The organism is Cupriavidus pauculus (genome assembly GCF_008801835.1).
Classification (GTDB): domain Bacteria; phylum Pseudomonadota; class Gammaproteobacteria; order Burkholderiales; family Burkholderiaceae; genus Cupriavidus; species Cupriavidus pauculus.
The window spans coordinates 229538-310736 of the sequence record NZ_VZOW01000005.1 but is presented as its reverse complement, the minus strand read 5'-3'; the positions used below and the strand labels follow the sequence as shown (position 1 = coordinate 310736).

Annotated in this window: 69 protein-coding genes and 3 pseudogenes (1 of these 72 only partly in view); 35 read left to right on the top strand and 37 right to left on the bottom strand. The window is 65.3% G+C overall.

The window, feature by feature from the left end; translation table 11 throughout:
• The 3 genes and pseudogenes from F7R19_RS09000 to F7R19_RS08990 form a co-directional block, all read right to left on the bottom strand.
• On the bottom strand, nucleotides 1-1213 hold a 1213-nt coding region (locus tag F7R19_RS09000; protein WP_249043146.1), incomplete at its 3' end, for an SEL1-like repeat protein.
• A 3-nt stretch (nucleotides 1214-1216) separates the two neighbouring features.
• Nucleotides 1217-3139: a phospholipase D-like domain-containing protein gene (locus F7R19_RS08995; protein WP_150980015.1), complete on the bottom strand. Its 1923-nt coding sequence runs from the start codon at nucleotides 3137-3139 to the stop codon at nucleotides 1217-1219.
• A gap of 2 nt (nucleotides 3140-3141) precedes the next feature.
• Nucleotides 3142-5821: pseudogene (locus F7R19_RS08990) on the bottom strand (type VI secretion system Vgr family protein).
• A gap of 292 nt (nucleotides 5822-6113) precedes the next feature.
• Here F7R19_RS08990 and F7R19_RS08985 point away from each other — a divergent pair.
• From F7R19_RS08985 to F7R19_RS08965, 5 genes are all read left to right on the top strand, one after another.
• Complete coding sequence (locus F7R19_RS08985; protein ID WP_150980014.1) at nucleotides 6114-6389, top strand: PAAR domain-containing protein; 276 nt, start codon at nucleotides 6114-6116, stop codon at nucleotides 6387-6389.
• Nucleotides 6390-6848: 459 nt separating this feature from the next.
• Nucleotides 6849-7529 carry a DUF3348 domain-containing protein gene (locus F7R19_RS08980; RefSeq protein ID WP_150980013.1) on the top strand — a complete coding sequence of 227 codons (681 nt, stop codon included), beginning with the start codon at nucleotides 6849-6851 and terminating at the stop codon, nucleotides 7527-7529.
• A gap of 9 nt (nucleotides 7530-7538) precedes the next feature.
• The gene (locus F7R19_RS08975) at nucleotides 7539-10145 is read left to right on the top strand and encodes a DUF802 domain-containing protein (RefSeq protein ID WP_150980012.1); all 2607 of its coding nucleotides are present in this window, start codon (nucleotides 7539-7541) and stop codon (nucleotides 10143-10145) included.
• Complete coding sequence (locus F7R19_RS08970; RefSeq protein ID WP_150980011.1) at nucleotides 10142-10801, top strand: OmpA family protein; 660 nt, start codon at nucleotides 10142-10144, stop codon at nucleotides 10799-10801. The genes F7R19_RS08975 and F7R19_RS08970 overlap by 4 nt, the downstream gene beginning before the upstream one ends.
• Nucleotides 10794-11468 carry a DUF2894 domain-containing protein gene (locus tag F7R19_RS08965; protein WP_061957995.1) on the top strand — a complete coding sequence of 225 codons (675 nt, stop codon included), beginning with the start codon at nucleotides 10794-10796 and terminating at the stop codon, nucleotides 11466-11468. The genes F7R19_RS08970 and F7R19_RS08965 overlap by 8 nt, the downstream gene beginning before the upstream one ends.
• A gap of 23 nt (nucleotides 11469-11491) precedes the next feature.
• Here the strand turns inward: F7R19_RS08965 and F7R19_RS08960 are convergent, their stop codons facing one another.
• Both F7R19_RS08960 and F7R19_RS08955 read right to left on the bottom strand, forming a co-directional pair.
• Nucleotides 11492-12094: an HD domain-containing protein gene (locus F7R19_RS08960; protein WP_150980010.1), complete on the bottom strand. Its 603-nt coding sequence runs from the start codon at nucleotides 12092-12094 to the stop codon at nucleotides 11492-11494.
• A 53-nt stretch (nucleotides 12095-12147) separates the two neighbouring features.
• Nucleotides 12148-12513, bottom strand: a complete 366-nt coding sequence (locus F7R19_RS08955; RefSeq protein WP_150980009.1) for a hypothetical protein — start codon at nucleotides 12511-12513, stop codon at nucleotides 12148-12150.
• Nucleotides 12514-12741: 228 nt separating this feature from the next.
• Here F7R19_RS08955 and F7R19_RS08950 point away from each other — a divergent pair, with 228 nt between their 5' ends.
• Together F7R19_RS08950 and F7R19_RS08945 are read left to right on the top strand one after the other, a co-directional pair.
• Nucleotides 12742-13206 (top strand): YaiI/YqxD family protein, encoded by a 465-nt coding sequence (locus F7R19_RS08950; RefSeq protein ID WP_061957997.1) that lies wholly within the window; start codon nucleotides 12742-12744, stop codon nucleotides 13204-13206.
• Nucleotides 13207-13612: 406 nt separating this feature from the next.
• Nucleotides 13613-13963 (top strand): hypothetical protein, encoded by a 351-nt coding sequence (locus tag F7R19_RS08945; protein ID WP_061957998.1) that lies wholly within the window; start codon nucleotides 13613-13615, stop codon nucleotides 13961-13963.
• 170 nt (nucleotides 13964-14133) lie between these two features.
• Here F7R19_RS08945 and F7R19_RS08940 read toward each other — a convergent pair whose 3' ends face one another.
• A complete protein-coding gene (locus tag F7R19_RS08940) occupies nucleotides 14134-14979 on the bottom strand; it encodes a class II glutamine amidotransferase (RefSeq protein WP_061957999.1) in 846 nt (281 codons plus the stop codon).
• A gap of 211 nt (nucleotides 14980-15190) precedes the next feature.
• Between F7R19_RS08940 and F7R19_RS08935 the strand changes: the two genes are divergently transcribed.
• A complete protein-coding gene (locus F7R19_RS08935; RefSeq protein WP_061958000.1) occupies nucleotides 15191-16102 on the top strand; it encodes a LysR family transcriptional regulator in 912 nt (303 codons plus the stop codon).
• A gap of 19 nt (nucleotides 16103-16121) precedes the next feature.
• Here the strand turns inward: F7R19_RS08935 and F7R19_RS08930 are convergent, their stop codons facing one another.
• A complete protein-coding gene (locus F7R19_RS08930) occupies nucleotides 16122-16586 on the bottom strand; it encodes a RidA family protein (RefSeq protein WP_150980008.1) in 465 nt (154 codons plus the stop codon).
• Between the two features lie 193 nt (nucleotides 16587-16779).
• On the opposite strand from F7R19_RS08930, the gene F7R19_RS08925 reads away from it, so the two are divergent.
• The 5 genes from F7R19_RS08925 to lpdA all read left to right on the top strand — a co-directional run bounded on the left by F7R19_RS08925 (nucleotide 16780) and on the right by lpdA (nucleotide 22936).
• Nucleotides 16780-17667: a LysR substrate-binding domain-containing protein gene (locus F7R19_RS08925; RefSeq protein WP_150980007.1), complete on the top strand. Its 888-nt coding sequence runs from the start codon at nucleotides 16780-16782 to the stop codon at nucleotides 17665-17667.
• Nucleotides 17660-18820, top strand: a complete 1161-nt coding sequence (locus tag F7R19_RS08920) for a YbfB/YjiJ family MFS transporter (RefSeq protein ID WP_223506080.1) — start codon at nucleotides 17660-17662, stop codon at nucleotides 18818-18820. Before F7R19_RS08925 ends, F7R19_RS08920 begins: the two co-directional genes overlap by 8 nt.
• 21 nt (nucleotides 18821-18841) lie before the next feature.
• Nucleotides 18842-19972, top strand: a complete 1131-nt coding sequence (locus F7R19_RS08915; protein ID WP_170292575.1) for an NAD(P)H-dependent flavin oxidoreductase — start codon at nucleotides 18842-18844, stop codon at nucleotides 19970-19972.
• Between the two features lie 230 nt (nucleotides 19973-20202).
• Nucleotides 20203-20949: an SDR family NAD(P)-dependent oxidoreductase gene (locus F7R19_RS08910; protein ID WP_150980006.1), complete on the top strand. Its 747-nt coding sequence runs from the start codon at nucleotides 20203-20205 to the stop codon at nucleotides 20947-20949.
• A 154-nt stretch (nucleotides 20950-21103) separates the two neighbouring features.
• Nucleotides 21104-22936: a dihydrolipoyl dehydrogenase gene (gene lpdA / locus F7R19_RS08905; protein WP_150980005.1), complete on the top strand. Its 1833-nt coding sequence runs from the start codon at nucleotides 21104-21106 to the stop codon at nucleotides 22934-22936.
• 50 nt (nucleotides 22937-22986) lie between these two features.
• Here lpdA and F7R19_RS08900 read toward each other — a convergent pair.
• A pseudogene (locus F7R19_RS08900) lies at nucleotides 22987-23977 on the bottom strand (GlxA family transcriptional regulator).
• Nucleotides 23978-24088: 111 nt separating this feature from the next.
• Between F7R19_RS08900 and F7R19_RS08895 the strand changes: the two are divergent.
• Nucleotides 24089-24726: pseudogene (locus F7R19_RS08895) on the top strand (HD domain-containing protein).
• 41 nt (nucleotides 24727-24767) lie between these two features.
• On the opposite strand, the gene F7R19_RS08890 reads toward F7R19_RS08895, so the two are convergent.
• The 12 genes from F7R19_RS08890 to F7R19_RS08835 form a co-directional block, all read right to left on the bottom strand.
• A complete protein-coding gene (locus tag F7R19_RS08890) occupies nucleotides 24768-25220 on the bottom strand; it encodes a response regulator (protein WP_223506078.1) in 453 nt (150 codons plus the stop codon).
• A gap of 112 nt (nucleotides 25221-25332) precedes the next feature.
• Complete coding sequence (locus F7R19_RS08885) at nucleotides 25333-26328, bottom strand: D-2-hydroxyacid dehydrogenase (protein ID WP_150980004.1); 996 nt, start codon at nucleotides 26326-26328, stop codon at nucleotides 25333-25335.
• Nucleotides 26329-26337: 9 nt separating this feature from the next.
• Nucleotides 26338-27324, bottom strand: coding sequence for a Bug family tripartite tricarboxylate transporter substrate binding protein (locus F7R19_RS08880; RefSeq protein WP_407648897.1), 987 nt, complete (start codon nucleotides 27322-27324; stop codon nucleotides 26338-26340).
• 69 nt (nucleotides 27325-27393) lie between these two features.
• Nucleotides 27394-28287: an amidohydrolase family protein gene (locus F7R19_RS08875; protein WP_150980003.1), complete on the bottom strand. Its 894-nt coding sequence runs from the start codon at nucleotides 28285-28287 to the stop codon at nucleotides 27394-27396.
• A 61-nt stretch (nucleotides 28288-28348) separates the two neighbouring features.
• Nucleotides 28349-29323 (bottom strand): Bug family tripartite tricarboxylate transporter substrate binding protein, encoded by a 975-nt coding sequence (locus F7R19_RS08870; RefSeq protein WP_223506076.1) that lies wholly within the window; start codon nucleotides 29321-29323, stop codon nucleotides 28349-28351.
• 130 nt (nucleotides 29324-29453) lie between these two features.
• The gene (locus F7R19_RS08865) at nucleotides 29454-30242 is read right to left on the bottom strand and encodes a class II aldolase/adducin family protein (protein WP_150980002.1); all 789 of its coding nucleotides are present in this window, start codon (nucleotides 30240-30242) and stop codon (nucleotides 29454-29456) included.
• A 28-nt stretch (nucleotides 30243-30270) separates the two neighbouring features.
• Nucleotides 30271-31443 carry a tricarballylate utilization 4Fe-4S protein TcuB gene (gene tcuB / locus F7R19_RS08860; RefSeq protein WP_150980001.1) on the bottom strand — a complete coding sequence of 391 codons (1173 nt, stop codon included), beginning with the start codon at nucleotides 31441-31443 and terminating at the stop codon, nucleotides 30271-30273.
• Nucleotides 31430-32863: an FAD-dependent tricarballylate dehydrogenase TcuA gene (gene tcuA, locus F7R19_RS08855; protein WP_150980000.1), complete on the bottom strand. Its 1434-nt coding sequence runs from the start codon at nucleotides 32861-32863 to the stop codon at nucleotides 31430-31432. Before tcuA ends, tcuB begins: the two co-directional genes overlap by 14 nt.
• Nucleotides 32864-33351: 488 nt before the next feature.
• Entirely contained in the window at nucleotides 33352-34293 is a 942-nt protein-coding gene (locus tag F7R19_RS08850) for a LysR family transcriptional regulator (protein ID WP_061958014.1), read from the bottom strand.
• A gap of 153 nt (nucleotides 34294-34446) precedes the next feature.
• The gene (locus F7R19_RS08845) at nucleotides 34447-35160 is read right to left on the bottom strand and encodes a 4-carboxy-4-hydroxy-2-oxoadipate aldolase/oxaloacetate decarboxylase (protein WP_150979999.1); all 714 of its coding nucleotides are present in this window, start codon (nucleotides 35158-35160) and stop codon (nucleotides 34447-34449) included.
• A complete protein-coding gene (locus tag F7R19_RS08840) occupies nucleotides 35157-35894 on the bottom strand; it encodes a PIG-L deacetylase family protein (RefSeq protein WP_150979998.1) in 738 nt (245 codons plus the stop codon). Before F7R19_RS08840 ends, F7R19_RS08845 begins: the two co-directional genes overlap by 4 nt.
• Before the next feature lie 60 nt (nucleotides 35895-35954).
• Entirely contained in the window at nucleotides 35955-36962 is a 1008-nt protein-coding gene (locus F7R19_RS08835) for a Bug family tripartite tricarboxylate transporter substrate binding protein (RefSeq protein WP_150979997.1), read from the bottom strand.
• A gap of 100 nt (nucleotides 36963-37062) precedes the next feature.
• On the opposite strand from F7R19_RS08835, the gene F7R19_RS08830 reads away from it, so the two are divergent.
• Entirely contained in the window at nucleotides 37063-37950 is an 888-nt protein-coding gene (locus F7R19_RS08830; RefSeq protein WP_150979996.1) for a LysR family transcriptional regulator, read from the top strand.
• A 98-nt stretch (nucleotides 37951-38048) separates the two neighbouring features.
• Here the strand turns inward: F7R19_RS08830 and alaC are convergent, their stop codons facing one another.
• The 4 genes from alaC to F7R19_RS08810 all read right to left on the bottom strand — a co-directional run bounded on the left by alaC (nucleotide 38049) and on the right by F7R19_RS08810 (nucleotide 42063).
• A complete protein-coding gene (alaC, locus tag F7R19_RS08825) occupies nucleotides 38049-39266 on the bottom strand; it encodes an alanine transaminase (protein WP_061958018.1) in 1218 nt (405 codons plus the stop codon).
• A gap of 287 nt (nucleotides 39267-39553) precedes the next feature.
• Nucleotides 39554-39931 carry a hypothetical protein gene (locus tag F7R19_RS08820; RefSeq protein WP_061958019.1) on the bottom strand — a complete coding sequence of 126 codons (378 nt, stop codon included), beginning with the start codon at nucleotides 39929-39931 and terminating at the stop codon, nucleotides 39554-39556.
• A gap of 159 nt (nucleotides 39932-40090) precedes the next feature.
• Nucleotides 40091-40915 (bottom strand): siderophore-interacting protein, encoded by an 825-nt coding sequence (locus F7R19_RS08815; RefSeq protein WP_150979995.1) that lies wholly within the window; start codon nucleotides 40913-40915, stop codon nucleotides 40091-40093.
• 278 nt (nucleotides 40916-41193) lie between these two features.
• Entirely contained in the window at nucleotides 41194-42063 is an 870-nt protein-coding gene (locus F7R19_RS08810; RefSeq protein WP_285846704.1) for a PadR family transcriptional regulator, read from the bottom strand.
• Between the two features lie 158 nt (nucleotides 42064-42221).
• Here F7R19_RS08810 and F7R19_RS08805 point away from each other — a divergent pair, with 158 nt between their 5' ends.
• Entirely contained in the window at nucleotides 42222-42950 is a 729-nt protein-coding gene (locus F7R19_RS08805) for an SDR family oxidoreductase (protein ID WP_150979994.1), read from the top strand.
• Between the two features lie 49 nt (nucleotides 42951-42999).
• Nucleotides 43000-43605, top strand: coding sequence for a 2-hydroxychromene-2-carboxylate isomerase (locus F7R19_RS08800; protein WP_150979993.1), 606 nt, complete (start codon nucleotides 43000-43002; stop codon nucleotides 43603-43605).
• Here F7R19_RS08800 and F7R19_RS08795 read toward each other — a convergent pair.
• Nucleotides 43602-45146, bottom strand: coding sequence for a methyl-accepting chemotaxis protein (locus F7R19_RS08795; RefSeq protein ID WP_150979992.1), 1545 nt, complete (start codon nucleotides 45144-45146; stop codon nucleotides 43602-43604). The genes F7R19_RS08800 and F7R19_RS08795 overlap by 4 nt on opposite strands.
• Before the next feature lie 253 nt (nucleotides 45147-45399).
• On the opposite strand from F7R19_RS08795, the gene F7R19_RS08790 reads away from it, so the two are divergent.
• Nucleotides 45400-46548, top strand: coding sequence for a DSD1 family PLP-dependent enzyme (locus tag F7R19_RS08790; RefSeq protein ID WP_150979991.1), 1149 nt, complete (start codon nucleotides 45400-45402; stop codon nucleotides 46546-46548).
• A 193-nt stretch (nucleotides 46549-46741) separates the two neighbouring features.
• Here the strand turns inward: F7R19_RS08790 and F7R19_RS08785 are convergent, their stop codons facing one another.
• Nucleotides 46742-47224, bottom strand: a complete 483-nt coding sequence (locus F7R19_RS08785; RefSeq protein WP_150979990.1) for a hypothetical protein — start codon at nucleotides 47222-47224, stop codon at nucleotides 46742-46744.
• A gap of 486 nt (nucleotides 47225-47710) precedes the next feature.
• On the opposite strand from F7R19_RS08785, the gene F7R19_RS08780 reads away from it, so the two are divergent.
• The 5 genes from F7R19_RS08780 to F7R19_RS08760 all read left to right on the top strand — a co-directional run bounded on the left by F7R19_RS08780 (nucleotide 47711) and on the right by F7R19_RS08760 (nucleotide 53020).
• The gene (locus tag F7R19_RS08780) at nucleotides 47711-47893 is read left to right on the top strand and encodes a hypothetical protein (RefSeq protein ID WP_150979989.1); all 183 of its coding nucleotides are present in this window, start codon (nucleotides 47711-47713) and stop codon (nucleotides 47891-47893) included.
• Nucleotides 47894-47963: 70 nt separating this feature from the next.
• The gene (locus F7R19_RS08775; RefSeq protein ID WP_061958028.1) at nucleotides 47964-50105 is read left to right on the top strand and encodes a phosphocholine-specific phospholipase C; all 2142 of its coding nucleotides are present in this window, start codon (nucleotides 47964-47966) and stop codon (nucleotides 50103-50105) included.
• Nucleotides 50106-50286: 181 nt separating this feature from the next.
• On the top strand, nucleotides 50287-51201 hold the full coding sequence (locus F7R19_RS08770; RefSeq protein ID WP_061958029.1) for a LysR substrate-binding domain-containing protein: 915 nt from the start codon (nucleotides 50287-50289) through the stop codon (nucleotides 51199-51201).
• A gap of 20 nt (nucleotides 51202-51221) precedes the next feature.
• Nucleotides 51222-52253, top strand: a complete 1032-nt coding sequence (locus F7R19_RS08765; protein WP_150979988.1) for a M14 family zinc carboxypeptidase — start codon at nucleotides 51222-51224, stop codon at nucleotides 52251-52253.
• Nucleotides 52250-53020 carry an alpha/beta fold hydrolase gene (locus F7R19_RS08760; protein ID WP_061958031.1) on the top strand — a complete coding sequence of 257 codons (771 nt, stop codon included), beginning with the start codon at nucleotides 52250-52252 and terminating at the stop codon, nucleotides 53018-53020. Before F7R19_RS08765 ends, F7R19_RS08760 begins: the two co-directional genes overlap by 4 nt.
• Nucleotides 53021-53081: 61 nt before the next feature.
• Here the strand turns inward: F7R19_RS08760 and F7R19_RS08755 are convergent, their stop codons facing one another.
• Both F7R19_RS08755 and F7R19_RS08750 read right to left on the bottom strand, forming a co-directional pair.
• Nucleotides 53082-53693, bottom strand: coding sequence for a TetR/AcrR family transcriptional regulator (locus F7R19_RS08755; RefSeq protein WP_061958032.1), 612 nt, complete (start codon nucleotides 53691-53693; stop codon nucleotides 53082-53084).
• Between the two features lie 277 nt (nucleotides 53694-53970).
• Nucleotides 53971-54474 (bottom strand): copper resistance protein CopQ, encoded by a 504-nt coding sequence (locus tag F7R19_RS08750; protein WP_150979987.1) that lies wholly within the window; start codon nucleotides 54472-54474, stop codon nucleotides 53971-53973.
• 658 nt (nucleotides 54475-55132) lie between these two features.
• Between F7R19_RS08750 and F7R19_RS08745 the strand changes: the two genes are divergently transcribed.
• Complete coding sequence (locus F7R19_RS08745; protein WP_061958034.1) at nucleotides 55133-55957, top strand: alpha/beta hydrolase; 825 nt, start codon at nucleotides 55133-55135, stop codon at nucleotides 55955-55957.
• Between the two features lie 85 nt (nucleotides 55958-56042).
• On the opposite strand, the gene F7R19_RS08740 is transcribed toward F7R19_RS08745, so the two are convergent.
• The 5 genes from F7R19_RS08740 to F7R19_RS08720 all read right to left on the bottom strand — a co-directional run bounded on the left by F7R19_RS08740 (nucleotide 56043) and on the right by F7R19_RS08720 (nucleotide 66885).
• On the bottom strand, nucleotides 56043-57116 hold the full coding sequence (locus F7R19_RS08740) for a methyl-accepting chemotaxis protein (RefSeq protein WP_061958035.1): 1074 nt from the start codon (nucleotides 57114-57116) through the stop codon (nucleotides 56043-56045).
• A 105-nt stretch (nucleotides 57117-57221) separates the two neighbouring features.
• Nucleotides 57222-57818, bottom strand: coding sequence for a vWA domain-containing protein (locus F7R19_RS08735; RefSeq protein WP_223506074.1), 597 nt, complete (start codon nucleotides 57816-57818; stop codon nucleotides 57222-57224).
• Nucleotides 57819-57895: 77 nt separating this feature from the next.
• On the bottom strand, nucleotides 57896-58978 hold the full coding sequence (locus F7R19_RS08730; RefSeq protein ID WP_150979985.1) for an ATP-binding protein: 1083 nt from the start codon (nucleotides 58976-58978) through the stop codon (nucleotides 57896-57898).
• Nucleotides 58975-62757: a cobaltochelatase subunit CobN gene (gene cobN / locus F7R19_RS08725; protein WP_150979984.1), complete on the bottom strand. Its 3783-nt coding sequence runs from the start codon at nucleotides 62755-62757 to the stop codon at nucleotides 58975-58977. Before cobN ends, F7R19_RS08730 begins: the two co-directional genes overlap by 4 nt.
• A gap of 111 nt (nucleotides 62758-62868) precedes the next feature.
• A complete protein-coding gene (locus F7R19_RS08720; protein WP_170292574.1) occupies nucleotides 62869-66885 on the bottom strand; it encodes a cobaltochelatase subunit CobN in 4017 nt (1338 codons plus the stop codon).
• Nucleotides 66886-67414: 529 nt separating this feature from the next.
• Between F7R19_RS08720 and F7R19_RS08715 the strand changes: the two genes are divergently transcribed.
• The 3 genes from F7R19_RS08715 (at nucleotide 67415) to F7R19_RS08705 (ending at nucleotide 68947) form a co-directional block, all read left to right on the top strand.
• Nucleotides 67415-67720 (top strand): hypothetical protein, encoded by a 306-nt coding sequence (locus F7R19_RS08715; protein ID WP_061959919.1) that lies wholly within the window; start codon nucleotides 67415-67417, stop codon nucleotides 67718-67720.
• Nucleotides 67721-67801: 81 nt separating this feature from the next.
• On the top strand, nucleotides 67802-68488 hold the full coding sequence (locus F7R19_RS08710; protein WP_150979982.1) for an alpha/beta hydrolase: 687 nt from the start codon (nucleotides 67802-67804) through the stop codon (nucleotides 68486-68488).
• A gap of 87 nt (nucleotides 68489-68575) precedes the next feature.
• Nucleotides 68576-68947, top strand: coding sequence for a hypothetical protein (locus tag F7R19_RS08705; RefSeq protein WP_061959921.1), 372 nt, complete (start codon nucleotides 68576-68578; stop codon nucleotides 68945-68947).
• A gap of 30 nt (nucleotides 68948-68977) precedes the next feature.
• On the opposite strand, the gene mdtD is transcribed toward F7R19_RS08705, so the two are convergent.
• Nucleotides 68978-70390: a multidrug transporter subunit MdtD gene (mdtD, locus tag F7R19_RS08700; RefSeq protein WP_150979981.1), complete on the bottom strand. Its 1413-nt coding sequence runs from the start codon at nucleotides 70388-70390 to the stop codon at nucleotides 68978-68980.
• 130 nt (nucleotides 70391-70520) lie between these two features.
• Here mdtD and F7R19_RS08695 point away from each other — a divergent pair, with 130 nt between their 5' ends.
• A complete protein-coding gene (locus F7R19_RS08695; RefSeq protein ID WP_061959923.1) occupies nucleotides 70521-71378 on the top strand; it encodes a LysR family transcriptional regulator in 858 nt (285 codons plus the stop codon).
• Between the two features lie 23 nt (nucleotides 71379-71401).
• On the opposite strand, the gene F7R19_RS08690 is transcribed toward F7R19_RS08695, so the two are convergent.
• Nucleotides 71402-72526 carry an AGE family epimerase/isomerase gene (locus F7R19_RS08690; RefSeq protein WP_170292573.1) on the bottom strand — a complete coding sequence of 375 codons (1125 nt, stop codon included), beginning with the start codon at nucleotides 72524-72526 and terminating at the stop codon, nucleotides 71402-71404.
• A 186-nt stretch (nucleotides 72527-72712) separates the two neighbouring features.
• On the opposite strand from F7R19_RS08690, the gene F7R19_RS08685 reads away from it, so the two are divergent.
• The 4 genes from F7R19_RS08685 to F7R19_RS08670 all read left to right on the top strand — a co-directional run bounded on the left by F7R19_RS08685 (nucleotide 72713) and on the right by F7R19_RS08670 (nucleotide 75725).
• A complete protein-coding gene (locus tag F7R19_RS08685; protein WP_061959925.1) occupies nucleotides 72713-72973 on the top strand; it encodes a hypothetical protein in 261 nt (86 codons plus the stop codon).
• A 148-nt stretch (nucleotides 72974-73121) separates the two neighbouring features.
• Nucleotides 73122-73397: a hypothetical protein gene (locus tag F7R19_RS08680; protein WP_061959926.1), complete on the top strand. Its 276-nt coding sequence runs from the start codon at nucleotides 73122-73124 to the stop codon at nucleotides 73395-73397.
• A gap of 177 nt (nucleotides 73398-73574) precedes the next feature.
• Entirely contained in the window at nucleotides 73575-74573 is a 999-nt protein-coding gene (locus F7R19_RS08675; protein WP_150979980.1) for a ferritin-like domain-containing protein, read from the top strand.
• Between the two features lie 6 nt (nucleotides 74574-74579).
• Nucleotides 74580-75725, top strand: coding sequence for a glycosyltransferase (locus tag F7R19_RS08670; protein ID WP_170292572.1), 1146 nt, complete (start codon nucleotides 74580-74582; stop codon nucleotides 75723-75725).
• 30 nt (nucleotides 75726-75755) lie between these two features.
• On the opposite strand, the gene hpnA is transcribed toward F7R19_RS08670, so the two are convergent.
• Nucleotides 75756-76736 carry a hopanoid-associated sugar epimerase gene (hpnA, locus tag F7R19_RS08665; RefSeq protein WP_409364580.1) on the bottom strand — a complete coding sequence of 327 codons (981 nt, stop codon included), beginning with the start codon at nucleotides 76734-76736 and terminating at the stop codon, nucleotides 75756-75758.
• 237 nt (nucleotides 76737-76973) lie between these two features.
• Here hpnA and ispH point away from each other — a divergent pair, with 237 nt between their 5' ends.
• Together ispH and hpnH are read left to right on the top strand one after the other, a co-directional pair.
• On the top strand, nucleotides 76974-77972 hold the full coding sequence (gene ispH / locus F7R19_RS08660; protein WP_061959930.1) for a 4-hydroxy-3-methylbut-2-enyl diphosphate reductase: 999 nt from the start codon (nucleotides 76974-76976) through the stop codon (nucleotides 77970-77972).
• A gap of 33 nt (nucleotides 77973-78005) precedes the next feature.
• Complete coding sequence (gene hpnH, locus F7R19_RS08655) at nucleotides 78006-79172, top strand: adenosyl-hopene transferase HpnH (protein ID WP_061959931.1); 1167 nt, start codon at nucleotides 78006-78008, stop codon at nucleotides 79170-79172.
• A gap of 124 nt (nucleotides 79173-79296) precedes the next feature.
• Here hpnH and F7R19_RS08650 read toward each other — a convergent pair whose 3' ends face one another.
• Entirely contained in the window at nucleotides 79297-79926 is a 630-nt protein-coding gene (locus F7R19_RS08650) for an MlaC/ttg2D family ABC transporter substrate-binding protein (protein WP_150980034.1), read from the bottom strand.
• A 180-nt stretch (nucleotides 79927-80106) separates the two neighbouring features.
• On the opposite strand from F7R19_RS08650, the gene hpnN reads away from it, so the two are divergent.
• Nucleotides 80107-81199: the start of a hopanoid transporter HpnN gene (hpnN, locus tag F7R19_RS08645; protein WP_150979978.1), read on the top strand. The gene runs 1634 nt beyond the window's last position; the window shows 1093 of its 2727 coding nt (coding positions 1-1093); the start codon lies at nucleotides 80107-80109; its stop codon lies off the right edge, out of view.

Genomic DNA, 81199 nt, shown 5'->3' with positions numbered 1-81199 from the left:
TGCCAAGTAACCGGTCAAGACCGGGGATCGGTCGCGGGTCTTCATAAACCAGCGGCGGCATCACGTCGCCTTCCTTGAAGTACCGCGTCGCATCCGGCTTGATGCGGGCCACATGCGGTACGCACCAGCATCCGTCCTGCGGGCATCGCTCTCCCGTCCGGACCTTCGTGCCAAGCGGCAGGCGTTCGGCCTTGCTCGAAGTGGTGAGCGGCAGGCCGGTCGCTGGATCGAGATTTTTTTCTTTGGCAAGTTGCTGCACCAGTTCCTCGGCGGGCTTCTGCGGCGGCACGGCCGCATCCTGCTCCTTCTGCCACTGGAAAGTACCGTCCCACTCGGGCAGCTTGGCCGGCGGCAGCGGCACGATCTTGTCGATGTCCGGTACCTTCGGATTGCGGCCGTCGTTGGCAATGAGGAATTTCCAGATTGCCTTGTAGCGCCCGACCCGCTCTGGATCAAATGGTAGAGCCAAATAATCAAGCCCATCATCCTGCGATGGACCATTAAATCCATCCTCCAAAAAGGACGCGGACATGCTGCTGCCCGCTTCCACGCCTTTCTGAAACGCCTGAACTGCTTCAAGATATTGCTTATCTGTCTTCAGGTCGATACCGAGCACGCTGGCTGCCTCGCCGTTGCCTTGCCCCGCCGCACACCTGCGCATCTGTCTTGCTATTTCCGGAGCCTTGTCCAGAGGTTCGAGAAATTTCGCCACGTATGCTTGCCCCTCTGCACTACCAATGTCAGCGGCCTTGCGAAAGTAGCGCAGGGCCAGTTCCTCATCCTGCTTCACGCCATAACCCAATTCCAGGTAGTGGCCCATGTCGAAATATCCCCCAGGGACACCTTGGTGGATCAATTGTTCTGCGAGATCGATGGTTTCCCTGGACGGAGCAGGCGAATCCGCAAAACCCTGCGAGACGAGCAACTGCAGGTTGTGGTTGGCCTTGTAGTGCCCGTGGGCCGCCGCGATCCGGTAGTAGCGCGCCATCTCATTGAAGTTCTTCGGTCCAGGCTGCTTCTGCTGATGGCGCGCATACAGAAACAGGCTGTCTGCACGCTGCTCCAGTGCAGGTAGATAGTCAGTTTCACGGACACATGTAAAAGCTAGGTTGGCGCGCATCGCGCCCAAATCTGGTAGGGATGGCATTGAATTTTCCTTGTTCGAACAAGCGCAAATCAAGACCAGCGGAATCAGCAGATAGGTTCGGCTCATCAATCAATCCGAGTAACTGCGGACCCTGGATGTCCGTAGGAAGCCAACAAGCGATGCATCAGGGGAACGGCCTTTGCTCCGGTTTTGCTCGTTCTGAAAAATGATCTTCCCCCATTTCTCAAAAGCCTGCGCCGGATCGTCCTGTACGCCTTTCCCATTCGTATGAATGCCCCACAGCCGCCTGCGCAGTGGCTGGGTCACGCCCATGTGTTCATGACAGATGTTCAGTTCACTGTCCGCCATCATGCTGCGCGTGTTGATATTGGCCGAGCCGATGGTCGTGAACACGTCATCCACAATCATGAGCTTGGCGTGCACGTACACGTAGTCCCATTTCCCCGGCGGGGAATCCGGCGCCACTAGCGAACAAACGTGGACCTTCAGCCCGGGAATCTCGGCGGACGGTATCCACTTGCTTTCGTCCGCGTTGGCCTGCAGCCGCTGCTCCAGTTCCGCCACCTTCGCCTGCGCAGCCGCTTGCGCCTGCGGCGAGGTTGCTCCAGCAGCTTGCTTGCGTGCCGCCTCCAGTTCCACCTTCAGTTTGTCGGCCCGCTCATCGCGCGCCACACCCGGAATCGTGTCGGCACGGCCCAGGGCATCCAGCATTCGATAGGTGTTGACGGTCCCCGCGCCGATGCCCTCATCGTTGTCATTCGTCACCACAAACAGGTGGATCGGCCCATGCTTGCCCGGGTCCCGACCCCGCTTAACCTGTTTGGCCGCCGCCGCCTTGATCTTCTCGGCCAACGGTGGAAACCGAAAATACTGGTTCTCGATGTAGATGAACTGCGTGGCGTTGTTCACGGCATTCATGTACATCGATTCGATGTCCCGCTTTCCTTTCTGCGCCTGGGTGCGCAGGATCTGCGCCATCACCGGGGTATCGTAGTCGCGTCGCAGTTGCAGTTTCTGCGCAATGCCTTCGCGCGCCTTGCCAAGGCTCTGGCCGGTTGCATCGTCCCATGCCTGACAGAAGTTTCTGTTCAGGTATTGCAGCACCGGCCCCGTGACCCGCGCAGAAATGTCTTGGCGAGGGTGCTCGCCGTTGCGCCCCATCCTGGGATGCATCCGCACGTAGCTATGATCATTGCGGTCCCAATAGGTATCCAGCATGTTGTGACCCATGACGAAGCCAAGCGCCTGCTCTGGCAGCTCGTAGTCCACCAGGACCATCTTCTGATGGTGGGTGGGCTCTGCTCCCATCGCGGCGCTGTTCGTCGCCTTGGTTTTTGCGTCGCGCTGCGAATCCTCGCCAAACAACCAGGTCTGAAAGGCGATCAGCGAGCGATCCCACGGGTCAAAGCCCCGCGTCGCAAATTCAATGCCGTCGAAGGGCTTGATACCAAACAGCGAGCTCGCCAGCCGCTTCCCCAGCTTCTCCGCCAGTGCACGCTCCAGCCGCTTGTTGTCTTTGGTGACGTTGTTCAGATTCACCCGCCGAAACCATTCCAGGTCAAATTCCCGCTGAAAGGATTTTTGATAGTCGCGCGTCACCATCGACATGCCTGGCAATGCGAGAAACCAGTCGGGTAGATGGGGTTTCGCCATCGTGGCAAAATTGTTGCCCGGCATATTGTTCTCGCTCCACTCAGCCATATGGATATCGTCCTGCCAGCAGAGCAGGCGTACGCGTACTCCCTCGGCCCCCTTGCGGGCCAGCAATTGCCCGATCGACACGGCATCGCGATCGCCCCGCTTGAAGTACATGGACGGCTGAAACCCCCAGCAGATAATGTCGACAGAGCGGCGCGCTGCCGCGATGGCGTCATAGACCACGCCGAACGCCTCCTCGCCGTTCACCAGTGGCCTGAAGGTAGATTGCGCCGGACAATACTCGGTGCGCTGTACAAACCACGGCAGAGTAATCGTCGCGCTGTTCGTGCGCGACAGCGCAATGGGTGTAACGATTGGCTTTTGCTGGGACATCGTCAGGCTTCCGGGTTGGGGTTGAGCAGATCGCTATAGGCCTGGCGATGCACGGCTCGGTCTGCCAAATTCACGTGCTCTTCGGGGACGCCCTCGTGAAAGTGAAAGCCCAGATTCGCAAGCTCGCCGTTGCCTGCATCCCCGCGGTATTCTTCCGGCACCGGCAGGTCATGCGTCACGCCATTTGCCATTTGCAAGGTGTATTTTTTTGTTGTGGGTGCGTGGTCCACCAGAAGTTCACCGGTGTCGTCCATCACGCCTTGTCGCACTACGACACCATCAGCCAGCAACGTGTACGGCATGCTTTTTGTTAGAGCCCCAGTCGCAGCGGGCGAGGCTGCCGCACGAAGCACGAGGGGACGTGTAGGCATTGCCATAACGCTTGGGTGATTGAGGTTGAGCGGAATGTGGTATGACTCCGCACCTTTTTTCTGCATCGTGATGAACTTGTAGATCAGGTCGCCTGGGCCGCCCAGGGTGATATTGCCGCCGGACAATTTCACAAACGCCCCACCACAGCTGAGGATCAGTTCCTTGGCTGCCGCAATATTTACCGTTCCGTTCACGCTGGCGACCGTTACGTCTTTGTCGGCGAGCAAGGACATCAGGTCGCTCTGTGCCTGGATTTCGACAGGCCCCTTGCCTGCGAACAGCTTGATTCCCAGCGTCTGCGCGAACATCGAGACCGATTCGCCGGCGGCCACCGTCAAGCGCTTGACTGCGGTCATATCGACATTCTTGCCAGCCACCGTCGACACATTGTCAGCCGCAGCAATCTGAACGCCACGTCCCGAAACAATGCCGACGGAAGCGGGGGCCGTTGCCGGAATCGCCGGCTTCTTCAGTCCGCCAAACTCCTCATTGACCTGCTTCTGAGCGTCCGTATCCGCTGGCGCTGCGTTGGCGGTCGCGGCCGATTCAGCCAACGATTTCGCGATCGCCAGCGCGCTTTCCAGTTGGGCGATCGTCTGCTGCATGTCCAGTTGCTGGCCGCCTGCGTCGGGCTGGTCGTGGGCGGTGAGGAGCATCCCCCTGCCGGCCCGCAAAGCCCCCCACCCCGACGTCCGCAACTCAAAACCTTCCCCACGCTTCTGGCGCTTGTGATCGACCAGATAGCCCATGTTGAGCTGCGTCTTGCCACCGTAGTCGGTGGACAGCTTGACGCCCTCCTGCCCCTCCCAGTCCTCGAATCGCAGCTTGTTGTTTGCCTGCGTTCGGATCACGTTGCGCGACAGCCAGCGGTCCCGATTGGTGATCAGGTCCTCGTGCCGGCTGTGATGGTGGGCGTGCGCGATGTAGGGCTTGTTGGGATTGCCGTCGCGGAAGGCGATGGCGACCTCGGTGCCATCGATCAGCGGAAAGTGGAAACCGGTCTGCCGCGCACCGGCAAACGGTTTCGCCAGACGCATCGGCACACTCTCGCCGCCGTTGGGCCAATCCTCGAAATCCAGATCCAGGCGCACGACATACAGGCCATGCTGGGTCAGATAGGCGTACTTGTATTTGCCAGGAGACGTCACGCGCCCGCTCAGGGTGCCCGCGATGCGCGGCCATCGGCTTTCATCGATCGGCAGGCGAAAGCGCCGATCCGAAGGAATGGCCTGGTAGGTATTGCGGTAAGCCTGGTCTCGGGCCCCGATATGGACGACTTCCGTGATTACCTGACCGTGCAGCGCATCGGGTAGGTTGACGTCCATGCGCAGGATGCGCGCAGGCCGCAGGCCCAGGACATTGCTCTGGCCTTCATAGATGATTTGTCCAGCCAGCGCCGCCTCGTGGCGCAGTTGCGCCTCCCATTTCGCACCCGCCATATCGAGGTGGTGCGAACCGTAGACATAGGACTGGCCGTAGTTGCCTGTTTCCTTGCGGGCGACATTGGCCTCGCCTGCCTTGCGTTCGTAGGAATCCGCCGGGTTGTAGTCGGCCGTGCGAAACGATTCAGGCACCGTATGCACGTGCGTCTGAATATCGAATACCGTCTCAATACCCGATTCCAGACCAGCCGTTTCCCGATAGGGAACCCGCAACTCCGGCTGGTAAATATAGTGATCGATGTCGTCGCAGACCTGAAACACATCGCCAAAGACAGCGCCATGCGGACTCGGGAGGAAATAGCTGTACAGCCCCTCCTGTTCCATGAGCAGCCGGATGTAGTCCCAGTCGGACATCTGGTACTGAAGCCGGAATGGGTGCTCCGGATACTGGCGCCGAATCTTGAAAGCGAACTGGTGGCCTTCCAGGCCGTGGCGGCGAAGAATGGCTTCGATAATCTGCGGCGCGGTCTTTCTCTGATAGACACGGCTTGCCTTGGTCAGCGTCAGCAAAGGCGACCTTCGGGCGCAACTCCATTTCATAGGCGCAGAAGTCGCGGGTCTGACGGGTTTTTGAAAAGCGGAAGATGCAGCCAGAGAATTGCCGAGGCTCCGAGCCGTCGCCGGGATTGATCGAGAAAGTGGCGTCACGGCGCACGTACTCCATCCGGTCCAGATCCATCGGATGGGTCAATCGGATCTTGACGCTGTAGGGCTCGCCCAGGCGCTCTACAGCCTCGAATGACACCACGGAAAGGCCGGCCGCACTATTCGCTCCGAGCACCTTGAGGTGATAGGGCTGCAGTCCAGTCACAGCCTTGAGCAGGCCGCCTCCCATTTCCTCCAGTTGATCCGCCCCCGCACCAGCCATGTTCCTCGCTCCGTTATCAGCGTGATCGAACTCGCCGAGCAGGCCGCCGGTTGCGACGCGCGGCCCACATTCCTGAGCGCTGCACGTTACGACGTTTTCATTAGGATGGGAATTGGCGATTCATCTCGAAAATAACGAAAGTTAAACAAAGCTTAAAATCAGGAAAATTCTATATACGATGTGTTTTTTATGCTGATACAAATCGCCAAAATTTCTTTTCTTTCCTATCTAAACTTTCCAGCCACGTCTAGATGTTAGAGATGCTTAACTCTGATATTAAGAGGATAAAACAATGGGAATGATCGCGCTTAAGGGAAACCTCACCACCACGGACGGCGTAATCCTCGATGGGGACGAAACCATGCTCGACAATGGCGCACCGATCGCCAAACACCTCGGGCTCGCGTCCTGCCGCCGATGTGGACACAACGGGCAAATCTTTGGCACCGCCACAACCTTTCCGTCAAGCAACACACACGGCGTGCAGGACGGCGACATCGTCATGTGTCGCTGTCCGCGCGGCACGAATCGTGTGATTGCGCGATCCACAATTTTCTACCAGGAGTAAGACGTTTCCCGCTACGTGCGGGCCTGCTGCCGCCAGCAGTCATGCTTGGCCATCTTTCTTTCAATATTGACAGGATATCGCTACGTAATCGTCGTTAAATTCGCATAAAAAATAAATCGATATATTTCGGACGATTCCGAGAATAAAGTCGCCGAGGCTCGGGGAAATCTCAGGCACGGACCTGCATGCGGGCGGAGCGCACAAGAAATCTAACTGCCGCTCAAGCTACTGGTGATACGGCTACGGCAATGCCCCAGAAATCACGGGCGCCCGCATGATCGCGAAAAGGGTGTGGGTCAAGTCGACAACCTGTGACGCCAGCATCTCTCCCACGTCGAAAAACGGTTCGATGCGTCGCCTAGGTGGCTTCGGGGACGTCTTTTCGCCGCTGGAAACCCTGACACTGGTTCCCCGAGCGCCGCGACCGTGTAGACTTTCCGATTTTTTCAACTTGGCGACATGACGCGAGTGCCCCAGCGCACGGGCTTCAGCGGCCCGAAACTGCTACGCCTGCTGGCCAGTCTGAGCGACGCCGGGACCTCCAGGGCCGCGCCGTCGCTGTCGGCCGTCATGAGCCAGTGGCTCGACTGGACCGATGCCATTGCGCTGTCGACAGCGCTCAACGGCAATCCGCCGGCGACCCAGTCCGGCGCGCCGGCACGCCCCGCGATTGGCGATGCCGCTGGCACACACGTCCGCGCGATGCTGAGCGCCGCGATCCTGGGGCAAGGCACATCGCCGGACAGCCGGCGCCGCATGGTCGCGCGGCCGGCTGCATCCGATCCGGGTGAAACCGAGTTTGCCGTGCACCGTCAGCGCTACATCGCGTTGCAGCAGCAAATGGAGCGGGAAATCGCCGGTCTGCGTGCGCGGCTGCGCGCGGCACTGGCGACGCGCTCGCCGCGGGCGGCCCGTCTGGCGATGCTCGACGGCGTGATGGAACAGGTATTGGGTGCGCGCGAGTTGGCCGTGCTGGCTGCAGTGCCCGGCATGCTGGAACCCCATTTCACAAAGCTGCGCGACGCCGAGGGCGCGTGGCTAAACGTATTTCGCAAGGACATGCAGAGCGTGCTGCTGGCCGAGCTGGACATCCGGTTCCAGCCGGTGGAAGCCCTGCTCGCCGCCCTGCGTGAAAACTGACCGATCGACATGAACAGACACTTGACCCCGCTCGTCGTATTCCTCGCTGGCCTCGCCGTGGTCGGCTGGGTTGGCGCCGGCTACGCGGGCACGAATGCGCTGGCGCTGGCTGTCACGCTGCTTATTGGCGGCTTCTACGTGGGCGGCGCGTTCGAACTGCATCGTTACCGTCAGGCCACCCCAACCCTGACCGCCGCGCTGGCCGACCTTGCCGCACCGCCTGCAAGCCTTGGCACATGGCTGGACCGCCTGCACCCCAGCCTGCGCAACGCCGTGCGTCTGCGCGTCGAAGGCGAGCGCGTGGCGCTGCCCGGTCCGTCCATGACGCCCTATCTAGTTGGATTGCTGGTGTTGCTGGGGATGCTGGGCACATTCCTCGGCATGGTCGGCACACTGCGCACAACTGGCATGGCGCTGGAAAGCGCCGCCGATCTGCAGGCTATTCGCGCCTCGCTCGCCGCGCCGGTCAAGGGCCTTGGCTTCGCGTTCGGGACCTCCGTGGCTGGCGTTGCCACTTCGGCCATGCTCGGCCTGCTCGCGACGCTTGCCCGGCGGGAGCGCGTGCAGGCCGCGCAGTTGCTCGACGAACGGATCGCCACCACCCTGCGCGTGCATTCGCGCCATCACCAGCACGATGCGGTATTTGCGCTGCTGCAAAAGCAAGCCGAACTGATGCCAGTGCTGGTGGATCGACTCGAAACGATGACCGCGACAATGGCCAGCCGCAACGACGCACTGGGCGAGCGCCTTTTTTTGGCCAGCCAGGACGCGTTCCACACACGCACCGACGCCGCCTACGCACGGCTGGCCGAAACCGTCGGACAGTCGCTCAAGGACGCCATCGCCGATAGCGCCCGCGTCGCCAGCGCGGCGATCCAGCCAGCCGTGGATACGACCATGGCCGGCATCGCCAACCAGGCCGCCACGCTGCGCGACACCGTCACGCAAACCGTTGAGCAGCACCTGACTGGCCTGTCCACCCGCTTCGACGCCGCAACCACCGTCGTGACCGACACCTGGCGCGAGGCGCTTGCCGAGCATCGCCAGGCAAACGCCGCACTGACCTCGGATCTGCGCGCATCGCTCGATGGCTTTGGCGAAAGCTTTGCGCAGCGCTCCGCGCGCTTGGTCGACGACATCGGCACGCGCGTCGACACGGCGGCAACCGCTGCGGCGCAGACGTGGGACGCAGCGCTGTCGCGCCTGGAACAGACCGGCGATGCTCTCGCCAGCACCCATCGCCAGGCCGCCGCCGACGCGTCCGCCGCCTTCGCGCAGCACGCTGCCAACATCGCCAACACGGTAAGCCAGGCGCACGTCGATTTGCAGGCGAAACTGGAGACGCAGGAAGCGGCCCGTCACGCCGCGCTCGATGCCCGCGACGAACAGCGCCTCGCGGCATGGCGCGAAACGCTGGCAGCGATGGCCTCCACCATGCGCGACGAATGGCAGCAGGCCAGCGCGCAGGCCGCAGGGCATCAGCATGAAATCCGCGACGCGCTGTCGCAGACCGCACGCGATATCGCCACGCACACCCAGGCGCAGGCAGCCGGCACGCTTGCCGAGATCGACCGGCTGGTGCAAACCGCTGCCACGCTGCAACAGGAACTTGCCGCCCGCGACGAACAGCGCCTTATGGCATGGCGCGAAACGCTGGCAGCGATGGCATCCACCATGCGCGATGAATGGCAGCAGGCCAGCGCGCAGGCCGCAGGGCATCAGCATGAAATCCGCGACGCCTTGTCGGAAACCGCACGCGACATCGCCACCCACACACAGGCCCAGGCCACTGGCACGCTTGCCGAGATCGACCGGCTGTTGCAGGCCGCGGCCACGCTGCAACAGGAACTCGCCGCCCGCGACGAACAGCGCCTCGCGGCCTGGCGCGAAACGCTCGCCTCGATGGCATCTACCATGCGCGACGAATGGCAGCAGGCCAGCGCGCAGGCCGCCGGGCATCAGCGCGAAATCCGCGACGCGCTCTCGCAAACTGCGCGCGACATCGCCACGCACACGCAGGCGCAGGCCACCGGCACGATTGCCGAGGTCGCTCGCCTTGCACAAATCGCCACCGAGGCGCCGAAAGCCGCAGCCGAAGTCATCGCCGAGCTGCGCCAGAAGCTGACCGACAGCATGGCGCGCGACAACGCCATGCTGGACGAACGCGGCCGCCTGCTGGAGACCTTGAGCACCCTCCTGGACGCCGTCAATCACGCCTCGACCGAGCAACGCGCAGCGGTGGATGGACTCGTCACCACCACCGCTGACCTGCTCGAGCGCGTCGGCTCGCGTTTCACCGAACAGGTAGCCCAGGAAACCGGCAAGCTCGACGGCATCGCCGCACAGGTCGCCGATAGCGCCGTCGAAGTGGCAAGCCTGGGCGAGGCATTCGGCATGGCCGTTCAGATGTTCAGTGCGTCGAGCGACAAGCTGGCCGAACAGTTCGCGCGCATCGAAGGCGCACTCGACAAATCGATGGCGCGCAGCGATGAACAACTGGCCTACTACGTTGCACAGGCCCGCGAGGTGATCGACCTGAGCATGCTGTCGCAAAAGCAGATCCTGGAAAACCTTCAGCAGTTTTCCGCACAGCAGGCTGGCGCCGGGGTGGCATGACAGACCACGACTTCGACGCTGGCGTAGAGACCACCGTCCCCGCGTGGGCGGTGTTTGGCGACCTGATGTCGGTCATGCTCGGCGCGTTCGTGCTGGTGCTGCTTGGCGTGATCGGCGTGCAGATGGAATTGTCGTCCCGGCTGGAAAACGAAGTGAAGCAGCGGCAGGCGGAGCTGAAGCGGCGGCAGACGCTGGAACAGGCGCTTGCCGGGCCGCTTGCCGCCGGCCGCGTCACGCTGAAGGACGGGCGCATCGGTATCAGCGGCAACGTGCTGTTCGCACTGAATTCAGACCAGTTGCAGCCCGAGGGGCGCGCGCTGCTCAAGAGCCTCGCCGCGCCGCTTTCGGCCTACCTTGGCGCGCGTGACGAAATCCTGATGGTGAGTGGCTTCACCGACGATCAGCAGGTGCGCGAAGGTAACCGGCGTTTTGCCGACAATCTGGAGCTATCGGCCCAACGCGCGCTGACCGTGACCCGTGCGTTGATCGAAGCAGGCGTGCCGCCCGCTTCGGTGTTTTCGGCGGCGTTCGGATCGCAGCAGCCGGTGGCGCCGAACATCACCGAGGAAAGCCGCGCGAAGAATCGCCGCGTGGAGATCGCGCCGGTGCCAAGGGTCCCAAACGCCGCGGCCGGCGCCGCAAAAGCCGATGCATAGCGACGACCCGCACGCCACAATCGCGGCATGGCGCGACAGCGGCGCCGATCGCGCAGATCCGGTGCGCTTCTGCTTTATCGCAGCGATCGCACGGCGCGCGGCGCGCTACGATGGCGAAGCGGGTCGCCTGCTGGAAGCCCGCCTGACGCGACTGGTTGCCGACTACCGCGAAGTGCTGACGCGCGCGCCTTGCGATGCGCCAGCGCGCACAGCATCGGCGCAACCGGCCGGAGCCATCGCCGCGCTTGCTGCGCTCAGCCACAGCCTTGCGCGCCCTGCGCATGCGGGCGAAACGCCAGCACGCCATACCGCTGGCGCTGCGCCGCTTGCCACGGCGCAGCGCGGCTATCCCGCCGAACCTGAACTGGTCGACTACTTCCGCGAAACATGGGCCCGCGTCAGCGTCGAACGCCAGTTGCGCCAGTCGCAGCAAGGCGTGCCCGAAAACGCCGGACCCCTGAACACCAACCATCTCGTGCATCGGGCGCTGTCCCTGATGCGCGAGGTATCGCCCGGTTATCTGGAACAGTTTCTGTCGTATGTCGATGCGCTGTCGTGGCTTGATGGCATGCACATCGCCGCCCCGGCGTCCGAGCGCGAGACGCCGCACGCTGCGCCGCGCAAACCGCGCGCCAGATCGAGCAAACCATCGGCAAGCACGCCGTAGAACGTCACCGCTTGCGCCAACCGTCAGGGCGCGGGCTTTTGGTGTGACGGCTCGGCAAAGTGTTCCTGCACAAGGCGCGCCGCCGCGTCCCATAGCGCGGGTGCGCCGCGCTGTATGACGGGGCCGTAGCGCGAGAACACCTGCTCCTGATTCAGTTGATGCGCTACCCACGTGCCGCCATCGGTGGCCACGTTATGAAGCAATGGCTGAAAGCGGTCCAGCGCCTTGGCGAATATCGCATCGGCGCTCTGCGCGGCTTCAAACTCGCACCACAGGTCGCGGAATTCGGCCGCCTGCGCATCGGGCAGCAGCGCAAAGATCCGCTGCGCCGCCTGTTGCTCACGCTCGGCCTGCGCTGCATGCATCGACGCATGATGGAACGGCGTGTCGCCCGCATCGATCTCGACGATGTCATGCAGCAGCAGCATCTTGACGACGCGCTCCACGTTGACAGGCGCCGCCGCATATTGCGACAGCACAAGCGCGTACATCGCCAGATGCCAGGAATGCTCGGCACTGTTTTCGCGTCGCGACTGATCGATTAGCGGCGACATCCGCAAGACGCCTTTCAGGCGATCGATTTCTCGAAGGAAGGCGAGCTGGCGCTCGAGATCGGATAGATTCACGGTAGCGGCCAATGGATCGCAATCATCGAGAAAAGACGCCGCCCTTTGCGCGTTCAGTCATTTGCGTCGTCATCGTCCTTCTCCTCTGCGAGCAAATGCCCGTACGCGTCGATCTCCTTCTGGGTGCGCGCCTCGCTCGCGGCAATCTTCTCTGGCGTGACTTCGCCGTCGACGAATTCCACCGACACGCGCCGCACGCGCTGGTCCTTGTCGACAATGTCCTGCAGGACGCGATTGAACAGCATTTCCCCGGCCTTGAGGCCCAGCGCCCGCGGCACAAGCACCTTGACGAGCAGAATGTCGTCGCTGCCCGCTTCCGCCGCCTCGGCGACTGCGTTGCGTAGATAGCGTTTCAGTTTCAAGACACTGAGGTCGCCTGGCACCGCCACATACGACACCCGAATCGATTTCTTGCTCATGCTTCCCGCTTCCTGCTTCGGTGTAATGTTCAGCGGGCAAATATACCGTGCGCGCGGCATTTGCGGTGCAACACGGGCCGCAACCGAGCTGCACTTGCCGTGCTTGCATCGCCGCTATCGGGGCCCGTGGCGTGCTGTCCGCCCCGTACGGGCGGCTTCGACAGTTTTCTACTCGGACACGCACCAAGGCAGTAAGATGGCGCCCTTTCTCCCGTCGGAAACACCGTGATGCAAATACTGGTTGACGCAGACGCCTGCCCGGTCGTCGTCAAGGACATGTTGTTTCGCGCTGCGCAGCGGGTACAGGTCAGCGTCACGCTGGTGGCCAACCATTTCATGCGCACGCCGCCGTCGCGCTTCATCAAGTTGCTGCAAGTGCCCGCCGGTTTCGACGTCGCCGATCAGCGCATCGTCGAACTGGCCAATGCGGGCGATCTGGTAATCACGGCCGATATCCCGCTGGCAGCGGCCGCGCTCGACAAGGGCGCGCAAGTGCTGGACCCGCGCGGCGTCTGGTTCAACCGCGAGAACATCCAGGAGCGCCTGACCATGCGCGACGTCATGGATCAGTTGCGCGCCGCTGGCATCGAGACCGGCGGCCCGGCGCCCTATGCACCGCAGGATGGCAAGGCGTTTGCCAGTCAACTGGACCGCTTTCTGGCCCGCCAGACGCCGCCGCGCAACGACGCCTGAATTTACCGCGCGCTTGATGCGCACATGACTGCCCATGGCCGCTCATGGCCGCCTTCGCTGCCACGATTGTGATCCGCCGCGCGCATTGAATCCGTAGCGCCTTTCGAGGCCACTTGAGGAGCCTCGGGGCGCTTCATTGCGCACCTCGGACAACACCTGCGGCGCGCACCGTGAACTCCTTCGCGCACACGGCGGGGATCCATCCGGACAATCGATATCAGACAAACACCTACGCAACAGATAGTGGCTCGGACGTAGTCACATCCTGTGCCGGATGCCTAGACTTCTACCTTGTACGACGTGGAGTACCTCCCACGGTCCGGTACACGTTAAACGCACCGGCTGACGGCGGCCCGACACCGTTTCGCCGCCGGTGCTCCCTGCGATCCGAAATGGAGCTAACAACATGAAATATCCGTTCATCGTCGCTCTCGCCGTGACCACCCTTGCTGGCTGCGCCGTCTCGCCATACACCCCTCCCCCTACTCCGGCGACGCGCGCCGTCGGCCCCAGCAAGCTGGAGCCCAAGGCGGCCGCGCAATGCATCGGACAGAAATGGGCCGACGCCTCGCGCCAACAGGTAACGATGCAATACATGCTGGCCAACGACCAGGCGTTCGATGTCTACGTGCCCGGACAGCAACCGCCGAACGGCGACGCCGCCGTGGTGCGCAAGGCGCCCAACGGCCCGGGCTCCTGGCTCGGTTTCCGCGGCGCCGACAGCAATGCTGCTGCCGCCATCAGCCAGTGCCAGTAACCCAGTAACCGTATGACACCAGCGCGGCCGGCCGCCGAGGCATAAGCGCCTTCGGCTGCGTCGGCCGTGCTCACTGCCAGCGCCCGCGCCGCACACGGTTGCCAATCGAATCGCGCTTGCGCCCGTTCATCGCCGGCTCCAATCCTTTACGCCTCGACCGGTGCAGCGGCTTAAGCCGCGGCTTCGGGCATTCGCGGCACAAAGCGCTGCCGGTCGATCTGTCCGGCACGGGCCACCAGCACGGTGGCCTCGGGGATTTCTTCCCATACGCCCTGCACATCGATCAGCGGCTCAGACAGCACCAGGAACGCATCGTCCCCGGCGGCAATAATGCGGGGATCGTCCGGATACAGCGCCCGCAACTGCCGGAACGACGTGCTGTGGAACAGCGAGCGCGACGCGCTTTCGCTCGAATACCGCACTGCCACCACCTGCTTGCCGTCGGTCACGCAGACCGTCATGTTCAACGGACATTCCACGCCGTTGCGTCGGCCCACCTCTTCGATCAGGCCCGCCATGCGCTCCAGCGCGCCGCGCGGATCGCGCTCCAGTCCAAAGGTGAGCGCCAGGAAGAACATGATTTCCGAATCGGTGGACCCTTCGATCCAGCGGAACAGATGCGGCGCCACGGCCATCATCAATTCGCGCCGCACCACCGGATAGTCGCGAATCAGCCCGTTGTGGACAAACAGCCAGCGGCCGAAGCGAAACGGATGACAGTTGGTTTCCTGCGTGGGCGTGCCAGTGGCGGCGCGCACATGGGCCACGAACAGCGGCGCCCGCACTGCCCGCGCGGTCTCGCGCAGATTGGTGTCGCTCCACGCCGGATGCAGGCAACGATAGCGGAACGGCAATTCCGAATGCCTGCCGTACCATCCCACCCCGAAGCCGTCGCCATTGGTTGTCGTATGGCCAAGCCGAGAATTCAGGCTCTGGTCTATCAATGAATGCTCGGGCTGGAACAACACCGCCTCCAATGGAACAGATCGGCCCGAATAGGCCAGCCAACGACACATGACGCGCTCCCCCCTAGAGTGCTGGTTGATCACTTCAGCATAGCAAGCGAGGCGCGATACGATGCGGAATCTTCCGAACGTGGCCTCGGCCGGACATCGCTCCGCGCAGTCGGCCGTTTGAATTTCGCTTGTCGTTTGCCACAGGGCCGACGATCATTTCGCAGCCGCGGCTATCGCAAGGCCTGCGGCGCAACCTTTCAACGCCACCGATATGAAGCGCCAATTCGACGATCTTCAGCTTGGCAGCATCGAACTGTTCTGTATGGCGGCCGAACTGAGCAGTTTCACCGCCGCGGCCGCAGCCGCCGGTGTGACGCCAGCCGCGGTGAGCCGCAGCGTGCAGCGTCTGGAGGAACGGCTGGGAGTCAGGCTCTTTGTCCGCACCACCCGCCAGATCCGACTGACCGACGAGGGCCGCGCGTATTTCGAGGAAAGCCGCCAGGCGCTGGCGCAACTGGTCGATGCGGAACGCCAGATCAGCGGCCAGCACGCCACGCCGGCCGGGCGACTGCGCGTGAGCCTACCCACGCCCTATGCGCATTACCGCGTGCTGCCCGTATTGCCAGAGTTTCGCGAACGCTATCCGGAAGTCGATATCGACGTGCATATCAGCAATCGCAATGTAGATTTTGCCGACGACACTTACGACCTCTCGGTGCGCGGCCGCGCGCCGGACGATTCCACGCTGATCGCCCGCAAGCTGGAAGACGCCGAAATGGTGGTGGTGGCGACGCCCGCCTACCTGAGGCGCCACGGCACGCCCGCCACGCTGGACGATCTAGCCACGCATCAATGCATCCAGTTCGAGCGGCCCAGCAGCGGACGTCGCATCGCGTGGACATTCCGGCAGGATGGGCAGGACATCGACATCCTGACCAGCGGCGCATACGGCACGTCCGAGGATGCGCTCGGGGGCGCCACGCTGGCGCGCGCCGGGGCGGGTCTGTTCCAGACCTACCGCTTCGTCGTGGAGCACGATCTGCGCGACGGTACGCTGGTGGAAGTACTGCAGCAATACGGCGGCAGCACCCGCCCGTTCGTTCTGCTTTACCCGCATGCGCGCCATGTGTCGCGGCGCGTGCGCGCGCTGGTCGACTTTCTCGTCGAGAAGTTTTCGGCGTAGAACGTCGGCGCGCAGCGGTTCAGTCGCCTTTGATCTGCGCGATCACCACCAGGATCACCGCTGCATTGCCGGGCTGCTGCGTTGCCGAATACGCGGCGCGCGCGTGGCCAGCCTTGTCTCCCAGCACCTGCGCAAACAGGTCTGACGCACCGTCCAGCACCGCGGGCTGATCAAGCATACCCGGCGCGCTTGTCACATGCCCCTCCAGCCGGACGATATGGTCCAGCCGTTCGAATCCGCCCAGGTAAGCGTGGATCTGCGCCAGCACATTGAGCGCCGCAAGTTCCGCCGCCTGTTTGCCCTCGGCGACGCTGAGGTCCTTGCCAACCTGTCCACTCCACACCACCTTGCCATCGCGCAACGGCAACTGGCCGGAAACGAACAGCAGGTCGCTGGCGCGGCTGACTGCCGTATAACTGCCCAGCGGTTGCGGCGGCGATGGCAGCGTCAGGCCGCGTGCAGCGAGCTTCGATTCAATGGTCATCAACGTCTCCCCTGGATAGCCTGCTTCCGACTGTAGCCGCACACCACCCGCACACCAATCGGCGCCAGGAACATGACTTGATACATCGTGGAACAAGCATGGCCGTTCCATTTCGACTATCATTCCTAAAATAATATCGTTTATCCAATCTCATTCTCTTTTTAGAATGACTTGATTCACCAGCCGGACGCTCATGGAACTTGCCGAACTTGAAATTTTCCGCGCCGTGGCGGCCGAGCAAAGCGTCACGCGCGCGGCGCGCACGCTGGAGCGCGCTCAGTCCAACGTCACCACACGCATCAAGCAACTGGAAAGCGATCTTGGCGTGGAGCTGTTTCATCGCGACAGCAAGCGCATGACGCTCACGCCCGAGGGCCAGCGGCTGCTCGGTTACGCCGACCGCCTGCTTGCGCTGGCCGAAGAAGCGCGCCAGTCGATGCGCGGCGATGGTCCCAGCGGCAAGCTGCGCATCGGCGCCATGGAAAGCACGGCGGCCGCGCGCCTGCCCAAGCCGCTGGGACGCTATCACGCGGCGTGGCCCGAGGTTGGGGTCGAGATCCAGACCGGCACCACCGCTGCGCTGGTCGATGCAGTGCTCAATCACCGTATCGATTGCGCACTGGTGGCGCATCCCGGCACCGCCCCCGCGCGCGAGGCCGACATGGCGGACCTGGGACCGGGATTGGAAGGCACGTGGCTGTTCAGTGAGGCGCTGGTGCTGGTACTGCCCGCCAATCATCCGAAGGTGCGATCGCCCGACGATCTGCGCGTGCGGCAACTGGCCGTCTTCGCGCGCGGCTGCACCTATCGCGGCGTGGCCGAGCAATGGCTGGCCCAGGGCGCGGACGATGCGCGCCGGCATCTTGCAGTGCAAGAAATGCCCTCCTATCACGCGATCCTGGCCAGCGTTTCGGCCGGCACCGCGGTGGGCATCGTGCCGCGTTCGCTTCTGGCGTTGCAGCGCGAGGTGTCCGACCTCCAGACCGTGCCGGTGCGCACCGTTCACACTTATCTGATCCGCCGCGCGGGCTTCTCCACGCTGGCCTTCGATGCCTTCCTCAAGGAGATGCGCCGTGGCTGACGTCGATTCGATGCGCGTGTCCGCTTCACCGGCCTCGTCGTCCTGGCGCGAAGCGATGGCCGCTGCACTCGCGCTGGCCGTCGCGATGGGCTTTGGCCGCTTCGCATTCACCGGCATGTATCCCCTGATGGTGCGCGACGGCACGATGTCCGTCGCCACAGGGTCGCTCGCCGCGTCGGCCAACTATGCGGGCTATCTGCTGGGCGCGCTGCTTGCCGCGCGGATCCCCCACGTCAGCGCCAGCCGCTGGTCGCGGATCGCTCTGGCAGGCACGGTGGCATGCCTTGCCGCGCTGGCGCTGCCAGCGCCCGCCGCGGTGTTGATCGGCGTGCGGTTTCTGGCCGGGGTGCTCAGTGCGCTGGCGCTGGTATGTTCCGCCATCTGGCTGCTGCAGATTCGGGCACAGCATCACGGCGCGCCGCTGATGTTTTCCGGCGTCGGCCTCGGCATTGTGGTGTCCGCGGAGTTGATCGCGATGGGCAACCTTGCGCACTGGCACAGCTTGACGATCTGGCTGGCGCTGGCCGCTGGCGGCGCCACGCTGTCCGCGTTGGGTTGGCAAACCCTACGCCTGCCCGCACGTACCGACGACGTCGCGGCAGCCGCAGCGCATGCGACGGCCGGCCCGGGCATCGGCCCGTGGCCGCTGATTGCCAGCTACGGCCTGGCCGGATTCGGCTACATCATCACCGCCACGTATCTGCCGCTATTCGTGCGCGACGCGCTGGGCCAGATCGATCCGATCCACATCTGGGCGGCGTTCGGGCTCGGTGCCGCGCCGTCATGCTTCCTCTGGCATGCCATCCACGAACGGCTTGGCACGCAACGTGCGATGCAGTGCAACCTCGTGGTACAGGCCGTTGGTGTGGTAATGCCCGCGCTGAGCCACACCGCGCCAGCGTATCTGGCCAGCGCGATACTGGTGGGCGGCACTTTCATGGGCACCGTCACCATTGCCGCGCCGGCTGCTCGCCGGCTCGCCCACAAGGTGCGCTTCAATCTGTTTGCCGTGATGACGGCGGCCTACGGCGTCGGCCAGATCGTCGGGCCGCTGGCATCCACGGCGCTCATGCACGGCGGACATGACTTCAATCTGCCACTGGAAATTGCCGCGGCGTCGCTGCTGCTGGCAGCCAGCCTGTGCGAGATCTAACCTTTCCAACGGAGACCGCAAATGACCCTACCCGCTCAGTCCGTGCCATTCACCCAATCCATGCCGTCGTTCCTGTCGCGCCTGGGCATGTCGACGCCAATCATCCAGGCGCCCATGGCCGGCGTCAGCACGCCCGCGCTGGCAGCGGCCGTCACCAACGCCGGCGGACTCGGATCGCTCGGCCTGGGCGCGATGGATGCGGCAGCCGCGCGCACCGCCATCCAGGACACGCGCGCCCTGACTGCCGGCCCGTTTCACGTGAACTTCTTCTGCCACAGCCCGGCGCAGGCCGATCCCGCGCGTGAAGGCGCATGGCTCGGCTATCTGGCTTCAGTGTTCGCGGAATTCGGCGCCACACCGCCGGCGTCGCTGCGCGAGATCTATCAGTCGTTCCAGACCGACGAGGCAATGCTGCAGATGCTTCTGGAAGAAAAGCCCGCAGTCGTCAGTTTTCATTTCGGGCTGCCGGACGCCGGCAAGATCCAGGCACTGCACGACGCCGGCATCTTCCTGATGGCCTCCGCGACGACGCTGGCCGAAGCGCGGCTGATCGAGGCGGCGGGCATCGACGCCATCGTGGCGCAAGGCGTGGAAGCTGGTGGGCATCGCGGCGTATTCGACCCCAAGCAGCAGGACGAAGGCCTTGGCACCATGGCGCTGGTTCGTGTGCTGGCGCGCGAAACCTCGCTGCCTGTCATCGCCGCAGGCGGCATCATGGACGGCGCGGGCATTGCGGCCGCGCTGGTACTTGGCGCGCACGCGGCGCAAATGGGCACCGCGTTCGTGGCGTGTCCGGAGACCGCCGCCGATGCCGCGTATCGCGCCGCGCTGACTTCAGGCCATACCCCGCCCACCACATTGACCACGGCGATATCCGGGCGCGCCGCGCGAGGCTTCTCCAATCGCTTCACGGCGTTGGGCACTGCGCCCGGCGCGCCGTCGATGCCGGACTACCCGATTGCCTACGACGCTGGCAAGGCACTGCATACTGCGGCCAAGGCGCGCGGATCGGCGGACTTTGCCGCGCAATGGGCAGGCCAGGCGGTGCCGCTGGCGCGCGCGCTGCCGGCCGCCGAAATGGTCGCCACGCTGACGCAGGAACTCGCGCAGGCCATCGACGCGCTGACGGCGTTGCGCGGCACATTGCGCTGATCGCCCACGCATTTACCACCCGATTATTGATGGAAAGCCCGGCCGCGTCGCCGGGCTGATCGGCGTGGCTGCGCGAATGCCGTTGCCAGGCATTTGTTACTGCCACGCATAACTGTTTGTGCTCCGCGGCCGTTCACCGCCGCGCTGGACTCACCTAGATTTGCCTCCATCGACCACGTTGGTTCGATTGGCGCAAACGCCAAGGTCAATCCAGATACGAGAGGTTCATCATGAGCACAACGCAAACCACCCAATCCACCCAGCACCCCCAGGCCACGCAGAAGGTCGCGATCGTCACTGGCGCATCGCAGGGCATCGGCGCGGAACTGGTCAAGGCATATCGTGAACGCGGCTACCGCGTCGTCGCCACGGCGCGCAGCATTCGCCAGGCCGACGACGCCGGCGTGCTTGCCGTGCCCGGCGACATTGCCGATCCCGACACCGCGCGCCGGGTCGTCGCGCAGGCCATCGAAGCGTTCGGCCGTGTCGACACGCTGGTGAACAACGCCGGCGTCTTTATCGCCAAGCCGTTCACGGCTTACACCGCGGAAGACTTCGCCACCAAGGTCGGCGTCAATCTGGCCGGCTTCTTCCAGATCACCCAACTGGCCGTGGCGCAAATGGAAAAGCAAGGCGGCGGACACGTCGTCAGCATCACCACGAGCCTGGTCGACCACGCCATCGACGGCGTGCCGTCGGTGCTGGCATCGCTGACCAAGGGCGGCATCAATGCTGCCACCAAGTCGCTGGCGATCGAATACGCCAGGCGCGGTATCCGCGTGAACGCTGTCTCGCCCGGCATCATCAAGTCGCCCATGCATGCGCCCGAAACGCACGAGGCGCTGGGCCAGCTGCACCCGATGGGCCATATGGGTGAGATGAGCGATATCGTCAACGCCGTGCAGTTCCTGGAATCGGCCCCGTTTGTGACCGGGGAAATCCTGCACGTCGACGGCGGCCAGAGCGCCGGGCACTGAGCGCTGCCCACCCGCCCGGGGCCGTGCCGGCAGCGCCAATGCGGCACCGGCGCGGCGACCGAGGGTAAACCCTCTTATTCCGCGCCCATGCGTGTCGACGAGCTCACCTAGACTGGAAGTTTTCGCCACTCGACAACCCTGCAGAGGAACGCACATGGCCGCGATTGAAGTGAAGGTGCCCCAGCTCTCCGAATCCGTTTCGGAGGCCACGCTGATCCAGTGGAAGAAGCAAGCCGGCGAGGCCGTCAAACGCGACGAAATCCTGGTGGAACTGGAGACGGACAAGGTAACGCTGGAAGTGCCCAGTCCCGCCGATGGCGTGCTGGCAAAGATCGTGCAGCCGGACGGCGCGACGGTGCATGCCGACGAAGTCATCGCCGTGGTCGATACCGAAGGCAAGGCAAGCGCCGCACCCGCACCATCCGCTGCAGCCTCCAAACCGGCCCCGGCACCTGCCGCAAAGCCGACACCTGCTCCTGCGGCCGCATCGGTCTCCACCTATGCCTCCGCCCCAGCATCCGCGCCCGTCACCACCGGCGGCGCACCCGCGTCTGCCCAAGCCGATTTCGATGTGATCGTGGTCGGCTCGGGCCCCGGCGGGTACATCGCGGCAATCCGCGCTGCGCAGCTTGGCAAGAGCGTGGCCTGCATCGAGGAATGGAAGGATCCGGCCGGCAAGCCGCGGCTCGGCGGTACGTGCCTCAATGTCGGCTGCATTCCAAGCAAGGCGCTGCTGGCGTCGTCCGAGCATTTCGAGCAAGCCAAGCACGGGTTGGCCGAACACGGCGTTCAGGTGAAAGGCGTGACGCTGGATCTGGCGCAGATGATCAAGCGCAAGGCCGCGATCGTCGACAAGTTCACGGGCGGCGTCGAGTTCCTGTTCCGCAAGAACAAGGTCACGTGGATCAAGGGACATGGCAAGCTCAAGGGCCGTCGCGCTGACGGCGTCATCGAGGTCGAGGCCAACGAAGGTGGCGCCGCCAAGCCCTACACGGCGCGCAATGTGATCGTCGCCACGGGATCCAAGGCACGCCATCTGCCCAACGTGCCGGTCGACAACAGGATCGTGGCGGACAACGAAGGCGCGCTTTCCTTCGATTCCGTGCCAAAGAAGCTTGCCGTGATCGGCGCGGGCGTGATCGGGCTGGAGCTGGGATCGGTCTGGCGTCGCCTCGGGTCCGAAGTGACGATATTGGAGGCGCTCCCCACCTTTCTCGGCGCCGTGGACGAGTCGATCGCGCGCGAGGCAGCCAAGCAATTCGCCAAGCAGGGACTGACGATCCATCTGGGCGTCAACATCGGCGAGGTAAGCACCACCGCCAAAGGCGTCAGCACTGCCTACAAGGACAAGACCGGCGCAGACCAGAAGCTCGATGCCGACCGCCTGATCGTATCGATCGGGCGGGTGCCGAATACCGATGACCTGGGGCTGGACGCCGTAGGACTTGCCACCGACGCGCGCGGCTTCATTCCCGTGGACGATCAGTGCCGCACATCGACGCCGGGCATCTATGCGATCGGCGACGTGGTGCGCGGCCCGATGCTGGCGCACAAGGCCGAAGACGAAGGCGTGATGGTGGCCGAGGTGATCGATGGCCAGAAGCCGCATATCGATTACAACTGCATTCCATGGGTGATCTACACCGAGCCCGAGATCGCCTGGGTAGGCAAGACCGAAGCGCAATTGAAAGCCGAGGGCCGCGCCTATCGCACCGGTCAGTTCCCGATGTCCGCCAATGGACGCGCGCTGGGCCTGGGCCGGCCAGAGGGCTTCGTGAAGATGATTGCCGACGCCAGCACCGATGAACTGCTGGGCGTGCATATCATTTCGGCCAACGCATCGGACCTGATCGCCGAAGGCGTGGCGGCGCTGGAATTCAAGGCCGCGTCCGAGGACATCGGCATCATCAGCCACCCGCACCCGTCGCTATCCGAAGTGATGCGCGAAGCCGCACTGGCCGTGCAGAAGCGGGCGCTGAACATGTAGGCGGCCGGCGCATCCGTCGCTCGCCGGCGCGGGCGGCGGCGCGGCCCCTGTCAGCTCAAACCTGCGGCGTGGCGCTTGCGGTAGTCGGCAGGCGTGACGCCCACCACGCGCAGGAAAGCGCGCCGCAGGGTATCCACGCTGGAGAATCCACATTCGGCTGGCTGCAACCTGCTTGGGCGCCAGCGCGCCGTCTTCGAGCAATTCCCGCGCCGCCGAAATCCGCGCGGCCTCGACCCAGCTAGCGGGCGTAACGCCGACGTCTTCCTGAAACAGCCGCGAGAGATGGCGCGCGCTGACACCGATGCGCGCCGCCAGGCTCGGCACGTCATGCGGCATCGCCGGATTCGCCGCTACCCAGCGCTGCAACGCCTGCAGCGCGGACCGGTTCACCGCGGCTGGCACTTCGCGCCGGATAAATTGCGTCTGCCCGCCCGGGCGCTTGAAGAACATCACGAGCTGACTGGCGACCCTCAACGCAATCTCGCGGCCAAGATCTTCCTCGACCAACGCCAGCGCCAAATCCATTCCGGCTGTGACGCCAGCCGCGGTGCGCACCTTGCCGTCGCGCACATGAATCGCATCCGCATCGACTGCGATCTTCGGGAACCGCTCGGCCAGCGCCTGCGCGACGGCCCAATGCGTGGTGATGCGTCTGCCGTCAAGCAGGCCCGCCTCGGCCAGCAAAAAGGCGCCGCTGCACACTGACCCGAAACGCCGCGTGGTGGGCGCGGTGCGCCGTAACCACCCTACAAGCGGCGCCGGCGGCGCTGTATCGCCGATGTGTGGCGCACCCGCCACCAGCAGCGTGTGCAGGCGCGGCAGCCGGTGCGCATCCGGATCGTCGTCGATCGCAACATCGGGCAGAAGCCGGACGCCCGACGAGGCACGCAACGGCCCGCGGCGCGGCGCAATGACGACCGGACGATACACCTCTGCGCCGGCCTGAATATTGGCCTCGGCAAACACATCCAGCGGGCCCGATACGTCCAGCAACTGAACCCCTTCCACCGCCAGCAGACCGATATTTCTGACCGCACGCATGACTAATGTCCCGTTTTACCTGGAATGTCCCAATTCATCGTATCACGACGTTTGGAGACATCCTACCCGCAAGCCATACTCAATTTAACCCGAACCGAACAGGAGCCGATCATGCGTTTCACCGTTGGCGACATCGCCATTCCAGACAGCCAGTTGGCCCGCGAAATCACCGAACTCGTGCGCGATACCGAGTCGCCGCTGCTGTTTCATCATTCCAGCCGCGTCTACTACTGGGCGGCGCTGACCGGCCAGCGTCGCGCCCTGCACTACGATGCGGAACTGCTGTATGCCGGCGCGATGTTTCACGACATGGGCCTCATGCCCGCGCACAGCAGTCATGACAAGCGCTTCGAAGTGGATGGCGCGAACGTGGCGGCCGATTTCCTGCGCAGCCGCGGCATCGGCGAGCGCGAAGTGGAAAAGGTCTGGCTATTGCGCTGCACACCACGCCCGGCATTCCGGAATTCATGGCGCCCGAGATCGCACTGGTTACCGCCGGCGTCGAAATGGATGTGCTTGGCATTCGCTACGACAACTTTGCCGATGCCGACCGCGACAGCGTCGTTCACGCGCACCCGCGCCCCGCGCATTTCAAGGAAGACATCATCGAGGCGTTCTACAACGGCATCCGGCACAAGCCCGAAACCACGTTTGGCAATGTCAAGGCTGATGTCATCGCCGACAAGGAGCCGCATTTCCATCACGGCAATTTCTGCAGTGTGATCCGGCAATCGGCCTGGAAAGGCTGATGCGCCTGGCGCGCCTGCCAACGGGTACGGCGCGCGCGATATCAGCCCACGTAGCGACGCAGCACCGACGCCAGCATTTCCTCGCTGGGTGGCTTGCGCAGCAGCAGGTCGATGCCGGCCGCACGGCAGGCGCGCTTCCGCGCCGCATCGACGGTGGCGCTGATCGCCACGATCGGCATCCGGCTGGCTTGTGCGCCCGCGCTGCTGCGTCCGTCGCGCGCGCCCTGCTCCGTCTCGCGCACGGCGCGCGCCAATGCAAAGCCGTCCATGCCGGGCAGATCGAGATCGGTCAGCAGCAATGACGCGCCGTGCTGCAGCGCGGCCCACGCCTGCTTGCCGTCCTCACACGCCACGAGGTCGCAGCCGCCGATCGTGCGAAGTTGATGTGCCATCACGAACAGGCAGACGGGATGATCCTCCGCCAGCACGATGCGCGGCAAAGGCGCGCGGTGGTTGGCGCAAGGCTGGGCAGGGGTGGAAGGGGTTGCGGACACGGCAGCGAGATCCAGGAAGGCATTCGGACGATCTCGTTATTGTGAAGGCCGTGGCCGCGCGCAGGTTACGGAAATTTCCGCAAGTATCGGCTGAAACGTCGGAATTTGAGGCTCAACCCACGCGGTTGCGCAGCGGTTCGCCCTGCCGCCACCTGCGCAGGTTGTCCAGGAAGATCTCGACCACGCGCGCCGCGTTGCCATCGGAGAACCCCGCGCTATGCGGCGTGGCGATGACGTTGGGCAGCGTCCAGAGCGGCGACGTCGGAGCCAGCGGCTCATGCGCGTACACATCGAGGTACGCGCCGCCCAAATGCCCACTGCGCAAGGCGCCGATCAGTGCGTCTTCGTCGACGACCTCGCCGCGCGCCACGTTGATGAGCCTTGCACCGGCCGGCAGCAGCGCCATCGCGCGGGCATCGATCAGACCGCGTGTGCGATCCGTCAGCGGACACGCCAGGATCAGCCAATCGGTGCGCGGCAGCACCGCGGGCAACTGTTCGAACCCGATCGATGCGATGCCGTCGCCAGCCGGTGCGGCATGCTGCCTGACCGCTGTCACCGACAGCCCCAGCACGCGCAGCACGCTACCGATCTGTTGGCCGATCGGACCCCAGCCGACGATCACGGCGTGCTGTCCCTGCAGGTCGCGTGGCAGGCCGCTGCCGATCAACGGCGCCCAGCGCTGCTGGCGCTGCGCCTCGATCAGTTGCGGAAAATGACGCGCCAGCGCGAGCAACCCCGCCAGCGCGGTTTGCGCCACGACGCCCGCATTGGCGCCCGACGACGTGGTCACGCTCACGCCACGCTGCCGCAACTGGCCAAAGATGGCGCGGTCCGCGCCGGCCGAATGCGTATGCACCCACCGCAACGAAGGCGCCTCGAGCATCGCCGTATAGAAGCGCTGCGTGCCGGGCTGGATTTCGTGCTTGGTCGACAGCCCGGTGACATCGCGCGAGACAAACGCCACCTCGGCGTCCACGGCGCGCGGGTCGTCCACGTCGGGCACGCTGACCGGCTGCCACGGTTGCCCGTGCAGCACGGCGTCAATCTCCGCGCGATGCGCGTGCAGCGTGGATGGCGACAGCAGGATGCGCAAGGGTTCAGGCATGGCGATCACTCAATCGACAGTCGCGCCGGAGGCTTTCACCACGGCTTTCCATTTGACATACTCCGCGCGCGTGAAATCGCCAAATTGCTTCGGCGATCCCCCCACGGGATCCGCGCCCTCGCGAATCATCTGCGCCTGCAACGACGGCAGCGCGTCGTTGACAGCCTGATTCAGCTTGGCAATCACATCGGCGGGCGTGCCCTTGGGCGCAAAGAAGCCGAACCAGGATCCCGCAGCAAAGCCGGGGAAGCCTTTCTCGGCCACCGTTGGGACATCGGGCAGCGAGCGCGAGCGCTTGGCGCTGGACACCGCCAGTGCGCGCAGCTTGCCGGCCTGGATATGCGCCATCACCGACGGAATGGTGGCAAACATGAACTGCACGCGACCCGACAGCAGGTCGTTCAACGCATCGGCGCCCTTGTACGGGATGTGCGTGGCCTGCGTGCCGATACGTTCGGTCAGCATGAACCCGGACAGATGCGACGACGTGCCCACGCCAGTGGAGCTGTAGTTGAGCTTGCCCGGGTTGGCCTTGGCATACGCGACGAATTCGTCGAAGTTCTTTACCGGCAGCGATGGATGCACCACCAGCACATTGGGGACATCGGCGATCTGCACCACGGGCACCAGATCGGTCAGCGGATCGTAGTTGAGTTTCTTGTAGAGCGTCTGGTTGATCGAAATCGGCCCGACCGAGTTCACCAGCAACGTGTAGCCATCAGCCGGCGCGCGCACCACGAATTCGGTACCGATGTTGCCACCCGCGCCGGGGCGGTTGTCGACGACGAACGACTGCTTGAAGCGCTGCGCCATCTGTTGGCTGACGCTGCGCGCCAGCATGTCCGTGGTGCCGCCCGCGGTGAATGCCACCACCACGCGCACCGGCTTGGCGGGATACTCCTGGGCATGCGCGGCCACGCCGTGCGCCAGCGCGGCCATCATCACGCCGGTCAGCAGCCGGCGCGCACGAATCCATCGTGGGGCAAGGTTGTTCATGGATGTCTCCGTTCCGTTTATGGTTATGTTTGTGTTCGCTTCGTGCGCGGTTGAAGGCGCGCGGCCTCGTCAGGCCGGAAAGTCGTACAGCCGCGCGGGATTGCTCACTAGCACGCGCTGCCGATCCGCGTCGTCAGGCAGCCAGCGCGCCAGCAGGTTGAACAGTGCGCCGTCATCGGGCATCTGCGCCGTTTCGAAGTAGTTGATATGCGGCCAGTCCGATCCCCACACCACCTGTTCCGCGTTGGCCGCCATCAGCGCCGCGACAAAGGGATCGACTTCGCGATACGGCGCGCCGGCCGGCTGCAGCCGGTCCGCGCCGGAAATCTTGGTCCACGCCACGCCCTCGGCCAACATTGCGCAAAGGGTCTGGAAGCCCGGGTCGTGCGCGCCGCGCGCCGTGGCCATGCGGCCCATGTGGTCGATTACCAGCGGCAGTCGCAATGCCTTCAGGCGGGGCCCGAGTTCCACGAGATCGGGCGCATGGATCCAGATCTGCGCATGCCAGCCGCGTGCCCGGAGACGCGGCGCCAGCGACTCCAGCACATCGATGCCGACGCCGTTGCGATACACCGCGTGGCCGGCCAGCTGGTACAGGTTGAAGCGCACGCCGCGCACGCCGGCATCGTGCCAGGCGTCGAGCTGTGCGTCGGCAATATCGGGCGCAGGCACCGCGATGCCGCGCAGGCGTTCGGGGTATTGGCGCAGCGCATCGATCACCACGCTGTTGTCGGTGCCGCTGGCGCTGGCGGTGACCAGCACGCCGCGCGTCAGGCCCAGTTCGTCGAGGTGCGCGATAAAGGCGTCTGCGGGATGTTCGGCAGGCGTGTAGCTGCGGTCTGCGGCCAGCGGATACCGTGCAAACGGACCAAAAACATGGGCGTGGCTGTCGCACGCGCCGGCCGGTGCGCGGAATGCGGGAGCCACCGCAACGGGCAGCGGTGGCAGGCAGGGACGTGTCATGGCGGTTCTCGCTTTGCCGATTGCGGCAGGATGGAAGTCGATCGCGACCGGGGCGCAGCGCCTACTCGGCGGCCTTCAGGCGTCCGGCGGCCGCCAGCGTCTGGGCGCGTGCGTCTTCGCGCTGTAGCGAAGCCAACAGCTCCTGTGGCGACGACGCCTGCGCCATGCTTCCGACATTGAGCAGCCGGCTTTTCACGCTGCCTTCGGCAAGCGCCTTGCGCAGCGCCGCGTTGAGCGTGTCAACCAGCGCTGCCGGCGTGCCTGCCGGTGCCAGCAGACCCGTTGCGGTAGTGGCTTCGAAATTCGCCAATCCCGCCTCACGCAACGTCGGCACCTTCGGCAACGCGGCATCGCGCTCGCGCGACATCACCGCCAGCGCGCGCAGCGCACCCGACTGAATATGAGGCGCGGAACTGGTCAACTGGTCGACGACCATGTCGAGCTGCCCGCCCATCAGGTCGATCAGCGCCGGCGCCGATCCCTTGTACGGCACCTGGTTGAGCTGAATCTTCGCGGCGTCTTCGAGTTGCAGCAGCGCCATATGGTTGGTGGTGCCCGGGCCTGCATGACCGGCCGTGACCTTGCCGGGATTTGCGCGGGCGTGCGCGAGCAGCGCCGCCACGTCCTTGAACTGTCCATTGCCGCCCTTCACCACGACCACCAGCGCCGTGGTGGAGACCAGGCCCACCGGACTGAAGCTGGCCAGCCTGAAACTGGTGCGCGTCATGCGCGGCAACACCACCACGGCATTGGGCGTGGTGACCAGCAGCGTGCTGCCATCGGGCTCGGCACGTGCAACGGCCGACGCGCCAATCACGCCGCCCGCGCCGGGTCGGTTGTCGACAATCACGTTGCGCCCCAGGTTCTGCTCCAGCGCCGGCGCAATGGCGCGCGCTACCACATCGAGATTGCCGCCCGGCGCAAACGGCACGATCAGCGTGATGGGCTTGTTCGGCAACGCTTGCGCGCGTGCACCGATGACATAGGGCGCTGCGCCCAGCGCAACGATCTGCGCCAGCATGCGTCTGCGATTCATGGTTTGTCTCCTCCACACAGGCGGTGGGCATTTATTTTTGGCAAATCGGCAAATGTCTTGCGATGGACGGGATGCGGCGCCAAGCCGGCATCCGTCGCGGGATCTGCGTCCCGTGCACCACGATGGGATTTCAGTCGCGGAAGCCAGGATCCAGACGATCGAGCTTACGCAGCAGCGCGGGCCATTCCATCAGTCCGTACGGGCGGCGCGTGCCGGGCTGATAGTTGTTCCAGGTTTCCTCCAGCACATCGGCGGGCACCTGCTGCAGCGGCGTATTGCACGACATCGCCGCCACCTGCGAGCGGCACGCCAGTTCCAGGCGGTGCATCCAGTTGAACGCCTCACCCACGCTGTTGCCGACGGTCAGCGCGCCGTGATTGCGCAGGATCAGCGCCTCGCCCTTGCCCAGATCCTCGATCAGCGACGCCTGCTCGGCGGTATCGAGCACCACGCCTTGATAATCGTGATAACCGATCTTCAGAAAGCGCATCGCCGTCTGCGTGATCGGCAGCAGGCCGCATTCGAGCGACGACACGGCCATCGACGCCCAGCTGTGGGTGTGGATCACGCAGGCCACTTCGGGACGCGCGTGATGCACCGCGCTGTGGATCACATAGCCGGCCTTGTTGATGCCGTAATTGAGCGCGCCGAAATCCGGTTTGGAAAGGATCTTGCCGTCGTGGTCCACCTTGATCAGGCACGAAGCCGTGATCTCCTCGTACATCATTCCGTACGGGTTGATCAGGAAGGCGTTCTCTTCATCGGGCACACGCACCGAAATATGGTTGGCCATCATGTCGGCCATGCCGTACAGCTCGACCAGCCGGTAGCATGCCGCCAGATCCACGCGCGCCTGCCATTCCGCGTCGCTGCACTGGTTGCGCATGGAAGGAATGCTGAGCACACCGGGTTTCGTCATGATCTGTCTCCTTGGAATTGCTGCCGATTCAATCCGAGCCGAGCGCGAGCTCGCTCGGGCGGCGTTTTTCGATGTGATACTTGAGCAGCGCTGCGCTGCGATAGATGCCGTGTGCAAACTTGCCGTACGGGAATGTCAGGAACAGCGCCATGACGATACCGAGATGCACCGCAAGCAAGGCGGCCATCGCGCCGGTGTCGCGTCCCGCCAGCAACGCGAGGCCGCTGGCGCTGGTCAGGAACAGCAGCGCGATGAACCCGCGGTCCATCGGCTTCTGGCTCGCGTCCATGGTGCGCGCATCGCGTTTCAGATTCAGCCACAGCAGCCCGGCCGGGCCGATCAGCAGACCGACGCCGCCCGCGCTGCCCAGAATGACCGGCAGGCTGAGCACCGGATACGGCGCGTGCAGGTCGAGCAGATAGTGATAGAGCGTGGCCACCGCGGTCGCCGCAAAGCACAGCATGAAACCGTAGAACGTGAAGTGGTGGAAGCGGCGGCGCAACAGCGTGAACGCGTCATCGTCGTTGTTGCAGCCCTGGCCGTGGCCGCCATCCAGATACTTGAGCCGGAGCGCGTCGTGGGCCGCGCCGCCAACCGCCGCGCCGCGCGTCTCGCCGCTGCGAACGCCAGGCGAGACGCGCCGCCAGAAGCGCGTGACGCCGATGCCCAGCGCGACCATCGCAAACACGAACACCACGCCGAACATCGCCGCCAGCAGGTTGTGCGGAAAGATCGCGTAGAAGTTGCCGGCCAGCGGCTCATGCAGCAGCGTGCCGCGCATGGCCAGCACCATCACCAGGAACAGCGCCAGTCCGCCGGCCAGCGCCAGCGCCATCGTCAGTCCGGCACGGCGATACAGTCCGCCCAGCGCCGCCGGGAACGCGTAATCGCCATAGGTTTGCACGCGCACCTTGGCCATCGCCTGCGGAATATTGACCGCGAACTCGTGCGGCGGGGCGTATTGGCATGCGTGATAGCACGCGCCGCAGTTGTGGCACAGATTGGCCAGGTAGTGGATATCGGCCTTGTTGAATTCGAGCCGACGCGTCATGGCCGGAAACACCGCGCAGAAGCCCTCGCAATAGCGGCAGGCATTGCAGATCTGCAGGGTACGGGCCACTTCGCCCTCGTCCGCGGTCAGCGGCAGCGCGCCAGTTGCAAGCGCCGCCGCCTCGCGCGTCAGCGCTTCAAGATGTTGCATATTCCTTTTCCCGTGATGCCGCGGCGCCAACGCTCGCCGCTTTTGCCGCCGCCTTTGCCGCTTCGGTGCCTGCGATGCGGCCGAACGCGGTGCCGATCGCCATGCCGACGCCGGCGGTGTAGCCCTTGCCCAGCACGTTTCCGGCCATCATTTCTCCGGCCACAAACAGATTGCGGCTGGGCTTGCCGCCGAAATGCACGGCGGCATGCTCGTCGACCTTCAGCCCCAGATACGTGAACGTGATGCCGGGGCGCAGCGCGTAGCCAAAGAACGGCGCGGTATCGATCGGCCGCGCCCAATGGGTTTTCGCTGGCGTGACGCCTTCGGTATGGCAGTCGTCCAGCACCGTGTGGTCGAACTTGCCCACGCGGCATGCGGCGTTGTAATCGCCGATGGTGCGCATGAAGGTCGCTTCGTCAAGGCTGAGCTTGCGCGCCAGTTCGGGCAGCGTGTCGGCACGCACGCCCGGAAACACCGGCGGCATGAAACGGCCCACAGCCTTCGCGTCGATGATCGAATAGCCGATCTGCTGCGGCTGCTGCGCCACCAGGCGGCCCCAGATCGCATAACGCTTGGGCCAGAAGTCCTCGCCTTCATCGTAGAAACGCTCGGCGTTGGCATTCAGCACCACGCCCAGCGACACGCAGTCGATGCGCGTGCAGATGCCGCCGTCGTACAGCGGCGCGCGCGCGTCGATCGCCACGCAATGCGATTGCGACGGATCGCCGATCGCATCCGCGCCTGCTTCGATCATGAATTTCAGCAGCACACCCATGTTGAAGCGCGTACCGCGGATCAGAAAATTGTCGGCTGGCCATTCGCCGCGCTCGTTGCGGCCCCAGGCTTCGCGCAGCCATTCGCGATTCGATTCGAAACCGCCCGCGGCCAGCACGCAGGCGCGCGCCTCGATGCGCTCGGCGCCGATGCGCGCCGCCACGAAACGGTCGCCGTCGAGTTCGATGGCATCGACCGGGCTGTTGTACCGGATCTGCACGCCCAGCTTTTCGGCGCTGCGGAAGTACGCATTGACCAACGCCTTGCCGCCGCCCATGAAGAACGCGTTGGTGCGCGCCACATGCAGCGCGCCCGACAGCGGCGGCTGGAAATGCACGCCGTGACGGCGCATCCAGTCGCGGCACGTCGACGAGGCGCGAATGGCCAGCCGCGCCAGTTTTTCGTCGGTGAGCCCGCCAGTGACCTTCAGCAGGTCCTGCCAGTACTCCTCTTCGGGATACGCGTCGACCAGCACATCCTGCGGCGCGTCGTGCATGCACCGCAGGTTGCGCGTATGGGAGGAATTGCCGCCGCGCCATTCGCGCGGCGCGGCTTCCAGCAGCATCACGCTGGCGCCGGCTTCGCGCGCCATCAGCGCTGCGCAGAGGGCGGCATTGCCGCCGCCGATGACGAGGACGTCGATCATGTGCGGACGCCCCGCCCGCGGGATTCGAGTGTGAGGATGGACACGGCTTTTTCTATGCCTTCAAGAGTCTGGTCGAGACTCTATCGGCGCCGCTGAACGCTGCTAAGCCCTTGTCCGGCATGGGGGTATCACGATTCGTGATGCCCACGGCAACGCGCCTGGCACCGCGCCATGCGTTTTCAGAACCGTCTCATATTCGCGCGACGCGATTTCCGGGAAAGTCTTGTCAACAGCACGTGCATCGCCAATACGCGAACCCGCACGAACCTTGCCCGGCTCCACAACATTCCGCCGTCATGAGCGCTACCGCAGATCCACATCCACTGCCTGCATCCGTTCCAACGCCGCCATCTCCGACACGGGCGGCCCCCTCGGCGGCGCAAGCGCGCCGCCGTACGGGGCGGCGCCGTTCGTGCCGCCGTTCGTGCCGCCGTTCTTGCCGCGCTCGGGGCCGGCACCGATGGCAGCGCCCCGCGCAGCCGGACGCCCTATGCCTCCAACAGGCGCGCCCCGCGCCATTCTCCGGAACGCACCAGTCCGCGCGCCGTGTCGGCCAGCACCACCCGCAGGGCCAGTGCCGCGGGCGACAGCTCATCGTCGGACAAGCTGCAAAGCAGGTTCTTGCGCCCGACCTGCGGATCGTCGATCTGCGCCAGGTGAAAGCGCGTTGCCGCGTCCGGATAGCGCCCCACCGCCGCCCAGGGCTGCAACGTGGCGCCAAACCCCATGTCGACGGCATCCATCAGCATGGCCAGGGAATCCACTTCCTGGATCACGCTGGGCGTCACCTTGGCGCGCGAAAACGCTGCGTCGAGCGTGCTGCGCAAGCCATGCAGACCAGTCGGCATGATCAGCGGCACGCCGGCCAGATCGGCCATGGTGCATTGCGTGGGAGGATCCGCGCGGCCTTGCGGCAGAGCCTGGCGCGACTGAATCAGAAAAAGGGTTTCCTCGAGCAGCGGCATCACCGTCCACCGGCGCGCGGCGTGGGTGTCGAACAACACGGCCAGATCGAGCTGGCGCGCGTTGAGCATGGCCGTCAGATGGCCAGAGAGGCTTTCCACGATATGCAGGCGCACATCGGGGTAGCGGTCGCGCATGGCGCGAATCAGTGGCACACCGATCACCGATGCCGTGGTGGGCGCCAGCCCGACGCTGACCGCGCCCGACAAGCGCGCCTGATGGGCGGCGCGGCGCGCCTGCTCCGCATGGCGCAGAGTGAGCTGGGCCTCGTGGAAGAACGCCAGCCCGGCCTCGGTCGGCGTGACCCCCTGCGGGGTCCGGCGCAGCAGGCGCGTGGCCAGTTCGCTCTCCAGGCGGCTGATCTGCTGGCTGACCGCCGATTGCACCATATCGAGTTCGAGCGCGGCGCGGCTCATGCTGCCAAGCTCTACCACCCGCACGAAATACTGAAGCTGGCGCAATTCCATCTGGCTCCCCCGGCAGGGCCGACCCATCCGCGCCAGCGGAAGTCGGCTCCCATGTTCTGGGGCGTCTTATACCAGATACGCCGGCGTCGCGTCCCGCGCGGCTGCCTGGGTCGGGGTCACGGCGCGGTCAGCGGACACGGGCCAAACGGCGCGTCAGGCTTCGTCGGCGCCGCTATACCAGTCCACGGTCTGGTCGAGATAGACAAGACCCTTGTCGGCCAGCGCTGGGCGCATGTTGTACATGTCCACGCCCAGCACGCCCGAGGCCAGCTTCTCGCGCTTGGCCGCCTCCAGCGCCTCGCGCTCGGCGGCCTTGCGCGCGATGTCGGCGGCATGCGGCCGCGCCACGACAACCACGCCGTCGTCATCGGCCACGATCACGTCGCCAGGTCGGACCTGCGCCCCGGCGCAAACCACCGGCACGTTGACGGCGCCCACGGTCTCCTTCACCGCGCCCTGCGCGGACACCGCGCGCGACCAGACCGGAAAGCCCATGGCGTTGAGCGTACCGACATCGCGGCAGCCCGCATCGAGTATCAGCCCGCGCGCGCCACGCGCCCGCAGCGACGTCGCCAGCAGATCGCCGAACACGCCGTCGGAGCAGTCGCTGGTCAGTGCCACCACAAGAACATCGCCGGGGCGGATCATTTCCACGGCGACATGGATCATCCAGTTGTCCCCGGGATGCATCAGCGCCGTGACCGCGCTGCCGGCAATCGCGACGCCGGACTGGATCGGCCGGATATACGGCTTCATCAGCCCGGTGCGCCGCTGCGCCTCATGCACCGTGGCCACGCCCGACGCGCCAAGCGATTCGATATCGCGCGCGTCGGCACGCAGGATATTGCGATATGCCACCGTTCTCATGCCAGTACCTCCGCCACTTGGGGAAACACCCGTGCGTAGCCCTCTGCATATTGAACCTTGCGATCCGAGTTGCGCGTCGCCTGCGCGCCGCGCTGCAGGGCCACGCGCGTGTAGTAGTCCCACAGATGTTCCTGCGCGGCCATGGTCTCGAACGCACGCTGCTTTTTCTCCCATACCGGCGAAATATCCAGCAGCACATCGGGCTTCCAGTTGCATTGCTCGGGCTGATGCGGCTCGAACAGAAACACCGGAGGCGCACCAATCACCGGTACTTCGGGCCTGTAGCCATGCGCCTGGGCAATGACGCGCGCTTCCTGCGCGACGTGCGTGGCCAGCGGATGGTCGAAGTTGTAGATGTCCTCGCGCGAGTGGCTCAGCACCAGTTCCGGCCGGATATCGCGATAGATATCGGCCAGCCGCAGCAGCGCGTCGTCCGGCACGCGCAGCGGGTAGTCGCCAAGGTCGAAGCAATCGAGCGTGCCGCCCAGGATCTCGGCCGCGCGTTGCGCTTCCTCGTGGCGCGCGGCCTTGACGCGCTCCATCGTCATCCCGGGCTGGCGCCACATCTTGGCGGATTCGCCGCGCTCGCCGAACGACAGGCAGACGATGCGGACGTGGTAGCCGCGCGCGGCATACAGGGCAATGGCGCCGCCCGCGCGCCAGACAAAGTCTGCGGCATGGGCGCTGACAACCAGAATCGAAGGCTTGGCAGCCGTGGTGCTTGGATGGGACATAAGACTTCCAGAAATCGTTGGGGCTGGCGAATCGCGTGCGACGCGGACGGGCGCAATGCGTCAGTCTGCGGTGATGCCGGCCTTGCGGATCACGCCATTCCAGGTGGCAGTTTCGGTGCGCACGAACTGGCCGAACTGTTCGGGCGTGCCCGATACGATCGTCACGCCCAACTGGCTCAGTTGCTTGCGGACGTCCGGATCAGCCAGCGCCGTGTTGGCGGCGGCATTGAGTTGCCGGACGATCGGCGCCGGCGTCTTGGCGGGCGCCACCAGACCCCACCAGACCGACGCGGTAAAGCCCGGCAAGCCTTCTTCCTTCGAAGTCGGCACGTCCGGCAGCAGCGCCGAGCGGTTTGCGCTGGCCACCGCCAGCGGACGCAGCGTGCCGGCCTTGATATGGGAGACCACTTCGAGCGGGTTGATCGGCATGAAGGTAATGCGTTCCCCAATCAGGTCAGTAATCGCAGGCGCACCGCCCTTGTATGGCACGTGCAGCACGTCGATGTTGGCGGTCTCCTTCAACATCTCCCCCGCCAGATGACCGGAGCTGCCGTTGCCGGCCGATGCATAGCTGAGCTTGCCCGGCTGCGCCTTGGCCTGCGCGACCAACGCCTTCATCGATGCGATCGGCGATTTGGCCGGCACCACCACGACCAGAGATGCCTCGCCGATGCGCGCCACCGGTGCGAAATCGCTCGACGGATTGAAACCGAGCTTGTTGAACAGTGCGGAATTGGTGGCGAGGCTGTTGGACGCCATCATGATGGTGTAGCCATCGGCCGGCGCCTTGGCCACGAAATCCATCCCGATGTTGGTGCTGGCGCCGGGCCGGTTGTCCACGATGATCGGCTGCTTGAGCAACTGGCTCATGCGCTGGCCCACCGACCTGGCCACGATATCGACCGCACCGCCAGCCGCGTACGGCACCACCAGGCGTATCGGATGGTCGGGGAACGTCTCGGCACGTGCGCTGGCGCCGACCAATGTCAGCGACGCCATCAGTACCCCCGACAGGATGGGGCGGCTGGCGCCGTGCGACATACCAATACGAACAAGCCTGCGCAGCATCATCGTCTCCAGATGTTTTCAGAATGTGGTCGCATTCTCTGCGCGGGCCGTGATACTGTCCAATACGTTTTCACATCGCCGGTTATTTCGATTCGCTATTATGGATTTCCGCCAGCTCCGCTATTTCGTGGCCGTTGCCGAAGCCTTGAGCTTCAGCGAAGCCGCGCGTCGCCTGCACGTCAGCCAGCCGCCGCTGAGCGTGCAAATCAAGGCGCTGGAAGACGAACTGGGCAGTGCGCTGCTGGAGCGATCGCGGCACCATGTGGCGCTGACGCCCGCCGGCGAACTGTTTCTGGACAAGGCGCGCGCCGCACTGGCGAACCTCGATCAGGCCCGCGAGGTAGTCAAGCAGGTGGCGTCGGGCGAAGCGGGGGAAATCCGCGTGGGCTTCACGGCGTCGGTGCCGATGCAGGATGCCTTTCCCCGTGCGGTCCATGCGTTTCGCGAGGCGCATCGCCACGCGCGGCTGGAACTCGTACACCTGTCGACCGGGCAGCAATTGCAGCAACTGGAGCATGGCGATATCGACATCGCCTTCCTGCGCCCGTCGCCGCAGTTTCGTCCGCCCGCCTCCATCACCGTGCGAGAGGTGTTGACCGACAAACTCGTCGCAGTGCTGCCGTCGGGCCACACGCTTGCCGCAACGGATGGCCTGCGGGGTATCGATATCAACGCCCTGTCTGCCGAAAAATTCCTGCTGTTTCCGCGCGGGCTGGGCTGCGGGCTGTTCGATCACGTCACGACGTTGTGCAACCGGGCCGGATTTGCCCCAAAGGTTGCGCAGGAAGCCCGCGAGGCCACGACAATCATCGGCCTCGTGGCCAGCGGTGCGGGGGTGTCGGTACTACCGGCGATCTACGCGCGCACCGGCATCCCGGGCGTGACCTATGTACCGATAGCGGGTCCGGACGCGGCGAGCCGTATCCTGATGGCACATCGCGCCGAAGCGCTCTCGCCCATCATGAAACGGTTTCTCGGCTATTTCTAAAAGACGGCCCGCCCCGCCCCGAAACGACGCGGGACGCGGGCGGGCATGCTTCAACGGCGCTTCGGATGACGTGGATCCAAGCCGGTGGAGGCGTCCGTTCAGGCTGCAGGTGCCTTGATCAGACCGTCGGCGCGGAACATCGCCTTGATGCCGCGCACCGCCTGACGAATACGGGATTCGTTTTCGATCAGCGCGAAGCGCACGTATTCGTCGCCGTAGTCGCCAAAACCAATACCGGGCGATACCGAAACCTTCGCCTTGGCCAGCAACTGCTTGGCAAACTCCAGCGATCCAAGCGCGCGATACGGCTCGGGAATACGCGCCCAGATATACATCGATGCCTTGGGGATATCGACGGGCCAACCGGACTCGATCAGGCCGCGCGCCAGTACATCGCGGCGCGACTGGTATTGCGCGGCGATTTCCTTCACGCATTGCTGGTCGCCTTCCAGCGCGGCAATCGCCGCGACCTGGACAGGCGTGAACGTGCCATAGTCGTGATAGCTCTTGATACGTGTCAGCGCGGCCACCAGATCGGGATTACCGACCATGAAGCCGACGCGCCAGCCGGCCATGTTGTAGCTCTTCGACAGCGTGAAGAATTCCACGGCAATATCCTTGGCACCGGGCACCTGCATGATCGACGGCGCCTTCCATCCGTCGAACACGATATCGGCGTAGGCCAGGTCATGCACGACGAAGATTTCGTGTTTGCGCGCCAGCGCGATCACACGCTCGAAGAAATCGAGTTCCACGCATTGCGCGGTCGGGTTCGACGGAAATCCCAGCACGATCATCTTCGGCTTTGGATAGCTGCCGCGAATCGCGCGTTCGAGTTCGGCGAAGAAGTCGACGCCCGGCGTCAGCGGCACCGAGCGGATATCGGCGCCGGCGATCACCGCGCCGTAGATATGGATGGGATAGCTCGGATCCGGCACCAGCACCGTGTCGCCGCGATCGAGCGTTGCCAGCATCAGATGCGCCAGACCTTCCTTGGAGCCGATCGTGACAATGGCTTCCTTGTCCGGATCGATCTCGACGTCGTAGCGCTCGCGATACCAGTGCGATATGGCGCGGCGCAGTCGCGGAATGCCTTTGGACGCCGAATATCCGTGTGTATCGGGCCGCTGCGCCGCATCGACGAGCTTGGCGACGATATGCGGCGGCGTGGCGCCATCGGGATTGCCCATGCTCATGTCGATGATGTCCTCGCCACGTCGGCGGGCGGCCATCTTGAGCTCGGCAGTGATATTGAAAACGTAGGGGGGAAGACGATCGATGCGCGCAAAGCGGCGCTTGCCGGATTCGGCAGTCATGGGGAGGTCCTTTACGTAAGCGCCCGAAACCGTCCGAGCGACGTCGCGACCGCTGTGTCGGTCACTGGGCATCGATCATAGCCAGCCATACCCGTTTGCACAACTGGAGAATGTGCGATCCCGCAACGCGATGCGGGCGTGGCAGCGTTCGCAGGATTCGCGGCATGGCGAGCCATGCCGCGTCACGGACCGTCGTCGGCGCGATGGCAGTCGAATGATGGCAGTCGAATGATGGCGGCCGAATGGTGGCAGCCGGATGAGCGGGGACGGCCGCTGGCCCCCACCCGCTAGAGGATCGACCCCGGCACCTTGGTTGGCCGGTCGGGCGGGAGATTTTTCACGATGCAATCGAGCGCCTCGGCATTGGGCTTGGCGCCGCCGAGCGCGCCAGCGATCGAATCGCGATACTCGGGCACGCTGACGCGGTTGTAGTAGAGGCGCGATGTCTGGTCGAGCCAGTAGACGTAGTCGCTGTCGCTATCGTTGGTACCGCTGCGCAGCCACTCGCCCAATTCATGATCGCCCAGCCGCGTGCCGGCGCACACGCTCTGGATCTTGTCGAGATATTTGTTCAGGCCATGCGCCTCGTAGTTGCGCACGGAATCCGGCGCGCAGGCGGCAAGACCGAAGACAACAAGGCACGGCAGCAGGCGAAGGTGCGACATGGCAAATCCCGTGGCAATGGAGGTGCCTTCCAGTGTAGTGGCACGGCCCTGTCATGGGGTGGCGGGATGCAAGATTTCCGCGCGGTCTTACCGCCAATTTTTCGCGCCAGTTCTTTCCGCCAGTTCTTTCCGCCAGTTCTTTCCGCCAGTTCTTTCCGCTCAGTCGTCGATGGTCTCGTGGACTGCGGCATTGCCGCGCTTCCAGTACGCCGACGCGCGGATGCGCGCCTTGTCGATGCCGCGCTCGGCCACTAGGTACTGGCGCACCGCGCGCATGGCGACGGCCTCGCCTGCGGCCCACACATAGCCTTCGCCCTCGGGCAGTGCCAGCCGGCGCAGCGCGGGCGCCAACTGGCTGCCTTCCGGCGTGCCGGGGCCATGCTCGTCGCGATGGATCCAGTGCACCTCGGCACGCGGGCCGGTGGCGAGCGGAATCCGCGCGGATGCATCGGCCACTTCAGCCACCACGATCACGCGCGCGTCGGGCCCGAGTTCCTCGATACGGCGGCCGATGGCCGGCAATGCCGTGTCGTCGCCGATCAGCAGATGCCAGTCGAACGCATGCGGGATCACGAACGACCCGCGCGGACCGCCAACGCCCAGGTACTGGCCGGGCCGTGCCTGAGCGGCCCAAGTCGATGCGGGGCCATCGCCATGCAGCACGAACTCGATGTCCAACTCGTGCGCCGCGGCATCGAAGCGGCGCGGCGTGTAGTCGCGCGCTTCGGGCCGCGGCTGGCCTTCCGGAAACACGATGCCATCGGCGCCCACCTGTGGCAGCACTGGCTTTTCGGCGCCCGGCGCGGGGAAGAACACCTTGATGTGATCGTCGAACGAAGCCGAGGTGAAATCGGCAAGATCGTCGCCGCCCAGCGTGACGCGCAGCAGTTGGGGCGAGACGTTGCGGGTGCGCAGCACCTTCAGCAGGCGCATCTTCAGCGGATGGCGAACACGCTGTACGGTCAGGTCGCGATTTGCGGTCATGGAATTCCTTGAGGTAACGCTGCCGCCGGCCGGCGCTGGCGGCGAGGACATTCGGGAAAACAAGAGCGAAACGGCCGGCATCATCGCTGTCCTTTTGTGGGGCTTTGGAATGCGTGGTCGCGCCTGGATCGTGCGCGACGAAAAGTCAGGTCAGCACGCGGCGATCCTCGGCAACAGTCGGCCGCATGGGGCGCGGTGCGTCCGGGGCGCGACGTCGCCCCCCCCCCGCGCAGGCGCAACCGGCAACCGCCGCCGGACATGGCATGACATCTGGATGATCATGCGTCGGGGTTTCCGGGGTGCGCACCGCGCTCGATCTCGTCCACGGCACGCATCAGGATTGCGGCGATGCGGCGCTGCTCGTCGACCGCGTCGCCGCTGCGCTCGGTCAGCACCTGCTTCAGGCGCGTGCGGGCCTGCACGTATTCCGGCACCCAGCCGCCCTCATCGGGAGCGCGCTGAGGCTGTCCGCTCATGGCACGCCGCATCCAGTCCATCTTGCGCGCCACATGCTGCAGGCGGGCCACCATTTGCTCCAGCCGTTCGCGATTGGCGTCCAGGTAATCGCGCCCGGCATCGGACAACTGATAGCGCTTCTTGTTGCCTTCGGTGTCTACCGTCGCGTAGCCCAGGTCTTCCAGGAACGTGAGGGCCGGATAGACGACGCCCGGGCTGGGCTTGTAGAAGCCGCCCGTGCGCGTTTCCAGCGCCTTGATCAGTTCATAGCCGTGCGAGGGCTTTTCGTCGAGCAGCGACAGGATCAGCAGTTGCAGGTCTTCCGCGCTGAACTTGCGCCCACGGCGCAGGCTCTCGCCGTCAAACCCGTCGCCGCCGTCCCAGTCTCCGCCGCCACCGTGGGACCAGAAACCGCCACCCCCGCGCCGGCCGACCGCGCGATACCAGTAGGCCGCCGCCACGCGCGAGAACGCCGCGAACGGATCGCGCGGGCCTCGTCCTTCCGCATGCCATCCGGCGTCGCGATCAGAGCGGGGGCCGTGCGCGTGGCGCCGGCTGTGGGCGTGACAGCCGTGCTCGCCCGAAAAACCGTGACCGCCGGGATGATCGTCATGACGACCGTCGTAGTGGCCGTGGCGATGGTCGAAATGATGATGATGGGGGTGATCCATGTGCCCGAAGGGATGTCGCATCGCGCTCTCCGATATATCGTAAGACTTATCGTAAGATATATATCGTACGATATAAAGTCAAGGTCGGATGTGCGATGCGTGCAACCGCCTAGTTCCTGTCACAATGCAAGTCACTCGCACCTATCCGCGTTTTCCCAACCTGGCAGGAGGAGACACCCATGCCTGAAAAGAAAGCCGTACTGGTCGTAGGCGCCGGCGACGCCACTGGCGGCGCGATTGCGCGCCGGTTTGCCCGCGAAGGCTATGCGGCCTGCGTCACCCGGCGCAACGCCGACAAGCTGGCGCCACTGGTCGAGCAGATCCGCGCCGACGGCGGCGAAGCGCATGCCTTTGCCTGCGACGCCCGCAAGGAAGAAGAGACCACCGCGATGATCGAGCGCATCGAGCGCGACATCGGTCCGCTGGAAGTGGCCGTGTTCAATATCGGCGCCAACGTGAACTTTCCGATTCTGGACACCACCTCGCGGGTGTACTTCAAGGTCTGGGAGATGGCCTGCTTCGCGGGCTTCCTGATGGGCCGCGAAGCCGCGCGCGTGATGGTGCCGCGGCAGCGCGGGTCGATCTTCTTCACCGGCGCCACCGCCAGCACGCGCGGACGCGAAGGCCTGTCGGCCTTTTCCGGCGCCAAGCATGGGCTGCGCGCGCTGGCGCAAAGCATGGCGCGCGAACTCGGGCCCAAGAATATCCACGTGGCGCACCTGATCATCGACGCCGCGATCGATACGGCCTTTATCCGCGACAATTTTCCCGAGCGCTACGCCACCAAGGCGCAGGACGGCATCGTCAATCCGGACCACATCGCGGACACTTATTGGATGCTGCATCAGCAACCGCGCGACGCGTGGACGCACGAACTTGATATCCGCCCCTGGATCGAACGCTGGTAAGCCGCGCCAACCAACGCCTGGCAACGCCAACCCCCGAGGAGACAACACGATGAGCAAGCAGGTGGAGTTCTATTTCGATTTCGGCAGCCCCTACTCATATCTGGCGTACAAGGAACTGCCGCGCGTGGCGGCGCGCACGGGCGCAACCATCGTCTGGCGCCCCATGCTGCTGGGCGGTGTGTTCAAGGCAACGGGCAACCATAGCCCGATGGAAATCCCGGCCAAGAGCGACTGGTCCAACAGCGATATCCAGCGTTGGGCCCAGCGCTACGACGCACCGTACCTGCACAACCCGTTCTTTCCGATCAACACGCTGGCGCTGATGCGCGGCGCCATCGGCTATCGCCGCAAGGGCGAAGCCGAATTTCACCGCTATGTGGCAGCGATTTTCAGCGCGATGTGGGAAACGGGCAAAAACCTCAACGATCCGAACGAGATCGGCAAGGTTCTGGTGGCGGCCGGATTCGATCCGCGCGAAGCGCTGGCAATGCTCGACGACCCCGAGGTCAAAGCCGAGCTGAAACAGGTCACCGAGGATGCCGTGGCGCGCGGCATTTTCGGCGCGCCCAGCTTCATCGTCGATGGCGAGCTGTTCTGGGGCAACGACCGGCTGCTGTTCGTCGAAGAACAGCTCGCCGGTCCACGCAAGGCTTAGGCGAGCCGGAACACCGTCACCGCCGCGGCCAGCTGGTTGGCCTGCGATTCCAGCGCATCGGCTGCGGCGGCCGCCTGCTCAACCAGCGCGGCATTCTGCTGGTTCACCTGCTCCATTTGCGACACCGCCTCGCTGACCTGCGTGATGCCGCTCGATTGTTCGATCGATGCGGCGGAAATCTCGCTCACCGTATCGGCAAGACGCTTCACGGCCGCCACGATATCCTCGATGGTGCTGCCAGCCTGTTCCACTTGCGCGCTGCCGGCGCCCACCTTGTCCACCGATGAATCGATCAGCGCCTTGATTTCCTTGGCGGCATTGGCGCTGCGCTGCGCGAGGCTGCGCACTTCGCCAGCCACCACGGCAAATCCCCGGCCCTGCTCGCCGGCGCGCGCGGCTTCCACGGCGGCGTTCAGCGCCAGGATATTGGTCTGGAACGCAATGCCGTCGATCACGCCAATGATGTCGACGATTTTCTGCGAACTCGCATTGATCTCGTTCATCGTCTTCACCACGCCGCGCACCACCTCGCCGCCCCGCGTGGCCAGATCGGCCGCGTCACGCGCAAGGCCACTGGCGCGCGTAGCGCTTTCCGCGTTGTTGCCTACCGTAGACGTCAGTTGCTCCATGCTCGCCGCGGTTTCTTCCAGCGCCGACGATTGCTGCTCGGTACGCGACGACAAATCGGTATTGCCGGCAGCGATTTCGCGCGCGCCGATCGTCACGGCGTCGGACCCCGCGCGGACCTTGGCCACAGTCTGCGTCAGGCCGTGCTGCATGCGCGCCAGCGCATCGAGCAACTGGCCGATCTCGTTGCGCCCCGCCTTGGGCACCGCGATGCTCAAATCGCCGTCGGCCACGCGCATGATCAGCTCGCAGGCCCGGTTCAGCGGCGTCACCACCAGCTTGCGCAGCGCCAGATGCACGGCGACGATCAGCAGCGCCGACAGCGTCAGCCCCACGCACACCAGCACGATCACACGGCTCAGGCGCGCGCGCTCGTCGGCCAGCGCATCGTCGTTCAGCTTGATCGCGAATTGCTGGAAGCGCTCGACACCCGCGGAATATTTGGCGCCGGACGCGGTGATGTCGCGGTCGTTGATGGCGGCGTAGGCATCGGCATCGCCCTTGCGCAGCGCTTCCAAGCCCTGCTTCACCACGTCCATATGCGCCACGCCAGCCGCGACGATGTCGTCGCCCGTCGATGCGTCCTGCCCGACCAGCGCGGGCGCCTTCTCGAAGGCCTGGAGTTCGTCGCGCGACTTGCCGATCGACTTTTCGGCGCTGGCGATTGCGTCGGCATTCACTTGACCGCCCGCCTTGGCCGAACTGTACGCCCGCGTCAGTGCGGAACGCGCCCGCGTCATGTCCTTGTAGGCATCGTTGAGCAGCAACGCCCGTGACGACACCAGATGGATGCGTTCGGCCGAATCGCTGGCCGCACTCAGCTGGCTGACGCCGAGCGCGGCGCCAAAAACGATCATCAGTCCAAATATCACCAGCGTCGCCAGCAGGCCATGGCGAATACTCACGTTGTTCATCGGGGGCTCGACTCGTAGGGATCCAGCCCAGCCTTAACGACCCTTGCCCTTTAAGCTTGAGGTCGGTGATGCGGGCCATTTGCTCCAGATCAAATTCGTGTCAACATAAGTGGATCCACATCCACTTGCCGAGGCCCATCGCGGCGCATCCGGTGCCCCGATAACGCGTCGCGCGCGTCGTGCTACGCTGCGCCTCGATTTGCCCTCGATTTGCCCTCCTTCGCCGTTATCCGGTTTTATTTGCCGCCAAGCCATGTCCATTTCCTTCGCCCTGCCACCTGCCGCGCAACCTGGCCAAGCTGCCGACACCATCGACACACCTTCCCTGGTGCTCGACCTGGACACGTTCTCGCGCAATGTGGACCGCATGCAGGCCGCCGCCGATCACGCCGGCGTGAAGCTGCGCCCGCACGCCAAGGCGCACAAATGCCCCGACATCTCGCTGGTGCAGATCGCACGCGGCGCCGTGGGGATCTGCTGCCAGAAGGTCAGCGAAGCGGTGCCATTCGTGCGCGCGGGCGTGCGTGACATCCATATCAGCAACGAGGTGGCCGGCCCGGTGAAGGCCGCGCTGGCGGCCGAACTGGCCAGGCACGCGCGCATCAGCGTATGTGTCGACGATGTGGCGCAGGTGGACGCCCTCGCCGTCGCCACGCAGACGGCCGGCACGCAACTGGACGTTTTCGTCGAAATCAACGTGGGACAAGGCCGCTGCGGCGTAGCCGACGGCGCGGCGGTGCTGGCACTGGTGGAGCGCATCAACGCCCATCCCCAACTGACGATGCGTGGCCTGCAGGCGTATCACGGCGGCATCCAGCATCTGCGCGGCTGGCATGAGCGTCGCGATGGCGCGGCACGTGCGGCGGACCGTACCGGCGCGGTGATCGCACAACTGGAAGCGGCTGGCGTGGCGTGCGAGGTGGTCACGGGCGGCGGCAGCGGCAGCGTCGAGTTCGATCTGGCAAGCGGCGTCTACACCGAGATTCAGCCGGGCTCCTATGTGTTCATGGATGCCGACTACGGCGCCAATACCTACGCGGGAGCGCTGCGCTTCGAGCACAGCCTGTTTATCGCCACGGCCGTCATGAGCGTGGCCGCGCGCGATCGCGTGGTGGTCGATGCGGGCCTCAAGTCGATGGCGGTCGATTCCGGTCTGCCTTGGATCTGGGACGATGGCGCCGCGTCGGCAACGCTCGATTACGTGGCGGCCAACGACGAGCACGGCATCGTCATGCCGAAATCCGGAACCTCCACTGGGGGGCTGCCGCCGCTGGGCAGCCGCATGATGCTGGTGCCCGGTCATTGCGATCCCACGCTCAATCTGTACGACGAGTTGGTGGGCGTGCGGGGCGGCGTGGTGGAATGCGTGTGGCCCGTGGCGGCGCGTGGATTGAGCCGCTGACGCGCCGTACCCGGCACGCAGCATCCGCATCGATGGCACAACGGATGCGAGCAGGATGGTGCGGGATGTGATCAGGTCGCGACCGGGGCCGCAATGTCGACGCGATTCATGCGCAATCGCTAAGCGGGACTAAGGGGTGCTTGAGGCTCAACTCAGGCGCATCGCGGCGCATCTGAGTACATCCCAGCGCATCTCAGGCGGACTGGGCAACCAGTTCGTTCAGGTCGGCCGACACCCAGGATGTGCCGGTCCAACGCTCGAAGCGCAAATCGTCGAGCGGAATCGCCGACAGCGTGCCGATCCAGTCGGTCGGGGCGGCGCCGCAGCGCAGCCCGGTGGCAACCATGTTCATGGCCTCGGGCACGTCGATGTCGGCCACGCGCGTGACGGTCGGCCACGGTAAGAGCCGAATATCGGCCTCCGGCAGGCCAAACCGATACAGGCCAAAACGCATGTGCAGCGCGGCACGCGTGAGGGCGTGGCGCGCCTGGCTCAGCCCATCGTCCTTCATGGCGGACGGGTCCCATTGCTGATTGCGCGAGAACCAGAGGATTTCCTCGCACGAGCGGGGATCGAGTGTACGGGCGGCAGCCGGCAAGAGACTCCCGGACCGCGCAATCTCGGCCAACGGCGTACCCACTGTGTAATGCCAGACGTAACCGGTTTCTTTTTCCATATGCAGCTCCTGCAAGCGCCCTTCCGCCTACCAGATTGGTGGCAGCATGCCCCGTTTACAAGCAAGGTCACGGCGCGTTGCGGCCGCAACAAGAATGGTGCTTTGAGGTCAATGCCCGCGCCATCGCCCTGCAACGCAGGACTGGCGCGGTTTCCCGGAAACTGGCGCAGATCGGACGGCGAGCCGTGTGCGCACTTTCTTGAGGGAAACGCCTAAAACCTTAGCACAGCGCTTGGTGCATTGCAGCATCCAATTTGCATTTCGAGGGATTGAAACGCTGGTGCGCGACGGGGATCCCCTCCCCTGGCAGGCAATTCCAATGTCTGCACATTACGCACCAAAAAGTGCGAATACCGGGATCGGAAACTTTCGGTTGGATGTCACCGGGGTGCCGTTGCCGTTGCTTACGCTGCACAGCGCATATGCCACCACGCATTTGCCCGGGCGGCGCAGGCTGCCGGGCCCTCCCCCGCAAGAGACACGACCATGACCGAAGCCATCCGACACGTTGCCCGGGTTCGCCCGCTGGGCATGCTGGCCGCCCTGCTACTCTGCACGGCGCTGACCGCCTGCGGCGGCGGCGACGACAACAACAACGGCAACCCGTCGCCCAACAAGCCCGACGCTGGCACGCCCGAAGTCAAACCGCAAATGAAGTGCGCGCCCTGAGGCCTGCGCAACGCCCGACCCGACCTACGCACCTTTTCGCGCAAACCGAACTTCCTTGGCAAACAACGACATGACTTCCAGCCGACGCAACTTTCTGAAGATGGCCGGCGGCAGCGCCGCCGCCACCGCCGCGCTTGCCGCCTTCCCGCCCGCCATCCGGCGCGCCCTGGCAATTCCCGCCAATAACGCCACCAAATCGATTCGCGATGTCGAATACGTGGTCATCCTGATGCAGGAGAACCGCTCGTTCGACAACTACTTCGGCACGATGAAAGGCGTGCGCGGCTTTGGCGACCGCTTCCCGATTCCGCTGCCCGGCGGACGCAATGTGTTCCAGCAGACCTACGCCAGCGGCAACACCAACCGTATCGTGCTGCCGTATCACCTCGACCAGTCGGTCGGCAACGCGCAGCGCGTGAGCGGCACGCCGCACAGCCAGCCCGATGGGCAAGCTGCGTGGGACCTGGGTCGCATGAGCGCGTGGCCGACATCGAAGAAGACGCAATCGATGGGCTACTACACGCAGCAGGAGCTTGGCTTCCAGTTCGCGCTGGCCGATGCGTTCACGCTCTGCGACGCCTATCACTGCAGCTTCCACGGCGGCACCAACACCAACCGCCTGTTCCACTGGACCGGCACCAACGATCCGTTCGGCAAGAACGGCGGCCCGGTCATCGACAACAGCGGCGATTCGCTCGACGCCACCGGCATCAACTACACGTGGACCACCTACCCCGAGCGCCTGCAGGCCGCCGGCGTGACATGGAAGGTCTACCAGAACATGCCGGACAACTTCACCGACAATCCGCTGGCCGGCTTCCAGCAATATCGCGCCGCCAACGCTGCGCGCGGCAACGCGGCCAACGGGTCGCCGTATCCCGCCTACACTGCCGCGGACGACGCCGGCAACCCGCTGTACAAGGGCATTGCCAACACCATGCCGGACAACGGCTTCCTGCAGGCACTGCGCGACGACGTGGCGGCCGGCACGCTGCCGCAGGTGTCGTGGATCGTCGCGCCCGCCACCTATTCGGAGCATCCGGGGCCTTCCAGCCCGGTGCAGGGCGCGTGGTACACGCAGCAGGTGCTGGACGCGCTGACCGCCAATCCCGACGTCTGGAGCCGCACGGTCCTGCTGATCAATTTCGACGAGAACGACGGCTTCTTCGACCATCTGCCGCCGCCGTGCGCCCCCGCGCTGGACAGCACCGGCAAGCCAATCGGCTACACGTCGATGGATGCATCGCCGGAGTACTACAGCGTCGACAAGACGCCATTCGGCCCCGGCCCGCGCGTGCCGATGTACGTGGTGTCGCCGTGGAGCCGCGGCGGCTGGGTCAACTCGCAGGTGTTCGACCACACGTCGGTGCTGCGCTTCCTGGAGCAGCGCTTTGGCGTGGCCGAGACCAACATCAGCGCATACCGCCGCGCGATCATGGGCGACCTGACTTCGGCCTTCGACTTCGTCAATCCGAATGGCAACGCCGCGCTGGCCTTCACGCCGCTGATCAAGACCGATGCCGACGCACTGCGCGCGGCGCAGGATGCCAAGGCGCAGATCCCCGCGCCAAGCGTCGCCACGCAGACCATGCCCAAACAGCAGTCAGGCACGCGGCCGTCACGCGCGCTGCCGTATTCGCTGCACGTCAGCGGCCTGGAAGATCCGAACACCAACACGTTCTGGCTGCGCTTCAAGAACGACGGCAAGCAGGCCGCGGTGTTCCATGTCTATGACAAGCTCAACCTCGGCAACGTACCGCGCCGCTACGCGATCGATGCGGGCCAGTCGTTCGACGCCAAGCTCGATGTACTGGCCGACAACGGCCGCTATGACCTCTGGGTGCTGGGCCCGAACGGTTTCCACCGCGCGTTCGCCGGCGACGTCAGCGCGCAGAAGACGGCCGGCGGTGGCGCCGCGCCCGAGATCCGCGTCTGCTACGACGAAGCCAATGCGCACGTCTGGCTCACGCTGATCAATCGCGGCAGCACGGCATGCACGTTCACCGTGAAGCCCAATGCCTATCGCAACGACGGCCCCTGGGCGTTCGAACTGCCGCCCGGCAAGGAACTGGACCAACACTGGCCGGTGGGCTCCCAGGCAAACTGGTATGACTTCACGGTGACCACGCAGCAAGGCGGATTCAGCCGCCGCTTTGCCGGCCGGCTGGAAAACGGCACGCACACCACGTCGGACCCGGCGATGGGCGGCTGACACGCCGACGCACTCGGCCCGGCGCGCGGGCAGCGATTTCCGGCGCGCTCCCGCGCGCCTGCACGCACGCCGAGGGACGCAGGCGCGGCCTGGTGGGTCGCGCCGAACGTGTGGGTCGGTCGTCACGCTGTCATATTTCCGACTTAAAGTCCCGGGCTGATCTGGCTCTCCCGGGACTTGCATGCTTGGCGACCTGTTGATGACGTTTTACGAGGTGGCTCGACAAGGCAGCATCACGACCGCCGCGCGCCAGTTGCGCGTGAGTCAGCCCACCGTCACCGGGCGGATCCGGCAACTCGAAGACCTTTACGGCGTGGAGCTGTTCCACCGCCGCGCCGGCCGCGTGGACCTGAGCGACGTGGGCGTAGCGCTGATGCCGCTGGCCGAGCAGATCACCCAGCAGGAAAGCAACGCCGATTTCCTGCTGCGCAATGCCGGCAACCTGAGCTTTGGCAACCTGCGCATCGGCGCCACCGGCCCCTACTACATCCTGCGCAGCGTGGCCGCGTTTCGCCAGCGCTATCCGGCCATCGAGATCAGCATCCAGATCGGCAATTCCAAGCAGATGATCGATGCGCTCTACGAATATCGCATCGATGCCGCCGTGTCGTCGCACGCGCTCGGCGACGCCCGGCTGCATCGCGTGATGCTGGCAGCGGATCCGATGGTGCTGGTGGTGCATCCCGCGCATCCGCTCGCGCGGCGCGTGCATGTCGACGTAGCCGAATTGTCGGGCTGCCATCTGCTGGTGCGCGAGCAAGGATCGATGACGCGCGAAGCCACCGAATCCGCGCTGCATGCGGTGGGCGCGGAGCTGCCCGCGCACACCGTCATCGGCAGCCGCGAGGCGATCTGCGAGGCGATTCGGCACAACCTCGGCGCGAGCGTGATGCCCGCCGGCGAAGTGCCGCACGATCCCGCGCTGGCCGTGGTGCGCTTCGCCAACGATGCGCCGGTGATCCACGAATACCTGTACTGCCTGAAGACCCGCTGCAACACGCGGCTGGTGGGCGCGCTGCTGGACTGCCTGGTGACGCCGGGCCACGCGGCCAGCCGCCGCTGTGAAGCGCCGCCCCCAGCGCCTATATTGAACTGACCGTCGCCACGCCCCCTACGATGACCGATCCGGGCCGCCCCAGTTTCCCCGAGTACGACCAGTTGCTGGCGTTGCTGGAGCTTGGGGCGCCATGGTTCCAGACCGAAGTGGTCTGCAACGTGGCCGCGCGCGATCACACGTTTGCCGTGCATGTGGCGAGCCTCGGCACGCGCGCACCCGATGCGCCCGCGATCGGCATCTTCGGCGGCATTCACGGGCTGGAACGGATCGGCACGCAACTGGTGCTCGACTACATGCGATCGGTGTTGTGCAGGCTGGCCTGGGACGAACTGCTGCATCGCCAGCTGGAAACGGTGCGGCTGGTGTTCATGCCGATCGTCAATCCGGGCGGCATGTACGTGGCCACGCGCGCCAATCCGAACGGCGTCGACCTGATGCGCAACGCGCCGCAGAACGCCGACGCATCGGTGCCCTTCCTGGCGGGCGGCCAGCGCATCGGCGCGTGGCTGCCGTGGTATCGCGGCCGCGCCGGGGCGCCGATGGAACCCGAAAGCCTGGCGCTGCTGCGCGTGGTGGAAACGGAACTGCTGACGCGGCCGCTCAGCTTTGCCGTCGATTGCCATTCGGGCTACGGCTGGCGCGACAGCATCTGGTTTCCCTATGCGCGCACGCACGCGCCGATGCCGCATTTTCCGGAGATGTACCTGCTCAAGACCATGTTCGAACAGGCCCATCCGCACCACGGCTACGCATTCGAGCCGCAAAGCCACCAGTACCTGTTGCACGGCGACCTGTGGGACTACGCCTACGACCGCACCCCGGCGCACAACCTGTTTCTGCCGATGACGCTAGAGCTGGGTTCGTGGCTGTGGATCAAGAAAAACCCGCGCCAGCTGTTCTCGCGCGCTGGCATCTTCAACCCGATCAAGGCGCACCGCACCGCACGGGTGCTGCGCCGCCATGTGAGCCTGTTCGATTTTCTGGGCCGCGTGGCGGTGGCGCCCGAACGCTGGCTGCCGCACGGTCCGCATCGCCTGCATTTGCTGGAACAGGCGCGCGCCCACTGGCAGAACCGCAACGGCGCGCCATGAGTCAGTGGATCTTCCTGCGCGGGCTGACGCGCGAATCGCGCCACTGGGACGACCTGCCGGCCCGCTGGGCGGCGTGTGGACTCGGGCAGCCGCTGCTGATCGATCTGCCGGGCAATGGCCATGCACGCGAGCAACCGGTGCCCGGCGATGTCGCAGGCATGGCGCAGGCCGTGCGCGACGCGGCGCGAGCATCGGGCACAGACGGTCCGTGGCGCATCCTTGCGATGTCACTCGGCGCGATGGTAGCCACCAGTTGGGCACAGGCATGGCCCGCCGACGTTGCGCAACTGGTGCTGATCAACACGAGCATGCGCCCCTTCAGCACCGCAACCGAACGCTTGCGGCCGCAAAACTGGGCCGCCCTGATCGGCATGGCCAGCCATTGGCATGACCGCGCGCGCTGCGAGCGCACCGTGCATCGGCTGACGTGCGAACGGCTCGATACGCGCGATGCGGATCTGTCGCGCTGGGTGGAGATCGGCCTGAGCGCGCCCGTGTCGCGCCGCTCGGCGATGCGCCAGTTGATCGCCGCCGCGCGCTTCCGCGCGCAGCCGACGGCGCCGGCTTGCCCGACCCTGATCGTGTCGTCCGACGCGGACCGGCTTGTCGATCCGGTCTGTTCGACGCGCCTGGCTGGGGCGTGGCGGGCGCCGCATGTCGATACGGCGCGGCATCCGTGGGCTGGCCACGACCTGCCGCACGATGACGCCCAATGGCTGTGCGACACGGTATCCCGCTTCGACGCCCAAACGAAAAACGCCGGATGACGTGAGCCATCCGGCGTTTGCGACGTTTTGTTGTGCTTGTCGGTGCGGGGCGACGCCGCGCTCAGGCGGCGCAGGCGGCCTGGGATTCCAGCAACGCTTTCGCGCGCTTGTTGCACAGCGCGCCGAGCAGCGTTTCAGCCGCCGCTTCCAGGCGTTCCTGCGTGCCGAAAAGCCGCGCCGCGATCAGCCCGCTTTGCAGCGATCCATAAATCACCTGCGCCAGCATGGCCGGGGGCACCGGATACGGCGTATCGCGCTCCTTCTGGCCGCGTTCGAGCAGCTTGGTCAGCCACGCCTCGTTGATGTGATAGAACTCCTTGAGCACATGGTGGACCGATTCGGGCAGGCTCAGGATTTCCGTCGACAACATGCCGGCCAGGCAGATCTGCCCCGAACCGCACGTCTGGCGCAGCGGGTCGAGGTAAAGCCGGGCCTGCTCCAGCACCGGCAGGCTCGAATCGATGCCCGCCAGCCGCTCGGAGATGCGTCGGCTGTATTCCCGCACGGCTTCCAGGACCAGATCGTCCTTGGAAGGAAAGTAATAGTGGATGCTGGAGGTCTTGACCCCCACCAGCTCGGCCAGGTCGCGGTAGCTGAAGCCGTTGAAGCCGCGGCTGCGGATCAGCACCAGCGTGTGTTCGAGCAGTTGCTCGCGAACAGGTTGCGTTTTCATGGTGGGAACTTTATCTACACGAAGATAGATACTCAACCGGGATTTTCCCGGAGTCAATCTCCAGGCCGATTACACCAGTGTTTGCACCACCAGCGTGACGGCTGAACCACTGGCTGCACAAAGTGCCAGCCATCCGCCCAGAATCAGGGCATCGTGCCCAAGCGTTTTCATCGTAGTGCTTCCTGTTGGAAAACAGACGGGCCTTCCTCTCGATTCGAGGGAGGCCCGTCTGCGTTGGCGCGACCGCCAAATCCTGGCAAGTCGCGCGCCGTTGCGCTCAGACCAGTGCGCCGTCGGTGTACACGTCGGTCGAGCGTGCGCCGTCGAAGTACGGGTTGCGCGGGCCATTGCCGCGGGCGCCGTCCAGGTACGGATCGGCAGAACGGGCCGGGCTGGCCGAAACGCCGGTGCGGTCCAGGCCGGCTACGAAGCGCGCGCCGTCGGTGTACGGATCGGCGTTGCGGGCGCCCTCCGAGTACACGTCGCGATTGCCGATGCTGGCGCTCAGGCCGTCGCGATTGCTGATGCGTGCACCGTCGGTGTAGCCGTCGCGGTTGCTGATGCGCGCGCCGTCGGTGTAGGCATCACGGTTGCCGATGCGCGCACCTTCGCTGAAGGCGTCGAACTTGCCTTGGCGCGCGCCGTCGGTAAAGGCGCTGCGTTGATCGTTGATGCGATACGTATAACCGTAGACTTCACCGCGCGGCTGGGCTGCTTGGGCGGCGCCCGTCACAAAAGCGGCTGCAAGGGTGGCGGCGGTCAGGATGGTCTTGGCGTTCATGATGCTCTCCGTGATAAGGCCGGGCGATCTCGGTTCGGTGGTGGATCGCGGGGCGATTGTCTGTGCTGCGATTCGGCGGATTCTTTTGCTATCTACTGCTAGATAGATTTATCGATCCAAAAAAATACCGCCTCCGGTACTGACAAACTGCCTGGTGTTGCGTGGACAGTTTTCGCTAAACCGCTATTGCTTGTTGTTGCGTCGCTGTCCATGGCCTGAATACTATCTACCTATAGATAGATAAGCAAGGACGATTTGCAGTGCGCGCGCAAAAACTTTTCTATCGGCGCGATTGATCAGGTCAATTTAGGCGATATCTAATTGATTCTTCAGGAATTTGTGATCGATCCCGCGCTGCACCGTGTGTGCCGCCCTGCCTTCCGGCACAACAGGTGCTAGGGTTACAGATACTGCAGTCGCGTCCGCACCACACCGCACGAACGCGCGGCCAGATACAGTCCCGCACGCCACCTACTTTGCGGACGCACTCGGCGCCCGACCTTTGCGGAGCATTCAACAACTCATGCCGCCCGAACCCCACCCAGATCCGGATACCGGCGCTCGTACCGGGCCTGCTCCTTTCGCCGCGCGGGAGCCCGGTGGGGCGAGCGCTGTCGATCCTGCGCCCCCCGCCCCGTCCCGGCGCTGGCTCGTCGGCATGCTGGGGCTCGCGGGGCTGGCGGGTCTGGTCGCGGCGGCCGGTCTGGGTCGCCTGCTGCTGTACCGCGCGATCGAACGCGAGGCATTCGTGCCCGGCCCCGTCGGCACGCAAACGCCTGACGACTTTGGCGTGGCTTCGCGCCAATACGTATTCCCGAGCGGCGACCGTCGGCTGCACGCTTCGTGGGTCGGCGCCGCCAATCCCGCGGCCCCGGCATTGGCGGTGTTCCATGGCGACGAGGAGTCGCTGGGCGACTGGGCGCCCGTGCAGGCCTTGCTCCATGCCGCGGGCATCAGCTCCTTCGTGTTCGATTACAGCGGATATGGCACCAGCACGGGCAAGCCCAGCGTGCGCCATTTGCGCGAAGACGCCCTGGCGGCGTATGCGCAGTTCCGTGCGGTGGCGCCACGCGCCGCGCGCCATCATGTGATGGGCTATTCGCTGGGCAGCGGCGTGTTGCTCGATGTGCTGGGCGATCTGCATCCTCAGCCTGACGGCGCGGTGATCGGGGCCGGATTTCGCTCCGCGCGCGCGGCGGCGGTCGCCACCGGCCTTGTGCCGCGCTGGATCGCGTGGGCCTTGCCGAATCCGTGGGACAACGTTGCCCGGCTGCGCGCGCTGAGAATGCCAGTGATGCTGATACACAGCCGGCGCGACGAGACCATCCCGTTCGGCCACGCAGAGGACCTGGCCCATGCCGTGCATGCGCCAAGCCGCCTGGTCGTGTTTGAAGACCTGCCCCATAACGCCGCCATCGAACCGGCGTTCATGAACAAGTTCTGGGCGCCGGTGATCGGCTACCTGCAAAGCGGGCGCTTATAGCCCCTATAGCGCCCATAGCGCCCATACCGCCACTGACGCCTCTAACGCGTGTCGCGTCACTGCCGCCCGGACTCCTCCGGCGCGCTTACAGCTTGAACTCGCCCACCACCTTTTGCAGTTCCTGGGCCTGATCGGCCAGCGCGGACGATGCGGCCGCCGCCTGCTCCACCAGTGCCGCGTTCTGCTGCGTGACATCGTCCATCTGGGTAACGGCCACGTTGACCTGTTCGATGCCGGCGCTCTGATGTTCGGACGCGACGGCGATCTCGCCAAGGATCTGCGTGACGCGGCGCACTGCCTGCACGATTTCGTCCATCGTCGCACCGGCCTGCCCGACCAGCGCCGAGCCGCTTTCCACCTGATTCGCCGAATCGTGGATCAGCACATTGATCTCCTTGGCCGCCGCTGCGCTGCGCTGGGCCAGCGTGCGCACTTCGCCCGCCACCACCGCGAAGCCGCGGCCCTGCTCGCCGGCGCGCGCGGCTTCCACGGCCGCGTTCAGCGCCAGGATGTTGGTCTGGAACGCGATGCCCTCGATCACGGCGATGATGTCGGTCACCTTGCGGGAACTGACGCTGATCGCGTCCATCGTCTTCACCACCTTGCCGACCAGTTCGCCGCCGCGCTCCGCAATATCGGACGCCGATGCCGCCAGCCCGTTGGCCGTGCGCGCGCGGTCGGTGTTCTGCTTGACCATGGTGGTCAGTTCGCTCATGCTCGACGCGGTTTCCTGCAGCGTCGCGGCCTGCTCCTCGGTGCGCTGCGACAGATCGGTGTTGCCCACCGCAATCTGCTGCGATGCCGATGAAATCGAATCGCTGGCCGACTTGATGCGCGTGACCAGGTCGGTGAGCATGTCCTCCATTTCGCCAAGTCCGCCCAGCAGACGACCGAAATCGCCGCCGCGATCGGTTTCGAATTCCTTGCTCAGGTCCCCGGCGGCCACCGTTTCCGCGATGAATTCCGCTTCCCTGAGCGGCACCTCGATGGCACCCGTCAGCCGGAACCAGCAGATCACGCTGAAGGCCAGCACCGCGGCGCCTAGGCCCCAGATCCAGCCGCGCGGACCGCTGTCCGGCATCGCGTCAAGCGCCAGCGTCATCATGATCGCCACCAGCAACAAGATCACGCCAAATGTCGCACCCAACCGGATGCGCATACTCAAGTTGTCCCAAGCCATGATGCAGTCCGCTCCTCGTTTGCGCCCCGCGTAGTCCGGGGCTATCGATGGGCTAACGGACAGGTAACGGCGAAACTTTAGCGTTCAGAGCGTTAGCGTTTCGGCGTTGCGGTATTCGGCGTCCCAGCCCTGCGCCAGCTGCTGGCAGCGGCCCAGCGCCAGGGCCTGGCGCTCGACGTCGACCACCACGATATGGTGGGCCCACGCGGGCCGGGACGGCGTTTCGGTGGTGCGGCCGTCGCTGAGCAGCCAGAGCCAGCGGCGCTGCGCGGGACGCAGCCGAGTCTGGCGCGCGAGCAACTGGTCCGCGCGCGCCGCACCAAGCGCCAGCGGCGTGCCGCCACCGCCGGCGATCGGGCGGATCCAGTCGTCGTTCCAGCGCCGCGCGCGCGACGGCGCCAGACGGACTTCCGCCTGCCCGGCCGCGAAACACACCAGCGCAACATCGGCGCGCGCCTGATAGGCGCGTTCGATCAGGCGCACGAGTACGCCCTTGGCCAGCGCCAGCTGGTCGCCTTGCAGCATCGATGCAGAACAATCGAGCACGATGCAATGCAGCTCCCCGCCGCGCGCCGACACATGGCGATAGCGCAGATGAGGCGCGGCCAGCGCCCGGTCGCGCTTGGCGGCCAGCGTGCGCGGCCAGTGCACGCGCGCGCCCGGTGCGCCGTCATGCGACACGGAACCCTTCGATACGAGCCGGGGCGCCTGCCACCGGTGGCCGCCCTGCCGCTGCTGCGCGGCGGCGCGCCGGTGGCTCAGGCTTTTTTTGCGGTGCGATTCCCGATATGGAACGGTTTCAGCGGTTTGACGTCGGCAATGCCGGCGGTCTGCGGCGGCGGCAGCGCACCCCATGGGTCGGCGCTCTGGCGATGGTCGGGCGCAGGACCGTCCTGCCCTCCCTGCTCGCCATGCGACGGCGCCGGCCCACCCTTCGACGGTGCGGACTGCGCGTCTTGCCTTGGCTGCGATGTCTCGCCTTGCGCGTGACGTCGATGGTGCAGCACCAGCTCTGCCACCGCATCGACATGATCGGCGCGCACGGCAGGGTCGCCGCGCCATGCCGCCAGCGCACGCGCCGCGCGCAGCATCACGAGGTCGGCGCGCACGCCATCGACATCGGCGGCCAGGCACAGCGCGCTGACACGATCGTGCACCGCATCGCTGAACGCCAGGCCCGCAAGCGCTTCACGCGCGCGCGCCACCTGCCGCGCCAGATCGCGCTGACGTTCCGCCACGGCAGCGCGGAACGCATCGGGATCGGTATCGAAGTCCAGCCGTGCCCGCACGATCGCCTGCCGCACCGCCGGGTCGTCGTAGTTCGATAGCGCCAGCGCCAGCCCGAAGCGATCGAGCAATTGCGGACGCAGTTCGCCTTCTTCCGGATTCATGGTGCCTACCAGCACGAATCGCGCCGGATGCTGATGCGACAGGCCATCGCGCTCCACCACATTGACGCCGCTGGCCGCCACGTCGAGCAACTGGTCCACCAGCGGATCGGGCAGCAGGTTCACCTCGTCGACGTACAGCACGCCGTCGTGCGCACGCGCCAGCAGGCCCGGCTGGAACCGCACCTCGCCCTGTTGCAGCACATGTCCAAGATCGAGCGAGCCGGTCAGTTGTTCCTCGCTGGCGCCGAGTGGCAGGGTCACGAAGCGCCCGTGCGGCAGCAGCTCTGCCAGCGCGCGCGCGGCGGTCGATTTTGCCGTGCCGCGCGGTCCCGTCACCAGCACGCCGCCGATGCCCGGATCGATGGCGGCCAGCAGCAGTGCCTGCTGAAGCGCGTCCTGGCCCACCAGGGCACTGAATGGAAATATCGGGCGCAATGCCGTTTTCGTCATGACATCCCTTCCAGATGCTGTTCGTTATCGAGCAGATGGCCGGCGATCCGCGTTTGATGGTCGCCCGGCTCCTGCCACAGTCCGCGCGCCATCGCCTCCAGCAGGCGCTCGCAGATGCCCTGCAGCGCGCGCGGATTGTGCTGCGCGAGAAACGCCCGCGTGGCGTCGTCATGCACATAGGCGTCGGCCACCAGCGCGTATTGGTGATCCCCGACCACGCGCGCCGTGGCATCGTAGCCCAACAGGTAATCGACCGTCGCCGCCATCTCGAACGCGCCCTTGTAGCCGTGGCGTTTGACGCCGTCGATCCATTTTGGATTCACCACGCGCGTGCGGATCACGCGCGCGATTTCCTCGTCGAGCGTACGCACGCGCGGCGCGGCCGGGTTGGCGTGATCGCCCAGATAGACGGCCGGTTGCGCGCCGCCCAGGTGCCGCACGGCCGCCACCATGCCGCCGTGGAACTGGTAATAGTCGTTGGCGTCGAGGATGTCGTGTTCGCGGTTGTCCTGGTTCTGCAGCACCACGTCGATCTCGGCAAGCCGCGCGGCGAACGCGTCGCGCGCGTCGGCGCCGGCGCTGCGCTGACCGTACGCGTAGCCCCCGGCATGCAGATAGGCCTGCGCCAGATCCTCGTCGCTTTGCCAGCGCCGTGTGTCGATCAACGCCTGCAGCCCGGTGCCGTAGTCGCCGGGTCGCGCGCCGAACACGCGCCAGCCGGCACGCTGGCGCGCGAGTTCGGGCGCGATACCCTGCGCTTCGAGCGCCTGCTGTTCGGCCAGTACGCGCGCGCGTAGCGGATTCACGTCGGCGGGCTCGTCGAGCGCCGCCACGGCTTGCACGGCCGCGTCGAACAGCGCCACGAGATTGGCAAACGCGTCGCGGAAGAAACCGGACACGCGCAACGTCACATCGACGCGCGGCCGGTCGAACACCGTCATCGGCAGGATCTCGAAATCGACCACGCGATGGCTGCCGTGCGCCCATTTCGGCCGCACGCCAAGCAGAGCCATCGCCTGCGCGATATCGTCGCCGCCGGTGCGCATGGTGGCGGTGCCCCACACGGACAGCCCAACCGCGCGCGGATACTCGCCATGCTCCTGCAAATGCCGCTCGATCAGTTGGTTGGCCGCGCGCAGCCCCAGCGTCCACGCCGTGCGCGTGGGCACCGCGCGTGTATCGACAGAATAGAAATTGCGCCCGGTGGGCAGCACGTCGGGACGCCCGCGCGACGGCGCGCCGCTCGGCCCCGCCGGCACGAACCGCCCGGCCAGCCCGCGTTCGAGCTGCATCAGTTCCTGCGCGCCGCACGCATCGAGGCGCGGCGCTATCTGCTCGCGCAACCGCGCCATCACTGCGCGCGATTGCGGGCCGACGTCGGTGTCGTCCTCAAGCAGCCGCAGCGCAAGCGCTTCCAGCCGCTCGCGCGTATCGCCGCAATGGCGCCACGGCCCATCGCCGACCTCGGCAAGGCACGCGGGACGCGGGCCGGTCCATGGCGCCGCCCAGTCGGCGTCGAGGGGATCGAAATCCGCACCGAGGGCAAGGTCGGCCGCCATCGCGGACAGCAGACCGGCGCGCGCGCCCTGCCCGTCTTCCACCGGAAAGCGCGCCAGCGCGGCCAGCGTATCGCGCCGCTGCCGTCCGGCCGGCGATTGCCCGAAGACATGCAGCCCGTCGCGTATCTGCGACTCCTTCAGTTCGCACAGCCATGCGTCGGTGCGATTGAGCAGCACCTCTTCGTCTTCACCGCTGGACGGCGCGTCAAGCCCGAGTTCGCGATGCAGCTGCTGGCTGACGATCGACTTCAGGATCTCGCGCCGCAGCAGCCTGGCGCGACGCGGATCGAAGCTCAGCGCTTCGTAGTATTCATCGACCTGACGCTCCAGATCCTGTAGCGGCCCGTAGTTTTCCGCGCGCGTGAGCGGCGGCATCAGGTGGTCGATGATCACGGCCTGCGTGCGGCGCTTGGCCTGTGCGCCTTCGCCGGGATCGTTGACGATAAACGGATAGAGATGCGGCAGCGGGCCCAGCACCACATCGGGCCAGCACGCATCGGACAGCGCGACGCTCTTGCCCGGCAACCATTCCAGGTTGCCGTGCTTGCCCACGTGCACCACGGCGTCGATGCCAAACACATGGCGCAGCCAGAAGTAGAACGCCAGATAGCCGTGCGGCGGCGGCAGCTCGGCATCGTGATAGCTGGCGTAGTCGTCGACCCCGTAGGCCCGCGCCGGCTGGATGCCGATGAAGACATGACCGCTGCGCACGCCGGCGATCATGAAGCGGCCGTCGCGCACCATCGGATCGGCCTCCGGCGCGCCCCAGCGCGCCGTGACGGCGTCGCGGTTGGCCTGCGGCAACTGCGCCAGCCACGCCTTGTAGTCGCCCATGGCGAGGCTCTGGAATGCAGGGCGCCATGCATGCTGATCGACATCGTTGGTGATGCCGCGCGTCAGGCCGCGCATCAGCGCGTCGCCGTCGGCCGGCAGCGGTCCGAGCGCATAGCCGGCATCGCGCAGCATCGACAGGATGCGCACCACGGAGGCCGGCGTATCGAGCCCCACGCCATTGCCGATGCGCCCTTCGCTGGCCGGATAGTTCGCCAGGATCAGCGCGAGCCGCTTGTCGGCGGCCGGCACGGTGCGCAAGCGGCACCAGCGGCGCGCCAGTTCCGCCACGAACCGCAGGCGCCCGGCATCGGGCTGATAGCGCACCACATCCACTTCCGTATGCGGGCAACGCCATGCCAGTCCCTTGAAGCTGATGGCTCGCGTGATGATGCGGCCGTCGACTTCCGGCATGGCGACGTGCATCGCCACGTCCCGCGTGCCCAGGCCCTGGCTATCGGCGAGCCAGTCGTCGCGATTGCCGCCGCTGAGAATCACCTGCAGGACGGGCGCATCGTTGGCCAGCGGCGTGTCGGGCTCTCCCGCGCGATCGAGCGACGCGGCGGAAAACGCCGTGGTATTGAGCACCAGCGACACGCCATGCGCGTCGCACAGCTGCTGCAAAACCTCGCGGCAGATCGGCTCCTTGAGCGAACTGAGCGCCAACGGCAGCGGACAGAGCCCGGCATCGAGCAAAGCGTCGGCCAGCGCGTCGAACACCTCGGTGTTGCCCGCCTGCAGGTGAGAGCGATAGAACAGCAGCGCCACCACCGGCGCGTCGCGCAGGCCCCGCGCGGCCCATTCGCGCTGCCAGTCCTGTACGGTGGCCACGCCACGGTCGCGATGATAGAGCGCGGCTTGCGGCAGCACCTGTGCCGGCATGGCGGTCTGCGCATGGCCAAAGGCGTGGTGCCCGATGCAGCGGAAAAACTGTTCGGCGTTGCCCGCGCCGCCTTCGCGCAAATAACGCCACAGCTGGTGCGACAGCGCGGCCGGTGCATTGCCGCGCCGCGACAGGTTGTCGTCTTCGGCAAGGTCGCCCGAAAACATCACCAGCAACTGGTTGCGCGCGCGCGCCAGTTCGGGCAGCCGTTCCAGGCCGTAGGCCCAGTCACTTTCGCCGCCAAGATGATCGACCACCACGACGCGCGCATGCTGCAGCACCTCGTCGATGTACAGATCCAGCGACGCCGGTTGCCGCAGGTACATCTGATTGGCCAGACGCACGCGCGGATAATCGTCGCCCAGTGCGGGCACGGCGGCGGCCAGCAGCGACAACGTGGTATCGGCCGCGCTCAGCACGACAATATCGCCAGGCGTCTGCTCGATGCGCAGCACCACGGCGTTGTCCTCGACAAAGCCTCCCGGCCGGGTGGACAGCAGATGCATCGGTCAACGCGCGCCGACGGCGCGGAAATCGTAAAGGCGCTCAGAATACGGAGAACGCGACGGGCTGTCCATTGGTGCGCAGAGGCGATCCATGGTCGATAACGGCGACGTTCAGCGCATCCGCCGCCACGCGCGATACGCGCCCGCGCCGATCACCAGCAGCGCAAGCGCCAGCGTTATCCACGGCTGCCGGACATGCGGCGCCGCGGCGTCTGCCGTCGGCATCGGTTGCGGCAGCAGACGCTGGCCCGTCACCGCATGCGTGCGGTCCTGCTCGGCTTCGGTTTTGCGCGGCGTCGGCGACGGGCCCGCTGTGGGCGCGTCGGCGGAGTGCCGCTGACTATGCAGCGCGTTGGCGTGAGGCTCACGCGCACGGATCGGCGCAGCGCGCGGCACGGGGTCGACCACGGCATCGGCAAGTTCGCGGCCCAGGGCCTTCATATCGATGCGCGCCGCATGGCCGGCGCGTGCAATATGCGCCATCAGCAGCGGATTGCCGCAGGTATTGGCCGTGCACGACAGCCCATCGCGCCGCACGCTCTGCGCGTAGGCGCGCAGCATGTCGCGGCGTTCCGCATCGGTGAAACGGTAGCTGCCTTGCCGGTCGACTTCCAGCAGCCGCGCCAGAATGCTCTGGCGGGCATGCGGATTGGCGTCGCGAAAGAACGCCTCCATGCCGAGATCGAGTTTGTCCGCGACATAGACGTCATACGTGCGTTGCCAGAACTCGCCGGGCATCTGTTCGGGCACGGTCGCCTGAAAGCCATAGAGGTGCTCCACCTCGCGGGCCATTTCGCGCGCGCCCGCGTAACCGGATCGCTGCATCGCGCTGATCCATTTCGGATTCCACTGGCGCGCGTTGAGTTCGGTGGCGAGCCAGGTCTGCGCATCGACGGTCTGCGTTTCGCCGGCGCGGCGCAGATTGTGCAGCCACAGCGGCGGCGCCTTGCCTGCAACGGCGCGCGTGGCGGCAGCCAGCCCGCCCGCGTACTGGTAGGTGTCGTCGTTGTCGAGCGCGCCATAAAGCGTGCTGGTGCGCGAAAACAGCACCGCCTGGTTCGATTTGAGATGGCTGGCCAGCGCCATCGGCGCGGATTGGCCCCAACCTTCGGCCGAGTACGCAAAGTTCATGTTGCGCAGGTATTGCTGCGCCAGCGCGTCGGGTCCGCTCTGGGCGTCGCGGCTCTGTTCGACCATCTGCTGCACGCCGATCGCATAGTTGCCGGGCCGCGCGGCAAACACACGCGCACGCGCCAGCCTGGCCGCCTCCTGCGCGCCGACGCCCTGCCCGATCAGCAACGCTGTCACGTCGCGGTCATGGCGGCTAATTGCGTTCTCGCCGGCCGCCGCGGCCAGCCGCGCGGCCTTGTCGAGCAGCGCGATCTTGTCGCCAAAGCCATCGCGATAGATGCCCGAGGTAGTCAGCACCACGTTCACGCGCGGACGCCCCAGTTGCGCGTCCGGGATCAGGCGCACGTCCTCGACGATGCCGCGCGCATTCCAAACCGGTTCCACGCCCATCAGGTACAGCGCTTCGGCTTCCATCGCACCCTGATGACGTTCCGTCTCGCCGTACCACAAGACCATCGACACCGATTGCGGCACGCCGCCCGACGCTTGCGCAAAGCGCGCCAGCGTTTGCGCGGCCATTTCCTGCCCCAGGGCCCATGCTGCGCGGGTGGGGATCCGCGCGCCATCGAAGGCATGCAGATTGCGGCCCGTCGGCAGACTGTCTGGCACGCGCACCGGATCGCCCAACGGCCCGCTCGGCAGATATCGCCCGGACAACACGGTGATCAGGCCGTCGAGTTCCTGCTGTGGCGAGCTGCGCAGATCGGCAAGCCACTGCCGCGCCGCCGCCAACGCCTTGCGCGTCGTATCGTCGCCGCCGTCCGGTGCGTGGCCGCGGACGATTGCCTCGGCCCACGCGCGCCGCTGCGCGGCGTCCGCCGGCAGCTGCGCGCCCAGCATCAAGGCCAGCGCATCGACCTGATCGGCCTCCGACGGCATCTCGCCCAGCGCGTGAATGCCAAGCGGCATCGGTTCGGCCTCGACCTTGTGCAGGAAGGCGTGCAGCGTGGGCGCGATGGTGTCCCATGGCGCATCGGCGTCGAGCCCCAACTGGCGGTCCAGCCCTTGCGCGCGCATCTGTTGCAGCGCTTGCTTGCGATACTGCGCCGAGAGTTCGGGCGCGCTGTCGCGCGTGGCTTCGGCCTGCTCGACGGCCTCGTCGAGCGCCGCCAGCAGGGGCGGCTGTCCCGCGGACGCCAGCAACGGCGACAGATGGCTGACCAGCACCGCCGCGCTGCGCCGTTTGGCCTGAATCGCCTCGCCGCCGCCATCCTGGATGTAGACGTAGGCGTTCGGCAGATCGCCAAGCAGGACTTCCGATGCGTCCTCGCCCGACTGGGCCACCTGCTTTCCGGGCAGCCATTCCAGCGTGCCATGACGCCCCACGTGCACCACGGCATCGGCACCAAACGCGTGCCGATACCAGAGATAGGCGGCGAGATACGAATGCGGCGGCGGCGTGAGCGTGTCGTGCGAAGCGTCGAGCGCCCGCTCGAACGTCGAGCGCAACGGCTGCGGTCCAACAAACACGTTGCCGAAGAACAGTCCCGGAATCACGAACGCACGCTCGCCACGCGCATCGCGCGTCATCATCAATGGATTCTGTTCGGGCGGGCCCCAGGCCTGCAGCACCGACTGGCGAAACGCCGCGGGCAACGCGTCGAACCAGCGGCGATACTGCGCTACGGGCACCCGCGTGACATGGCCCGCGCGCACCATGCGATCGAGTTCGCCGGGCGACCAAGTCTCGACGTTGCGCCCGCTGGCTTCCAGCAGTCCAGTCAGCGTGGCGGCATCGGGCATGGCGGTGCCGGTGTCGTATCCCGCCGCGCGCAGGCGCTGCAGGATCCGCGTCAGCGACGGCAGCGTGGCCAGGTAGCTCGCGCCGATATTGCCGCGTCCGGGCGGATTGTTGTAGTACAGCACGGCCACATGCTTGCGGGCGGCGGGCTTGTCCTGCAGCGCTATCCATCGCACAACGCGCGCCACGATGGCCTGCACGCGCTCCGGCACCGCGGCGCTGCCGATTGCGCCATCGCGATCCTCCTGCGTGGCGAACAGCATCGGCTCGGTGGCGCCGCTGCGCTCGGGCGCGGTCAGCAGCAATGGCAGGCGATCCCCGGCAATGCCACGTATATCGGCTTGCCACACGGCGGCACTGTCGCGCGTGGCGACCAGATTCATCACATGCAGTCCGTGCCTGGCCAGCCACTCCTTGTCTTCGGCGCGCGGAATGGTCAGATTCAGCGAAAGCAGCGCGCGCAGCGGCGTGGCGCCGCCGTGCCGCGTCAGCAGCGCATCGAGGCTGGAAATTGGCCAGCCGAATACCGGCACGGCGCCGATGCCGCGACGCTCCAGAGCATCGATCAGCGCGTCGATGTGCGCAAGATCGCGCTGACGCCATGACGTGGCGTAGAACGCAATGCCAACCAGCGGCGCCTCGTCGCGCATGCGCTGCTGCGGGCGATACCAGCGCAGGTAGTCGTCGAGCGAGGCAAACGGTTGCGGCGCGCGCGGATGATAGATGCCAGCCGCTGGCGCCGCGCGCACCGGCGGCACCGCGATCGGCGCGATGCCGGCCGCGCGCTGGCGCGCCGCCACCGCATGCGCGAGCAGCGCCACAAGGTTGTCGACGCCACCCGCGTCCCAATACGGTTGCGCGGCGGCGGTCAGCGCCGCATCGGGCCCGACACCCCACGCTGCCTGCGCGCTTTCGAGCGGCGCGGCCACAATCGACGCGCCCCGCTCGCGCGCATGGCGCATCGCGGGCGCCATGCCGCGCAGCACGGCAGGCGGTACGAACCACGCTTCAATAACATCGGCGCGATCGAGCACGGCGCTATCGGGAACGCGCGTGGCAAAGCTGAATTCGGCCACGTCGTTGCCATAGGCCGCGCGAAACGTCGCGGCCGCGGCCGGCAGCAGATGCGGCTGCGATGTCACCACGACGACCTTGATCGGCGCGGCCACACCTAGGGCCGGCAGACATGCCAGCCACAACCACAGCAACAGGATCCGGCATAGCAAGCGGCAACGCGCGGGCGAAGAATCGGACACGGCAGAAGCGATGGGAAAGGGGGCGATGAGAACGGTGGAAAAGTGACGGCAGCCATGCAGGCTGCGCATTCTACCTGCCCGCCCGAGCGGCGCGCACGTCATGCCGCTGTCGTGCCTTTGTCATGCTGTTGTCGTGCGAACGACACGCTGCGCGAGCGCCCCGTGGTCAAGCGCCGCAGCACGCACTGCATGCGTGTGGTTTTTTTACCGACGAGATTTTTTTTGCCACGCCGTCCAAGCCCGATGACCGCCGCGCGCGACGGCAGCTTTCGCCACAATCGGCAAGTTGTAGCAAGCGCCGCGTGTAAAAAAGACAAAGCCAGGACGTGCCTGATGCGGGCCCTGGCTGTTGGGCGATAAATCTACCGCACCGGCCGCGTGACGGCAATCATTCTTGTGGGCGACCCCACATGATCCATGGTGACCCATCGTGTACCTTGCGTCGGATCGACTATATTGGACGGCATGGCGCAGACAATCGCATGAATCACTTTTAGTCAGCTGTTGACATATCCGGGAGGTAACTGCCATGCGTTCGCTTGCAAATTTGTTCAGTCCGCCGACGCCCGAGAAAATCGCGGAGAAGGAACTGCACGACATGCGGCTGACGCTTTTCCAGGCAGAGCGTCGCCTGCTAGAAGCGCAGATGCAAGTCGATTACTACCGCAACATGATTGCCTTCCTCGAAGAGGTGGGCGCAACCGGCGTGGAAGGCGTTGCCGACCGCCGCTTTGCCTCGCCACCGCAAGCGGACGCCCCGGCGCTGCAATCGCCGCAGCCCTCGCGTTCGGCACCGGGCCTGACGACGATTCCGATCGTGCCGTCCGCCGCCTGATTGCTGCCGAACCGGTCGCATAGGTTCGCATGAGCCTGTGCGATACTGGCCGCTTTCTCGCGCCTCGCACTGAAATCGGCCATGTCTGAATTTGCCTTGTTGCCCGCAATAGAAATCGAAACCGCGCCTGGTCCGACATGCGCCGTCATCTGGATGCACGGGCTGGGCGCCGACGGCAACGACTTTGTCCCCGTGGTGCCCGAGCTTGGTTTGCCCGACGCGCCGGCCATCCGCTTCATCTTCCCGCATGCTCCCGCGATACCGGTCACGTGCAACGGCGGCTATGTGATGCCGGCCTGGTATGACATCTATTCGCTCGACGAAGCCGGGCGACAGGTGGACGAAGCCGGCATCCTCCAGTCGCGGGACGCCATCCGCGCGCTGATCGCCCGCGAGAACGCGCGCGGCGTGCCGGCGTCGCGAATCGTGCTGGCCGGTTTCTCGCAAGGCGGCGCGATCGCTTACACGACGGCGCTCACGCATCCCGAAACGCTGGCAGGCGTGATCGCCCTTTCCACCTATATTCCGTCGGTCGATCTGCTGGCGGCCGAAGCCACGCCCGCCAATGCCGCGACGCCGATCCTTGCCGCGCACGGCACGCACGACGATGTGGTCCCGCTGGCGCTCGGTACACGTGCGCGCGACTTCGTCGCATCGCGGGGACATCCGGTCGATTGGCATACCTACCCCATGGCGCATTCGGTCTGTCTGGAAGAGATTGCCGACATCGGACGCTGGTTGCAGGCGCGGCTGGCACCGGCACGCTGAGCCTCGCGCACATCCGCGGCAAGCCGTTATCGCGGGCGTTTGCGCTACCATTGCGCGCCTCGCCTTCGCCCTGGAGAACCTTCGCTCATGATTCCCGCTTCGCCGCCGCCCCGCATCGACTTCAACACCCGCAAGGCGCTGATGTTTGCGCTGACGGCCGAGCGCCTGTCGGCGTTTTATGAACACGGGCAGTGGATGACCGAATCGCAGGGCGCCACGCTGGCCGGCAACTGGCTGTCGCGTTCGAAGTTGCAGCTTGCCTTGTCGGAACGGCGGCTGCTGTCCGATCTTAGCGACCAGCTGGCGCGGCAACTGGCGGCCACGCTGTCACGCGAGGCCGGGCTCTATGCATCGCACGAGATGATGGAGGCGCTCGATCCCAACTATCAATCGGCCTTCGCGCACGACATGCTCGACGAATGCGAGCGGATGCTGCGCGAAAACGGCGTCGAGGAATAGCGGGAATAGCGCGGCCGCCGCGTTTTGAGCCTAGCGCGCCTGCGCGGTCGCGCGCTTCACGCTTTTCGGGTTGATCAGGTCGGCATCGAGGCGGCGGAACACCAGCGCCGACAGCAGCGTGATCACGCCGACGCTGAGGAACGCAAGCCGGAACGCCGGCGCGGCCACGCCGAGCTTCGCGGAAAACAGGCTGACCAGTCCGCCGCCGATGGTCACGCCCAGTCCAATCGCCAGCATCTGCACCATCGAGAACAGGCTGTTGCCGCTGCCGGCGTCCTCGCGTGACAACCCCTTGAGCGTCACGCTGTTCATGGCGGCAAACTGCATCGAGTTGGCCGCGCCGAACGTGGCCAGTTGCAGGATCGACAAGACCAGCGGCCAGCCCGGCGACATCGCTGCAAACGACGCGATCGACGCGCCAACGATCACCGTGTTGACCATCAGGAAAGTGTCGTAGCCGAAGCGGTTGACCAGCGGCACGATCCAGCGCTTGGAAATGGTGCCGGCGATTGCCACCGGCAACAGCATCAGGCCGGAATGGAATGGCGAGTAGCCCAGTTGCAGCTGAAACAGCAGCGGCAACAGAAACGGCACTGCGCCTGAGCCGATCCGGCAAACCAGATTGCCGACCAGACCGATGCTGAAGTTGGGCTCGCGGAACAGCGCCAGACGGAAAAGCGGCGTGCGATGGCGGCGCGCATGCGGAATGTAGAGCAGCGCACTGGCAAGGCTGACTGCAGCCAGCAACGCACTCCACGGGCTATGCGCACCGTTTTCCAGCGCCAGCGAAAACGTGACCATGCACAGCGAAAGCAGGCCACAGCCGATCCAGTCGAAAGGCGGCGCCGCGCCAGTTTCGCCTTGCGGCAGATAGCGCCGCACGGCAAACAGGCCGAACAGCCCGACCGGCACGTTGATCAGGAAAATCCAGTGCCACGACGCGCTCTGCACGAGCCATCCGCCCAGCACGGGACCGAAGATCGGGCCCACCTGCCCGGCCACCGACACGAACGCCAGCGCCGCGATGTATTGCTCGCCCGGGATATTGCGCAATACGGCCAGCCGCCCGATCGGCAGCAGCATCGATCCGCCAACGCCCTGCAGCACGCGCGCGATCACCAGTTGCGTCAGCGTGTGCGCGGTGGCGCAGAACACCGAGCCCAGCACGAAGATCAGGATGGCGCAGAAGTACACGCGGCGCGTGCCGAACTTGTCCGCCAGCCAGCCCGATGCGGGCGTCAGCATCGCCATGGTCAGCGTGTACGCCACCACCACCGGTTTCAGATCGAGCGGCCGTTCGCCCAGGCTGTGCGCCATCGAGGGCAGCGCGGTGTTGACGATCGTGGTGTCCAGCGTCTGCATGAAAAAACCGGCGAAGACGATCCACAGCATGGCCTTCTGGGAAAAAGCCTGCTGGCTGGCGGGGGCTGAAGCGGTTTGCATGAAAGTTCTTGAAGGAGACGCCTGTCGGGGGAAACCCCAACAACGGCATCCATGGTATCGACCGACCACCCCATCGGGAACCCCTCTGAGTTTATTGACTGTTATCGGAAATTCCGATGACAATGCGGCGATGCTCAATCCTGTCTGGATCCAGACCTTCGCCACCGTGGCCACCGCGCGCAGCTTTACCGACGCCGGCCGCCAGCTTGGCCTGTCGCAATCTTCGGTCAGCGACCATATCCGCCGGCTCGAACAAAGCGTCAACCGGCGCCTGTTCGTGCGCGATACGCATTCGCTGGCACTGACGCCGGATGGCGAGGCATTGCTGGTGCACGCGCGGCTGATCCTGGAAACGCTGGCGCGCGCCGAATCGCAATTCAGCGGACCGCGGCTTCAGGGGCGCGTGCGGCTCGGATGTTCGGAGGATCTGGCGCAGGGTCCGCTGCCCAACGTGCTGGCGGCGTTCCGCGCCAGTCATCCCGATGTGGAACTCGAAATCAACATCGGCATGACCAGCAAGCTGTACGAATGGATCGACGCCGGTACGCTGGACCTGATCGTCGGCAAGCGCCGCGAGGGAGAACGGCGCGGCGTGCCGTTGTTTCGCGGTCAACTGGAATGGCTGGCGCGTCCCGGCACCGTGGTGGACGTTGACCAGCCACTGCCGCTGATCCTGGTGAACGAACCCAGCGTGACGCGCTCGGTGGTGCTCGACACACTGGCCTCGGCGGGATGGCGCTGGCATATGGTGTGTACCAGCAGCAGCCACTCTGGCTGCATCGCCGCGGCGCGCGGCGGCCTGGGCATTACGGTGCGCGCGCAGAACCTGACCGGCGGCGGCCTGGTTGCGCCGATCAATTTCCACGCGCTGCCGGCACTGCCCGAGGTGGAATTCATCACGCTGGCGTCGCGCCGGCTATCGAGGCCTGCCGAAACGCTGCTGCAACTGATCCGCAAGAGCGATCTGCGCTCGCCGCGCGTCGATTAGGCTCGCAGCGCGCACCGCGTGCTTCAGGACCTCGGGATCAGCGTGCCGATTGCCTGCCAGGCCGTCAGCAGGTGATATGGCGTGGTCGACGGCATTTCGGCGCGGACGACATCCCCATTGGGCGCCAGGCATTCGTGCCAGCCCCTGGCGTGGAGGAACCGTTCGCGGAATCGATCACACCAGCGTTCGAGTTCGGCCAGCGATGCTGCGGGATCGGCGTCGAGCGTGGCCTTGATGGTCAGCGCGCGCGCAAATTCCGTTTGCGCCCAGATGCGCTCGATCGGGTCCGTGATGTTGCCCTGCCCGTCCAGCGCCGCGCATACGCCGAGCGTGTCATCCGCCACGCCGTGGCGGCGCGCAAAGTCGAAGGCACGCGGCAACGATGCGGCTAGCGTCGTGTCGGCAAACAGCGACGGCGAAGTCATCACCAGCGAAAACCATTCGAACTGGTGCCCCGGCTCGATACGATTACCTGCCGAACCCTGCGGCAGCTCCGCCACGCAACCATCGGCGGGATCGACAAAGGCGCCGCAGATGGCGTCGGCAAGCGCGCGCAGGCGATCGGCAAACCAGCTGTCGGCCGTTGCCTCCAGCGCCGCGAGATACGCTTCGGTCAGGTGCATCAGCGGGTTCTGCAACGCGCCGGCGCCGTTGTCGGCAAAATCCTCGGCCAGCGCTGCGTGGTACAGGCCGCTGCCGCTGGCAAAGCGCCCTTCTATCACGTCCACCGTGCGTCGCAATGTCTGAAGCGCCTCGGGGTTGCGGCCAGCGCGATAGTAGTGCGCACAGGCGAAGACCACGAACGCATAGGTATAGAGATCGCGCGTGCGATCGAGCGGCGCGCCTTGCGCATCGATGCTGTAGCACCAGCCGCCCGCGCCATCGCCAAAGTGCGTGTTGAGCGAAGCAAAGAGCCGGTTGGCGTGCTCGATATTGCCGATCGCGGCGAATACGTAGAGCTGCCGCGCGCAGGCCATGGTGCGATAGCGCTTGTCGGGCAGCGGCGCGCCGCTGGCGCCATCGAGCGCCTCGTGCGCCAGTTGCATCGTCCCGTTCCAGCCCGCGCCGGTCCAGGCTGGCGTCACTACCGTGTCGAAATGCGCCCGGAGCGCCGAGATCCGGTCGATGAGAGTGGACGAAACAAGCATGTCAATCAGGGGGCGAGGGCCGCAAGGTCGACCCGGAAATCGGAAGGCAGACACGATAGCAGGCCGCTTGCGCCATGCAAAGGCCGTTCACGCCGCACCGCATCATTTCGCGCTGGCAATACGGCGAGCCGGTGCTATGTTGAAAGTCCGCCTGCCCCGCCGCGGCCCGTCTTCAGGAGTTCCGCCATGTCCACTCACCCCCTGTCACTGACCGATCATCGCCGCACGCTGGTGATGCATGTCCTGGAGGATCCTCCAGGGCGCTATACCTGGCGCATCGTGGTCGAAGAAAAATGCGGTGGCGCCGATTGCGACAGCACCATCGAAGCGCATTCCGACTACGCCTCGCATGCGGAAGCCGAAGCGGCCTGCTGGGCGGCCGGCAACGGCATGCTGGACGGTCCGCGCAATGCCGATGAAATGATCCCCCCGCAAAGGCCTCACTAGACGCAATGCAGAGGTGTTCCGTGACATTGCGTGACGAAGAGGCCCAATGAGCGCTTGAATCGCCCATTCACCTCTTGATCCGCCCGCGCCTGCGCCGTACGTTGTACGGACGCGGGAGCGTTTTTCGGCATCCCGCGAGGAGAGCGTAATGGACAAGCCGACGGTAAGCCCCAGCCGCTTTGTCGAAATCCTTAACGAGCGGCTGACCAAACATCCCCTCTACCGCGAGGGCATGCGCGTCTATGCCATCCCGGCCCATTCGGACCATCCGCGCAGCCTGGTATGTGTGGGCCCGCGCGGCACCGAGGGGATCTGCGCGACGATCGAGAATATCGTCCGTGGCGAATGCGACGTCTTTCCCGACATCGGCCAGCACTGGCAGCGGCAAACTGCCCGCCCGACCCACGAACATCGCGCGCGCTAGCCGCATCCCATTCCAGAACCCGCGATCCGCAAGCGGGCGACATCGGCGAGCCTGACAGCTCGCCGATGTCGTTTTGCACGCCAGTCGGTTCGCTGAACTGTCTTTCCCTTCACCCAAGCTGCACCAATTTCCCGGGCTGGATACAATGGCTGCCGCAATCCCCTGCCCGGAGCACTGATGAAAAGAACATTCGAAATCGATGGTGCGGTGGACCCGCTGCCCCGCGCCCAGTCGATCGCTGAATCCAGTGAAACCCGTGCCGCCGCAGTGGCCGCGATCGTCGCGCAGACTGCCGTCGAGCAAGCCGATCACGCCATGCGCAACTGGACGGACCCGCTCGATGGTCCGGTGCGCATTGGCTCGCCCGAGCATCTGCGCATGTACTGCAACATGCTGCTGCAGACCCACAATCCCTACAAGCCTTCGGTCATCGACTGGCCGCCATTGTCCGCCGATGCTCTCAAGCGCGTGACGTCGCTGCCGATCTGGGATATCGCCGTGCAGACGGAGGGGCGCGCATCGGTGCGGGTGCACAGCTTTGCCGCGCGCCAGCGCGATGCCCTGCTGCGCAGCGCGCTGCAAATGGACGCCGACGAGGAAGCGCGCCACAAGGTCGTGCTGTCCAAGCTGGTGCAGGCGTACGGCATCGAACTGGCGCCCGAACCGGAATATCTGCCGCCGGCCGACGCCGAATGGGGCTGGCTCGTGACCGGCTACAGCGAATGCATCGACAGCTTTGCCGCGTTCGGCCTGTTCGCCGCGGCCAAGGATTCAGGCTTTTTCCCGGCCGAACTGGTGGAAACCTTCGAACCTGTGATCCAGGAAGAGGGCCGGCACATCCTGTTCTTTGCCAACTGGGTGGCGTGGTATCGGGCCAGTCTGCCGTGGTGGCGCCGGCCGGCCTTTGCGCTGAAGGTGGCGCGGGTATGGCTTTTTCTGATTCGCGAGCGCATCGGCCTGGCCAAGGGCATCGACGTGAAGGCGGACGGCGCCGCGCAGGATGCCAACTTCCCGATGAACGCCGCCGGATCGCTCGGGCAGACGCTTTCCGCCGGGTCAATGATCGACCTTTGCCTGGCCGAGAACGAGCGGCGCATGGCGGGGTATGATGCGCGCCTTGTACGGCCGACCACGGTGCCCGCCCTGGCCCGCCTTGTCCGACGCTTCGTCAAGTAAATTGCAATGCTGCTTTTTGGATTGTCCCTGCTGACCCTCGTGGTCTGGTGCGTGCTGGTGTTTGCGCGCGCCGGCTTCTGGCGTGTGCGCAAGCCTGCGCCGTCCGCGCCGCCGGCGCAATGGCCACCCGTGGTCGGCGTGATTCCGGCCCGCAACGAGGCCGACGTGATCGCCCGCGCGGTGACCGGCGTGTTGAGCCAGCAGTACGCCGGCCCGCTGCATCTCGTTGTGGTGGACGATCACAGCAGCGATGGCACCGCCGATATCGCGCGCGCGGCCGCTGCATCGATCGGCAAGGCCGACGCCCTGACCGTGATCGCCGCACGCGATCTGCCAGCGGGTTGGAGCGGCAAGGTGTGGGCGCAGTCCGAAGGCCTGGCCGCCGCCGATATCGAGATGCCGGACGCGGCCTTCGTGTTCTTGACCGATGCCGATATCTGGCACGGCCCGCAAACGGTTGCCGATCTGGTTGCGCGTGCCGAGCAGGAGCAACGCGACCTCACGTCGCTGATGGTGCGGCTACGCTGCGAATCGGCCTGGGAACGCATGATCGTGCCGGCTTTTGTGTTCTATTTCGCCAAACTGTACCCATTTGCGCGCGTGGCGGACCCACGCAGCAAGGTCGCCGGTGCGGCGGGCGGATGCATGCTGGCCAGGCGCTCAGCACTGGCGCGCATCGGCGGATTCGCAGCCATTCGCGGTGAGTTGATCGACGATTGCAGCCTGGCCGCGAAGATCAAGGCCGGCGGCTCGATCCGCCTCGATCTGGCCGACGACAGCCTCTCGCTGCGCCCGTATGACGACTGGCAGAGCCTGTGGAACATGATTGCGCGCAGCGCCTATACCCAGTTGCATTACTCGCCGTGGCTGCTGACCGGCGCCACGCTGGGCATGGTTCTGACCTATCTCGCCCCGCCCGTGCTGGCACTAGTGGGCGGCGCTGCGCTCTGGCCGGCGTGGCTGGCGTGGATCCTGATGGCCATCAGTTACCGGCCGATGCTGCGCGAATACCGTCAGCCGGCGTGGCTGGCGCCGTTGTTGCCGATCACGGCGCTGTTCTACCTTGGTGCGACGCTCGATTCCGCGCGCCGCTACTATCTGCGGCGCGGCGGACAGTGGAAGGGGCGCGCGCAGGCCCCGGTGCGGTCCTGAGTGCGCACGCCGGCAGGCTCCGGCGCCGCTTCACTTGAGGTACCCGTTCTCGCGGAACCAGTTCAGCGCGTCGCGCAGTCCTTCCTGATAGGGGCGCGGCGCGTAGCCCAGTTCCCGCATGGCCTTGGCCGACGTGAAGAACATCCGGTATTGCGACATCTTCAGGCCGTCAACGGTCACGAACGGCTCCTTTCCGGTAAAACGCGCCACGGTCTCGGCCACCCGGGCGATCGGGTAAAGCGGCCAGCGCGGCAGTTCCACGGTCGGCGCCTTGCGGCCGGCCATGCCGGCGATATCGGCCAGCATCTGGCGCAACAGTACGTCCTGGCCGCCGAGGATATAGCGCTCGCCGATGCGGCCCTTGTCCAGCGCGAGGAAATGACCGTTCGCCACGTCGTCGACGTGCGCGAGGTTCAGACCGGTATCGACGAAAGCCGGAATCTTGCCGGTGGCGGCCTCCACGATGATGCGTCCGGTCGGCGTGGGGCGCACGTCGCGCGGACCGATCGGCGTGGAAGGATTCACGATCACGGCCGGCAGGCCCTCCCCGACCATGCGCTCCACTTCACGCTCGGCCAGCACCTTGCTGCGCTTGTATGCGCCGATCGCTTCGTGGCCGGCCATCGCCGCGGTCTCGTCGACCGGCGCCGTGGCGCCAGCTACGCGCAGCGTCGCCACGCTGCTGGTGTAGATAATCCGCTCCACGCCGGCGTTGCGCGCGGCGGTCATGGTCGTCACCGTGCCTTCGACGTTGGCGCGCACGATCTCCTCGGGGTCCGGCGCCCACAGCCGATAATCGGCCGCCACATGAAACAGATAACGGACGCCAGCCATGGCGCGGGCCATCGACGCGGCGTCGCGCATATCTCCCTCGACGATTTCCACTGGCAACCCGGCCAGATTGGCGCGCGGGCTGGTGGGACGCACCACCACGCGCACCTGGAACCCGCGCTCGAGCGCCTGGCGCATGACCGAAGAACCCAGAAAGCCGGAGGCTCCTGTCACGAGAATGCAATTGTTAATTTCAAATCCCCTGTAGGCGTTAGGTGCGAATTAGGCGCTAATAGCGGAAATGCCGGGGCGCGTAACGCGCATTTTCACCGGAAAGACCCTGTTGGCAGTAACCAACGCGCGAACATGAAATTCCGACCCGGTATATAGTAACCACCGTGAGCCGGAAAAGTGATGCCGGAATACCAAAATCAAGATGTCTTCAAATCTTCACAAGCGGGTCGGGGGGCCGATTCCATGCAGGTAATACTTGCTCAGCCAAGAGGGTTTTGCGCCGGCGTGGTCAGGGCCATCGAAATCGTGGACCGCGCACTGATCAAACATGGCGCACCCGTCTATGTCAGGCACGAGATCGTACACAACAAACATGTGGTGGATGGCCTGCGCAAGAAAGGGGCACGCTTTGTCGAGGAACTTGACGAGGTGCCCGGCGACGCCGTCACCATCTTCAGCGCGCATGGAGTCTCCCGCGATGTGGTCGCCGAGGCGCAGCGGCGCGAGCTGCACGCCATCGATGCCACTTGCCCGCTGGTGATCAAGGTCCATAACCAGGGCCGCCAGTATGCGGCCGCCGGCCGCCATGTGATCCTGATCGGTCACGCCGGCCATCCCGAGGTGGAAGGTACGATGGGGCAGATTCCGGGCAAGGTGATTCTCGTGCAGAACGAGGCCGAGGCCGCCAGCGTGGACCTGCCGCCCGATGCGCCAGTCGCATATATCACCCAGACCACGTTGTCCGTGGACGACACCCGTAATATCATTGCGGCGCTCGGCCGCCGATTCACCAATCTGGTCGGGCCGAATACACGCGATATTTGCTACGCTACGCAAAATCGGCAGAGCGCAGTGCGGGAATTAGCCGCGCGCGTGGATGTCATTCTCGTGATCGGCGCCACCAACAGTTCGAATTCGAACCGGCTGCGTGAAATCGGTACGGAAAGCGGCGTACCGAGTTACCTGATCGCCGATGGCAGCGAGCTCGATCCCGCGTGGGTCCGCCACGCAGGTGTCGTAGGAATTACCGCGGGTGCCTCGGCGCCCGAGAACATGGTGGAAGACGTCATTGCGGCCTTGCGCCGCCTCGGTCCGGTCGAAGTCTCGACCATGGAAGGGATCGAGGAACATGCCGAATTCCGCCTGCCGGCTGAACTGGCCGATGCAGCGCTGGCCCCAGGGGCCAGGACCACAACCGATATCAGTAACGCCCAGCATGCCGCCCACTCTGTGGCGGGCTGACGCGCAAAGCTGAACCTAACAGGAAGTACCCCCTTGGCCATTCCGTTTCTGCAGGTCGCCCGCGTAGGCGCCTATATCGCACGCAAGCATCTGTCCGGACAAAAGCGTTATCCGCTCGCCCTGATGCTCGAGCCCCTGTTCCGCTGCAACCTGGCATGTTCGGGCTGCGGCAAGATCGACTATCCGGATCCCATCCTGAACCAGCGCCTGTCGGTGCAGGAATGCCTGGAAGCCGTGGACGAATGCGGCGCGCCCGTAGTGTCCATCGCCGGCGGCGAACCACTGCTGCACAAGGACATGCCGGAAATCGTGCGCGGCATCATCGCGCGCAAGCGTTTCGTCTACCTGTGCACCAACGCCCTGCTGCTGGAAAAGAAGATCGACCAGTACAAGCCGAGCCCGTATTTCGTGTGGTCGATCCATTTGGACGGCGATCGCGAAATGCACGATCACTCGGTCAACCAGGAAGGCGTCTACGACCGCTGCGTCGAAGCGATCCGCATGGCCAAGGACCGTGGCTTCCGCGTCAATATCAACTGCACGCTGTTCAACGATGCCAAGCCGGACCGCGTGGCCAAGTTCTTTGACTCGGTCAAGGCGATGGGCGTGGACGGCATCACGGTGTCGCCGGGCTACGCTTACGAGCGCGCGCCTGACCAGCAGCACTTCCTGAACCGCAACAAGACCAAGCAGTTGTTCCGCGACATCCTGTCGCGTGGCAATGCCGGCAAGAAGTGGGCATTCAGCCAGTCGACGATGTTCCTGGACTTCCTGGCCGGCAACCAGACCTACAAGTGCACGCCGTGGGGCAACCCCGCGCGCACCGTGTTCGGCTGGCAGCGTCCGTGCTACCTGGTTGGCGAAGGCTACGTGAAGACCTTCAAGGAACTGATGGAAGATACCGACTGGGACGCCTACGGCGTCGGCAATTACGAAAAATGCGCCGACTGCATGGTCCACAGCGGCTTCGAGGCGACCGCCGTGGCGGACACCTTCTCGCACCCGCTGAAGGCGCTCGGCGTGAGCCTGCGCGGCGTGAAGACGGACGGCCCGATGGCGCCGGACCTGTCGCTGGAAAACCAGCGCCCGGCCGAGTACGTGTTCTCGCGCCATGTCGAAATCAAGCTGGCCGAGATCGGCAACCTGAAGAAGGCCCAGGGTAGCCGCGCCGAGGCCGTACAGGCGGCCCAGGTGCACTGACACGCGCACTGCCGCAGCGGGCCCGCCTTTGAGCCGGCCCAATGAGAAATGGCGTCGGAGCAACCGACGCCATTTTTGTTTGCCTGGGACGCAAGCGGTTCGAAGACCGCGCTGCCGCCTGGCCTCAGGCGCGCGCGTTGTGATTGGTGAGGTACTTCACCAGCCCATCGACGCCGTCGCGCGCGACGATATCGGCGAATTGCTTGCGATACACCTCGATCAGCCACGCGCCCATCATATTGATGTCGTAGATTTTCCAGCCGTCGCTGCCACGCTGCAGACGGTAGTCGATCAGCATCTCGTCGCCGTTGTTCATCACGCGCGTGGCAACCACCACGTCGTTGGCATTGCTGCCAGCCTTGGCAGGTTTGTACGTGAACTTTGGACTTTGCTCGCGCAATTGAGACAACGATACGGCGTAGCTACGCACCAGCAATGCCGTGAATTGCTCCTGGAGCGTTTTTTGCTGCTCCGGGGTGGCCTGCTTCCATGCGCTGCCCACGGCCAGCCGGGTAGTACGGCCGAAGTCGGTATAGGGCAGGAATTCGCGCTGGACGACAGCGGTAATTTTTGCAAGATCGCCGGCACGCGTTTCAGGGTCGGTCTTGATCTTGGTGATCACGCCTTCGACTGCCGATTGCACCAGTTTGTCCGGTGCGGCGCTGGTGGCAACCTGCGCATGCGCGGATGAAAAAACTGCCACTGCAGCGATCGGCGCGATGATGGCGGCGGGAAAGATTCCGGAACGTTTCATAACTGTTTGATGCGCTTGATAATCGACCGTTAGGCCAGTCGACCCAGTATATAGCGGTTCAGCAAACCGCCGCGCCACATGGCCGGTGCGGCGCGTGGTGCGCCAACCGCTATACTCCCCGGTGCCGCCCGGCGCCCCATTGCCACCGTATCGCAGCCGGACGTAGAAAAAACAGGACTCATGATCAGACCGCTGCTGGTTCGCACCGTCAAATTCTCCACCGCTCACGCCTGGCTCGTGATCGGTATCTGCCTGCTGCTCGCCATTGGCAGCGGCGTCTACGTGGCCCGCAATTTCGCCATCAATACCGATATCGGCCGCCTGCTCGAATCGGATGCGCCATGGGCGAAGAACGACCAGGCCATCAGCGCCGCATTTCCCCAACGCGACAAGATGATTCTCGCGGTGGTGCAGGCGCCGGCCAAGGAACTGGCCGACGCCGCCGCTAACGAATTGGCCGACGCCCTGCGCAAACAGCCGGAACGATTCAACGCAGTGGGCCAGCCCGGCGCGGGCCCCTTCTTCGAACGCAACGGCCTGCTGTTTGCCGACACGGCCAGCGTCAACGACATGGCCGACAAGCTCGGCCAAGCGCGGCCGTTGCTGAACAATCTGGCGCACGATCCCACGCTGCGCGGGCTGTCCGATCTGCTGACCACCACGCTCAATCTGCCGCTGCAGCTTGGTCAGATCAAGCTGTCCGACATGGACAAGCTGCTCGGCGAATCGGCCCGCACCGTCGACGGCGTGCTGGCGAACAAGCCCGTGGCGCTGTCCTGGGCCGGGCTGGTCGACAGCAGCCTGAAGCCCAATGCGGACGGCCGCGCATTCAGCTTCGTCACGCTTTCGCCGGTACTCGATTTCAGCGACCTGAAGGCTGGCGCCGGCGCCAGCGACGCGATCCGCGCGGCCGCCGCCCAGTTGAAACTCGACGAACGCTACAACGCCGTGGTGCGGCTGACCGGATCGCAGCCGCTGGCCGATGACGAATTCGCCTCGGTCAGCGATGGCGCCGTGCTCAACGGCGTGCTGACGCTGGTGGTGGTGATCGGCATTCTGTGGATGGCGCTGCGCTCGGCGCGCCTGATCACGGCGGTGCTGGTCAGCCTGATCTCCGGGCTGATCATCACGGCCGCGCTGGGCCTGCTGATGGTGGGCGCGCTGAATATGATCTCGGTGGCGTTTGCCGTGCTGTTTGTCGGCCTTGGCGTGGACTTCGGCATCCAGTTCGGGGTGCGCTATCGCGCCGAGCGGCACGAGCACGGCGATCTTC

Coding starts and splice junctions, on each gene's coding strand:
- F7R19_RS08995 (WP_150980015.1), bottom strand. CDS start 3,139: ATGTCCCAGCAAAAGCCAATCGTTACACCCATTGCGCTGTCGCGCACG.
- F7R19_RS08985 (WP_150980014.1), top strand. CDS start 6,114: ATGGGAATGATCGCGCTTAAGGGAAACCTCACCACCACGGACGGCGTA.
- F7R19_RS08980 (WP_150980013.1), top strand. CDS start 6,849: ATGACGCGAGTGCCCCAGCGCACGGGCTTCAGCGGCCCGAAACTGCTA.
- F7R19_RS08975 (WP_150980012.1), top strand. CDS start 7,539: ATGAACAGACACTTGACCCCGCTCGTCGTATTCCTCGCTGGCCTCGCC.
- F7R19_RS08970 (WP_150980011.1), top strand. CDS start 10,142: ATGACAGACCACGACTTCGACGCTGGCGTAGAGACCACCGTCCCCGCG.
- F7R19_RS08965 (WP_061957995.1), top strand. CDS start 10,794: ATGCATAGCGACGACCCGCACGCCACAATCGCGGCATGGCGCGACAGC.
- F7R19_RS08955 (WP_150980009.1), bottom strand. CDS start 12,513: ATGAGCAAGAAATCGATTCGGGTGTCGTATGTGGCGGTGCCAGGCGAC.
- F7R19_RS08950 (WP_061957997.1), top strand. CDS start 12,742: ATGCAAATACTGGTTGACGCAGACGCCTGCCCGGTCGTCGTCAAGGAC.
- F7R19_RS08945 (WP_061957998.1), top strand. CDS start 13,613: ATGAAATATCCGTTCATCGTCGCTCTCGCCGTGACCACCCTTGCTGGC.
- F7R19_RS08940 (WP_061957999.1), bottom strand. CDS start 14,979: ATGTGTCGTTGGCTGGCCTATTCGGGCCGATCTGTTCCATTGGAGGCG.
- F7R19_RS08935 (WP_061958000.1), top strand. CDS start 15,191: ATGAAGCGCCAATTCGACGATCTTCAGCTTGGCAGCATCGAACTGTTC.
- F7R19_RS08930 (WP_150980008.1), bottom strand. CDS start 16,586: ATGACCATTGAATCGAAGCTCGCTGCACGCGGCCTGACGCTGCCATCG.
- F7R19_RS08925 (WP_150980007.1), top strand. CDS start 16,780: ATGGAACTTGCCGAACTTGAAATTTTCCGCGCCGTGGCGGCCGAGCAA.
- F7R19_RS08915 (WP_170292575.1), top strand. CDS start 18,842: ATGACCCTACCCGCTCAGTCCGTGCCATTCACCCAATCCATGCCGTCG.
- F7R19_RS08910 (WP_150980006.1), top strand. CDS start 20,203: ATGAGCACAACGCAAACCACCCAATCCACCCAGCACCCCCAGGCCACG.
- lpdA (WP_150980005.1), top strand. CDS start 21,104: ATGGCCGCGATTGAAGTGAAGGTGCCCCAGCTCTCCGAATCCGTTTCG.
- F7R19_RS08885 (WP_150980004.1), bottom strand. CDS start 26,328: ATGCCTGAACCCTTGCGCATCCTGCTGTCGCCATCCACGCTGCACGCG.
- F7R19_RS08880 (WP_407648897.1), bottom strand. CDS start 27,324: ATGAACAACCTTGCCCCACGATGGATTCGTGCGCGCCGGCTGCTGACC.
- F7R19_RS08875 (WP_150980003.1), bottom strand. CDS start 28,287: ATGACACGTCCCTGCCTGCCACCGCTGCCCGTTGCGGTGGCTCCCGCA.
- F7R19_RS08870 (WP_223506076.1), bottom strand. CDS start 29,323: ATGAATCGCAGACGCATGCTGGCGCAGATCGTTGCGCTGGGCGCAGCG.
- F7R19_RS08865 (WP_150980002.1), bottom strand. CDS start 30,242: ATGACGAAACCCGGTGTGCTCAGCATTCCTTCCATGCGCAACCAGTGC.
- tcuB (WP_150980001.1), bottom strand. CDS start 31,443: ATGCAACATCTTGAAGCGCTGACGCGCGAGGCGGCGGCGCTTGCAACT.
- tcuA (WP_150980000.1), bottom strand. CDS start 32,863: ATGATCGACGTCCTCGTCATCGGCGGCGGCAATGCCGCCCTCTGCGCA.
- F7R19_RS08850 (WP_061958014.1), bottom strand. CDS start 34,293: ATGGAATTGCGCCAGCTTCAGTATTTCGTGCGGGTGGTAGAGCTTGGC.
- F7R19_RS08845 (WP_150979999.1), bottom strand. CDS start 35,160: ATGAGAACGGTGGCATATCGCAATATCCTGCGTGCCGACGCGCGCGAT.
- F7R19_RS08840 (WP_150979998.1), bottom strand. CDS start 35,894: ATGTCCCATCCAAGCACCACGGCTGCCAAGCCTTCGATTCTGGTTGTC.
- F7R19_RS08835 (WP_150979997.1), bottom strand. CDS start 36,962: ATGCTGCGCAGGCTTGTTCGTATTGGTATGTCGCACGGCGCCAGCCGC.
- F7R19_RS08830 (WP_150979996.1), top strand. CDS start 37,063: ATGGATTTCCGCCAGCTCCGCTATTTCGTGGCCGTTGCCGAAGCCTTG.
- alaC (WP_061958018.1), bottom strand. CDS start 39,266: ATGACTGCCGAATCCGGCAAGCGCCGCTTTGCGCGCATCGATCGTCTT.
- F7R19_RS08820 (WP_061958019.1), bottom strand. CDS start 39,931: ATGTCGCACCTTCGCCTGCTGCCGTGCCTTGTTGTCTTCGGTCTTGCC.
- F7R19_RS08815 (WP_150979995.1), bottom strand. CDS start 40,915: ATGACCGCAAATCGCGACCTGACCGTACAGCGTGTTCGCCATCCGCTG.
- F7R19_RS08810 (WP_285846704.1), bottom strand. CDS start 42,063: ATGCGACATCCCTTCGGGCACATGGATCACCCCCATCATCATCATTTC.
- F7R19_RS08805 (WP_150979994.1), top strand. CDS start 42,222: ATGCCTGAAAAGAAAGCCGTACTGGTCGTAGGCGCCGGCGACGCCACT.
- F7R19_RS08800 (WP_150979993.1), top strand. CDS start 43,000: ATGAGCAAGCAGGTGGAGTTCTATTTCGATTTCGGCAGCCCCTACTCA.
- F7R19_RS08795 (WP_150979992.1), bottom strand. CDS start 45,146: ATGAACAACGTGAGTATTCGCCATGGCCTGCTGGCGACGCTGGTGATA.
- F7R19_RS08790 (WP_150979991.1), top strand. CDS start 45,400: ATGTCCATTTCCTTCGCCCTGCCACCTGCCGCGCAACCTGGCCAAGCT.
- F7R19_RS08785 (WP_150979990.1), bottom strand. CDS start 47,224: ATGGAAAAAGAAACCGGTTACGTCTGGCATTACACAGTGGGTACGCCG.
- F7R19_RS08780 (WP_150979989.1), top strand. CDS start 47,711: ATGACCGAAGCCATCCGACACGTTGCCCGGGTTCGCCCGCTGGGCATG.
- F7R19_RS08775 (WP_061958028.1), top strand. CDS start 47,964: ATGACTTCCAGCCGACGCAACTTTCTGAAGATGGCCGGCGGCAGCGCC.
- F7R19_RS08770 (WP_061958029.1), top strand. CDS start 50,287: ATGCTTGGCGACCTGTTGATGACGTTTTACGAGGTGGCTCGACAAGGC.
- F7R19_RS08765 (WP_150979988.1), top strand. CDS start 51,222: ATGACCGATCCGGGCCGCCCCAGTTTCCCCGAGTACGACCAGTTGCTG.
- F7R19_RS08760 (WP_061958031.1), top strand. CDS start 52,250: ATGAGTCAGTGGATCTTCCTGCGCGGGCTGACGCGCGAATCGCGCCAC.
- F7R19_RS08755 (WP_061958032.1), bottom strand. CDS start 53,693: ATGAAAACGCAACCTGTTCGCGAGCAACTGCTCGAACACACGCTGGTG.
- F7R19_RS08750 (WP_150979987.1), bottom strand. CDS start 54,474: ATGAACGCCAAGACCATCCTGACCGCCGCCACCCTTGCAGCCGCTTTT.
- F7R19_RS08745 (WP_061958034.1), top strand. CDS start 55,133: ATGCTGGGGCTCGCGGGGCTGGCGGGTCTGGTCGCGGCGGCCGGTCTG.
- F7R19_RS08740 (WP_061958035.1), bottom strand. CDS start 57,116: ATGCGCATCCGGTTGGGTGCGACATTTGGCGTGATCTTGTTGCTGGTG.
- F7R19_RS08730 (WP_150979985.1), bottom strand. CDS start 58,978: ATGACGAAAACGGCATTGCGCCCGATATTTCCATTCAGTGCCCTGGTG.
- cobN (WP_150979984.1), bottom strand. CDS start 62,757: ATGCATCTGCTGTCCACCCGGCCGGGAGGCTTTGTCGAGGACAACGCC.
- F7R19_RS08715 (WP_061959919.1), top strand. CDS start 67,415: ATGCGTTCGCTTGCAAATTTGTTCAGTCCGCCGACGCCCGAGAAAATC.
- F7R19_RS08710 (WP_150979982.1), top strand. CDS start 67,802: ATGTCTGAATTTGCCTTGTTGCCCGCAATAGAAATCGAAACCGCGCCT.
- F7R19_RS08705 (WP_061959921.1), top strand. CDS start 68,576: ATGATTCCCGCTTCGCCGCCGCCCCGCATCGACTTCAACACCCGCAAG.
- mdtD (WP_150979981.1), bottom strand. CDS start 70,390: ATGCAAACCGCTTCAGCCCCCGCCAGCCAGCAGGCTTTTTCCCAGAAG.
- F7R19_RS08695 (WP_061959923.1), top strand. CDS start 70,521: ATGCTCAATCCTGTCTGGATCCAGACCTTCGCCACCGTGGCCACCGCG.
- F7R19_RS08690 (WP_170292573.1), bottom strand. CDS start 72,526: ATGCTTGTTTCGTCCACTCTCATCGACCGGATCTCGGCGCTCCGGGCG.
- F7R19_RS08685 (WP_061959925.1), top strand. CDS start 72,713: ATGTCCACTCACCCCCTGTCACTGACCGATCATCGCCGCACGCTGGTG.
- F7R19_RS08680 (WP_061959926.1), top strand. CDS start 73,122: ATGGACAAGCCGACGGTAAGCCCCAGCCGCTTTGTCGAAATCCTTAAC.
- F7R19_RS08675 (WP_150979980.1), top strand. CDS start 73,575: ATGAAAAGAACATTCGAAATCGATGGTGCGGTGGACCCGCTGCCCCGC.
- F7R19_RS08670 (WP_170292572.1), top strand. CDS start 74,580: ATGCTGCTTTTTGGATTGTCCCTGCTGACCCTCGTGGTCTGGTGCGTG.
- ispH (WP_061959930.1), top strand. CDS start 76,974: ATGCAGGTAATACTTGCTCAGCCAAGAGGGTTTTGCGCCGGCGTGGTC.
- F7R19_RS08650 (WP_150980034.1), bottom strand. CDS start 79,926: ATGAAACGTTCCGGAATCTTTCCCGCCGCCATCATCGCGCCGATCGCT.